Origin of the sequence: Aureimonas endophytica (assembly GCF_014642635.1) — a bacterium.
Classification (GTDB): domain Bacteria; phylum Pseudomonadota; class Alphaproteobacteria; order Rhizobiales; family Rhizobiaceae; genus Plantimonas; species Plantimonas endophytica.
Window position 1 is genome coordinate 107,475 of the sequence record NZ_BMIQ01000008.1, and the last position, 109,508, is coordinate 216,982.

Below are 109,508 nucleotides of genomic sequence, written 5' to 3' on the forward strand. Positions count from 1 at the left end.
AAGCAAGTGGAGAAGCGCCTGCAACTGGCGGTGCATCTGCGCTTCGGCCTGCCGCCCGAACTGCCGAAGGAGCTGGAGAAGACGATCAAGGCGGCCGATCGCCTTTCCGCCTTCCACGAGGCGGTGCTGCTCGCCGGCTTCTCCCGGGCCGAGGCGGGCACCTTCTTCGGCCAGCCGAAGCGCGCGCTCCTTTCCGAACAGGATTTCATGCCCCGGCCGGCGGCCAGCGTCGGCGCCGAATTCATCGCGCGGTTCCAGGCGCTCGACGCCACCACCCCTTCCAACAGGACGATTTCCCGATGACCTATCTCGTCGTTTCCTCGCTCGCCGATCTGCCGGCGACGGTGGACACGCATGGCGCGCGCGATGTCGTGACGCTCATCAATGTCGGCACGCCGGTGACGCGTCCCGACCCGATCGCCGAGGACCGGCATCTCTTCATCGGCGTCAGCGACATCGTGGAGCCGATGGACGGAATGATTCTGCCGGATACGAGCCATCTCGACCGGCTGCTCGACTTCGGGCGGCGCTGGGACCGGCAGGCGCCGCTGGCGATCCATTGCTTCGCCGGCATCAGCCGCTCGACGGCGGCCGCGTATATCCTGGCGCTCGCCATCAATCCCGATCTCGACGAGCAGGCCCTGGCCGAGGAGCTGCGCCGCCGCGCCCCGACCGCGACGCCCAATGCCCGCCTCGTCGCCCTCGCCGACGAGAAGCTCGGCCGCTCCGGCCGCATGATCGCCGCGATCCGCTCCATCGGGCGCGGCGCCGACGCCTTCGCCGGCACGCCCTTCATCCTGCCGCTGGTGCTGGAGGCCGAGGCGCTGGCGGACATGCCGGTGGTGCAACCCGTCGGCTGAAGCCGCCGGCGACCGGGCCCGTCTCAGTCCTTCGGCTGATAGACGTTGTCCGGTCCCGGAAAGCTGCGATCGCCGACCGCCGCGGCATAGGCGGCGATCGCGGCGTCCGCGTCCTCGCCGAGCGATCCGAAGCGCTTGACGAAGCGCGGCACGCGCGGCGACAGGCCGAGAATATCTTCCAGGACGATGATCTGACCGTCGCAGCGCGGCGACGCGCCGATGCCGATGGTCGGGATCGGAATGGCCGCGGTGATCTCGGCGGCGAGCGGTTCGACGATGCCTTCGAGCACCACGGCGAAGGCCCCCGCCTCCGCCACCGCGATCGCGTCGCGCCGGATGCGGTCCCAGTCGGCGCGGGCCCGCCCCTGCGTGCGGAAGCCGCCGAGCGCCATCACCGCCTGCGGCGTCAGGCCGATATGGGCGACGACCGGCACGCCGCGCGCCGCGAGAAAGGCGACCGTGCCGGCCATCGCCTCGCCGCCCTCGAGCTTCACCGCCGTGCAGCCGGTCTCGCCCAGCACCCGCGCCGCGCTGCGGAAGGCCTCGTCCGGCCCCGCCTCGTAGGAGCCGAAAGGCAGATCGACGGTGACGAGGGCGCGGGCGGCGCCGCGCATCACACTCCGCCCGTGGAGGATCATCATGTCCAGCGTCGCGCCGAGCGTCGAGGCCATGCCATGCTCGACCATGGCGACGCTGTCGCCGACGAGGATGAGATCGGCATGGCGATCGACGAGGCGCGCGGTGAGCGCGCTATAGGCGGTGATCGCCACGATCGGGCGGCCGCCCTTGCGCGCGGTGATATCGGGCACGGTCAGGCGCTTGCTGACGACTTCGGCGCTCATGGGCCTTCCTCCGTCACGAGTTCCATCTGGTCGATGAGGACGACGGCGCCGAGCCGGGCCGTGACGAGAAGCACCGCCGGCGCGGGACCGACCCTTTCCACCGGCCGCAGCGTCGCGCTGTCGCAGAGATCGGCTGACACGAGGGCGATCGAGGGCTCGGCGCCGATCGTCGCCGTCAGCGTGGCGAGAAGCCGTTCCACGTCGCGCTCGCCATCCGCGAAGCGCGCGGCGGCGGCCGCGAGGCCGCGATGGAGGACCGGGGCGGCCTGCCGCTCCTCGGCCGACAGGCGGACATTGCGCGAGGACATGGCGAGCCCGTCCGCCTCGCGCACCGTCGGCACGCCGACGATCGCGACGCGCATCGACAGGTCGCGCACCATGCGGCGGACGACGGCCAGCTGCTGGAAATCCTTCTCGCCGAAATAGGCGCGGGTCGGCTCGGCGATGTTGAAGAGCTTCGTCACCACCGTCGCGACGCCCCGGAAATGGCCGGGCCGCTGGCGTCCGATCAGAAGGTCCGACAGCGATTCCACCTCGACATGCGTCTCGATCGGCTGCGGATACATCTCGCGCACATCGGGGGCGAAGACGAGATCGACGCCATGCGCCCGGCAAAGCTCCAGATCGCGGTCTAGATCGCGCGGATAGGCGGCGAAGTCCTCGTTCGGGCCGAACTGCGTCGGATTGACGAAGATCGAGACCACGGTGACGGCGTTCTCGGCCCGGGCGCGATCGACGAGCGTCATATGCCCCCGATGGAGATAGCCCATCGTCGGCACGAGGCCGATGGCGGCTTCGGCCCGGCGCGCGGGCCGAAGCGCCTCGCGCAGATCGGAAAGGGTGGTGATGAGTTGCACGGCGCGAAACGGACCCGGCTGCGTTAACGGTCGGGCTTTGCCATCTTTCGGTCCTCCCGTCACGGCAAAAGCGTCCGGACGCGACCGGACACCGGCCCCGACGCGCCCCCTTTTCGCCCGCGACGCGACGGGCTACCAGTTCGGACGCATTTCGTTCGCCCGGGTACGAGGGAAAGTTTCATGCGCATGATCAGACGCCTGACGCTGGCGCTCCTGGTTTCGACGGCGCCCGCCATGGCGCAGGCGCCGAGCCCCGAACCGGCGCCCGCCGGCACCGACGAAGGCGCGCGCGGTCTCGTCCAGTCGCTTCTGCCCTATTTCGGCCAGGCGGCGTTCGACAAGGGCGTCGTGAAGGTCGCGCCGGATCCGGCCGGCTATCGCATCACTCTCGATCCGCAGGGCGTCGTCGCCGCGCTCGCCTCGAAGTCGCCGGGCAATATCCGCATCGCGCCCTATTCCCTCGTCGTCAGCCCGCGGGCCGACGGCAACTGGAACACGTTCTCCGATGCCGCCATCAGCTTTTCCGGCACGGTAGAGGCGCCCGAAGGCAGCCAGACGATCCGCTACGAATTGGGTCCGCAGGTCTTCAAGGGCGTCTTCTCGCCGCCGCTTGCCGCGCTCCTGTCCGGCACGGGCAGCGTCGAGCGCACCGAGATGAGTTCCGCCGATAAGAACGGCGGCAAGGTCGAGATGCGGCTCGGCCGCATCGATCTGTCGGCGACCGGCGCGCCGAACGCCAAGGGCGGCGCCGATATCGGCGTGAAGCAGACGGGACGCGATTTCGCCGAGACGGTGAGCGTACCCCAGGCCGGCGACGGGGCGGTAAGCGGCATCAGCTTCGACGTCAAGGCGGCGACGCTCGCCTCCGACCTTTCGGCCGTCGCGGCGCGCACGCGCCCGATCCTCGACCTCTATGCCTTCATGCTCGCCCATCCCGAATTCCTGGAGGGCAAGCCCGGCGACGCGCGGCTGTCCGCCGGCCAGGAGGAGTTCAAGACGAAGCTCCGGGCCCTCCTGCCGCTTTGGGACGATCTCCGCTCGACCTCGGAACTCGGCGGCATCGCGGTCACCTCGCCCTTCGGCACTGCCAAGGCGGCACGCTTCGCCGGCACCATGACGGCGAGCGGCATCGCCAGGAGCGGCAGCTTCACCTATGCCTTGGGGATCGACGGACTCGAACTCGCCTCGCCGGCCATTCCCGCCTGGACCGCCGCGCTCTTGCCGCGCGACATCGCCCTCCGGTTCAAGGTCGACAATCTCGATCTGGAGACGCCGGCCGGGATCGCTCTCGCCGATCTCGACCTGACGCGCGCCGAACCCTTGAGCACCGAGGCGAAGGCGCGGATCACAGAGGCCTTCGACACCAATCCGCCGCGCTTCCTTCTGGAGGAGAGCCGCATCAGGAGCCGCGATCTCGACCTCCTCCTGTCCGGCTCGGTGGCGATCGCCGCCGGCAAGCCCTCAGCCTCGCTGCGGATCGAGGCGGCGGGCCTGGAAAAGACGATCGAGTCCCTGAAGCAGACGGCGGGCGACGCGCCGGAGGTCAACCAGCTGATCGGCGGCCTCTCCATGGCAAAGGGCTTCGGCAAGACGCTGGCCGACGGGCGGGTGCAATGGATCGTCGACGCGGCCTCCGACGGATCGGTGAAGATCAACGGCTTCGAGATCAAGGGGCCGGATCCGGTGACCGCTCCCGGCGCGGCGGATGACGGGGACGAGGACGGCGAGGACGAAGGCATCGCGCCGGACGGCGAAGTGCCGATGGATCAGGCGCCGACCGACGACAATGCCCTGCCCTCGACCCCGCCGCAGCCGTGACGCTCAGGTCGCGGCACCGATCGCCGCGATCAGCGCCGCGCGCGACGGCGGCTCGGCGATGCCGCGCGGTTGCCAGACATGGCGGGCGAGGAAATAGCCGGTGAGGCGGAAGCCCGCCGCGATCTCGCCCGGCGCCGGCCGGAGCGCCGGGTCGCGCAGGAAGAGCGGCAAGGGCAGGAGCTTGTCGCGCCAGGGCTCGCCCGGCTCGCGGCCGACCGCCCGGCCGGATTTCGGCGAGACATAGACGAGATCCTCCGTCGCGCCGGTGGCGGCGCAGGCGGCGAGATCGAGGCCGAAGCCGAGTTCCTCCAGCAGCGCCACCTCGAAGCGCAGGACCAGCTCGCCGCTGCGCGCCGCGTTGTCGAAATGGTCGAGGATCAGCGAAAGGCCGTCGTAAAGGCGCGGATGCGGATCGCGCTCCGGCAAGAGCCGCAGATGGCCGGCGAGAAGCTGGATGCCGTGCAGCGCGACGGCGCTTTCCATCAGCCGCGCGGCGCGCAGCTCGGCCGGCTCCACGACATAGGTGCCGAGCTGCTCGTCGATCCGGGCCCGCCAGGTCGCCTCCACCTCGTTGCCGGGCTGGAGCACCGGCTGGAGCCGGCGCGAGCGGCCGCCGCGCACGATGCCGAGATGGCGCCCGCGCGAGCGCGTCATCAGTTCGGCGATGACGCTCGTCTCGCCATGGCGGCGCAGGCCGAGAACGATGGCGGATTCACGCCATTCCATCGGTCAGGTCGAGAAGTCGAGACCCATCTCGCGATAGCGATCGGGATCGTCGCCCCAGTTCTCGCGCACCTTCACGAAGAGGAAGAGATGCACGGTCTCCTCGGCCGCCTCGGCGATGTCGCGGCGCGCCGCCTGGCCGATCGCCTTGATCGTCTCGCCCTTGTGGCCGATCACGATCTTCTTCTGGCTGTCGCGCTCGACATAGATCGTCTGCTCGATGCGCACCGAGCCGTCCGGCTGCTTCTTCCAGAGCTCGGTCTCGACCGTGCTGGCATAGGGAAGTTCCTGATGCAGGCGCAGGAACAGCTTCTCGCGCGTGATCTCGGCGGCGAGCTGGCGGATCGGCAGGTCGGTGATCTGATCCTCGGGATAGTACCAGGGGCCCTCCGGCAGCGCCTCGGCGAGAAAGCCCATGAGGTCGCGGCAGCCCGAGCCGTTGAGGGCCGAGATCATGAAGACGCGCTCGAAGGCGATGCCGCGCTCGGTCAGGTCCTTGGTGAGGCCGAGAAGCTTTTCCCGCTCGATCCGGTCGATCTTGTTGAGCAGCAGCACGATGCGCCCACCGCTGTCCTTCAGCCGTTCGAGGACCGCCTCGACATCCTCCGAAACGCCGCGTTCGGCATCCATGATAAAGAGCACGATATCGGCATCCTTGGCGCCGCTCCAGGCGGTGCGCACCATGGCGCGGTCGAGCCGCCGCTTCGGCTTGAAGACGCCGGGCGCGTCGACGAAGACGATCTGCGTGCGGTTCTCGATGGCGATGCCGCGCACCAGCGCCCGCGTCGTCTGCACCTTGTGCGTGACGATCGAGACCTTGGTGCCGACGAGCTGGTTGACGAGCGTCGACTTGCCGGCATTCGGGGCGCCGAGCAGCGCCACGAAGCCAGAGCGCGTGTCGGTCGCGGCGGGGTTGGGGGTCTCGCTCAAGCCTCGTCTTCCTTCCACACCGCCTCGCGGATCAGAATCGCGGTGGCGGCCTCCTGTTCGGCGAGGCGGCGCGAGCGCCCCTGGCCTTCCGCCGGCGCCAGCCCGTCGATCACGGTGCGCACGGTGAATATCGGGTCGTGATCCGGGCCGGTCCGCGCCACGATCTCGTAGCGCGGCGGCACGGTGGTGCGGGTATGCACCCATTCCTGCAAGGCCGTCTTCGGGTCGCGCCGCGCCGTCGCGGCGGCGCCGAGCTTGTCCGCCCAGAAACGCAGGATGAAGCGGCGCGCGTCGTCCAGCCCATTGCCAAGATAGATGGCGGCGATGAGCGATTCCACCACGTCGGCGCGGATATTGCGGGTGCTGTCCGCCGGCATCTTCTTCAGGTCGCCGCCGCCGTGCCGGATGAAGTCGGGCAGACCGACCGCATCGGCGATCTCGGCGCAGGCATCGGCGCTGACGAGCTGGTTCAGCTTCAGCGATAGATCGCCCTCGCTCGATTTCGGGAACATCTCGAAGAGCTTCTCGGAGACGACGAGGCCGAGCACGCGGTCGCCGAGAAATTCCAGCCGCTCGTAATTGGTCGCGCCCTTGGCGGCGCGGTGGCTCGCATGGGTCAGGGCGCGTTCGAGCCGGGCGCGGTCGGCCACCCGAAAGCCGATCCGCCGCTCCAGCTCGTCCAGCGACTGGGAAAACTTCAGCTTAGCCATGTGAAGAAGCGGCCGAGCCGGAGATCGACGGGCCACTTCCAGAATTCGAGCGGTGAGTTGCCGCCGCCGACGGAGAAGAACAGGATCTGCGCCTTGCCGACGAGATTCTCCGCCGGGACGTAGCCGACGTCGAAGCGGCTATCGAGCGAGTTGTCGCGATTGTCGCCCATCATGAAATAATGGCCGTCCGGCACGACGAATTCGCGCGTGTTGTCGCCGGCCGAATTGGGGCTGAGGTCGAGCGTGATGTAGCTGACGCCGTTCGGCAGCGTTTCGCGGAATTGCTGCACCCGCGCGCCGTTCTCGTCGACGAACTCGCCCGCCGCCTCGCGCGGCACCGCCGTGCCGTTGAGATAGAGCACGCCGTCGCGCACCTGCACATGGTCGCCCGGCAGGCCGATGACGCGCTTGATGTAGTCGGTCTCCTCCTCGTGCGGCTTGCGGAAGACCACGATGTCGCCGCGCTCCGGCGCGCCGATCGCCGCGACCCGGCCCTCGAACGGCAGGTAGCCGACATAAGGGGGCAGCGAGGGGAAGGAATATCTGCTGAAGCCGTAGCTCCATTTCGAGACGAAGAGATAGTCGCCCTCGAGCAGCGTCGGCATCATCGAGCCGGACGGGATGGAGAAGGGCTGAAACAGGAGGGTGCGGATCACCAGCGCCAGCAGCAGCGCCTGCACCACCACCTTGATCGTCTCGCCGATCCCGCCGCTTGTCTTCGTTTCGGCCCGATCGACCATGCCTTGCCCTTCGCCCATTCCGCGCCGCGTGGCGCGGCCTTGCTTACTAACGATTCGTCAACCGGCCCGCAATGGCGCGGCCGCCTCGGCGCCCGCCGCCGCCCCAGCGGTGTCGGGCACCGCCTCGATCACCACGAAGGCCTGGGCGAGCGGGTGGTCGTCGGTGATGGTGAGATGGATGCGCGGCGCGTGGCCTTCCGGCACGATCGCCCGGAGCCGGGCGAGCGCGCCGCCGGTGAGGCGCATCGTCGGCGCGCCGCTCGGCAGGTTGACGACGCCCATGTCGCGCCAGAACACCCCTTGCGACAGCCCGGTGCCGAGCGCCTTGGCGCAGGCCTCCTTGGCGGCGAAGCGCTTGGCATAGGAGGCGGCGCGCGCCTTGCGTCGCTCGGACTTGGCCTGTTCCACCTCGGTGAAGACGCGGGCGAGAAAGCGCGCCCCGTGCCGCTCCAGCGCCTTCTCGACGCGGCGGATGTCGATGAGGTCCGAGCCGATGCCGACGATCATCGCGCCACCCCCGCCGCTTCCGGCGCAGCGCGGCGCTGGCGCTCGCGCAGATCCGCCATGCGCCGGGCGCGACGGTTCTGGAAGCTGCGCGCCGCGAGATAGACGAGCCCGTAGCCGAGAAGCGCGAAGGCGAGGCCGAGCGGCAGGCCGCCGATCAGCATCGGCTTCAGGACCGGCCCCCAGATGTCCTTGAGATCCATATGGGTGAGCGCGTGGGCGAGGCCCGGCGGCGCCTTGCCGTCCATCGGCTCGGCATTCAGGATCCAGCGCCCGAGCTCGTACATCGCGGCCCAGATCGGCGGATAGGTCAGCGGGTTGCCGACGCCGCAGCCGAGCGCCGCCGCCGCCATGTTGCCGGCGATCAGATAGGCGATGGCGAAGGCGATGAGGAAATGGAAGCCGACGAAGGGCGTGAAGGTCGCGAAGATGCCAGCCGCGATGCCCGCGCCGATCGCGTGGGGCGTCGCGTTGAGGCGCAGGACGCGCTTCTTCAGATAGGTCAGCGAACGGCGCCAGGACCGCCTCGGCCAGAGCCAGATGCGGAGCTTTTCCTTCCAGGTGGGTTTCACGCGCCGGCGGAACAGCATGCCTCAGTCTTCCGTCCCTGCATGTCCGGCCAAGAGATAGTCGCCGAGACGGTCGCGCAAGTAGGGCACGGCCTCCGGATCGCGCCGAAAGGTCGCGATCGGCATCAGCTGCCATTCCTCGCCCTCCTCGCCGAAGACGATGGCGCCGACATCCGTCGCCCGCAGCCGGCCGGCCAGGAACCAGGAGACGGCGCCGGGACGCACCGTGCTCGCATAGGCGCGGGCATAGAGGATGCGCTCGCGCGGCAGGGACAGGCCGAACTCCTCCCGCAGCTCGCGCAGGGCGCATTCGGCCGGCGTCTCGCCCCCTTCCCGGCCGCCGCCGGGCAGATCCCAGCAGCCCGGAAAGGGAATGCCCTCCTTCCGGTCGCGCCGGTAGACGAGGAGATCGTCGCCGAGAAGGAGCGCCAGCTTGGCGCCGAGAAAATCGTGCCCGCCGTCGAGGCTCGGGGCCGCGGCTGGATGCGGATCGGACGGCGGAAGGACCACGGTCGCGGCGCTCAGAGACCGCGGCTGCCGGGCTTGACGGGCGGCAGCGCCGCGAGCTCCGGCGGCAGCGCGTCGGCCGGATAGGCGGGCACCTCGTATTCGGCCAGCGCGATCAGCGGCACGCCGACCTCCGCCTTGCCGGCCGAGCGGTCGATGATGCAGCCGGCCGCGACCACCTCGGCCCCGAGGCCCTTCAGGCAGGCGACGGTCTCGCGGATGGAAAGGCCGGTCGTCACGATATCCTCGATCACGACGACGCGGGCGCCGGGCTCGATCTCGAAGCGGCGCAGGCGGAACTCGCCGTTCTCGCGCTCCACCCAGACCGCCGGAACCTTGAGATGGCGCGAGGTCTCGTAGGCCGGAATGAGCCCGCCGACCGCCGGACCGACGAGATAGTCGATCTTGCCCGGCACGGCGGCGCGCACCTTCTCGGCCAGGGCCCGGCACAGGCGCTCCGTCAGATCGGCATGCATGAAGACGCGCGCCTTCTGCAGGAAGACCGGGCTGCGCAGGCCGGAGGTCAGGATGAAATGCCCTTCCAGATAGGCGCCGGCCTGCCGGAAGATGTCGATCACCTCGTCGCGGGTCATGGAAGTCCTTGTCGATTCGAAAGGCGGGCCGGAGGCTGGCGCCGGCTCAACCGTTCATGCGCATCGCCTGCGAAACGCAAGGCTTGTTGCGCAACTGATTCAGCGTTCGCGTCAGATGCGCCAGATCCCACACTTCCAGATCGATGATCATGGTGGTGAAGTCCGGCGCGGTCTTCTGCATCGAAAGATTGTGGATATTGGCGTCGTTCGCCGCGATCGTCTCGGCGACCTCGGCGAGCGTGCCCGGCTCGTTCGATACCGAGACGCTGATGCGCGCCGGAAAGCGGATATTGGTCTCGGCATCGAGATCCCAGCGCACGTCCACCCAGCGTTCCGGCTTGTCGTCGAAGCTGCCGAGCGCCGGCGACTGGATCGGATAGATGGTGATGCCCTGCCCCGGCTCGAGAATGCCGACGATGCGGTCGCCCGGCACCGCGCCGTCGGGGCCGAAGCGCACCGGCGTGTCGACGCCGGCGCCCCGGATCGGCAGCGAGCGCCCGGCCTTCTCGGCCTCGGCGATCGTCGGTATGCGGAAGATCATGCCGGCGGCGGTGTGGAGGTGGAACCAGCCCTCCTCCTCGCTGCGCGGCACGAGCTTCGTCACGCGGCTGTCCTGGAAGTCGGGATGGACGGCGCGCAGGATGTCGGCCGTCGCGATCTCGCCGCGCCCGACCGCCGCCATCGCGTCGTCGATGTCCTTGTGGCCGAGCTTCGGCAGGAAGGGCTTCAGCGCCTCGCGCTGGAAGGTCTTGCCCGAGCGCTGGAAGGCGCGCGTCAGCATCTGCTGGCCGAGCCCGGCATATTGGCGGCGGATGGCGAGGCGCGTCGCCTTGCGGATCGCGGCCCGCGCCTTGCCCGTCACGGCCACCGTTTCCCAGGCGGCGGGCGGCGCGGCGCCCTTCGAGCGGATGATCTCCACCTCGTCGCCGTTCTGGAGTTCCGTCGCCACCGGCATGATGCGGCCGTCGATCTTCGCGCCGACGCAGGTGTCGCCGACATCGGTATGGACGGCATAGGCGAAGTCGATCGGCGTCGCGCCGCGCGGCAGGGCGATCAGCCGCCCCTTCGGCGTGAAGCAGAAGACCTGGTCCTGGAAGAGCTCCAGCTTGGTATGTTCGAGGAACTCCTCGGGATTGTCGCCTTCCGCCAGCTGCTCGATCGTGCGACGCAGCCAGGCATAGGCATTGCTCTCCTTGGAGATCCCCGACTTGCCGTCGACGCCGTTCTTCTGGGGCACGCCGTCCTTGTAGACGGAATGGGCGGCGACGCCGAGCTCCGCCACCTGATGCATCTCGCGCGTGCGGATCTGAAGCTCGACGCGCTGGCGCGACGGGCCGACGATCGTCGTGTGCAGCGAGCGGTAGTCGTTCTGCTTCGGGGTCGAGATATAGTCCTTGAAGCGGCCTGGGACCATCGGCCAGGTGCGGTGCACGATGCCGAGCGTGCGGTAGCAGTCGTCCTCGGAGGCGACGAGCACGCGGAAGCCGAAGATGTCGGAGAGCTGCTCCAGCGACAGCGCCTTGCGCTGCATCTTGGAGAAGACGGAATAGGGCTTCTTCTGCCGTCCCTTCACGCTCGCCTCGATGCCCTTCTCCTTCAGGCGCGCGGCGAGATCGGTCTCGATCTTGGCGATCGTGTCGGCATGTTTCTCGCGCAGTTCCGCGAGGCGCGTGGTGACGGTCGCGTAGGCATCCGCATTCACGTAGCGGAAGGCCAGATCCTCCAGCTCGTCGCGCATGTCCTGCATGCCCATGCGCCCGGCGAGCGGGGCATAGATGTCCATCGTCTCCTGGGCGATGGACAGGCGCTTTTCCGGCCGCATGTGATGCAGGGTGCGCATGTTGTGCAGGCGGTCGGCGAGCTTGACGAGAAGGACGCGGATGTCGTCGGCGATGGCGAGCAGGAGCTTGCGCAGATTCTCCGCCTGCTCGGCCTTCTTCGACACGAGGTCGAGCCGCTTCAGCTTGGTCAGCCCTTCGACGAGCTGGCCGATGCGGTCGCCGAAGAGCTGGTCGATCTCCTTGCGGGTGGCGTCGGTGTCCTCGATCGTGTCGTGCAGCAGCGCCGTCGCGATCGTCGCCTCGTCGAGGCGCATATTGGTGAGGATCGCCGCCACTTCGAGCGGATGCGAGAAATAGGGGTCGCCATTCACGCGCTTCTGCGAGCCGTGCTTCTGCATGGCGTAGACATAGGCTCGATTGAGCAGCGCCTCGTCGACCTCGGGCTTGTAGCTCGCGACCCGTTCGACGAGTTCGTATTGTCGCATCATCCGTGGAACGGCCGATCGAATATGGAAGGGGCGCCCGGCCGATGGCCGAACGCCCCCGCAATATAGGAACCAAAGGGTCCGCGCCGAAAGCCCGAAAGCTCGCGGGACATCGGAAAACTTCGCCCGCGGGCGAGGCTTCAGAAGTCCTCGTTCTTCTCGGGCGCGACGAGGCCCTCGATGCCGGCGAGAAGCTCTTCCTCACTCATGCGGTCGAAGGCGACGTTGTCGTCCTCTTCCTCGTCGGCCGCCGCCGACGCGACCGGAGTCGCAGCGCCCTCGGCGATCGCCGGGGCCGGCTGCGGCGGCGCTTCCGGCTCGTCCACCTCGACATGCTTCTGCAGCGAGTGGATCAGATCTTCCTTCAGGTCGTCCGGCGTCAGCTTCTCGTCCGCGATCTCGCGCAGCGCGACGACGGGATTCTTGTCGTTGTCGCGATCGACGGTGATCGGCTGGCCTTGCGCGATCTGACGCGCGCGATGGCTGGCGAGCAGAACCAGCTCGAAGCGGTTCTCGATCTTGTCGACGCAATCTTCGACGGTGACGCGGGCCATCCCTGTCTCCAGAATTCTTGTTCGTACGGGGTCAAGGGCTTGACATAGCCGCTCGACGCCTCGGACACAAGGGCACGGCGCGCCAAGGCTTGGGTCGCAAGGGCATTCAACCACAGCGATGTTGCAATGGCGAAGGGCCGATCTATGCTTCGGGCCGTCGATTCCGCCGCTCCGCCGCAGGCCCGGCGGATGCCGATTGCCGTTCCGCTGCCTCTCCCGACAGGGTCACGAAAAGGACATCAATGTTCGACTCCCGCGAAAAGATCGCCCTCTTCATCGACGGCGCGAATCTTTACGCCGCGTCCCGCAGCCTCGCCTTCGACATCGACTACAAGAAGCTGCTTCTGGCCTTTCAGCGTCGCGGCTACCTCCTTCGCGCCTATTACTACACCGCGCTGATCGAGGATCAGGAATATTCCTCCATCCGCCCCCTCATCGACTGGCTCGATTATAACGGGTATCGCGTCGTCACCAAGCCGGCCAAGGAATTCACCGACGCGACCGGTCGTCGCAAGGTGAAGGGCAATATGGACATCGAACTCACCGTCGACGCGATGGATCTGGTCGAGACGGTGGACCATTTCGTGATCTTCTCTGGCGATGGCGATTTCCGCCCGCTGGTGGAGGCGCTGCAACGGCGCGGCCGCAAGGTTTCGGTCGTCTCGACGCTCTCGACCCAGCCGCCGATGATCGCTGACGATTTGCGCCGGCAGGCCGATCACTTCATCGATCTCGTCAGCCTCAAGGCCGAGATCGGCCGCAGCGCCGCCGAGCGAGAGGCGCGGCTGGCGCGGCGCGCCGAGGCGATGCCCGAAAGCGAGGGCGACGAATACTGACGGCGCCGCCATGCAGGACCCGGAAGCCTCGGCCGAGCCCGATCGCGACTGTCCGCTCTGCCCGCGCCTCGTCGCCTTCCGCGAGGACTGGCGCGACAAGGAGCCGGACTGGCACAACGCGCCGGTCGCGCCCTTCCTGCCGGTCGGCGGCAGCGCCGCCGTTCGCCTGCTCGTCGTCGGGCTGGCGCCCGGCCTGCGCGGCGCCAACCGCACCGGCCGCCCCTTCACCGGCGACTATGCCGGCACGCTGCTCTACGAGACGCTGACCAAGTTCGGCTTCGCCAACGGGCGCTTCGCCGCGCGGACCGACGACGGCCTGGAACTCTTCGAGACGGCGATCGTCAACGCGGTGCGCTGCGTGCCGCCGGAGAACAAGCCGGTCCCGCCCGAGATCCATACCTGCCGCCAGTTCCTGACCGGGCCGATGGCGAGTTTCGGCAATCTCCGGGCGATCGTGACGCTCGGCCGCATCGCGCATGATTCGACGCTGCGGGTGCTGGGCGTGAAGCTGAAGGCGGCGCCCTTCGGCCATGGCGTCCTGCACGAGGTCGCCGGGCTGCGCATCGTCTCCAGCTACCATTGCTCGCGCTACAACACCAATACCGGCGTCCTCACCACAGAGATGTTCGAGGACGTCTTCGCCAAGGCCGCCGCGATCCTCAAGGGCTGAGCGGCCTCACGGTGCTGCGGCGAGAAAGGCCGGCAGCCCTTCCGCCCGCGCCGCGAAACCTGCAAGACGCGGATGGAGCGCCGGATCGGCGAGCTCCGGCCGCATGCCGGCCGCGAAACTCCAGACGACGGCGAGCGTCACGTCGGCCTGGCTCGGCTGCGGCCCGAACAGCCAGCCTTCCCGCGCTCCGATCTCGGCCTCGAGCGCCGCGAAGCCGGCGCGCGCCTGGCCGCCCACCCGGTCGAGCCAGGGCGCGTGCCGCTTCTCCTCCGGCCGCAGCCGAAACTCGTAGACGGTCTGCACCACCTTCTCGCAGGCCGCGAGGGCGAGGCCGATAAGGTGCTGAGAGCGGGCATGGTCGGCGAGCGACACCGGCGTCAGGCGCATCGCGGCCGGCGCCAGCCGTTCGGCGAAGTCGAGGATCAGCGTCGAATCCATCAGCACCACGCCGTCCTCGGTCACGAGGCTCGGCGCCTTCACCACCGGATTGATCGCGGCGAAGGCGTCGAAATCGCCGAAGACGGACAGCGGCTCATGCGCGAAGGGAAGCTCCATCAGATGGAGGGACACCGCGACGCGCCGCACATAGGGCGAGTCCAGCATGCCGATCAGCCGCATCGTCATTCTTCGTCTCCTCGATCTTCACCGCTGGAAGGAAAGACGAGATTGGCAGGTCGCGCGCCGGGATGGCATGGCAAGCCATCGGCATCCGACGCCTTTCGCCGATGATTCGAAGGTCCGCCCATGCGCCCAGCGCCCGATCTCGACGACAAGGATGTCGCCATCCTCGAAATCCTGCAGGAGGACGGGCGAATCGCCCTGTCGGAACTCGGCCGCCGCATCGGCCTGTCGCAGCCGGCGATGTCGGAGCGGGTGCGGCGCCTGGAGGATTGCGGCATCATCGCCGGCTATGGCGCGCGCATCGATCGCGAGGCGCTGGGCCTCGGCATGACGGCGATCATCCGGCTGAAGACGGCGCACGAGCATATCCGGGCCTGCCTGAAGCAGTTCGAGGACCTGCCCTTCATCCGCGAGGTGGACCGCGTCACCGGCGAGGACTGCTTCGTGCTGAAGGCGATCGTCCCGAAGCCCGCCGATCTGGCGAAGATCGTCGACGCGATCGGGCGCTTCGGACCGGTGACGACCTCGGTCGTCCTGAAGAGCGAGCCGGCCCGGATCATCGGCCGCGATCTCATCCGCGCCGCTCAGAAGCGGTCGTGAGGAGACACCGGCGGGCGGCGCATCGACTGCCGCGTCGGGCGGCCGTCGCGCAGACCGAGATCGCGATGCAGCCAATGCGGCGCCTCATCAAGGTCGATGACGGCGCGGCGCCAGCGGATATCGCCGAGTCTCGCCATCGCCAAGACAAGCCGCGTCGTCGCGGACAGCCAGCGCCATCCGCCGACGCGGCCGGGAAAGCCGCGCATCGTCTTGATCTCCGGTGAAGCGGGGCCTGTCGCGCCGCAGGCGAGAAGATGCGGTCCGCCCGCTTGCATCACCAACGAAAGCTTCGGCATCATGCATAAGGAGGCCTTATGCAGAAGCGTCACGACATTCCGCCGCTCGCCGCCGTCCGCGTCTTCGAAGCGGTCGCGCGGCATCTGAGCTTCACCCGCGCCGCAGAGGAACTCGGCATGACGCAGGCAGCCGCCTCCTATCAGGTGAAGCTGTTGGAGGAGCGGCTCGGTCAGTCGCTCTTCGTGCGACGCGCCCGACGGATCGACCTGACGGATGCCGGACGACAGTTGGCGCCGGCCATCACCGACGCCTTCCAGCGCATGTCGGCGGCCTTCGCGCAAATCCATGCCCAGACCGGCGCACTTCTGTCACTGAAGGTGCATCCGACCTTCGCCGCCCGCTGGCTCGCGCCGCGCATCGGCTTGTTCCAGTTGCGTCATCCGGAATTTGCCGTCCGCATCACAACGTCGGTCGAGGCGCCAAACTTCGCGACCGAGGAGATCGACGTCGCCTTCAGCTGGGGTTCCGGCAACTGGCCGGGGCATGTGGCGCATCCGGTGGTGGAGGATCGCTTCACGCCGATGCTGACCCCGGGATTGCTGGCGCGGATCGGATCACTGACGGAGCCCGCCGCCTTGCTCGAACATCCCCTGATCGATCCGGGCGATCCATGGTGGGACATCTGGTTCGCCGCCGCCGGCGTCGCGCGCCCGCCTTTCGACCAGTCGAAGCGCCTGCGCTACGGCCTGCAGTTCCTCGAAGGTCAGGCGGTGCTGGCGGGACGCGGTATCGGCCTGCTGACACCAGCCTTCTTCGCCGACGAGTTGCAGGCCGGCGTCCTTGTACAGCCCTTCGATCTGGTCTGTACCAATGGCGAGATCTGCTGCCTCGTCTACCCGGAAGCGCGCCGCAACTTGCCGAAGATCAAGATCTTTCGCGAATGGGTCCTCGGCGAGATCGCGGCCTGTGGTCAGGCGCCGGCGAGCCGCGTCTCGTAGGGCTCGATCCGCCATTCGTCCGGCTCGCGCGCGGCCTCCGCGAACCAGCGCCGGATCAGCGGATGGTCGTGCACATGATCGACATAGGCGGCGGCGCGGGGCGGCAGGTCGATCGCCCAGGTGCGGAACCGCGTCGCCACCGGCGCGAACATCGCGTCGGCGATGCCCATCACCGGCCCGTGCAGGAACGGCCCGCCGCTCATGTCCAGAAGCTCGTCCCAGAGCGCGACGACACGGGCGATGTCCTTCGCCGCGTCCTCGTTCATCTGGGCGTCGCGCGCCGCCTCCCCCGCCCGGCCGCCCATGATGGTCGGAAAGCCGCGGCGCAGCGCCTGGAAGCCGCTATGCATCTCGGCAGAGGCGCTGCGCAGCGCGGCGCGCTGCACCCGGTCCTCCGGCCAGAGGCTGGGCGAGATCTCGGCGCAATATTCGCAGATCGCGAGGGAGTCCCAGATCCGCGCGCCGTCATGTTCGAGATAGGGCACGAAACCGGCGGGCGTCGCCGCCTTGACCTCCGGCGTCGCGCCGCCGGCCAGGGCGATCACCACCTCCTCCACCGGAAGGCCCGCGAAATGCACCGCGAGCCAGCCGCGCAGCGACCAGGAGGAATAGCGCTTCGAGCCGATGAAAAGCCGTCCCTCCTTCATCGGATCAGGCCCGGAGCGAGGCGCAGAAGCGCTGGATGCGGGCGCAGGCCTCCTCAAGGAGAGCCTCGGACGTGGCATAGGAGATGCGGAAGTTCGGCCCGAGGCCGAAGGCCGAGCCATGCACCACGGCGACGCCTTCCGCCTCCAGAAGCTCGGAGACGAAGTCCTCGTCCGTCGCGATCACCTTGCCGCCTTCCGTCTTGCGGCCGATGAGGCCCTGGCAGGACGGATAGACATAGAAGGCGCCTTCCGGCGTCGGGCATTCGAGGCCGTTCGCCTGGTTCAGCATCGAGACGACGAGGTCGCGGCGGCGCTGGAAGATCTCGCGGTTCTTCGGGATGAAGTCCTGCGTGCCGTCGAGCGCCTCGACCGCCGCCCATTGGGCGATGGAGCAGGCGCCGGAGGTCTGCTGGCCCTGGATCATGTCCATCGCCTTGATGAGGTTCAGCGGGCCGCCGGCATAGCCGATGCGCCAGCCGGTCATGGCATAGGCCTTGGACACACCGTTGATGGTGAGGGTGCGCTCGTAGAGCGCCGGCTCCACCTCGGCGGGCGTCGTGAAGGTGAAGTCGCCATAGACGAGATGCTCGTACATGTCGTCGGTCATCACCCAGACATGCGGATGGCGCAGCAGCACGTCGGTCAGCGCCTTCACCTCGGCGCGCGTATAGGCGGCGCCCGTCGGGTTCGAGGGCGAATTGAAGATGAACCACTTGGTCTTCGGCGTGATCGCCTTGTCCAGCGCTTCCGGCGTCAGCTTGAAATTGCTTTCGATGCCGGCCTCGACGAAGACCGGCGTACCGCCGCAGATCGCCACCATCTCGGGATAGCTCACCCAGTAGGGCGCCGGGATCACCACCTCGTCGCCGGGATTGAGCGTCGCCATGAAGGCGTTGAACAGGACCTGCTTGCCGCCCGTTCCGACGATGGTCTGGGCAGCCGTGTAGTCGAGATTGTTCTCGCGCTTGAACTTGCGGGCGATCGCCTCCCGCAGCGGCTGGATGCCGGCGACCGGCGTATACTTCGTCTCGCCGCGCGCGATCGCCTCGACGGCGGCCTGCTTGATATTGTCGGGCGTGTCGAAATCCGGCTCGCCGGCGCCGAGGCCGATGACGTCCCGCCCCTTGGCCTTCAGCTCGCGCGCCTTCTGGCTGACCGCGATCGTGGCGGACGGCTTCACGCGGTCGAGGGCATCGGCGAGAAAGGCCATGGTGAGGCTCCGGCGTTCGGATCAGACGACAAACGGCTTGGCTCTAGTGCGCCTCCCGTATGGGCGCAAGGCGCGATCGGCCGCGATCCATCAATTCTCGTGATGGGCCGGATGCATGCCAGGAATTGGCGTCCGCCCCCGCCGGCTGGCACCATGCCGGCGACGAAGCAGAAGGAGCCGGCGCGATGCTGACGATCTACGGGCGACACGATTCCGGCAACTGCTACAAGCCGCGCCTGCTCCTGGCCCTGCTCGACCGGCCGTTCCGCCATGTCGAGGTGGATTCGGAGGCGGGCGAGACGCGCGCCCCCGGCTTCCTGGCGAAGAATCCGAACGGCAAGATCCCCCTCATCGAATTCGAGGACGGGCGCTTCCTCGCCGAATCGAACGCGATGCTCGTCCATCTCGGCGAAGCAACACCTTTCGTTCCGGCGAATGCCTTCGCCCGGGCCAAGATGTTCGAATGGCTGTTCTTCGAGCAATATAGCCACGAGCCCTTCGTCGCGGTGCGGCGCGCGCTCCTCGTCTATCCCGGCCGCGCGGCGCAGGCGACGCCGGAGCGATTGGAAGCGACGCTGAAGGGCGGCGAGACGGCCTTCGCCGTCATGGACCGGCAGCTGAAGGACACGCCCTTCCTCGCCGGGGAGACGCCGAGCCTCGCCGATCTCGCCCTCTTCGCCTATAGCCATGTCGCGGACGAAGGCGGCTTCGACCTCGCGAAGTTTCCGGACGTGTCGGCCTGGCTGCGCCGCGTCGCCGCCCTGCCCGGCTTCCGGCCGATGAGCTGGCTGCCGGCGGCGGCCTGAGAAGCGCAGAGCACCCGCGCCGGCAGGTCTTCCATCCGCCGGCACGGAAACAAGCCGTCCCCTCCATCCGGAGATCCGGATTTGTCTTGCCGGACAACGCGCGGTAGGCAGGGCCGCAATCCGGGAATCGCTCGATGAGCCGCGTTCAGGCCAATCTCCTCCTGCTCCTCACCGGCGCGATCTGGGGCATGGGCTTCGTCGCGCAGTCCAGCGCGATGGCGAGCCTCGGCCCCTGGAGCTTCACCTGCGCGCGCTTCGCGCTGGCCGCCCTGACGCTCCTGCCTTTCGCGCTGTGGGAATCCCGCCGGGCCCGGCATCGGCTCGCGCCGCGCGAGTTCGCCGGCTTCGCGCTCTGCGGCGCGATGCTCTTCGCCGGCTCGATCCTCCAGCAGCTCGGCCTGCTTTCGACGACGGTCACCAATTCCGGCTTCCTCACCGGCCTCTATGTCGTGCTGACCCCGGCGGCGGCGCTGCTGCTGGTTCGGCGCCGGCCGCATTGGGTGGTCTGGCCGGCGGCCGGGCTGGCTCTCGTCGGCCTGCTCCTGGCCAGCGGCGGTCGGCTCGACGCCATGGGCGGCGGCGACGCGCTGACGGTGGCCTGCGCGGCGGGCTTCGCCTTCCAGATCGTGCTCGTCGGCCTCTTCGCCGGGCGGAGCGGCCGGCCGCTGACCTTGAGCGCGGTGCAGTTCGCCGCCGCCGCCGCGCTCGGCCTGCCGGGCATGCTGGCGATCGACGGCCTCCAGACGGCGGGCCTTATCGCCGCCTGGCCGCAGGTCTTCTACGGCGGCTGCATCTCGGCGGGCCTCGCCTTCACTCTTCAGACGATCGGCCAGCGCTGGACGACGGCGCCGCAGGCGGCGATCTTCCTGTCCTCGGAAGCGGTCTTCGCGGCCTTGTTCGGCGCGATCTTTCTCGGCGAGCGCATCGCGCCGATCGGCTATTTCGGCTGCCTGCTCATCCTCTGCGCCATGCTGGCCGTGGAACTCGTGCCGCTGCGCTGGCCGCTTCGAGCGAAAACTGGCGAAACGACCATGGAGACGGCGGCGCGATGACGGACGAGATGGGGCCGAGCGAGCCGATCGGCGAACTCACCATGCGCCTCCAGGCGCTGCCGGCCGACGCCAATGCCGATGGCGACGTCTTCGGCGGCTGGGTCGTGGCGCAGATGGATCTCGCGGCGGCGGTGCGCGCCAACGAGCGCGCCGGCGGCCGCGTCGCGACGGTGGCGATCAACGCGCTGGCCTTCAAGAAGCCGGTGAAGATCGGCGACGTCCTTGCCGTCTACACGACGATCGAACGCGTCGGCCGCAGCTCGATCACGCTGATGGTCGAAGCCTGGGCCCAACGCCACCTGACGCGCAATCTCGTCAAGGTGACGGAAGGCAGTTTCGTGATGGTCGCCCTGGATGCGGACGGCAAGTCGCGGGAAGTGCCGGCGGGCTGAGACGATCGTCGCGTTCGCCGGAAGGCGCCAACATCGAAGCCGCTTTCTTCTTCCCTGCGGGGAGACGTACCCGGCAGGGCGATGAGGGGTCGGCGCAGCCAAGCGGCTTGTGGATCATCTCCACCGCCGCCTGCCCCTCACCTGGCCCTTCGGGCCACCCTCTCCCCGTTGGGGAAAGGAGAGGCGCCTTTCCTTCCCCCAAGGTGCTTTGCATCAACCGCTTCTCCGGCTCCGAATGAGGTGGAAGCCGCAAAGCTTCCTCCTTCTCCCGAGCCGGGAGAAGGTCGCGGCAGCGGGATGAGGGAATGACGGGCGCCGGCGTTTGCGCCCCATGGCAGGTGTCGACGCTTGCGCCCTACGTCTCCCTCACCCGCCTGCCGGCACCCTCTCCCGACTCGGGAGAGGGACGCGGTTGCCTCGCCGCCGCACGCCGGCATCGGCTGCTTCTTCGGTGCCTTGCGAGACGAAGCCGCGCCACCGCTTTCTTCTCCCCTGCGGGGAGAAGTGCCGGCAGGCGATGAGGGGTCGGCGCAGCCGAGCGGCCTCTGAAAAATCTCCACCGCCGCGTGCCCCTCACCCGGCCGCTTCGCGTCCACCCTCTCCCCGCTGGGGAGAGGAAAGGCGCCCTTCGGCCGATCGACCAGTATTTCGAGAAGGCCGGCCTACTTGCACACCCCGCGCCGCCGCTGCTTCAGGTCGAGATGCAGATGGTCGGCATGGTCGCGGTTGTAGCCGGGGCCGAGGACGGTGCCGAAATAGCGGCAGGCGCTGGTGCGCACGCGCTGCTGGAAGCTCTTCTCGCTGACGTCGAAGACGCCCTTCTTGCGCACGTCGAAATTCGTGCCGTCGGCGAGCTGGAAGCCGGCGACGTCGATGGCGTTGCCCGAGGCGTGCTCGCTGACCGTCCGCGTGCCGGCGATGCGCGAGCAGCGATAGGACGAGGCGTTGTAGAGCGCGATCGGCTTCTTCCACAGCGCCGACTGCGCCGCCGGCTTCACCTCGTTCGACACCCATTGCGACACGCGCAGAGCGGCCATGCAGTTGAGGACGCCGGCCGGCTTCATCGCGACGCCGGGCGAGATCTCCGTCACCTTCACCGGATATTCGATGCCGCAGCTCCGCCCCTGGCCGATCGAGCGCACGTCGACGAAGCGCACGCCGAGCTTGGAGAGCGCCTTGCGGCACATGGCCTCCATGCGCGGCATGGTCTGGTAGCCGGTCGGCGTCTCGTCCTCCAGCGCGCCGCGCCCCGGCAGGTCGCTGGCATCGGTGCGGCTGCGCGCCGAGGGCATCGGCTCCAGCGAGGCATAGCTCGGCAGCGACTTCGCGGCGTTGCGGCGCGGCTTCGGCAGGCCGGGCGTCACGCTCTTCAGCCCGTCCCAGGGATCGACGGTCGGCGGCGCATAGGCGACGGCCTCGTCCTCCTCCGGCGGCGGCGGGACGACCGGCGCGGCGGCGCGCGGCGGCGTGGCGGCCTGCGCCTTCGCGAGCTTCGAGGGCTTGGCGGCGCGGGCCGGCGGCTCATCCGCCTCGCCCTCCGATTCGCGGCCCTCGCCCTCCTCCACCTCCTCGCCGGGCGCGACGAGCACCGGCGCATGCGGCTTCGGCGGCCGGATGCCGTCGACATAGGGGGCCTGGATGATGTCCTGCACCTGCGGCACCGGCTTCTCGCCGTTGAGGCCGATGGACGGCACATAGACGAGATGCTCGCCGGGCTTGGCCGGCTCCGGCACCGGGCCGCCCCAGACGAGACGGGTGGAGCCGGTGATCAGCGAGGGATCGACATCCTCGGCGAAGGCGACCACGGCGCCCGTCGCCGCAACACACACGGCGACGGACGCGGCTGCGGGCCATCCGCCCAAACGAAACATCATGGGATGGCCTCCTCTTCCGCGGCACTCGAGCGGATGGGCAGGACTATGGGCAAAGATGGTAAGCGAATGGTGAACGCCGCCGGTTCGGTGCGTCGCCCCCCTTTCTCATTCGCGTTCCGTTCTCCATATTGGCGCCATGGCCAAGCCCACCCAGAAGCAGCCCCGCCGCTCGCCGATCCTCGACTATTCGGACGCCTCCGAACCGCTCCATCCCGGCTTCGGCGAGGCGCCGCAGGCGGGTTTCGAGGGCGCGCCGCTGGACGGGCCGATCTCCGGCTGGGCCGACCAGATCGCCCAGGATCTGGAAGTCCAGGCCGAGAAGGCCGCCGCGAAGAAAAGCGCCAGGGCCGAAACGAAGCCGGCTAGGCAAGCGGCGCCGAAGCCGGTGAAATCGGCGCGCGGCACCTCGATGGGCGCGACCACCGATCCGAAGCAGCGAGCGAAGGCCGGGCTCAATCCGGTCGCCGGCATGAATGTCAGCCTGGAAGACGCGAGCGCCCTGCCGCAATCCGGCGTCACCGCCACGGTGGAGGCGCTGTCGAAGCTGATCGAGAGCGGCAATCCGCTGTTCAAGAACGGCGAGATGTGGCTGCCGCACCGCCCGGCCCGGCCGGACAAGTCGGAAGGCGGCATCCGCTTCAAGATCGAATCGGAGTTCCAGCCGGCCGGCGACCAGCCGACGGCGATCGCCGAGCTCGTGTCCGGCATCCAGGAGGGCGAGCAGACGCAGGTGCTGCTCGGCGTCACCGGCTCGGGCAAGACCTTCACCGTCGCCCAGGTGATCGAGGCGACGCAGCGCCCCGCCCTCATCCTGGCGCCGAACAAGACGCTCGCCGCCCAGCTCTATGGCGAATACAAGAACTTCTTCCCGAACAACGCGGTGGAGTATTTCGTCTCCTATTACGACTACTACCAGCCGGAAGCCTATGTGCCGCGCTCGGACACCTATATCGAGAAGGAATCCTCGATCAACGAGCAGATCGACCGCATGCGCCACGCGGCGACGCGCGCGCTGCTCGAACGCGACGACGTGATCATCGTCGCCTCGGTCTCCTGCATCTACGGTATCGGCTCGGTCGAGACCTATACGGCGATGACCTTCCAGATGGCGATCGGCGACCGGCTGGACCAGCGCCAGCTCCTCGCCGATCTCGTCGCCCAGCAGTACAAGCGCCGCGACATGGACTTCACCCGCGGCTCGTTCCGCGTGCGCGGCGATACGATCGAGATCTTCCCCGCCCACCTGGAGGACCGCGCCTGGCGCATCTCGCTCTTCGGCGACGAGATCGAGGCGATCCACGAATTCGATCCGCTGACAGGCAAGAAGACCGACGACCTGAAGTCGGTGAAGATCTACGCCAATTCCCACTACGTGACGCCGCGCCCGACGCTGCAGCAGGCGGTGAAGGCGATCAAGGAGGAGCTGCGCCTGCGGCTGGTCGAGCTGGAGAAGGCCGGCCGGCTGCTCGAGGCGCAGCGGCTGGAACAGCGCGTCACCTTCGACATCGAGATGATCGAGGCGACGGGCTCGTGCAACGGCATCGAGAACTATTCGCGCTATCTCACCGGCCGCCAGCCCGGCCACCCGCCGCCGACGCTCTTCGAATATCTGCCGGACAACGCGCTGGTCTTCATCGACGAGAGCCATGTCACGATCCCGCAGATCGGCGCGATGTATCGCGGCGACTTCCGCCGCAAGGCGACGCTGGCCGAATACGGCTTCCGCCTGCCCTCCTGCATGGACAACCGGCCGCTGCGCTTCGAGGAATGGAACGCGATGCGCCCGCCGACGGTCGCTGTCTCGGCGACGCCCGGCAGCTGGGAGCTCGGCCAGTCCGGCGGCGTCTTCGCCGAGCAGGTGATCCGCCCGACCGGCCTCACCGATCCGCCGGTCGAGGTGCGCCCGGCCCGCTCCCAGGTGGACGATCTTCTCGGCGAGATCCGCGAGACGACCGCCAAGGGCTATCGCGTGCTCTGCACGGTGCTGACCAAGCGCATGGCCGAGGACCTGACGGAATATCTGCACGAGCAGGGCATCCGCGTCCGCTACATGCATTCCGACATCGACACGCTGGAGCGCATCGAGATCATCCGCGACCTGCGCCTCGGCGCCTTCGACGTGCTGGTCGGCATCAACCTGCTGCGGGAGGGTCTCGACATCCCCGAATGCGGCCTCGTCGCCATTCTCGATGCCGACAAGGAAGGCTTCCTGCGCTCGGAGACCTCGCTGATCCAGACGATCGGCCGCGCGGCGCGCAATGTCGACGGCAAGGTGATCCTCTATGCCGATCACGTCACCGGCTCGATGGAGCGGGCGATGGCCGAGACCAACCGGCGCCGCGACAAGCAGGAGGCCTACAATGCCGAGCACGGCATCACGCCGCAGAGCGTGAAGGCACGCATCGCCGATATTCTCGATTCCTATTACGAGAAGGATCACATGCGCGTGGAGGCCGGCCCGCTGGTGGCCGAGGGCGCTCTCGTCGGCAATAATCTCAAGGCGCATCTGGAGCATCTGGAAAAAGACATGCGCAACGCCGCCGCCGATCTCGACTTCGAGCGGGCGGCCCGGCTGCGCGACGAGATCAAGCGGCTTCAGGCGACGGAACTCGCCATCGGCGCCGATCCGATGGCGCGCGAGCGCGATGTCGCGATGTTCGTGGACGAGAGCGAGGGCGGCCCCTCCCGCGCCCGCAATTCCGGCGGCCGCGCGCCGCGCGCGAAATCCTCGGGCCCCAACCGGCAGAACCCGCGCTTCGGCCCGAACGGCGAGCCGCTGGCCGCCCGGCTCAAGCCCGACGAAGGCTCGACCTATTTCCAGAAGCCCTCGCTGGACGACATGGGCCCCGGCACCGACCTCCCCGCCCCGAACCGCCCCTCGCTCTTCCGCAAGAACACGCTGGACGAAATGACGGTGCGCCGCACGGAAACGCCCAGCGGCGCCGACGACGCCAAACCCGTGCGCCGCGAACGCGTGGGGATCGGCTCCTACGAGGATCCGGGCGACGAGAAGCGCCGGAAGCGCCGGCCGTCGAAGACGGGACGGCCGGGGCGGTGATTTTGAGGCGCCGCCACTATCTCGATTTTGCGGGCTGCGAGGATATTATCGACTATTCGTCTTGTGTATCGACATCAATGGAATTCGATATTTAGTTCCGGTTCCGCGTGTATGGGGCACCTTCTCAATTTCGCCTGCTGCGATCATGGAATGGAAAAGTTTTCGAATAACGCTGTCGGATTGCACATTACAAACTTCCCTGGCTTTTTTATTGTTGATGCTTCCAGATTTCTTAAGGTATTGAATTATCAACTCTCCTTTAGAGGCCAGGGGTTCATGCTTAAGCCGAACAATAACACTTCCATCGGTTTCTTCAATGTCTGGACGCCCCAAATTCAACTGCTGCATTGAACGGAAAGCGGTATTCAACCCTTCCCCGACATCCTTATTTGGCGGAGACGGGAATTTCGCAATAAGGCGAACGGTCTTTTTGTTTCTGGCAAATCTCTGCTTAAGTATATTATGAATGGTGACCGGACCAGCGAGTTTTCCCGGGCTTTCCACTTCTATTCTATTATCGAAAATCCTGACATGCACATAGTCGTTGATGCTGTAGTCGCGATGCAATACAGCGTTACATATCACCTCATGAATTGCCTCGGGAGGATATTTAATTTGAACTAGGCCTAAGTCGCTCAGCATTGGGATTGCTTCGACTTTTTCTTTAGTGTATCTGACTGTTTCGTATATAACCTCATACGCCGAGCCCTCAATGGTATGGGGTTGGTCCTCAAGATCCTCTCGGTCGCCCTCATTAGCCAGTGTGCGGTACCTATAGACTTTAACTGCAGCGTGAGGGAGAAGTGTCTGCGGATTATCATCAAATAATATGAGGGCGCAGACACGAAGCCGATCTTTTGCCATCAAACGCTCCTTCTGCATGAAATCCTTAAGACTTGCAGAAGGGACAACATTCTCTAGAAAACTCAGCACAGCGCGCGATCCTTCGATCTCATGAAGCTCTGCTTCAACCGCAGAGTCCTCAAACGAGCGGACACCCTTTTCAAGTTCAATTCGTTGAAGCTCTGATATCGTCTTCAATTCTATGTCGGAAGCGTTCTGACGCCTAAAGACTCGACCGTCCGATGAACGCACCACGAACGGAGCCTTCTGAACAGTAACATGCAAGCAAAATCCGGCGTTGCTTAATTTTAGAAATTCAATATTGATGTATTCAGGCCCATCCGAGAACTGCTTGAATATTTCGTTGATGCAACCATTCGCCTCCTCTTGATCACGAAACAGTCGAGAAAGCCTATCTTTTTCTTTTGCATCTCTGATGCCGATGAACAGTTCCCCTCCATCAGCGTTCGCAAAGGCGCTAATGGTCTTGGTACACTTAGCTACACTTTCCTTATCTTTGAAATCATTGAATTGATCTTCATTCAAACTGAGTAGTTTCTGGATATTTTCATCCGTCGCTTGATGCACCATCCACATTTCAATGATTTCCTAACCAACGCTGCCAAGCAGCAAAATACAATTATCGAGCAATCCGAAATCGGCACTTACAGTGGCGGATCGATCCTTTATCCAAAGGCGATCTAAATTTGAGTATCACGCTCGGCTAATTCACCACCATCGGCCGACTCAGCTGCTCCGACCGCTCCCGCCACGGATCACCCGCACGCTTCTCGGGTGGGACCTTCGAGAGGCAGCCGGACAGGGCGAGGCTGGCGAGGAGGGTGAGGAGAACCGGGAGCTTCATGCGGGAGGGGCCTTGGGTCGCGAATCGATGAGGTCCCTCATCATACATGGCTCCGGCGCTTTCGCGGCGGGGTGCGGATGTCGCGGAATTTCGTCATCGGCCCGTCATCGACAAGCTTTATTCAAGCTTCTCATGCGAGGTTCATCTCACGGATGGCTCGCTTCGGAGCGAGGGTCGACCACGGATGGACTGGCGACCCAAGTTTCAGGCCGGCGCGCGTCGAGCGCGAAACGGGCCACAAGAACCTCGCACCTGAAAGGGATGCGGGGTTTCTTGTTTGAGGCCTCCTTCCCTTCGAAACCACCGACATGCAAGCCCGGCCGCCCGGTGCTGAATGCCGCTGCAGCGGAAGAGCCTATGGCCGCGCGGACGCTGGCGGCGATGCGGTGACAAGGCTCGGTCTTCGCGGCGGGATCGAGATCGGGGCTCTCGGCTTTTGGATGGGTTGGAACCAAGTGTCGGTGGTCAGCCGGCGCCGTCCCCGCCGCCCTCCCCTCGTCGCCCCGCCGGACACGTCTCCCCGCTGGAGAGAAGACGGCGGCGGGACCCGCCTCCGTCCTTCGGCCGGCCTGGGGCCATCGCCCATCGATCGCACCGCCGCCGCGCGGCTGCGAGGACGCGCCCTCCCTCTCCCGAGTCGGGAGAGGGTGGCCCGAAGGGTCGGGTGAGGGAGCCGAGGGCGCCGGCAGCCGACCAAGCCGGCGGCCGATCGCCCATCTTCGTGCCCTTGCGCTCCCTCATCCGCCTGCCGGCACCTTCTCCCGGCTCGGGAGAAGGACGCGGCGGGATCGTCTCGCCATTCGGATGGGCGGCGGGGCCGGAGCGTCACGCCAAGCGCAGGATCGCCTCGGCCGTGTCGAGGAGGTCCTCGCCCGTCACGTCCGGGCGGTCGAAGGCCTTCGGCCAGTCCTGCCCGCGCCGGACGAAGCCGGCCGTCATCCCGGCCCGCTTCGCGCCGTGGCAATCCCAGGCGTGGGTGGCGACGAGCATGACCTCCTGCGGGGCCAGACCGATCGCCGCGATCGCCGCGCGGTAGATGGCGGGGTGCGGCTTGTAGGTCTTCGCGCCTTCCACCGAATGCACCGCGGTGAAGAGCTCGGCGAAGCCGGCCCGCGCCAGCAGGGCTTCCGTCGCCGAGCGCGCGCCGTTCGACAGGGCGTGGACGGCGATGCCGCCATCCTTCAGGCGCCGAAAGGCGGCGCCGGCATCGGCGAAGGGTTCGAGCTCCTTCATCGCCCCGGCGACGGCCTCGCGCGCTTCGGCGCTCGGACGAAGCCCGCGATGGACGCGGAGCTGGTCCAGCGCGCCGCCCAGGATCTCGGGCAGCGGCGCGAAGCCGCCGGCCGAGGCGAGCGCCATCGCATCGCGCAGCAGCGCCGCATAGAGCGTTTCGACATCCGGGACGGCGAGGCCATGCGCCGCCAGCGCCGGGCCGAGTGCGTCGAGGCGGAACACCGTGTCGATGATGTCGAAGGCGACGGCTTGCGGGCGGGTCGGCATGGCGGGTCTCCGGTTCTTTCCGCGAACGGCGCCTGCCTCGTCCTGTTCCGGCGAAAAAAATCTATCCCCGCGGCCGCTGGCCGGCGGAAGATGACCGCACCGCCGCCCCGTTCGGATGGGCGCGAATGATCACCGGGATCGTTCGGGTGGGGTGGCGGGCGGATCCGGGTTCGGCGCTTCGTCCGGAGAAGCGCGGGGCCCGGTCGATGCCAAACCCGAGCCGGTCCGGCGATGGAAAGCCGGTCCGGGAGCAAGCCGAGGAACCCGCAAGGCCAATGTGAGGCTGGGACAATGTTCGGATCACGCCCTTGAGGCGGAGGGAGCCCCTCCGCCGAAGGCTCGGGGGACTGCCGGAGGGGCATCCGGCGGGCACGCATCGAAACCATCCGCGCGGGCGCCGGAGGCGGACCGTTTTTGACGCATGCATACGTCGGAGGGTCGGCCTCCGGCGCCCCGCCGCCCTGCCCTTGCGGGCCAGCGGCAAAACCAAGCGCGCCGCGCCCGAGGATAGGGATCGCGGCGCGGCGATAAGGCAGGAAAGATGGTTTCGGCGAAGGGTCGCCGCAGCCGCCAGGGTCGGACCGCTCAGGACCGCCCCGTCCCGATGTCAGGAGCCCGCCCGGCCGGTCGCCGCGCGGGGCGCAAAAGCTTGTCCGCCGCTCGGCTCAGTCGACGTAGCGGCGCGGCGTGTTCAGCGGCAGGCCGATGCCGTTGCCCTGGTCGTTGAGGAGCTGGCCATTGGAGCTGGAGGAGTTCGGCATCAGCGTGCCGACGCCGCCGACGCCGTTCGACAGCCCGCCGGGACCGCTCGGACGATCGGTGGTCTGGCTGGCGGAGAGAGCGACGCCCGGCAGGCCGGGAGCGTAGATCTGATCCTGGATCGGGCCGCCGATCGTGGCGACGCGCTCGGCGCGGACAGGCTCGATCCCGCGCATCTTCGGGTTCTGCGCCGCGGCCGGCAGCACCACGGCGGCGGAAAGAAGGGCGGCGAGAAGAACGCGGGTCATCGTGGGAGTCCTTTGACGGCGAGTCGGCAAGCCGATCTCGGTCTCATTTCTGCCATGATAACGGGTGGCGAGGGTTAATGTTCCGCAAGCCTGACGCAAGAAAGCCGCGACAGTTGCGCAAAAGCCGCCCTGCCGGGGTCGGCAGGACGGCTTTCTTAAGACCGGTTATGAGACTAGAGCCTGCCTTTAGTTGGCCGGCTTGGCATCCGTCGGATGCTGCATCATGTCCTGCTTCACCGAACCGGTGGCGTTCATATCGGTCGCCGAAGGCGCGGTGTTGGCCGAGTTGAACTGGCCGGCGCCGGTGCCCTGGCCGCCCGTCGTCGTCGTGGCGCCCTCGTTCAGGCCGCCGGTCGCGGCGGAGGCGCAGCCGCCGAAATTGGTGGTGGAGGTGCCCTGGTCGCAGTTGTTGGTGGCGCTGCCCGTGCGGGTCGTCGCGTCACCGCCATTGTTCACTGGCTGGTCCTGCGTCAGCGGCTGGGCGGACTGGGCGAAGGCCGGGGCGGCGAAGAGCGAGAGCGTGGCGGCGGCAATGAGGATCTTCTTCATGACACGGTTCCCTGATATTGCTTGTGAACCAGCAGCTTGGCTGGCCTTACCGCGATGGCGGTTCGCCTTCAGAACACGTGGCCTCGGAGATCGTTCCGCATAAAATTTCGCGCCCATGGCGCGGATCGGCTTCGCTGTGCCCCGCCTCTTCCCCGAGGCAGGCGAGAACGATGCGCACGAGACGATCGAGATCCCGCGCCGGCACGAAAGCCTGGCCCTCGCCCGGCGTCGCGCCGGTCTCGGCCGCGATCTCGTCCGTCAGCGGCGTGTGGACGAAGCCGAAATGGCGCAGCCCGAGGCCGGGCCCCTCGCGGCACAAGTGGTAGAGCGTCTCGTTGCAGAGATAGCGTCCAGGATCGTCCGACAGCTCGAAGCCGATCCCGGCCGCCGAAAGCGCGCGGCCAATGGCCGCATCGGGCAGACGGGTCGCCAGCCGCGCCGGCCCCTCGCCGATCCGCGTCCCCGGCGGCCTCGCGCCCGCCGTATCGGCCAGCGCCGGAGCCCGTTCGTTATAAGCCGCTCGCTCGATCCGAAAGCGCTCGGATCTGGCGTTCAAGCCGACGAGAAGCACCGCGACCGGCCGGATCCGGCGGATTTCGGCCGCAAGAACGCCCCAGCTCCGCCCCCATTCCACCGGCAGGACGATTCGGGCGGGATCGCGACCGACCTCCCCTTCGGTAAGGCGGAACGAGGTGACGAGGCGCTCCGCCGGGTTCCGCGGCGCGCCGGGAAAGGCGCCGAATCCAGCGAGAAGCACTGTCGCGGACCGGGGTCCCGGTTCCAGGGCTTTCCGCGAAATCTCTATACTTTCGGGCAACTTATCTCCACCCGGCGCGAGCATCGTTGGACTGGCCACGAAAGTTCTACTTGCAAATGTCTTCCGACGATTGCATTAAAAGTAGGCTTGGGCAATTTTGTGAACACCATGGGACTGGGCGGATTGCGTATCGGAGACGCTTGCTCCGGGTGGTACCTACCTCCGGCAGGAACCGCGATGTGTCGCTTCCTTTTCTTGAAGTTCGAGACTTGCCTGCAGTTGCCGACAAGGCGAAGCGAACATCCCGAATTGGAAATGTAGAAATGGCGCAGACAGGTACCGTGAAGTTCTTCAATACCGAGAAGGGCTTCGGTTTCATCAAGCCGGACAATGGCGGCCCGGACATCTTTGTCCACATTTCGGCCGTCCAGGCTTCCGGCCTGCCGGGTCTCACCGAGAATCAGAAGGTTTCCTTCGACACCGAGCCGGATAAGCGCGGCAAGGGCCCGAAGGCCGTCAATCTCATGACCAGCGGCTGAACCGAACCTTCGGCTTCGATCCGTTCCAATCGCTAAGACGGCCGGGGGCATGTTCCCATTCCCCCGGTCGGCACGACGCCTGTTTCGTTTCGATACAGTCATCGCCTTTCGAAGACTGCCGGCTTGCGTGCTCGCGTGAACATGCCGGCTCCGCCCGCACGGCGCCCCCCTGCCTTGGAGCGCTCATCCGCTCGATGCGGCAGGTGAATCACGGCCTCTCGTTCGGAAAGACACCTTCGCCCTATCGCTGAGCGGGCAGCTCGCGACCGGCCACTCGCCCTGATTCTCCGACGGATCGAGAAAGCGACGGCGCGCCTTGGTTCTCGCTTCGATTCAGATGACTCCTATCGGGCACGTCCGAATCGTCCTCGTCGCCGATCGTGCGTCGAGGGCTGCGTCGATCAGTGCCCTTCCGAGACGGTCCCATCAGCCCGTTTCGAGCCGGCGCGGCTGGATGATGCCCCAACGCCAGCGAACGCTGTCCCGTTTCGGGGCAATTCCATCTGGCACGCCGCCTGCACTCCTTGCCGTTCGAAAGCTATTCGCCGTTCGACCGGAGCGATCTCATGCCCTTCCGCCCCTCCAAGATCCGCCTTGCTGCCGTGCTCGGTCTGGTCGGCGGCGCCCTCCTGGCGCAGACGGGACTTGCGGCGGCGATCGATCGCGCGCCCTTCCCCGGCCGCCCCGTCGGCGACGCCCGTCCGGGCTATGGCGCCGAGAGCCAATATTCGGGCGCGGAATTCCTGCGCCGTCCGGTGCCTGTCGGCCATGCCCGAGACGGTCGCCATCACGGCTCCTTCGTCGAGTTCGGCGAAGTCGGAGTTCCTTACGGCACCTACGCCCTGCCCGCCTATCGTAGCCGGGCCGGCGTCTATCCCGGCTTTGGCGGCGGCCAGGGCGGTGGCGGCGGCAGCTTCGTCTATTTCATGGACCCCGCCGATGCGGAGGCGTCCTCATCCGACACGCGTCCGACCACGACAGGCGCCAGGATCATCGATGTCGAGAGCGAGCGGCTCGACCGCCAGCCGGTCGCGGCGGGCAAGGTGTCGGTGACCTATGTCGGAACGGCCAAAATCATCCGGATCGCGGCGGCGGACGATGGCGCGGCGCTTCCGCGGGCTTCGGCGCGCGGCGGGGCGGGCCGCGCCGTGCTGGAGCCCTGGTCGGAAGGCTGGGCACGCTATTGCGCCCGCACCCATGCGGATTTCGATCGCGCGCGCGGCACGTTCCGCACGGCGGAGGGCCGGACGAGGTTCTGCACGGGCGAATGAAGGACGGACGAGACGGGCGGCCGGGGCGCGACGCTCCGGCTCCCCGCATCCCGTCGCGACCGATCAGAGCAGGAAGGGATTGGTGCGGCGTTCCTCGCCGAGCGTCCCGCCGGGTCCGTGGCCGCAGATGAAGGCGACGTCATCGCCGAGCGGCAGGATCTTGTCGCGGATCGAGGCGAGAAGCGTCGCGTGGTCGCCGCCCCAGAGATCGGTGCGCCCGATCGAGCCGTTGAACAACACGTCGCCGGCATGAAGGAAGCGCTGGCCGCGCTCGAAGAAGACGACATGGCCGGGCGCATGGCCGGGGCAATGCAGCACCTCGAAGCGCAATCCGCCGAAGCTCAGCACCTCGCCTTCCGTCAGGAAACGATCCGGCACGGCATTGCGGAACGCGCCGGCCACGCCGAACATCTGCGCCTGCCGCTCGATATTCTCGAGCAGCGGCCGGTCGGCCTCGTGCGGGCCGACGAGCGGCACCCGCAACCGCGCCTTCAGCGCCATCGCACCGCCGGCATGGTCGATATGGCCATGCGTCAGCCAGATCGCCTCGATCGCGACGCCAAGCTCGGCGACGGCCGCGACGATCTCGTCCACGTCGCCGCCGGGATCGACCACGACCCCGGCAAGCGTCGCGCGATCGACCAGGATCGCGCAGTTCTGCTGGAAAGGCGTGACCGGCACGATCTCGATCGAAAGCGTGCCGGCCGCCTCTTCCCTCGTCTCGCCGAGCGTCACTCGGCGGCGATCCGCTTCGGCGTCACCTCGGCCATGTAGTCGGACACGAGCTGACGGCTGATCTCGCCCGGCGCGAAGCGATAGGGCCCGATCTCGGCGACCGGCGTCACTTCCGCCGCCGTGCCGCAGAGGAAGCATTCGCTGAAGTCCGAAAGCTCCTCCGGCATGATCGCCCGCACATTCACCTCGATGCCGCGGCGACGCGCGAGCTCGATCACGGTGCGGCGCGTGATGCCGTCGAGGAAGCAGTCCGGCGTCGGGGTGTGGATCGCGCCGTCCTTGACGAAGAAGACATTGGCGCCCGTCGCTTCGGCCACCTGGCCACGCCAGTCGAGCATCAGCGCGTCGGCATAGCCCTTGGCCTCGGCGGCGTGCTTGGAGATCGTGCAGATCATGTAGAGGCCGCTCGCCTTGGCGCGAGAGGGCGCGGTGCGCGGGTCGGGCCGCCGATATTCGGCGAGATCGAGGCGGATGCCCTTCATGCGCTCCTCGGGATTGAAGTAGCTCGGCCACTGCCAGATCGCGATCGCGACGTTGATGCGGTTCTTCTGGGCCGAGACGCCCATCGATTCGCTGCCGCGCCAGGCGATCGGCCGGACATAGGCGTCGGAAAAGCCCTGGCGGCGCAGCAGCTCGCTGCAGGCCGTGTCGATCTCTTCCGCCGAATAGGGCAGCGTGAAGCCGAGGATGCGCCCGGACTCGATCAGCCGCTCGGTATGTTCGCGCAGCTTGAAGATCTCGCCGCCATAGGCGCGCTCGCCCTCGAACACCGCGCTGGCATAGTGCAGGCCGTGAGTCAGTACGTGGATCTTGGCATCGCGCCAGGGGATGAACTCGCCGTTGAACCAGATCTGGCCGTCCAACTGGTCGAATGGAATTGCGCTCATGACGGTCCCATGCCCCCGAGGGCATCTCCTCGTTGTCCGCGTGTTTCCTGCGGCCGGCATCCTTAATTCCGCCGGTCTCGATCTTCATCGTCTCCTGGAAGAAGACGCCCGCAGCTTGCGAACGAATCAGGCAAGAGGCTGTCCGGCAAGAGGTCGAAGCCGGAAAAGCGATGAAGCATCCCTGTTCCAAGGGACGCGACGAGGTGTAACAATGGGCGCCAGATACGTCAATAGTGCTGACCTATTTTGATGGATGCCGGCATTTTGCAGCCTGAACAGGACCGGAACAGCCCACCGGCGATGGTGCGAAACCCCTTGCCGACGACGGGCGAGGTCGATTTCCGCATCATCGAGCTCTTCTTCTTCGCCTATCGCGAGTTCACAGGCGATGCGGACATGGTGCTGGAGCGCTACGGCTTCGGCCGGGCCCATCACCGGGTGCTGCATTTCGTCAATCGCGCTCCGGGCATGACGGTGGCCGACATCCTGGATCTCCTCCAGATCACCAAGCAGTCGCTGTCGCGGGTGTTGCGCCAGCTCGTCGATGGCGGCTTCATCGAACAGGAACAGGGATGCGAGGATCGCCGCCAGCGCCATCTCTATCCGACGCAGCGTGGCCGCGACCTGACGCTGGAACTGTCGCGAGCCCAGGCGCGGCGCATCGAGGCGGCGCTGGAAACCGCCGATGCCGGCGATTCGGGACCGATCACGCGTTTCCTTCTGGAAATGGCGGGCGACCGGTCGGCGACCGTCGCCTGGTTCGACCGGCAGGGCATCGGCACGGCCAAGGAGAGTGAGCGATGAGCATCGCATCCGCACCGACCGAGGACAGCGGCCGCATGCCGCCGGAGGACGACGCGCCGCATATCATGGTGGTGGACGACGACCGGCGCATCCGCAGCCTCCTGTCGCGCTTCCTGTCGGATCGCGGCTTCCGCGTTTCCATGGCGGCGGACGCGGCCGAGGCGCGCGTCATCCTGTCCGGGCTCGACTTCGACCTTCTCGTCGTCGACGTGATGATGCCGGGAGAAAGCGGCCTCGATCTCGTGCGCAGCTTCGCCGCCGAGCGCGACACGCCGATCCTGATGCTGACCGCCCGCTCCGAGACCGAGCACCGGATCGAAGGCCTGGAGGCCGGCGCCGACGACTATCTCGCCAAGCCTTTCGATCCGCGCGAACTGGTGCTGCGCATCAACAACATCCTGAAGCGCGGCACGCCGACCCCCGTCCTGAAGGTCGACAATGTCCGCTTCGGCCCCTTCACCTTCTCGCTCGTCCGGCGCGAGCTGAAGCGCGGATCGGAAACGATCCGCCTCACCGAGCGCGAGCAGGAGATCATGGCGCAATTCGCCGGCAAGGCGGGCGAGACGATCCAGCGCCAGGACCTGCTCGGCGACGAGACGGAGGTCGGCGAGCGGACGGTGGACGTGCAGATCAACCGGCTGCGCCGCAAGATCGAGAGCGATCCGGCCAACCCGCTCTGGCTCCAGACGGTGCGCGGCATCGGCTACCGGCTCAACGTGGACTGATCGCCTCCGATGTCGCTGATCGAGCGCCTGCGCAACGAGGGACTGGAAGGCTGGCGACGGCTGTTCCCGCGCCCGAAACCCATCGACGTCATGCAGGGGCCGCTGCGCAACCTGCCGCGCTGGTTCGGCCGGCAATTGCCGAAGGGCCTCTATGGCCGGTCGCTGATCATCATCATCGCGCCGATGGTCCTCCTCCAGTCGGTGGTCGCCTTCGTCTTCATGGAACGGCACTGGCAGATGGTGACGCAGCGCCTGTCGGTCGCCACCGTGCGCGACATCGCCGCCGTGATCGACATGATCGAGACCTTTCCGCAGAATACCGACTTCGCCGAGGTGAAGCGGATCGCCGAGGACCGGCTCGATCTCGACATCGACGTCCTGCCGCCCAACCCGCTGCCGGCGCCGCGCCGCAGCGATATCTTCGACATCCTCGACGGCATTCTCAGCGACCAGATCCGAGATCAGATCAGCCGGCCCTTCTGGATCGACACGAGCAGCATCAACCGCATCGTCGAGATCCGCATCCAGCTGCCCAACCATGTCTTGCGCGTCTTCGCCCGGCGCAGCGCCGCCTATGCCTCCAACACCCATATCTTCATCGTCTGGATGGTCGGCACGTCGCTCGTCCTGCTGCTCATCGCCATCCTGTTCCTGCGCAACCAGATCCGGCCGATCCAGGCGCTGGCCAACGCGGCCGAGAGCTTCGGCCGGGGCCAGCCGACGCCGCCGGAATTCCGCCCGTCCGGCGCCTCGGAAGTGCGGCGCGCCTCGCTCGCCTTCCTCCAGATGCGCGACCGCATCGAACGCCAGATCGAACAGCGGACGCAGATGCTGAACGGCGTCAGCCACGACCTGCGCACCATTCTCACCCGTTTTCGCCTTCAGCTCGAATTCATGGAGGACAGCGAGGACAGGCGCGAGCTCCAGCGCGACGTGGCGGAGATGCAGCGCATGCTGGAAGGCTATCTCGCCTTCGCGCGCGACGAGCAGGGCGAGGATGTCGGCGAGCTCGATCTCGAACTGATGCTGCAGCGGCTGGAGGACGACGCCACCCGCAAGGGCAAGACCGTCACGGCGGAGGTTCTCGGCGATCCGCTCATCGCGGTGCGGCCGGACAGCTTCACCCGGCTCGTCACCAATCTCGTCTCCAACGCGACGCGCCATGCCGACCGGGTGAATGTCTCGGCCCGGCGCGAGGGGCGCTGGCTGACGGTGGCCGTGGAGGACGACGGCCCAGGCATCCCGGCCGAAAAGCGGGAGGAAGTGTTCAAGCCCTTCGTGCGCCTCGACACGGCGCGCAACATCGATGCCGGCGGCACCGGGCTCGGCCTGTCGATCGCCAGGGATATCGCCCGCAGCCATGGCGGGGACATTCTTCTGTCGGAAAGCGGGCTCGGCGGGCTGCGGGCGCTGGTGCGGATTCCGGCTTAGAACAGGCGTCCGCCGTTCGGCACCTTCAGGTCGGGGGCGAGCAGCACGACCGCGCCGTCCGCATCCGGCACGCCGAGCGTCAGCACTTCCGAACGCATCGGCCCGATCTGGCGCGGCGGAAAGTTCACCACCGCCATCACCTGCCGTCCGATCAGATCCTCGGGCCGGTAATGGACGGTGATCTGCGCCGAGGACTTCCTGAGGCCGATCGCCTCGCCGAAATCGATCACCAGGCGGAAGGCGGGCTTGCGCGCTTCCGGGAAGGGTTCGGCCGACACGATCGTGCCGACCCGTATGTCGACCTTCAGAAAATCGTCGAAGGCGATCTGCGGCGCCGGTGCCTCGGCGCTCATTTGGCCGGCTCCGACAGTTCGGCCGCGCGCCGGGCGGCGCTCGCGACAGCCCGGCGCAACAGGGGCGCCAGCCCGTCCTCGGCCATCAGCACGTCGAGCGCCGCCTGCGTCGTGCCGTTCGGCGAGGTGACGTTGCGGCGCAGCTGCGCCGGCGCCTCGTCGGAGCGCAGCATCAGTTCGCCGGCGCCGGCGACCGTGTGGCGGGCGAGCGTCATGGCGAGGTCCGGGTCGAGACCCGCCTCGGCGCCGGCCGCAGCCAGGGCTTCCGCCAGGAGGAACACATAGGCCGGCCCGCTGCCGGACACCGCCGTCACGAGATCGATCTCGGCCTCCGTCGCGACCCAGACGACCGGGCCCGAAGCCGACAGGAGCGCCTCGGCCGCCCGCCGCGCCTCCTCGCCGACGCCCGGCGCGGCGAAGCAGCCGGTGATGCCGCGCCCGATCAGCGCCGGCGTGTTGGGCATCGCCCGCACGATCGCCGCCGCGCCGAGCCCTTCGGCGATCGTCGCCGTCGTCGTGCCGGCCGCGACGGATATGACGAGGCTGCCGGGCTTCAGCACCGGACGCAGCCCGGGCAGGACCTCGGCCATCATCTGCGGCTTCACCGCGAGAAGCACGACATCGAAGGTGGCCGAGGGCACGCCTGTCGAATGGGTCAGGCGCCCTGCCTCGACGAGATCCCGCATCGCCGGGCCGGGACGCGGGTCGAGAAGATGCAGCGCGCCCTGCGGCAGGCCGGCATCGAGCCAGCCGCGCGCCATCGCGCCGCCCATATTGCCGCCGCCGACGAGCAGCAGCCGGCCGATCGCCGAAAGATCCGGGCTCATGCGTTGCCGACCGTCTCGAACAGGGAACAGGCGAGCGCCTCCGACGCGCTCTTGCCGGCATGCACCACGAAATGGAACGCCTGATAGAAGCGCTCGCAATTTTCCAGCGCGGCGCCGAGCAGGCGCTCGGCCTGCTGGCTCGTCGCCTCGGCGCCGCCGGAAAGCAGCAGCGAGTGGCGGAACATCACCGCCCCCTCGCTCGGCCAGAGATCGAAATGCCCGATGAGAAGCTGTTCGTTGATCCGCGCGAGCAGCCGCAGCACCTCGACCTCCCGGTGCTCCGGCACCGCCAGATCGAAAGCGCAGCCGAGATGCAGCGCTTCGTTCGATTCCATCCACGCGAAGGAGACGGAATAGTCCGTCCAGCGCCCGACGACCGCCATCGCGATCTCGTCGTCGCAATTGCGCTCGAACTCCCATGCGCGGGCCGAGGCGACGAGTTCGATCATGTCGACCGGATTGTCGCGTCTCGGCTGCAGTTCCGTATCCTCGATCACCCGCAAGGCGGCACGCCCTCTTCGTCGTCATGGCGGCTGATCGATGGCCGTTCCGGCGCGAACGAAGGCTCCGACCATCGCCGGACCCAGGCTCGCACCGGCGGAACCGGCGGCGAATCACCCTTATGAATCAGTCTACAGAAGCGGATTCTTCGACTTAAGGGGCGATCGGGATTATTAAGGACTTTCTGCTCTCCCCGGCTGAATCGGATTGCCAGCCGAAGGCGCTAACCGACTCTCGGGCCGACCTTTTCATCATCGTGACGGCGCGCCGGAGGGCGCCGTCAAATCTGTGGGCAAGCTGTGGATAACCCTCCTCGCGCCCCTCACGGGCCCGGCGAGACCGGCGGCTCGTCGCCTGCGAAGGGGGCGGAGCCGGCTCCTGACACCGATCCGGCGCCGGCGCCGAGACGGGCCTCCAGCTCGGCGACGCGCCGCTTCAGCGCCTCGGTCTCCATCCGGGCCTTGGCGGCCATGTCGCGCACCGCCTCGAACTCCTCGCGCTGGACGAGGTCCATCTGCCCGACGAGCCGCTCGCCCTGCGCCCGGAAGAAGGTCTCCATCTCGCGCCGCATGCCCTGGGCAGCGCCGGCCGCATCGGTCATCATGCGGGCAAAGTCGTCGAGCACGCGGTTCGGGCCTCGAGCGTTCATGGCACTGCCTCCGGTTCGTGGTATGCGCTGCTTGACTTAGGCATGCGCGCTGCCCCTGGCAATGCCGCCCACCACCAGCGCAGGACCCATGATTTCCATTCCGGCCGCCGGCCTGCTCACCTATCCCGATATCGATCCGATCATCCTCCGCATCGGCCCCGTCGCGCTGCACTGGTACGGCGTCGCCTATGTGGCCGGCATCCTCTGCGGCTGGCTCTACGGGCGCCATCTCGTCGCCAACAAGCGGCTCTGGCCGAACGGCGTCTCGCCGATCACGCCAGAGCAGATCGACGACTTCATTTTGTGGATAACCGGCGGCATCATTCTCGGCGGCCGGCTCGGCTCCGTCCTCTTCTACGATTTCGACCGCTATCTCGCGAATCCCCTCGACATCTTCGCCGTCTGGGAAGGCGGCATGTCCTTCCATGGCGGCCTTCTCGGCGTCGTCATCGCGATCGTCGTCTTCACCTGGAAGAACCGCATTCCGATCTTCAGCTTGATGGATGTCGTCGCCGCCTCGACGCCCTTCGGCCTGTTCTTCGGCCGCCTCGCCAATTTCGTGAATGGCGAGCTCTGGGGCGCGCCGACGACCGTGCCCTGGGCGATGGTCTTTCCGAAGGCCGGCGACCTGCCGCGCCATCCGAGCCAGCTCTACGAGGCGGCGCTGGAAGGCATCGTCCTCTGGCTGATCCTGCGCCTTCTGACGCATCACTTCCGCATGTTCCGCCGGCCGCGCTTCGTCGGCAGCGTCTTCATCGGCCTTTACGGCCTGATGCGCATCTTCGTGGAATTCTTCCGGATGCCCGATGCGCAGCTCGGCTATCTCCTCGGCACGAGCTGGCTCACCATGGGCATGGTCCTTTCGACGCCGATGCTCGCCGTCGCCGCCTGGGGGCTCCTCACGGCGAAGCCCCGGACCTACGAGCCGAGACCCGCGGATCTCGCCACGCCGGCGAAGCCGTGACAAGCCTCGGTCGCCGGATCGCGGCGCTCGTCCGCGCCGAGGGGCCGATCACGATCGAGCGTTTCTGGAATCTCGCCCTCTTCGATCCCGAGGACGGCTATTACATGCGGCGCGATCCCTTCGGCCGCGGCGGCGACTTCACCACGGCGCCGGAGATCAGCCAGATGTTCGGCGAGCTCGTCGGCGCTTGGCTGCTGGCCGCCTGGCGGGCGCTCGGCGCCCCCTCGCCCTTCGTCCTCGCCGAGATCGGCCCGGGACGCGGCACGCTGATGGCCGACATGCTGCGCGTCCTGCGCCGGCTCGATCCGTCGATCCTCAAGGCCGCGCGGGTGACCCTGGTCGAGACGTCCGACCGCCTGGCGCGCGTGCAGGCGGAGCGGCTGGCCGGTTTCGACCTGCCGCTCCGCCATCGCAAGCGCATCGAGGAGATCGAGGCGCTGCCGCTTCTTCTCGTCGGCAACGAACTCTTCGACGCCGTCGCGATCCGCCAGTTCGTCATGACGGAGGACGGCTGGCGGGAGCGTCTCGTCGGGCTGGAGGCGGATCGCCCGGCCTTCACGACGGGCGCGCCGGAACCCGCCGCGACGCGTCTCCTCCAGCGCCTCGGCCCGGCGCCCGCCGGCACCGTCTTCGAGGTTTCGCCCGCCCGCCTCGCCATCGCCGAGGCGATCGGCGCCAGGCTCGCGCGCGATGGCGGCGCGGCGCTCCTGATCGATTACGGCCATGCGGCGCCCGGTTTCGGCGACACGCTCCAGGCGGTGCGCCGGCACGCCTTCGCCGACCCGCTGGCCGAGCCCGGCGAGGCCGACATCACCAGCCATGTCGATTTCGCGGCGCTCGCGGCGCGCCTGGCGCGCCCCGGCCTTCATGTCGCGCCGATCATGCCGCAAGGCGCCTTCCTCCTGTCGCTCGGCCTGCGCGAGCGGGCCATCGCCCTGGCGCGCGCCGCCGCGACCGAGGACGAGCGTGATGCGGTGCTCGCCGCCGCCCATCGCCTCGCCGGCACGGGACCGAACGCGATGGGCGAACTCTTCAAGGTTCTCGTCGCCGCCTCGCGGCCCCTGCCGCTGCCGCCCTTCCCCGCCGAGCACGCGGGCTCTGGCGATTGACTTCGCCCGACGGCTGAACCACGGTCGCGCCCATGTCCGAAGCACTTCGCCATGAGACGTCCCGCATCCAGGATGCGGATGTCGTGCGGGACGCCGGCCTGTCGGGAATGACGGGTCTCGTCCACGCCTTCTTCACCCGGCGCGGCGGCGTGTCCGGCGGCCTTTACGCCAGCCTCAATGCCGGGATCGGCTCGAAGGACGATGCCGATGCGGTCGCCGAGAATCGCGCCCGGATGACGGCGACGCTCGGCCTCGGCGCGGCGGCGCTCGTCACGCCCTGGCAGGCCCATTCGGCCGAAGCCGTCGCGGTCGACGCGCCCTTCGCCGGCGAGCGCCCGCGCGTCGACGGCATCGTCACGGCGCGGCCGGGCCTCGCGGTCGCTGTCGTCACCGCCGATTGCGGCCCGGTGCTCTTCGCCGATCCGAAGGCGGGCGTCGTCGGCGCCGCCCATGCCGGCTGGCGCGGCGCCACCGGCGGCGTCCTGGAGGCGACGATCGAGGCGATGGAAGCCAAGGGTGCGCGGCGCGGCGATATCACCGCCGTGCTCGGCCCGACGATCACGCAGCCGGCCTACGAGGTCGGCGCCGACATGGCGGCCGGCATCGTCCGAGACGATCCGACGGCGGCGGTGTTCTTCGCCGCAGGCCGTGATGCCGACAAGCGCCAGTTCGACCTGCCCGGCCTCATCGTCGCGCGGCTCGAACGGGCCGGCATCGCCGAGGCGCGCTTCGTCGGCCGATGCACCTATGGCGAGGAGGACATGTTCTTCTCCTATCGCCGCACCACCCATCGCGGGGAGCCGGATTACGGCCGGCAGCTCGCGGCCATCGCGCTCGTCTAGGCGTCGATCCGACGCCGCATCGCCGACGGCCGGCGGGGATCGGCGTCGAGGCGGCGGCGACGGAGATCGAACCGCCGAACGGGCTCCAACCTTCCGCTCTCCGAGCCATGCCTTCGAGAGGACCCATGCTGCACTTCACGCGCGACGAACTCGACTCCCGCAAGACCCGGCTCCTCGCCGAGATGGCCGAGCGCAAGCTCGACGCCATGCTGCTCTTCGCGCAGGAATCGATGTACTGGCTCACCGGCTACGACACGTTCGGCTTCTGCTTCTTCCAGTGTCTCGTCGTGAAGGCCGATGGCGAGATGCGCCTCCTGACGCGCTCGGCAGATCTGCGGCAGGCGCGCCAGACCTCGATCCTCGAGACGATCACCATCTGGCGCGATCGCGGCCAGGCCGACCCGACCATCGACCTGCGCGACATGCTGGACGAGATGGGGCTTCTCGGCGCGCGCATCGGCGTCGAATGGGCGACGCATGGGCTCACCGCCGCCAATGGCCGCCTGCTCGAAGCCCGGCTCGGCTCCTTCGCCGCGCTGAAGGAGGCTTCGGACCTCGTGCCGGCGCTGCGCCTCGTGAAGAGCGAGGCCGAGATCGCCTATGTCCGCGAGGCGGCGCGGCTCGGCGACGAGGCGTTCGAGGCGATGCTGCCTCTGGTGCGGCCGGGCGCCGACGAGGCCGAGCTCCTCGCCGTGCTGCAAGGCTCGATCCTGCGGGCGGGCGGGGATTATCCGGGCAATTCCTTCATTCTCGGTTCGGGCGAGGATGCGCTGCTCTGCCGCTACAAGTCCGGCCGCCGGCGGCTGGCGGCGCGGGACCAGCTCACCGTCGAATGGGCGGGGGTGAAGGCGCAGTATCACGCGGCGCTGATGCGCACCGTCGCCGTCGGCGAGCCGACGCCACGCCATGTCGAGCTGCATGCCGCCGCGCGCGAGGCGCTCGCCGCCGTCGAGGAGGCGATGCGGCCGGGCCATACGTTCGGCGAGGTCTTCGACGCCCATGCGAGTGTCATGGAAGCGCATGATCTGGCGCGTCACCGCCTCAGCGCCTGCGGCTATTCGCTGGGCGCACGCTACGCGCCGTCCTGGATGGACCCGCAGATGTTCTATTCGGGCAATGCCGAGCCGATCCTTCCGAACATGACGCTCTTCGCGCATATGATCATCATGGATTCCGACACGGGCACGGCGATGACGCTCGGTCGCACCTATCTGACGACGGACGGCGCGCCGGAATCCCTGTCGCGCCTGTCGCTCGACCTGCCGGTGGCGGCCTGATGCGCCAACGGACCGTCCTTCGGGCGGCGCCGCTCGTCCTTCTCGCCCTCGCCGCCTGCCGCAGCGTCGATCCCGGCCTCGGCATCGGCACCCCGGAGCCGGCCCCGGCGGCGCCGGCCGCCGCCGCGCCCAGCGCCGCCGGCGCCGAGCCGATCCAGTTCCTGCCCGTCGTCGGCATGCCGGCGGACAAGGCCGCGCTTCTCTCCGAAGCCCTGGCGAAGAGCGCCGCCGCGGCCAGGATCCCGATCCTCGGCAGCGAGGCCGGCCCGGCCGCGCATCGCCTGAAGGGCTATCTCTCGGCCGTGCGGGACGAACAGGGCACGCTCGTCATCTATGTCTGGGACGTGGTCGATCCCGCCGGGGAGCGGCTGAACCGCATCCAGGGCCAGGTGCGCGCCACGGGTGCCGCCGGCGCCGACCCCTGGACCGCCGTCGATGCCGTGACGCTGCGCGACATCGCCGACCGCACGCTCGCCGCCCTCCGCGCACCCGCCATGGTGGCGGATGGGGTGGCGAATTGAGCCCTTCAATACCGCGTTGCGAAAGATTCGAGACTCAACGGCGCGCGAGCACCGTCCTCCGGTTTTCTTCGCCGCGCAATGTTGCTAATCAGCCGGCCTCAGGACCGCATGCCGCGACGCTGTCGCCCGGCGGTCGAACGGATTCGGCGGATTCCCATCGATGAAACTTTTCGTCGGCAATTCCAACCGGCAGCTCGCCGAAGCGATCGGCAAGTATCTCGAGAAGCCGCTCGGCCTTGCGACGGTCCGGCGCTTCGCCGATCAGGAAATCTTCGTCGAGATCCAGGAGAACGTGCGCGGCGAGGACTGCTTCATCATCCAGTCGACCTCCTATCCGGCGAACGACCATCTGATGGAGCTGCTCATCATGACGGATGCGCTGCGCCGCGCCTCCGCCAAGCGCATCACCGCCGTTCTGCCCTATTTCGGCTATGCCCGGCAGGATCGCAAGGCCGGCGGCCGCACCCCGATCTCGGCCAAGCTCGTTGCCAATCTGATCACCGAGGCCGGCGCCGATCGCGTGATGACCCTCGATCTCCATGCCGGGCAGATCCAGGGCTTCTTCGACATCCCGACCGACAATCTCTTTTCCGTGCCGCTGATGTCGCGCGACATCAAGGAGCACCAGAACCTCACCAACACGATGGTCGTCTCGCCGGATGTCGGCGGCGTGGTGCGCGCCCGCGCGCTCGCCAAGCGCATCGACGCGCCCCTCGCCATCGTCGACAAGCGGCGCGAGCGACCGGGCGAATCGGAGGTGATGAACGTCATCGGCGACGTGTCGGGCCGCGACTGCCTGCTGGTCGACGACATCATCGATTCCGGCGGCACGCTCTGCAACGCGGCGGACGCGCTGCTTGCCATCGGCGCGAAGAGCGTGAAGGCCTATATCACTCACGGCGTCCTCTCCGGCGGCGCCGTGGCGCGCATCACCGCCTCCAAGCTGACCGAGCTCGTGATCACCGATTCGATCCAGCCGACCAGCGCCATCCTCAACGCCCCGAACATCCGCGTCGTCACCACCGCCAACCTACTCGGCGAGGCGATCGCGCGCACCACCAGCGAACAGTCGGTTTCCAGCCTCTTCGACTGAGGACGTGACGCCATGGCAGTCGTTGCCGCCTACGCCTATGCCGGCGGCAAGCGCAGCCGCGAGCTCTCGATCGCGACGCCCGAGGACGTGCGCATCGGCGAGAAGGAATTCGTCTGGATCGGCATCGTCGATCCGACCGCGGACGAGCTGGCGCAGCTCGAAGCCGCCTTCGATCTCCACCCCCTCGCTCTGGAGGACGCCGCGCAGGACCACCTGCGGCCGAAGCTCGACGTCTATGGCGACGAGCTCTTCATCGTCGCCCGCACGGCGCGGCTGGAGGACGGCGTCATCGCCTATGGCAAGACGGCGATCTTCGTCGGCAACAAGCACATCATCACCATCCGCACCGGCTCGCTGCGCGACCATACGCGGCTGCGCACCCATCTGGAGGAATCGCCGCACCTCCTGAAATACGGCGTCGACTACGTGCTCTGGGGCGTGCTCGACTTCGTGGTCGACTGCTATCTGCCGATCATCGAGGCCTTCGAGGAGGAGATTTTCGAGATCGAGCGGCGGGCGCTGGACGCCTTTCTCGACCGCAACGAGATCCACCGCATCTTCACCATCCGCCGCGAGCTGATCCGCTTCCGCCGCATCCTGGGGCCGATGGAGGACGTGATGAGCAAGCTCGGCCATCTCGATCTCGAATTCCTCGATGCCGAGGCGCGGCCCTATTATCGCGACGTATACGACCAGGTGCAGCGCGTCGCCTCGCGCGTCGAGGGCGCGAAGGAGGTCATTTCCTCGATGCTGGAAGCCTCGAGCCTCCTCGAACAGCAGCGCCAGGGCATCATCACCCGCCAGCTCGCGGCCTGGGCGGCGATCCTGGCGGTGCCGACCGCCATTGCCGGCGTCTACGGCATGAATTTCGAGTATATTCCGGAGCTTCACTGGCGCTACGGCTATTTCGCCGCGCTGGCGCTCATCGCCGGCATCGCCGCCCTGCTCTTCTGGCGCTTCCGCCGCGCCGGCTGGCTGTGAGCCGCGGCGCGCTTTCCCTCCCGCCGCCGTTCTGAAAGAAGGGCGGCATGACCGAAAGCCTCTCACTCCGCCATTTCCTTCTCGCCGTCGCGGTGGTGGCGGTCTGGGGCACGAATTTCGTCGTCATCCGCGTCGCCCTCGACCATCTTCCGCCCTTTCTCTTCGGCGCGCTGCGCTTCACCCTCGCCTGCCTGCCCGGGGTCTTCTTCGTCAAACGGCCGGCCGTGCCGTGGAAGAGCCTCGCCGCCTATGGCGTCCTCATCGGCTCCGGCCAGTTCGGCCTGCTCTATTACGCGATGCGCAGCGAGATCTCGCCCGGCCTCGCCTCCCTGGTGCTGCAGATGCAGGTGTTCTTCACCATCGGCCTCGCGCTCGTCGTCGCGAAGGAACGGGTGAAGCCCTACCAGCTCGCGGCGCTGGCGCTCGGCGCCGCCGGCATCGCGGTGATCGCCGCCCATACCGACGGCTCGACCACTCATCTCGGCCTCGCCCTCGGTCTTCTTGCCGCCTTCAGCTGGTCCGCCGGCAATATCGTCGCCAAGCAGAGCGGCGTTTCCTCCATGCTGTCCTTCGTCATCTGGGCGAGCCTGTTCTCCGCGCCGCCGCTGCTCGTCCTCTCCCTTCTGTTCGAAGGCTGGCCGGCGATCCGCGAGGGCGTCGCAGAGGCCGGGCTCGCCACCTGGGGCGCCGTCCTCTGGCAGACGATCGGCAACACGCTCTTCGGCTATGCCGCCTGGGGCTTTCTCCTGTCGCGCTATCCGGCGGCCTCCGTCACGCCCATGGCGCTTCTCGTGCCGGTCTTCGGCATGCTCGCCTCCTTCCTCTGGCTCGGCGAGCCGCTGCCGCTCTGGAAGCTCGCGGCGGCGGCGCTCGTCCTGTCCGGCCTCGCGATCGGCCTTCTCGCCTCGCGCCGCGCCGCCCGCCGCCTCGTGGCGCAAAGCGCGGTGCCGCCCGGCCCCAGCGCCTGAGGCGCCGTCCTTGCGCCGGAAGCCGGTCTCGGCTATAGGCGCCGTGCCCGTGCGGACACCCTTGGAGGCAGCGCGGGCGTGAAGCGGCCCGATCGGCCGCTTTTCGTCGTTTCGGTCCGGCACGCCGGATACCGCCGCGGCATCTCCGATAGAACAAGGACTTCAGCCATGAGCGAGACCTACACGGTCAAGGCCGAAGCGCGCGAGAAGGTCGGCAAGGGGGCCGCCAGACATCTTCGCCGCAACGGAATGATTCCCGCCGTCATCTACGGCGACAAGCAGGAACCCCTGTCGATCGCGATCCCCTACAAGGAGACCTTCCTGAAGCTCCATGCGGGCGGCTTCAAGACCACGGTCGCGACGATCGAACTGGGCGGCCAGCAGATCAAGGTCCTCCCCAAGGACTACCAGCTCGACCCGGTGAAGGATTCCCTGATCCATGTCGACTTCCTGCGCGTATCGGAACGCACGATCGTCACCGTCGCGGTGCCGGTGCATTTCGAGAACGAGGATGCCGCGCCCGGCCTCAAGGCCGATGGCGGCACGCTGAACATCGCGCATCACACCGTCGAGGTGCACAGCCCGGCCAACGCGATCCCGGAGGCCTTCACCGTCGACCTGACGGGCAAGGCGATCGGCGACGCGATCCATGCCGGCGACCTGAAGCTTCCGGCCGGCGTCTCGCTGATCGAAGGTGCCGACATGGTGATCGCGACGCTCGTTCCGCCGATGGCGGAGGAAGTGGACGAGCTCGACGCCGAGGCGCCGGTGACGGAAGTCGCGGGCGAGGCCTCCGAGGGCGACGAGAAGTAAGTCTCTCAGCAAGGGGTGGTCGGCATGCTGCTCATCGTTGGGCTGGGCAATCCCGGTCCGCAATATGCCGGCCACCGCCACAATATCGGCTTCATGGCGCTGGACGAGATCCAGCGCCATCCCGGCTTCTCCCCCTGGACGCGCAAGTTCAAGGGCGAGATCTCCGAAGGGCAGATCGACGGCGAGAAGGTCCTGCTGCTCAAGCCGCTGACCTTCATGAACCTGTCCGGCGAATCGGTCGGCGAGGCGGCACGCTTCTACAAGCTCGAACCGGATCGGATCGTGGTGATCCACGACGAACTGGATCTCGCGCCCGGCAAGGTGCGCGTGAAGGCGGGCGGCGGCAATGGCGGCCATAACGGCCTGAAGTCGATCGACGCCCATCTCGGCAAGGATTACCGGCGCGTCCGGCTCGGCATCGGCCATCCCGGCTCGAAGGAGCGGGTGAACGGCCATGTCCTGTCCGATTTCCACAAGGCGGACGCGGTCTGGCTGGAGCCGCTGCTCGAAGCCTTCGGCCGCCATGTCGGCCTCGTGGTCGCCGGCGAGGACGCCCAGTTCATGAACCGCCTGCACATGGCGACCTCCGGCGACGAGCCGGTCTCGGCCAAAGGGTCGGCGGCGCCGGCCAAGGCCAAGGGCCAGAGCCATATCCGCCAGGCGCGGACGGCGGCGAAGCCGGCGCTGCCGGCGACCGGACCGATGGCCGACATGCTGAAGCAGATGTTCGGCCGCAAGGACTGACGCGCACCGCCCCGTTGACGGCCCGCGCCGCGACGGTTCAAACGACGCCCGAGCCCGTTCGGGCGGGACATCATCGAAGGACGGCCCCATGGGTTTCAGATGCGGCATCGTCGGCCTGCCGAATGTGGGCAAGTCGACGCTCTTCAACGCTCTCACCAAGACGGCGGCGGCGCAGGCGGCGAACTATCCCTTCTGCACGATCGAGCCCAATACCGGCGATGTCGCGGTGCCCGACGAGCGCCTCGGCAGGCTCGCCGGCGTCGCGAAATCCGCCCAGATCATTCCGACCCGCATCACCTTCGTCGACATCGCCGGTCTCGTGCGCGGCGCCTCGAAGGGCGAAGGGCTTGGCAACCAGTTCCTCGCCAATATCCGCGAGGTGGACGCGGTGGCGCATGTGCTGCGCTGCTTCGAGGATGACGACATCACCCATGTCGAGGGCCGCATCGATCCGGTCTCGGATGCCGAGACGGTCGAGACCGAGCTGATGCTTTCCGATCTCGAATCGATCGAGCGGCGCATCGTGCAGATCCGCAAGCGCGCCCAGGGCAAGGACAAGGAAGCGCTCGGCGTCTTGCCGGTGATGGAAGCCGTCCTGGAAAAGCTCCAGAACGGCGAGCCGGCCCGCGTGCTCCTGAAGACCCTGGCGGCGGACGAGATCATGACGCTGAAGGGCCTCAATCTCCTGACCTCCAAGCCGGTCCTCTACGTCTGCAACGTCGCCGAGCCGGACGCGGCGACCGGCAACGCCTATTCCAGGGCCGTCGAGGCCATGGCCGAGAAGCAGGGCGCCGCGAGCGTCGTCATCTCCGCCGCGATCGAGGCGGAGATCGCCCAGCTGCCCGAAGAGGAGGTGCACGACTATCTCGAAGCGCTCGGCCTGTCGGAGCCTGGCCTCGACCGCCTGATCCGGGCCGGCTACGGCCTTCTCGGTCTCATCACCTATTTCACCGTCGGGCCGAAGGAAACGCGCGCCTGGACCGTGCGCAGGGGCTCCAAGGCGCCACAGGCGGCGGGCGTCATCCATACCGATTTCGAGAAGGGCTTCATCCGCGCCCAGACCATCGCCTATGCCGATTATGTCGGCCTCGGCGGCGAAGTCGCGGCGAAGGAAGCCGGCAAGGCCCGCGACGAAGGCAAGGAATATGTCGTCGCCGACGGCGACGTGATGATGTTCAAGTTCAACACCTGATCGAGCATCGCGGGCGGGGACCATGCGCAGCTTCGAGGACTTTCCCGTCGGGCTCGAAGTGCCGCTCGGCCCCTATCCGGTCACCCGCGAAGAGGTGCTCGCCTATGCGGCGGCCTTCGATCCCCTGCCCTTCCATCTCGACGAGGCGGCGGCGCGGGACAGCCTTCTCGGCGGGCTCGCCGCATCCGGCTGGCACACCTGCGCGATGATGATGCGGATGATGGTCGACGGCTTCCTGCGCGATTCGACCTCGCAGGGCTCGCCGGGCGTCGACTTCATCCGCTGGCTGCGACCGGTGCGCCCCGGCGACACGCTGACCGGCAGGATGACGGTACTGGAGGCCCGCCGCTCGCGCAGCCGTCCGCAGATTGGCATCGCCAAGCTGCGCAACGAGCTGGTGAACCAGGAGGGCGATCCCGTCCTCGAAGGCGAATATACGCTGCTCCTCCGCACGCGGGAGGCGGCGGCATGAGTCTGTTCTCCGACATCGTCCTCGGCGCGCGTGTCGAGCTCGGCGCGCATCGCTTCACCGCCGCGGAGATCGTCGCCTTCGCGACGCGCTACGACCCTCAGCTCTTTCACCTCGATGCGGACGTCGCGAAGGCCTCGCTGCTCGGCGGTCTCTGCGCCTCCGGCTGGCACACGGCCTCGATCTTCATGCGGCTGAATGCCGAGGCGTTGAACCGCGCGGTCGAACGCGAGCGGCTGGCCGGCCGCCCAGTCCCCGATCTCGGGCCTTCGCCGGGCTTTCGCGACATGCGCTGGCCGCGCCCGGTCTATGCCGGTGACGACATCCGCTATTTCCAGACGGTGACGGCCAAGCGGCCATCCGCCAGCCGGCCCGGCTGGGGCCTGATCGAGACCGACAATCTGGGGCTCAACCAGAAGGGCGAGACGGTCTTCGCCTTCATCGGCACGGCCTTCCTCGGCCTCGCATGAAAAAGGGGCCTCGCGGCCCCTCGTTCGCTATTGAGTCGCGGCGCGCCCTCAGTGCGCGACGCCCGCCCAGACGCGGCGCTTCACCAGCCAGAGCATCACGGCGAAGGCGATCAGGAAGATCATCACCACGAGGCCCGTCGCCTTGCGCTCGGCGAGATGCGGCTCGGCCGTCCACATCAGGAAGGCCGCGACGTCGCGCGAATATTGCTCGACGGTCTGCGGCGCCCCGTCGTCATAGGTCACCTGCCCATCCTGGATCGGCTGCGGCATGGCGAGCGCCGGCCCGTTCATGAAATACGGGTTGTAATGCGTGCCGGGCTGGATGGTGACGCCCGCCGGCGGCTCCTGGCCGTAGCCCGTCAGCAGCGCGTGGATATAGTCCGGGCCGCCCTGCGCATATTGGGTGACGATGTCGAAGAGGAAATAGGGAAAGCCCCGCTCCACGGCCCGCGCCTTCGCCATCAACGAGAGGTCGGGCGGCGCCGCGCCGTTATTCGAAGCCGCCGCGGCCTCCGCATTGGCGAAGGGCGAGGGGAAATAGTCGGACGGGATGCCCGGCCGCTGCACCATCTCGCCGGTCGCGCTCGGATTGGGGTCTTGGATCTGGTAGCCGGCGGCGAAGCCCTTCACCTGGGCCTCGTTATAGCCGAGCGCCCGCAGGTCGCGGAAGGAAACGAGTTCCAGCGAATGGCAGTTGGAGCAGACTTCCTTGTAAACCTTCAGGCCGCGCTGGAGCTGGCCGACATCCCAATGGCCGAGCGGGCCGGAAAAGCTCCAGGAGAGCGTCGCCGGATGCTTCAGAGGGTAGTGCGGGGTGGCGCTATGCGCCTCGGCTTCCGGCGTCGAATGCGAGGCGCCGGGCGACATGCCGGTCTCGCCCGACGTGGCGGCGCCCGGCGAATGGGCCGGCTCGGCGCCGGTCTGCTGCGCCGGCTGCGCTTCCTGCGCGAAGCCGGCCGTGGTCATCAGGAGGCCCGCCGCGAGCGCGGCGGAAAGAAGCGTCTTCATGGTCATGGTCCCCTCGGACGCTCCTAGCCCTTGGTCTCGGGCGATGCCGCCACCGCGCTCGGCATGGCGGGCGCGGCGTGACGGCCCAGCACCGCCTCGGTGATCGACGCCGGCAGCTTGCGCGGCGTCTCGACGAGGCCGAGCACCGGCAGCACGATCAGAAAATGCGAGAAGTAGTAGATCGTGCCGATCAGCGCGAGGATCGGATAGATGCCTTCCGCCGGGCGCGAGCCGAGCCAGCCGAGAATGATCGCATCCGCCACGAGCAGCCAGAAGAAGATCCGGTAGAGCGGGCGATAGGCGGTCGAGCGCACGCGGCTCGTGTCGAGCCAGGGCACGAAGAACAGGACGATGATCGAGCCGAACATCACCAACACGCCGCCGAGCTTGGAATCGATCGGCCCGATATTGAAGGTGATGGCGCGCAGCATCGCGTAGAAGGGCAGGAAGTACCATTCCGGCACGATATGCGCCGGCGTCTTCAGCGAATTCGCGGCGATGTAATTGTCGGGATGGCCGAGATAGTTCGGGATGTAGAAGACGAAATAGGCGAAGCAGGCGAGGAAGACGATCATGGCGAAGCCGTCCTTGATCGTCGCGTGCGGCGTGAAGGGCACCGTGTCCTTGGAGCTCTTCACCTCGACGCCGGTCGGGTTGGTCTGGCCGACGACATGCAGCGCCCAGACATGCAGGATCACCACGCCGGCGATCATGAAGGGCAGGAGATAGTGCAGCGCGAAGAAGCGGTTCAGCGTGGCATTGTCCACCGCGAAGCCGCCGAGGAGCAGCTGCTGGATCGGATCGCCGATCAGCGGAAAGGCGGTGAAGAAGCCGGTGATGACCGTGGCGCCCCAGAAGGACATCTGGCCCCAGGGCAGGACGTAGCCCATGAAGGCGGTCGCCATCATCAGAAGGAAGATGACGACGCCGAGGATCCAAAGCACTTCGCGCGGCTGCTTGTAGGAGCCGTAATAGAGGCCGCGGAAGATGTGGATATAGACGGCGATGAAGAAGAAGGACGCGCCGTTGGCATGCAGGTAGCGCAGCAGCCAGCCCCAGTTCACGTCCCGTACGATCTTCTCGACCGAGTGGAAGGCGAGCGCCGAGGACGAGGCATAGTGCATGGCGAGCACCACGCCGGTGAGGATCTGGAGCCCCAGGAACAGCGCCAGGATGCCGCCGAACGTATAGGCGTAGTTCAGATTGCGCGGCACCGGGTAGGCGACGAACGAATCGTACAGGAGGCGGGGCAGCGGCAGGCGGGCATCCAGCCAGCGCATCACCCCGTTCTCGGGCACGTAGGAGGAATGGCCACTCATCTCTGCGGTCTCTCCCAAACCTCAGCCGACGCGGACGGTCGTATCGGAAATGAATTCGAAGGGCGGAATCGCCATGTTCTGCGGCGCGGGTCCCTGGCGGATGCGCCCGGCCGTATCGTAGGCCGAACCGTGGCAGGGGCAGAACCAGCCGTTGTAAGGCCCGGACTGGCCGAGCGGAATGCAGCCGAGATGGGTGCAGACGCCGACCATCACCAGCCATTGCTCCTTGCCCTTGGCCGAGCGGTTGGCATCGGTGGCGGGCGCGTCGCCCGGCAGGTTCTCGTTGCGCGCGACGGGGTCCTTGAGATCGGCGAGAGCCACCGTCTGCGCCGCCGTCACCTCCTCCGGGGTGCGCTGGCGGATGAAGACGGGCTTGCCGCGCCATTTCGCCGTGATCGACTGGCCGGGCGCCACCGAGGAGACATTCACCTCGATCGCGGCGAGCGCCAGCGTGCCGGCATCGGGATTCATCTGGTCGATGAAGGGCCAGACCGCGGCCGCCGCCCCCACGGCACCGGCAGCCCCCGTGGCGATATACAGGAAGTCCCGCCGGGTCGGCTCGCTCGTCTCGTTGACGCTCACTCTCGGGCGCTCCTCTCCATACCCGGCTCCTCCGCCAAGCGGCATTTCAGCCCGACCCGGATGTCGTCCGCAAGTACCGGCGACTCCCTCGGGCATCATTCGCAGCGGCAGATTGGACGGGTTCTAGAAGGCGACCTTTCGCTTGTCCAGCGTTCCAGCATCTGGAAGGACCGCATGTCGCGCGCCACGACAGATTCGTGCAAGACCAGTGGCTTCCCTGCCGCTATTGCGCGGCCTCGTCCTGCAGGAAGCCGCCGGACTGCCGGGCCCAGAGATCGGCATAGAGGCCGCCCCTTGCAATGAGCTCGGCATGGGTCCCCTCCTCCACGATCCGCCCGGCATCGAGCACGACCAGCCGGTCGAGCGCCGCGATGGTGGACAGGCGGTGCGCGATGGCGATCACCGTCTTGCCGGCCATCATCGCCGCGAGATTCTCCTGGATCGCCGCCTCCACCTCGGAATCCAGCGCCGAGGTCGCCTCGTCGAGGATGAGGATCGGCGCGTTCTTCAGCAGAACGCGGGCGATGGCGATGCGCTGGCGCTGGCCGCCGGAAAGCTTGATGCCGCGCTCGCCGACATGCGCCTCGAAGCCTTCGCGCCCGCGCGGATCGCGCAGCGAGCCGATGAAGTCCTCGGCATTGGCGCGGCGGGCGGCGGCCAGCACTTCGTCCTCCTCCGCGTCGGGGCGGCCATAGGCGATATTGTCGCGAATCGAGCGGTGGAGCAGCGAGGTGTCCTGCGTCACGACGCCGATCGCAGCGCGCAGCGAGCCCTGCGTCACGGAGGCGACGTCCTGCCCGTCGATCAGGATGCGCCCGCCCTCGACGTCGTAGAGCCGCAAGAGCAGGTTGACGAGCGTCGTCTTGCCGGCGCCGGACCGCCCGACGAGCCCGACCTTCTCGCCCGGCCGGATCGTCAGCGACAGGTTTTCGATGACGCCGGAGCCCTTGCCGTAATGGAAGGTCACCGCGTCGAAGCGGATCTCGCCCTCCCGCACGGCGAGCTCGCGCGCATCCGGCCGGTCGAGCAGCGTCGGCGCGACGGTGACGGTCGCGACCGCGTCCTGCACCGTGCCGTAATTGCGCACGAGCCCGTTGATGTTGAACATCATCCAGCCGGACATCTGGTTGAGGCGCAGGACGAGGCCGAGCGCCGTGGCGACGGCACCGGACGAGATCCGCCCTTCCTGCCACGAGAGGATCGCCAGGAGGCCGACGGCCGAAATCATCAACCCGTTGAGGACGTTGACGGCGGTTCTGACAGCAGTGAGCGAGCGCGTCAGCCGGCGCACCACCGCGACATTCTCGCGAAAGCCCTCGCGGACATAGTCGTCCTCGTTGCGCGAGGCGTCGAAGAGCTTCACGGACAGGATGTTGGTGAAGGAATCGACCACGCGCCCGGACACGACCGAGCGCGCATCCGCCGCCGCCCGGCCCCAGCGGCGGATGCGCGGCAGGAGATAGTAGACGATTGCGCCATAGCCGAGCGCCCAGACGAAGAGGACGAGCGCCATGGCCGGATCGATGGCGCCGAGGATCGAGACGCTGAGGATGACGAAGGTGACGAAGCTCCAGAAGGTCTGGAGCAGCGTCACGACGAAGTCGCCCACGGCCTCGCCCACCTGCATCACCTTCTGGGCGATGCGGCCGGCGAAATCGTTCTGGAAGAACGTATAGGGCTGCTCCATCAGCCGCCGATAGGCCTGCCAGCGGATGCGGTTGTAGAAGCTCGGCACCACGACCTGCTCTTCCAGGAGCGCGCCGAAGAGCAGGACGGCGGAGCGCAGGATAAGCGTCAGGGCGAGAAGGCCGGCGAGCAGCCAGAAATGCTCGCGGAACAGCGTCGCCGGGCTCGACGTCTCCAGCGCGTCCACCACCCAGCCGACGCCCGAATAGAGCAGCGCCTCGACGCCGCCCGTCAGGCCGCCGGTCAGGAGCAGGCCGAAGAGCGGCGCCTTCGCCTCCAGCGCGAAGCGCCAGATGAAGCGGTTGGCCGTATCCGGCAGCGGCGCCAGCGCGCCGACGCGCCGGCGCCCGTGACCTCCCGGCGCCTCGTCGCCGAAGGGATCGATGATCTCCTCGATCCGCCGCAGCCAGCGCCCGATCATTCCGCCGCCTTCGCCGCGTCCTCAGCGAAGCCCGGCCCGCCGGCATCGATGAAGCCGCCGACCTGCCGGTGCCAGAGCTGCGCGTAGAGCCCGCCTCTGGCGAGCAAGGCCTCGTGCGGCCCCTCCTCCACGATCCGGCCGCGATCCATCACGACGAGCCGGTCGAGCCGGGCGATGGTCGACAGGCGGTGGGCGATGGCGATCACCGTCTTACCCTCCATCAACTGGTAGAGATTCTCCTGGATCGCCGCTTCGACCTCGGAATCGAGCGCCGAGGTCGCCTCGTCGAGAAGGAGGATCGGCGCGTCCTTCAGGATGATGCGGGCGATGGCGATGCGCTGGCGTTGGCCGCCGGAGAGCTTCACGCCGCGCTCGCCGACCTCGGCATCGAGGCCGCTCCGCCCCTTCTGATCCACCAGCGCCTCGACGAAACCGGAGGCTTCCGCCCGCTCCACGGCGCGGCGTAGCGCCGCCTCGTCGGCGTCCGGCCGGCCATAGAGGATGTTCTCGCGGATCGTGCGATGCAGCAGCGCGGTGTCCTGCGTCACCATGCCGATCTCAGCGCGCAGCGAGGCCTGCGTCACGCCGGCGATGTCCTGGCCGTCGATGAGGATGCGGCCGCTCTGCACGTCGTAGAAGCGCAGCAGCAGGTTGAGGAGCGTCGTCTTGCCGGCGCCGGAGCGTCCGACGAGACCGACCTTCTCGCCCGGCCGGATCGCCAGCGAGAACCCCTCTACCACCGGCCCGGCGCCGCGATGCGGCTTGGCGCCGGCATAGCCGAAGCCGATGGACTCGAAGCGCACCTCGCCCTTCGCGACGACGAGGTCCCTCGCCTCCGGCCGATCGACGAGAGCGACCGGCTGACTGAAGGTCGCGGCCCCGTCGCGGATCGTGCCGATATTCTCGAACAGCGCCGAGACCTCCCACATCACCCAATGCGACATGCCGTTGAGCCGCAGGACGAGACCGATCGCGATGGCGATAGCGCCGATCGACAGAAGCTCGTTCAGCCAGAGCGCGATGCCGAGAGCACCGACGGTGGACAGGAGGAGCGCGTTCAGCAGAGTCAGGCTGACCATGAAGCCGTTGATAAGGCGCGCCTGGCCATAGACCGGATCGAGGAAGCTGCGCATCGCCTCGCGCGAATAGGCCGCTTCGCGGCGAGTATGGGCGAAGAGCTTCACCGTGCCGATATTGGCATAGGCATCGACGATGCGGCCCGTCATCAGCGCCCGGGCATCGGCCTGCCGCTCGGCGACGCGCATCAGGCGCGGCACGAAGAAGCGCAGCAGCAGGACATAGAGGCCGAGCCAGCCGAGAAAGGGCAGCGCCATCCGCCAGTCGGCGCTGGACACCAGGACGAGGACGCCGCCGAAATAGACGGATACGTAGAGCATCACGTCGATCACCTTGGTGATTGTCTCGCGCAGCGCCAGCGCGGTCTGCATCATCTTCGTCGCGACGCGCCCGGCGAACTCGTCTTGAAAGAAGGCCAGCGACTGGTCGAGCAGCCAGTTGTGGACGATCCAGCGGAAGCGCATCGGAAAATTGCCGAAAAGCGCCTGGAACTGGAACAGGCCGTTCAGGAAGGTGGCGCCGGGCAGGAGGAAGAGCACGATCGCCGCCATGCCGACGAGCGTCCAGCCCTGCGTTTCCAGAAAGGTCGCGCGGTCGAGGCCGTTCAGCCAGTCGACGATCTGCCCGAGAAAGCCGAAGAGCGAGACCTCGACCACGGCGATGAGGCCGGACAGGAAGCCGATCACGGCGAGGAACGGCCAGACCGGCCTCGCATAGAACCAGATGAAGGGCCAAAGCGCCGCGGGCGGGCTCTTCGGCCGCTCGTCGGGGAACGGCTCGACGAGCCTTTCGAAAATGGCGAACATGAACGACCCGTCGTCCGTTGCGGAGCGGAGGCGCCGTACCGCACAACGCGGACGGGCCCCGCCCGATATAAGCTCCGAGCCGCAAATGTCAGCCGACAATTCGTCCCTTCCGCCCGCGCCGGACCGGCCGCTGGTGGCGCTCTATCAGCCGGACATCGCCGGCAATACGGGCACGATCCTGCGCAGCGGCGCCTGTCTCGGCTTCGCCGTCGCGGTGATCGGCCCTGCCGGCTTCGACCTTTCGGACCGGGCGCTGCGCCGCGCCGGCATGGACTATCTCGAGATCGCGACCCTCCGCCGGCACGACGGCTGGGATGCCTTCGAGGCGTGGCGCCGCGAGGCCGGGCGCCGTCTCGTGTTGCTGACGACCCGGGCGTCAGAGCCCTATACGGCGGCCCGCTTCCGGCCGACCGACATCCTGCTCTTCGGCCGGGAAAGCGCCGGCGTGCCGGAGGCCGTGCACGACGCGGCCGATCTGCGGCTGACGATCCCGATGCGGCCCGGCGCGCGCTCCCTGAACCTCGCCGTCTCGGTCGGGATCGTGGTCAGCGAGGCGATACGGCAGCTGGGATCGATCGAGGCTCTTACATTGCCGGAATCGTGATAACAATGTACGAACTCAGCACAACAGCCTTGCGAGGGAACTCGCCATGATCGGCGCCGTCAAGAAGTTCGGGAATTCCGCCGGCATCCTGATCCCGAAGCCGATCCTCGCCCAGATCGGCGCGCGGGCCGGCGACAAGGTGGACATGCGGATCGAAGGCAATCGCATCGTCATCGAGCGTGTCGTCGCAGCGCCCCGTGCCGGTTGGGCGGAGGATGCTGAGAGTCTCGCGGCGGAAGAACTCGATTCGGATTGGCTCGACCTGCCGGGCGAAGAGGACGACTCGCAGCCATGGTGAAACGTGGCGAGGTCTGGCTCGCGACGCTCGATCCGACGGTCGGCAGCGAGATCCAGAAGACCCGTCCCTGCCTCGTGGTCTCGCCTTCGGAAATCAACGAGCATCTGCGAACGGTGATCGCCGCGCCGATGACGGCGGGCAGCCGCCCGGCCGCCTTTCGGATCGCCGTCTCCTTCGCCGGCACGGATGGGCTGATCCTGCTGGATCAATGCCGGGCGCTCGACAAGCGACGTCTCGTGAAGCGGCTCGGCACCGTCCCCGCCGAGACCTTGAGCGAGGTGCTGCGGACGCTTCGCGAATTCTACGAGGAGTGATCGCCCGCAGCCGTCAATCCGCCGTCGGCAGGCGGCGCATGGTGAACTCGACCTCGTCGCCCGGCAGGACGCGCCAGCTTTCCACCGAAGTCCAGTAGGCGGCCTTCGGATAGCGGTCGAACCATTCGCGCGCCTTCACCCGCGCGGCGTCGCGCGGCAGGACGAAGGTCTCGCGCACGAAACTGTCCGTTTCCGCCGCGAGCCGCGCGCGATTGCGGCGGAGCTGGCGGGCGAGACCGTCGAGCGGAGGAGAGACGAAAGGCTGGGCCACGGACTCGGCGACGCGATTGACTGACTCTTGGGAAGATAGCGTCGAATCTGTGGATTTGCGAATCGAATCCGTCGCTTGGCGCTCTTCCCCGCCGCCCGCCTCTTTCCGCGACTTCACCATCCTGTTACGCGAGGAAGGGTTCTCCGCAACTCGGCGGCGCCGAGCGGCGAGACGACGCGGGCGGCCCGCCCGCCGCTGGGAAACGAGATCGCGACCGATGGAACTCCCGCCCGTCCCGGAAGGCCTGCCCGCCGATATCGACGCGAAGAAGGAATCGGCCCGCCTCTGGTTCGAGGCGCTGCGCGACCAGCTTTGCCGGGCCTTCGAGGCGATCGAGGACGAGATCGAGGGAGACGACCGGCCGGCCGGCCGGTTCGAGCGCACCGAATGGGCGCGCGGCGAGGCCGGGGGCGGCGGCGTCATGTCGATGATGCATGGCCGCGTCTTCGAGAAGGTCGGCGTCCATACGTCGACGGTCTTCGGTGAGTTCTCCCAGGAATTCCGCGGCCAGATCCTCGGCGCCGAGGACGATCCGCGCTTCTGGGCCTCCGGCATCTCGCTGATCGCGCATATGCGCAATCCGAACGTCCCGGCCGTCCACATGAACACGCGCATGGTGGTGACGAGCCGCCAATGGTTCGGCGGCGGCGCCGACCTCACGCCGGTTCTCGACCGGCGGCGCAGCCAGGAGGATCCCGACACGCTCGCCTTCCATAAGGCGCTGCGCTTCGTCTGCGACCGGCACCGCGCCGTCGCCGACTACGATCGCTTCAAGTCCTGGTGCGACGAATATTTCTTCCTGCCGCACCGCAACGAGGCGCGCGGCGTCGGCGGCATCTTCTACGACTGGCTGCATTCCTCCGAAGAAGCCGGCGGCTGGGACGCGGATTTCGCCTTCACCCGCGATGTCGGCAAGGCCTTTCTCGTCGTCTACCCGCATATCGTCCGGCACAATGCCCGCCTGCCCTATACCGAGGCCGATCGCGACGAGCAGCTCGTCCGTCGCGGCCGCTATGTCGAATACAACCTCCTCTACGATCGCGGCACGCTGTTCGGCCTGAAGACCGGCGGCAATGTCGATTCGATCCTGTCTTCGCTGCCGCCGCTCGTCCGCTGGCCTTGAAGTTCCACCGCGTTCAAGAAGCGAAGCCGATCGCGATCACGGAAAATATCGCGGACTGCGCGATTTTTATCTTTCCTTAGGCGTCTCCCCACCTCTGCCGCCCGCTTTCACGAGACCTTATTCTTTCCTTGGCCCGCCGATTCTCTGGAGGTAGCGGCGGTGCCGGCAAGGAAGGGAGGAACGGGATGTTCGAATTGAACTGTCACGGCGTCATTCCAGGCTGTGATCGCGTGATCCGCGCGGAAAGCCAGGCGGAAGTCTTTCGCCGGGCGGTGCAGCAGGCGCATCAGTCCGGTGTCGAGAAGCTGACGCCGAACCTGATCGACCAGCTCCGCGACAAGACCACGGAACTGCCGAACTGAGGTTCGAATCCTGAAGCATCGCATCGGGCAGCCACCGCCGCCGGTGTCCGGCCAAGCGATGGCGAGAACAGCGCGAACGGGCCTTTTCGGGCCCGTTTTTTATTGCCCCTGCGACGCGATCCGGGCATGCCGTCACGAAATCGCCGGGCGACCGGCCTATCGCACCGCACAAATCCGCGCCTTCGGACGGCGCGGATCTCGGAGAGCGGACGGCAGAGGGGACCGTATGATCAGAAGCGCGTCGATCGGGGCGATCCTTGTCTGGATGGCCGTTCTCCTCGCGTCGATCCCGGGGCATGCGCAAGTGCCGGGCCTGCCCAATCTGACCGGCGGCGACGCCGGTGCCAAGACCGAGGCCGCCGCCGCGCCCGCCCCCGATCGTCAGGCCGATCTCGCGGCCGTCGACCGTATCCTGAGCCTTCTGAAGGACGACAAGCAGCGCACCGACTTCGTCCAGGCGCTGGAACAGGTGCGCACTGGCCTCGTGACGCAGGGGCCGCCGGCCCCCGCGCAGGACGCCTCCGCCCTGCCGAAGGACGGATTGATCGGGGCGCTCGCCGACAATGTGACGAAGGCGGTGGGCGAGTTTCCCGAAACGGCGTTGGGTGATAGCCCGAGCGTCAAGCTCGAAAACGCCCAGGCCGAGATCGCCGAGCGCGTCGCGACGAATTTCGGCGGCGAGGAGACGCTCGCCTTCTTCAGCTGGGCGCTGCCGGGCGTCGCCGCCGTCGCGGCGGTGATGACCTTCCTCTTCCGCAATGCCTGGCTGCGCCGCCGCCGCCGGCTGCGCCGCCGCGCCCAGACGCGCATCCAGCTACTGCGGCGGGTGTCGATCAAGCTCCTCTTCGATCTCCTGCCCTGGTTCGGCGCGGTGCTGACCATCGCGATCTGGACGACGATCTTCTCGCCCTCCTGGCGCGAGACGCAGCTCTTTCTCGCCCTGACGACGCCCTTCGTCGGCGCGGTCCTGGTGCGCCAGCTCAGCGCCTTCGTGCTTCTTCTTCTCGGGCGCACGCGCGGCTGGCGGCTCGTCGACTACGCCCATGCCAAGCTCCTGCCCTGGATCGTGGCGCTCACCGCCGTCGGCATCGCCGCCGGCCTGATGCGCGAATTCGCGGTGCGGCTGACGATCGGGCGCAATGTCGCCGATATCGGCGCGATGGTGCTCGATCTCGTCGTCGGCGGCCTCGCGATGCTCTTCGCCCTCCGCCATCGCCGCACCGTGCGCAGCCTCATCGTCAAGGGGCGGCGGCAGGACGGCGACCGCGCCACCGGCGTGCTGCGCACCGTGGTCGCCGCCTTCGCCAGCTATTGGCACATCTTCGCGATCCTCTTCATCGTCGCCAATCTCGGCGCCCGCCTCTTCGGCATCGGCGGCGACAATTTCTTCGAGGATGCGCTCTTCGCCGTCGTCTACATCCTGGCCGGTCTCGCCTTCCTGGCGCTCTGCAACGAATATTTCGCCAAGTGGCGGGAGGGGCTGGGGCGCGGGCGACAGACCGCGCAGCGGGCGCTCTGGCGGCGCTATCTCAGCGTCATCCATGTCGTCCTGCAGATCGCGACGACCGTCGTCGCCGCCATCGCCTGCATCGATCTCTGGGGCTTCGGCGTCGCCGGCTGGCTGACGACGGATGCCGGCAACCGCGTGCTTCAGCCGGTGATCTCGATTCTCGTCGTGCCGCTCGCCGTCTGGCTCATCTGGATCACGGTGGACACGCTGATCGAGAACGCGCTCGCCCCGGTCGACAATTTCGGTCGGCAGCGCCGCCAGTCGGCGCGGGTGAAGACGCTGCTGCCGCTCCTGCGCAACTTCATCTTCGCCGCCCTGACGGTGGTGACGGTGATCGCGGTGCTCGCCAATATCGGCGTCAACGTCGCGCCGCTCCTCGCCGGCGCCGGTATCATCGGTATCGCCATCTCCTTCGGCTCGCAGCAGCTGGTGCAGGACGTGATCACCGGCTTCTTCTTCCTGTTCGAGGACGCGCTGGCGATCGGCGACGTGATCTCCACCGGCGCGCAGTCCGGCGTCGTGGAGGGGATCAGCATCCGCACCGTGAAGATCCGGGCCGGCAATGGCGCGCTTTATTCAGTGCCCTTCAGCCAGATCAAGGCGTTGCAGAACGATTCGCGCGACTACGGCATCTTCCAGATCACCGTGACGATCGGCTACGGCGCCGATGCCGACCGGGCGATGGCGATCATGCACGAGGTCGGGGCGGATCTGCGCGCCGATCCGAAATACAAATACGACATGCTGATGCCGGTCGAGGTCTGGGGCGTCGACGCCTTCACGGCCGACGGCGTCGTCATCAAGGGCGCGATCCGCTGCCGGCCGCTCCAGCAATGGGGGGTCGGCCGCGAGTTCAATCGCCGCCTGAAGCAGCGCTACGACAAGGAAGGCATCGAGTTCTACCGTCCGAAGCAGGTGATCGAGATCGCCTCCGAGGCCCGGACGCTGACCTCGGACGACGGCGAGCTGCCGGTGCCGGCCGCCCGAAGGGCCGGCGCCCAGCCGGCCTGACCGTCAGAGCTTCGACAGGAGCACGTCGCGCGACAGGACGAAGCCGCTTTCGGCCCAGAGACGCTTGAGGCGGTCGAGCGCCGCGCCGAGAACGGGTCCGGGCTGGACGCCGACCGCCTTCAGATCCTCGCCCGATACGGGAAAGGCCGGCGGATCGAACATGTCGGCGATGCGCAATTGCTCGTTGAGGCGCGCGGTCTCGCCGATCGCGGCGGCCTCGCTGCGGCCGTGGCGCGTGGCGATCGCGAGGCGCAGGCGGTCGCGGATGCCGCCGCGATCGCCGAAATACAGGCGGGCGCGCAGGCTCTGGTCGGTTTCGCTGGGATCGGCGGGAGCCGCCAGCGCGAAGGCGAGCAGGCGGTCGCGCTCGGCATTCGCCAGCTTCAGCCGTCGGGCGAGTTCCGCCAGCCGCTCGCCGTCCGGCGGCACGATCGCCTCGAGACGCAGGAGCGCGTCCGGCGCCCAGCCATGCACCTGTTCGGCCCCGACGAGGCCGTGAATGGTGTCGATGCCCCAGCGTTCCGATTCCGGCAGGACCATGGAGAGGACGCCGGCCTGGCGCGCCCAGAGCAGCGCGCGGGAGGGATCGGCGGCCCCGAGCAGCTTGCGCAGTTCCGCCCAGACCCGCTCGGCGGACAGCTGCGCCAGACCGGATTTCAGCCGGGCGCAGGCGCGCAGGCCCTCCGCATCCGGCCGCCCCGCCCCGTACCAGGCGAAAAAGCGGAAGAAGCGCAGGATGCGCAGATAGTCCTCCTCGATGCGGCTCGCCGCATCGCCGATGAAGCGGAGCGTGCGCGTTTCGAGATCGGCGATCCCGCCGACGAGGTCGACCACCCTTCCGTCCGCCTCGCAATAGAGAGCGTTGATCGTGAAGTCGCGGCGCGTCGCGTCGGCCTCCCAGTCGCGGCCGAAGGCGACGCGGGCATGACGGCCGTCGGTCTCGACATCGCGGCGCAGCGTCGTCACCTCGAAGGGCCGGCCGGCCGCGACGACGGTGATCGTGCCATGCGCTAGCCCGGTCGGCACGGGTTTGAAGCCCGCCGCCTCCGCCCGCCGGGAGGTTTCCTCCGGCAGGACCGTCGTCGCGATGTCGATATCGGTGACCGGCAGCCCGAGCAGCGTGTTGCGCACCGCGCCACCGACGACGCGCGCGCCCTCCCCGCGCTCGGCCAGCGCGGCCAGCAGCCGTTGCAGCGTCTCGTCCCGCAGCCATTCGGCGTCGATGCGGGTCTCGGTCATGCGTAGAACCTCTCGTAGAGCGCGCGGATGATCCCGGCCGTCACGCCCCAGATATAGCGTTCGCCGAAGGGCATCACGTAGAAGAAGCGCTCGCTGCCCAGCCAGACACGGCTTTCCTTCTGGTGATTGGCGCCGTTCATCAGAAAGGACAAGGGCACCTCGAAGACATCGGCGACCTCGCCCGGATTGGGCTTGAGCGTGAAGCCCGGCCGCACGATCGCGACGACGGGCGTGATGCGAAAACCGGTGCGCGTCGAGTAGCGCGGCAGGCGGCCGACCGTCTCGATGAAATCGGGCGAGAGGCCGATCTCCTCGAAGCTCTCGCGGATCGCCGCCGCCTCCGGCGAGGCATCCTCGGGATCGACCGAACCGCCGGGAAAGGCGATCTGGCCGGAATGCTTGCGCAGGCCCGCCGCGCGGGTGGTGAGGATGACGCTCGCCTCCTCCGCGTGATCGACGACGGGCACCAGCACGGCGGCCTCGCGCACGTCCGGCCGGTCGAGGAGCTGGCCGAGCTCGGGATTGAGGACGTGGTCGCCGAGTTCCGGCAGCGGCAGATGCGGATCGGCCTCCGCCAGCCGCCGGCGCAGGTCGCGGGCGGTGAACCCCATTCAGCCCTCGCCGCCGAGGGAGAAGCGCGCGCCGGAAGAGCGGACGAAGGCGCCCGTGCCGTCCTCCTCGACGCAATCGGCGAGATCGAAGGCGAGCGCCCGCGTCAGCTTCGCCTCCAGCCGGCCGCGCACCAGGAGATAGGGCTCGAAGCTGCCCGCCGCCCCTTGCGAGACGAAGCGCAGCGGATGGGCGGCATCGGCCGCAACGACATCGCCGACATTGGTGCGGAAGGTGAGGACCGGCCCCTCCGGTCCCGCGTCGCGGCTCATCTCGACGGCGAGAAAAGGCGCGTCCTCGACGCGGATGCCGAGCTTCTCGACCGGTGTCACGAGATAGGTCCGGCCGTCCTCGTCCTTGCGCAGGACGGAGGCGAAGAGCCGCACCAGCGCTTCGCGCCCGATGGGCGAGCCGAGATAGGTCCAGCTGCCGTCGGCGCGGATCGCCATGTCGATGTCGCCGCAGAAGGGCGGGTTCCAGCGCTCCACCGGCGGCGCGCCGCGTCCGGCCCGCTCGGCCCGGCCGATCAGGGCTTCGAGCGAGGGCGAGGCGGGAACGGAAGGAGCGGTTCGATCGGTGGTCATGGCGCGAAGATGTGGCGTGGCGGATGAGTCCGGGCGGGCCGGGGGAGGTTCGAGTCTTATTTTGGCCCGGCTTCCCGGTCACGAAATAGTTCGAAACCGCCGCTTGCCACCGCTCCATCGGGCGTTTTTCATGGGGCGAGGTCCCGATTCCACCGGCATCGGGCGCCGCCCTTGCAGGCGGTTCGACGAATGGAGACGCTTCATGACGATGCTCGCGCCGCACGAGCCCGCCCTGGCGGGCGAAGACGCCGTCGCAAAGGCCGAGGCGGCGCTCGGCGATCTGGCGCGGGTGAAGGCATCGGTCGGGCGCGTCATCTTCGGCCAGGAAAGCGTCGTCGCGCAGACGGTGATCGCCATTCTCGCCGGCGGCCACGCGCTGCTCGTCGGCGTGCCGGGCCTCGCCAAGACCAAGCTGGTCGAGACGCTCGGCACCGCGCTCGGGCTCGACGCCCGCCGCATCCAGTTCACGCCGGACCTCATGCCTTCCGACATCGTCGGCTCGGAGGTCATGGAGCAGGACGAGACCGGCCGGCGCTCCTTCCGCTTCATTCCCGGCCCGGTCTTCGCCCAGCTCCTGATGGCGGACGAGATCAACCGTGCCTCGCCGCGCACCCAGTCGGCGCTGCTCCAGTCCATGCAGGAATATCACGTGACGGTCGCCGGCGCCCGCCACGACCTGCCGGCGCCCTTCCATGTGCTGGCGACGCAGAATCCGCTGGAGCAGGAAGGCACCTATCCCCTGCCCGAGGCGCAGCTCGACCGCTTCCTGATGCAGGTCGACGTGCCCTATCCCGACATCGAGGCCGAGCGGCGCATCCTTCTCGAGACCACCGGCGCGACGGAGGCGAAGGCCGAGGCCGTCCTCACCGCCGAGCGCCTGCGCGAGATCCAGGCGCTCGTGCGCCGCATGCCGGTGCCGGAAAGCGTGGTCGAGGCGATCCTCGCCCTGGTGCGCTCCGCCCGCCCCGGCCATGGCGCGAAGGAGGCGGACGCCCATATCGCCTGGGGTCCCGGCCCGCGCGCCTCGCAGGCGCTGATGACCTGCGTGCGCGCCCGCGCCCTCTACGAAGGCCGCCTCGCCCCGTCCGTCGACGACGTGGCGGCGCTCGCCGAACCGATCCTCCAGCATCGCATGGCGCTGAACTTCTCGGCCCGAGCCGAGGGCATGAGCGTGCGCGACGTGATCGCCGCGCTGAAGCGCGACATGACGCTCTAAGGCTTTCGAATGGCAAGCTTCGGCCAGGCGGTCGACCTCACTCCCAGTTCCGATGCCCTGGTCCGCGCCCGCCGTCGCGCCGCGCTGATGCCCGACCTCCTGGTCGAGGCGCGGCGCGTCGTCTCGACGGTGATCGCCGGCTGGCACGGCCGCCGCCGGCGCGGCACGGGCGAGAATTTCTGGCAGTTCCGCCCCTTCGTCGAGGGCGAGCAGGTCGCGCGCATCGACTGGCGCCGCTCCGCCCGCGACGACAATCTCTATATCCGCGACCGCGAATGGGAGGCGGCGCAGACCGTCTGGCTCTGGGCTGATCCCTCGCCCTCGATGCTCTTCCGCTCCTCGGCGGCGGAAGTGTCGAAGGAATCGCGCGCCCTCGTCCTGGTGCTGGCCCTCGCCGAGCTTCTGTCGCGCTCCGGCGAGCGGATCGGCTATCCGGGCGTTCTCGATCCGATTTCCGCCCGCAACGCGGCCGAGCGCATCGCGGCGGCGCTCGCCACCCGGCGGCCGGACGGCTTTCCGCCGGACGACCGGCTGAAGCGCTTCAGCGAGGTCGTGCTGGTCAGCGACTTCCTCGACCCGGTGGAGGAAACGATCGAGCGGATCGACCGCATCGGGCGCCGCGGCATTCGCGGCCATGTGATCGCCGTCGCCGATCCGGTGGAGGAGAGCTTTCCCTATAGCGGCCGCACCGAGTTCCGCGATCCCGAGACCGGCGCGAAGCTGACGGCGGGCCGCGCCGAAACGCTCGGCGAGGACTATCGCCGGCTCTATGCCGCGACGCGCGAGACGATCGCCGAACATTGCCGGCATCTCGGCTGGAGCTTCATCGCCCATCGCACCGACCGGCTGGCCTCGGAGGCGCTGGTCGCGGTCCATGGCCGCCTGTCCGGCCTGCCGCAGGCAGCCGGCGGGAGGCGCGGGTCATGATCGGCGGCCTGTCCTTCGGCGCGCCGCTCGTCCTGTTCGGGCTCCTGGCGCTGCCCGCCATCTGGTGGCTGCTGCGCCTCACGCCGCCGCGTCCGCAGACGGAAACCTTTCCGCCGCTCGCCATCCTGGCGCGCGTCCTGAAGCGCGAGGAAACGCCGTCGAAGAGCCCGTGGTGGCTGACGCTGCTGCGCCTTCTTCTCGCCAGCGCCGTGATCCTGGCGCTCGCCGCGCCCGTGCTCAATCCACGCGAGGCGCTACTCTCCGGCAGCGGGCCGCTGGCGCTTCTCGTCGACAATGGCTGGGCGAGCGGACCGGACTGGCCGGCGCGCCGCGACGCGGCGGAAGGCCTCATCCGTGAGGCGGGCGAGGCCGGGCGGCCGGTGGCGCTGGCCTTCACCGCCGAGGCGGCGGGCGACGACGCGACGCCGGGCGAGGCCGCGACGGCCTTGCAGCGCCTCGCCGCGACCGAGGTGCGGCCGATCCCGACCGAGCGCGCGGCGGCCGTGGCGCGGCTCGCCACCGCGCTTCGAAACGATCCGCCGGGCACGCTGGCCCTCGTGACCGATGGCCTCGGCGGCCCCGGCACGCGCGAGGCGCTGGCGGGCCTCGCCGCCCTGTCGCCCGGCCGCACGCTCGTCTTCCGCCCCGAGCTCGGCCGGCTCGTCGGGCTGACCGGCGCCGACAATTCGACCGACGCCCTCGTCGTGAACGCCGTCCGGCCGGCCGGCACGGCATCCGCCGCCAGCTTCCGGCTGCGGGCGCTGGACAGCCAGGACCGCGAGATCGGCACGGCCGATCTCGCCTTCGAACCGGGCGCCGACAAGGGCGCGGCCCGCTTCGCCATTCCCGTCGAGCTGCGCAACGACGTCGCCCGGATCGAGCTGGCGGACGGCCTCAGCGCCGGCGCGGTGCGGCTGGTGGACGACAGTTTCCGCCGTCGCCGCGTCGGTCTCGTTTCCGGCGAGACGGCGGATGCGGCCCAGCCGCTTCTGTCGCCGCTCTACTATATCAGCCGGGCACTGGAGCCCTTCGCCGATCTCGCCCGCACCGACAGCGCCGATCTCGCGAAGGCGATTCCGGCCCTGGTCGAGCGTCACCCGTCGGTGATCGTCCTCGCCGATATCGGCGTGATGCCGAAGCCGGCCGAGGAGGCCCTGCGCGGCTTCGTCGAGAAGGGCGGCTTTCTGGTCCGCTTCGCCGGCCCGCGCCTTGCCGCGACGACCGGCGAGGACCCGCTGGTGCCGGTGCGCCTGCGCGCCGGCGAGCGCCAGCTCGGCGGCTCCCTCACCTGGAGCCAGCCGCAGCATCTGGCGCCGATCCCCGAGACGAGCCCGCTCGCCGGCATCGCCATTCCGCCGGACGTGACGGTGACGCGGCAGATCCTCGCCGAGCCGGCGGTCGATCTCAACGAACGCACCTGGATGAGCCTTCAGGACGGCACGCCGCTCGTCACCGCCTCGAAGGCGGGCGACGGAACGATCGTGCTGTTCCACGTGACGGCGGAGGCGACCTGGTCGAACCTGCCGATCTCCGGCTCTTTCGTCGACATGCTCCGCCGCATCGTCACCCTGTCGCGCGCCAGCGGCCCGGCGGCGAGCGGCGCCACCGGCACCGCCGCCGCGCCGGGCACCCAGCCGGCGGGAGCCGTCGCCGCCCTGCCGCCCTATCGCGTCCTCGACGGCGCCGGGCGCCTCGGCGCGCCGGGGCCGGACATCCAGCCGCTGGTGCCGCCCGCGAGCGGCGCCCCCGGCGTGAAGCGCGAGAACCCGCCCGGCCTCTACGGCACGTCCGAAGGATATACCGCGTTGAATCTCCTGAAGGCCGACGCGACACTTCAGCCGCTCGCCGATGCCGATCTCGGCCTGCCGGTCGTCTCCCGCGCCTATGGCGGCAACGATCAGACGGATCTCTCGCCCTGGCTCTTCGCGGCGGCGCTCATTCTCTTCGCCCTCGACGCGCTCGCGCTTCTCTGGCTGAACGGCGCGTTCCGGCGTCTCCGGCCGAGGCGCGGCGCGGCGGTGGCGACGATTCTCGTCGGCGCGATGCTTCTCGCCGGCGGCGTGCCCGGCCCGCCGGCGGGCGCGCAGGAAAGCGGCGCGCCCTCGGCGATCGAGGCGACGGAGAAGACGCATCTCGCCTTCGTCGAGACCGGCAATGCCGAGACCGACAACGTCTCGCGCCGGGGTCTCGCCGGCCTGTCGCAGTTCATCGCCATGAAGACGGCGCTGGAGCCGGGCGATCCGGTCGGCGTCGACATCGCGCGCGACGAGCTCGCCTTCTATCCGATCCTCTATTGGCCGGTGGATGCGGGCGACGCGATGCCGACGCCCGCCGCGATCAGCCGCGTCGACGCCTATATGAAGCAAGGCGGCACGGTGCTCTTCGACGTGCATGACGACGAGCTGTCGTCGCTGTCCGGGACGGCGGTGACGCCCGGCCAGCGCCGGCTGCGCGACATTCTCGCCGATCTCGACATTCCCCCGCTCGAACCGGTGCCGAGCGACCATGTGCTGACCAAGTCCTTCTACATCATGACGGACTTTCCCGGCCGGCATCGCGGCTCCGAGCTCTGGGTCGAGGCGACGCAGCGCGATCCGAACGCCCGCGCCCGCCCCGCCAATGCCGGCGACGGCGTGTCCTCGATCATGATCACCTCGAACGACCTCGCCGGGGCCTGGGCGGTGGACGAAGGCGGGCTGTTCCTGTTCCCGACCGACGAGAGCGATTCCGAGCAGCGCGAATATGCCTATCGCGCCGGGGTCAACATCGTGATGTACGTGCTGACCGGCAACTACAAGGCCGACCAGGTGCATGTGCCGGCATTGCTGGAGCGGTTGGGGCAATGAAGGGCATGCGGTGCCGGATCGAACTCGGCGGGTCGGCCGCTTTCTTCTCCCCAGCGGGGAGAAGGTGGCGCGCAGCGCCGGATGAGGGGCATGCGGCGACGGCGATAGATCGCGAACGCTTTTCGCTTCGCGACCCCTCATCGCCCTGCCGGGCACTTCTCCCCGCCGGGGAGAAGAAAGCGGCGGCGCGGTCGGCGCCCCGAGGAGCATCGAACGCCGCATGACCTGGTCGATCGACATCGCGCCTTTCTTTTCCTGGACGGTGATCGCCCTCCTTGCCGTGCCGGCGGCGGCGCTGGCGCTGGCGCTCGCCTTCGCGGGTCTGCGGGGGGCGCTGGTGCGGGTTCTCGCCATCGCCGCCCTGTTTCTCGCCCTTCTCAACCCCGTTGTCCTCAGCGAGGAACGCGATCCGCTGAAGAGCGTCGTCGCCCTCGTCGTCGATCGCTCGCAAAGCCAGACGATCGGCGAGCGCCGGGCGGAGACGGACGCGACGGTCGAGGCGCTGAAGCGCAGCATCGAGCGCTATCCGGACTTCGAGCTGCGCACCATCGAGGCGAAGAACGGCGGCGCCGCGAATGCCGATGCGACAACGGCGCTCTTCGCCGCGCTCGGCCAGGGCCTCCACGACGTCGCCCCGGCCCGCGTCGCCGGCGCCATCATGGTGACGGACGGACAGGTTCACGACATTCCGGCGAATGCCGCGGCGCTCGGCTTCGACGCGCCGCTCCATGCGCTCGTCACCGGCCGGGCGGACGAGTTCGACCGGCGGATCGAAGTGCTGACCAGCCCGCGCTTCGGGCTGGTCGACGAGGACCAGACGCTCGACTACCGCGTGATCGAGGACGGTCCCCGCGCCTCGAAGACCCCGGTCGAGGTGCGGATCTTCATGAACGGCGATCTCGTCGCGCGCGAGCAGGCCGTGCCGGGAGAGAACGCCCGCTGGACCTTCCGCCTGCCGCGCGCCGGCAAGAACATCGTCGAGCTTTCGGCCGCGCGCGATCCCGGCGAGATCACCCCCGTCAACAACCGCGCCATCGCGGTGATCGACGGCATCCGCGAGAATCTGCGCGTCCTTCTGGTCTCGGGCGAGCCGCATGCCGGCGAGCGGACCTGGCGCAATCTCCTGAAGTCGGACGCCGCCGTCGACCTCGTCCATTTCACCATCCTGCGGCCGCCGGAGAAGCAGGACGGCACGCCGATCGACGAATTGTCGCTGATCGCCTTTCCGACGCGGGAGCTCTTCGTCGAGAAGATCGACGATTTCGACCTCATCATCTTCGACCGCTACCAGCGGCGCGGCGTGCTGCCGGCGCTGTATTTCGACTATATCGCGCAATATGTCGAAAAGGGCGGCGCGCTCCTGATCGCCTCCGGGCCGGAATATGCCGGCAACGATTCGGTGGCGCAGACCTCACTGTCCTCCATCCTGCCGGCCCTGCCGACCGGCACGATCGACGAGGAGGCCTTCCGGCCGGCGCTGTCCGATCTCGGGCGGAAACATCCGGTGACGCGCGACCTGCCCGGCTCGCAGGCGACCCCGCCCGACTGGAGCGAGTGGTTCCGCTCGATCGATGTCGAGAATCCGCGTGGCGAGACGGTGATGACGGGGCCGAACGGCAAGCCGCTGCTCGTGCTCGACCGCGCCGGCGAAGGCCGCATCGCCCTCCTCCTGTCCGATCACGGCTGGCTGTGGTCGCGCGGCTTCGAGGGCGGCGGCCCGCATGTCGCCCTCTTCCGCCGCCTCGCCCATTGGCTGATGAAGGAGCCGGAACTGGAGGAGGAGGCGCTCGACGCCGAGGCGCGCGGCGAGGATCTCGTCGTCACCCGCCAGACGATCGGCGGCAATCCGGGCCCGGCGACCGTCGTCACGCCCTCCGGTCAAGCGTTGCAGGTCGAGATGCGCGAGGCCGGCGCCGGCCGCTGGGAGGGCACGCTGAAAGCGCCTGAACTCGGCCTCTATCAGGCGGCGAATGGCGAGCTTCGGGCGCTCGCCAATGTCGGGCCGGTCAATCCGCGCGAGTTCCAGGAGGCGGTCTCGACCACCGCGAAGCTGCAGCCGATCGCCGAAGCGACGCGCGGCGACGCGCGGCGGATCGCCGAGACCGGCACGGTCGAGGTGCCGCGCGTCGTACCGGTGCGCGGCCGCGCCGAGGCGTCCGGGCGGGACTGGATCGGCCTCAAGACCACCGACGAGACCGTGCTGAAGGGCGTGACGCGCACGCCGCTCTTCGCCGGCTTCCTCGGCCTCGCCATCCTGCTTCTCGCGCTTTCGGCCACTTGGTATCGCGAGGGGCGCTAGTGCCCCTTGCCTCCGGCCGGGATCGCCGACTTGGGTCCGGGCTGCCTTCCGGCTCAGCGGGCGGGCGATACCGGTCCGCGCCGTCCCCGCACCCTGCCGGACAGGCCGTCCAGCGCCCCCGGGGCAAGCGGCAACGCGAGCACCCTTTGTGGATCGACCGGCCCCGGAAGCGTGACGGCGCCGGACGGCACCGGGTGGTAGCCGAGCGGCATGTAATAGGCGCGGTCGCCGACGAGGAGGATCACGGTCTCGCCCGCGGCTTCCGCCGCCTCGGCCGCCATCCGCATCAGCGTCCGGCCGATGCCGAGGCCCTTGAAGGCCGGCTTCACAACGAGGGGACCAAGGAGCAGCGCCGGCCGCTCGCCGATAAGGATCGGGGTCTGGCGCACGGACCCCGCCACCGTCCGCCCGACCGTCGCCACGAAGGACAGGCTCCGGTCGTGCGGCACCTCCTCGCGCACCCGCTCGGCGGCGCGCACGAAGCGGCCGGGGCCGAAGGCCTCGTCCGACAAGGCGGTGACGGCGAGATCGTGCTCGGGCGTGTCCTGCGCATAGCAGGCATGGGCGGATTGAAGCATCGGGGGCGGATCCGAGAGAAGCGCGTCCACCCGATGGGCCGGTCAGGCGATGGGCGGGACGGTGCGGGACAGGGCGACGGAACGGAACGTCGATCGTCGTCGCAGCATCGCCTCCCTCCCCCTTTTCCCACTTAAAGATCGAGCCGCCTCGGCTCGGCCGTCCCTATACAGTTTTTCGTCGGCGCGGCAAGCACCGCTTTCCATGGCCGGCGACTCGCGTATCTAGGAGCCGAGGCACGGGAGTGGCACGATGGGTCTCTTGGTCGACGGCGTCTGGCGCGACGAATGGTACGACACGAAGTCGACGGGCGGCAGCTTCGAGCGCAAGGCCTCCAGCTTCCGCCATTGGGTGACGGCGGATGGCGGGCCGGGACCGGATGGGCAGAAGGGCTTTCCGGCGGCGACGGGCCGCTATCATCTCTATGTCTCCCTCGCCTGCCCCTGGGCGCATCGCACGCTGATCTATCGCAAGCTGAAGAGGCTGGAGGACGTGATCTCGATCTCCGTGGTCGACTGGCTGATGGCGGAGGAAGGCTGGGTCTTCTCCGAGCGAGAGGGCACGATCCCGGACACGGTCAACGGCTGCCGCCGGCTCCACGAGGTCTATGTCAAGGCCGACCCGCACTATACCGGCCGCGTCACGGTGCCGGTGCTCTGGGACAAGGAGACCGGCACGATCGTCAGCAACGAGTCGGCCGAGATCATCCGCATGCTGAACCGGGGCTTCGACGCCTTCGGCGACGCCTCGCTCGATCTTGCCCCGGACGATCTCCTGCCGGAGATCGACGCGCTCAACGCGCAGATCTACGAGACGGTGAACAACGGCGTCTATCGCTGCGGCTTCGCCACGACGCAGGCCGCCTACGAAAAGCCGTTCCATGCCTTGTTCGAGACGCTGGACGGGCTGGAGGAGCGGCTCGCCCGCAGCCGCTATCTTCTCGGCGAGCGGTTCACCGAGGCCGACTGGCGCCTCTTCACGACGCTCATCCGCTTCGACGCCGTCTATCACGGCCATTTCAAGTGCAATGCCCGGCGGATCGCCGACTATCCGAACCTCTTCGGCTACATGCTCGATCTCTACCAGACGCCGGGCATCGCCGAGACGGTGAACTTCCACCACATCAAGGGCCACTATTATCAGAGCCACAAGACGATCAACCCGACAGGCATCGTCCCGCTCGGCCCCGATCAGGATCTCGGCCGCCCGCACGGGCGGGCTTAGATGCGGCCGTTGCAGGATAAGCTCATAGAGCGCTCAAAAACAACGACAACGGGCACTGCCGAGTTTAAGCGGAATTTAAGCCGGCCCCACCTATCTGGCCACTGACCTCTTCGGTTGGAGGACCAGATGCATGACGCTCTCGACCATATTCTGGCGCTTTCCGAGGACAGCGCGGCACTGATTGGTCTTTACGACCCCGCCGATCGTCTCCGATACGCCAATGCCGCCTTCCGGGCAGCGTTCTTCGTCGGGCCGGCGGAGACGCCGACCTTCGCCGAGATCCTCCGGCGCAATCACGCGGCCGGCCGCAGCACCCGGATCGTCCAACCCGATTTCGAGGCCTGGCTCGCTTCGGCCGTGTCGCGGCGCGCGAAGCTGCGCCACCGCCGCGTCCTGTCCGATCTCCTCGACGGCCGCTGGCTGTCGATCAACGAGAATGTCCTGCCGAACGGCTGGTCGCTTTTCGTCGGCCTGGATGTCACGGACCTGCGCAGCTGCGATCTGCAGCTGCAGAGCGACCGCGACGCGGCGCTGAAAGCGGCGCAGACGGACGAACTGACGGGCATTTCGAACCGCCGCCACATCATGGCGGTGCTCGCATCGATGATCACCGGCGAACTCTCGGGTCCGATGGCGGGCGGCTGCGCCTGCCTCCTCGACATCGACCATTTCAAGCGCATCAACGATTCCTTCGGCCATCCGGCCGGCGATGCCGTGATCACCGACATCGCACGCGCCCTCCAGGCCGCCATCCGCCCGCGCGATGCGCTCGGCCGCGTCGGCGGCGAGGAATTCCTGCTGGTCCTGCCGGAAACGAGCTTCGAGGACGGTGAGGCGCTGGTCGAGAAACTGTTGCGGGGCGTCGCCACGCGACGGCCGCTCGTCGCCCAACCCTCGATACGGATCACCTGTTCGGCGGGTCTCGTCGCCTATCGGCGCGGCGAGAGCGTGGAAGCGGTCTATGCCCGCGCCGACAAGGCCCTCTATGCCGCGAAGGCGGGCGGCCGGAACCGGCTCTGCAAGGCGGCGTGAGGCGCGCCGCCTCCTACCAGTCGGGGTCTGCCGACTGGTCGCCGCGAAGTTCGGCGAGGCGCCGGAGCGTCGCGGGCGTCACCGCCTCCGGCAGGGCGTCGAGGGGGAAGAAGCCGCTTTCGGCGATCTCGCGATCGGCGGGCTTCGGCGCCGTCTGATGCACCAGCGGACACTGAAAGAAAAGGACATGATCGCGCCCGAGCCCCGAGCGGTTGAAATGCACGCTGACGAGGCGGGGCGGCGCGGCGAGACGCAGGTTGCCCTCCTCGCCGAGCTCGCGCGCGACGGCGCTCGCCGCCGTCTCGCCGGGATCGAGGCCGCCGCCCGGCAGATACCAGCCGCTCATATAGGTGTGCCGCACCAGGAACACCGCGCCGGACGCGTCGAAGGCGGCGGCGCGGATGCCGAGCGTCATCGGCCGGGCGGCGAGCATCGCCAGATGGCGCAGGCGCCGCGCCGTCTTCGTGCCGTCGAGAAGACGCAGGAGCAGGGACTTCTCCTCGGCCCCGCTTCGGCTAGATGAGGAGACCATGTTCCGGCTCGCCCATATTTCCGACATCCATCTCGGCCCCCTCCCGGAGCTTTCGTTCCGCCAGCTCGTATCGAAGCGGGTGACGGGCTATTACAACTGGCAGCGCAACCGCAAGAAGATGATGTTCGGCGAGACGCTGCTCTCGCTGACCACCGACATGCATGCGCAGAAGCCCGATCACGTCTGCGTCACGGGCGATCTGGTCAATCTCGCGACGACGCAGGAGATCGTCGCGGCAGGGGCCTGGCTGAAGGATCTCGGCCCCCCGCGCGACGTTTCCGTGGTGCCGGGCAATCACGACGCCTATGTGCCGGGCGCCCTGCGCAAGGCCTGCCATGAGTGGCACAACTACATGGTGGGCGACAATCCGTCGGCCGCCATCGGCCAGCTCTTTCCCTATGTGCGGATGCGCGGCCCCGTGGCGATCTTCGGCGTCTCGACGGCGGAGGCGACGGCACCCTTCTTCGCCACCGGCACCTTCAAGCGCGGACAGGCCCTGCAACTGGCGCGCATGCTGACCGCCTGCCGGGCGACGGGCCATTTCTGCGTCGTCCTCATTCATCACCCGCCGGTCGCCGGCTCGACGGCTTGGCACAAGCGGCTGATCGGCAAACAATATTTCTGGAAGGTCATTCGCGAGGCCGGCGCCGATCTGGTGCTGCACGGCCATACCCATCTCGACACGCTCTACTGGATCGCCGGGCTCGACGGGCTGGTGCCGGTGGTGGGCGTTCCCTCGGCCAGCCAGAATCCCGGCGGCGACAAGCCGGCGGCGCGCTACAACCTTTTCGACATCGAGGGCGAGCCGGGCGCCTGGACGGTGACGCAGCGCGAACGCGGCCTCCGACCGGAGGGTGCGGGGCTGGGCTGGATCCGCGAGCGCCGGCTGACCAGCCGGGGGGAGGCGGTGGATGTCCAGCGCGTCGAGGACACGACGGCGGTCGAGCCGGCCTGAGGCATAAGGCCGCCTTTTTCGTGGAGCCCGGGGCCACCCTCATGTAGAGGGGATGGCGATGCGCGCCCTGCCCCTACCCGCCATCAGCGCGGGCCTTCTCGCCGCCTTCGTCGGCTTCACCAGCTCCTTCTCGGTCGTGCTCGGCGGCCTGATCGGCGTCGGCGCGACGCAAGTCGAAGCCGCGTCCGGCCTGATGGCGCTGTCGATCGCCATGGGCCTCTGCGCCATCCTGCTCAGCCTGCGCCACCGCATGCCGATCTCCGTCGCCTGGTCGACGCCGGGCGCCGCGCTGCTGGCGGGCGCCGCCGCGCCGCAGGGCGGCTTCCCGACGGCGGTCGGCGCCTTTCTCCTCGCCGCGCTTCTCGTGATCCTCGCCGGCACGCTGCGCCCGCTCGGCCGGCTGATCGCGGCGATTCCGGGCTCGATCGCCAATGCGATGCTCGCCGGCATCATCTTCTCGCTCTGCCTCGCCCCGGTGAAGGCGATCGCGTCCGAGCCGCTGCCGGGCCTCGCCATCGCCGCCACCTGGATGCTCGTCGGCCGTGTCCGGCGCCTTCTTGCCGTACCGGCCGCCGCCCTCGTCGCCATCGCCGCCATTCTGGCCACGAAAGGCGGCGGCATCGATCCGGCCTCCCTCCTGCCGCGTCCGGTCCTGATCGCGCCGAGCTTCGACTGGCAGAGCGCGATCGGCATCGCCCTGCCCCTCTTCCTGGTCACCATGGCCTCGCAGAACATTCCGGGCCTGACCGTGCTCAAGGTGAACGGCTACCAGCCGCCGGCCGGTCCGCTCTTCACCGCGACCGGGCTCTTCTCGCTGCTCGCCGTGCCCTTCGGCGGCCATGCGGTGAATCTCGCCGCGATCACCGCCGCGATCTGCGCCGGCGAGGAAGCCGGCCCCGATCCCGATCGCCGCTGGTGGGCCGGCGTCGTCTCAGGGGTCGCCTATGTGATCTTCGGGCTCGGCGCGGGCGCCGTCACCGCCTTCGCCAGCCTGTCGCCGCTGCTCATCGAGGCGGCGGCCGGTCTGGCGCTGATCGGCGCGCTGACCGCCTCGCTCCAGGCCGCGATGGCGAGCGCGGACGAGCGCAACGCCGCCGCCGTGACCTTTCTCACGACCGCCTCCGGCATCGCCTTTCTCGGCATCAGCGCGCCGTTCTGGGGTCTCCTCGCCGGTGCCGCGATGCTGGCGCTCGTCCGCTTCGGCGCGCCCGCCATCGGTTCGGCGCAACCGGCCGCGACGCCCGTCGTCAGGGCGCCCGAGACCGGTCCGATCGAGAGACGGCCGCTGCCCGGCTCGCTCTGACGCGCCGCGTCAGCGCAGCGTCAGGCCGCGCATCGTGGCGAGGCCATAGAGAATCGCAGCGCCGACCACCATGCCGATCAACAGCCAGGACAGCGCGAAGGCGGCGCCCGGACCGCGCGGCTTCGCCACCGGCGCCCGGATCGGCTCGTCCGAGGCGCCATTGGCCGGCGCGGGCGGCGCATGGCCGACCGAGCCGTAACGATCGAGCTCGGCAAAGGCCTTTTCCCGCTCGACGATCCGTTCGGCAATATAGGTGGTGATGCGGTCGGCGATCGCATGCATGTCCGGCGATTCGGCCAGCGTCACCCGGCCGATGCGCGTTTCGCGCACGAAACGGTAGGTGCGCCGGTCACGGGCCATGGTCACATGCGCCGTGCCGTCGATCCAGAAGCGCGGCTGCGGCCCGCCGGAAATCGTGAAATCGAAGAAGTCGTCGCCGGCCGGAATGTCGTCGATGACGCTTTGCAGCGCCTCGGCCAGGATCTCCAGCCGCGCCCGGTCGGCCTCGCGGATGTCGACCACGACGTCGCTGCGATGCGCGGCGGCGATCTTGGCGGCGCGCACCGCATCGGCGAGCCGCCGAGTGCCCGTCAGCGACGTCACCTTGTCATTGCCGTCAGCCATCGCTCTCGTCGTTCCCGCCGCGGTTCCCGTATTCGTTCAATTGCCCATCTTTGCCGCCACGGCAATCTCCGGCAAGGGCTCAGATGCGCTTCGTGGTCGAGATCCGGCGCGGATCGGTGCGAAGATGCAGAAGCGCGGGGCCGCCGAAGGCCAGGGCCTCGGCCAGCGCCGGGGCGAAATCGGCCGTGCGCGTCACCGTGGCGCCGAAGCCGCCATGGCTGCGGGCGAGCGCCGCGAAATCGGGATTGCGGATCTGCGTGCCGGAGATCCGGCCCGGATAGCGCATTTCCTGATGCATGCGGATCGTGCCGTACTGGCTGTTGTCGACGAGGAGCACGACGAGCGCCGCCTCCTCTTCCGCCGCCGTCGCGAATTCCTGGCTCGTCATCTGGAAACAGCCGTCGCCGGCGAAGCAGACGACGGTGCGCTCGGGATGGCGCAGCTTTGCCGCCACGGCCGCCGGCAGACCGTAGCCCATCGAGCCGGAGGTCGGCGCGAGCTGCGACAGCCGGTCGGCGAAGCGGCCGTGGCGATGCAGCCAGCCGCCGTAATTGCCGGCGCCGTTCGTATAGGTGGTCGTCGCCGGCAGGGTCGCGGCGAGATGGGCCATGACCGCGTCGAGATCGACCGGCTCCGCCTCGGCTGAGGGGACGGGCGTCGACCATTCCAGATAGTCGCGATGCGCCGCTTCCGCCGCGCCGGACCAGAGAACCGTCGCGGGCGGGGCGAGTTGCACCGCGCGGCGCGCGAAGGATACGGGGTCGGCATGGATGGCGAGGGCCGGGTGATAGAGCCGGCCGAGTTCGCGCGCTTCGGGCAGAACATGAACGAGCTGCTGTTTCGGTTTTGGAATCGCCAGCAACTCGTAGCACTGGCTGGGCATTTCGCCGAAGCGGGCCCCGACGGCGAGGATCAGGTCGGCCGCTTCCAGCCGCGCCCGCAGCTTCGGCGCGATGCCGATTCCGACATCGCCGGCATGGTTGGGATGCAGGCTCGGAAACAGCATCTGGCGCCGGAAGGAACAGGCGACCGGCAGATGCCAGCTTTCGGCGAAGTGGCGGATATCGGCGAGCGCCCCGTCCGTCCAGCGCGAGCCGCCGAGCACCATCATCGGCGCGCGCGCCTGCGAAAGGCGGGACCAGAGGTCTTCCATCTTCTCCTGCGAAGGCGGCAGGACCTCTGCCTCGTGCCGGGGCAGGATCTCGGCCGATCCGATGCCGGAAAGCGTGTCCTCCGGCAGGGCGATCACGACCGGTCCCGGCGCGCCTTCCATGGCGATGCGGAAGGCGTCCTCGACCAGAGCCGGCAGTTCGTCCGGCGTCTCCGCCTCGAACACCGCCTTCGCCATGCCGCCGAAGAGCCGGTCGTAGTCGAGTTCCTGAAAGGCGCCGCGCCCCCGGAAGGCGTGCGGGACCTGCCCGACGAAGAGGATCATCGGCGTCAGGTCGTGCGCCGCGACATGGATGCCGGAGGCGGCATTCGTCGCCCCCGGGCCGCGCGTGACGAATGAGATGCCGGGGCGGCCGGTCAGCTTGCCGTCCGCCTCGGCCATCATCGCCGCCCCGCCCTCCTGGCGGCAGACGACGAGATCGATCGCGCTGTCATGCAGCGCGTCGAGCACCGGGAGATAGCTCTCCCCCGGCACGCAGAAGATGCGGGAGACGCCCTGCGCTTCCAGCGCGCGGACGAGAAGGACGCCGCCCGCCGCCCGCATCAGGCCGCTCCGTTCGCCAGAACGCGGTTCGCCGCCGCGACGATGGCGCGGAGCGAGGCGGTCGTCGCGTTCTGGTCGATGCCGGCCCCGAAGGTTTTGCCGCCGGCATGCTCGATCTCCATATAGGCGATCGCCTTGGCGTTGGAGCCGCGCTGGAGCGAATGTTCCGAATAGTCGGCGACCGAGAGCTCGACGCCGAGATGGCGCGACAGGGCGTCGATGAAGCCGTCGATCGCGCCGGTTCCCCGGCCCTCGACCACGATCTCCTTCTCGCCGTCCCGGATCGTCGCCTCGACGATGCGCGAATTCTTGTCGGCGCCCGCCTTGGTGATGTGCTCGACATAGGCGATCCGCGCGTCGGGCTGCTCGACGTAGGCGCGCATGAACTCGTCATGGATGCGCTTCGCCGGCATCTCGACGCCTTCCTCGTCGGTGATCTTCTGGATCGCCTCGCGGAACTCGATCTGCAGGTTGCGCGGCAGGTTCAGGCCGTAATCGGCCTGGAGCACATAGGCGATACCACCCTTGCCCGACTGCGAGTTGATGCGGATGATCGCCTCGTAGGAGCGGCCGACATCCTTCGGGTCGATCGGCAGATAGGGCACTTCCCAGAGCGGCGAATTGGCGGTCGCCCGCGCCTTCATGCCCTTGTTGATCGCGTCCTGATGCGAGCCGGAAAAGGCGGTATAGACCAGTTCGCCGACATAGGGGTGGCGCTCCGGGATCGCCAGCTTGTTGCAGTACTCGTAGACTTCCTTGATCGCGTTGATGTCGGAAATGTCGAGGCCGGGATCGATGCCCTGCGTGAACATGTTCAGCGCGAGGGTCACGATGTCGACATTGCCGGTGCGCTCGCCATTGCCGAACAGCGTGCCCTCGACGCGGTCGGCGCCGGCCAGGAGGCCGAGCTCGGTCGCGGCCACCGCCGTGCCCCGGTCGTTATGCGGATGCAGCGAGACGATGAGATTCTCGCGATTGTCGAGCTGGCGGCACATCCATTCGATCTGGTCGGCATGGACGTTCGGCGTCGACATCTCGACCGTCGCCGGCAGGTTGATGATCAGCTTGTTGTCCGGCGTCGGACGCACGATCTCGGCGACGGCGTTGCAGATCTCGGCCGCGAAATCGAGCTCGGTGCCGGTGAAGCTTTCCGGCGAATACTGGAAGCGATAGCCGCCGCCGGCCTTCGCCGCCATGTCGGTGATCATCTTCGCCGCGTCGGTGGCGATCTCGCGGATGCCGGCGCGGTCCTTGGCGAAGACGACGCGCCGTTGCAGCTCCGACGTCGAATTGTAGAAATGCACGATCGGGCGATGCGCGCCTTCCAGGCTCTCGAAGGTCCGGCGGATCAGTTCCGGCCGGCACTGGACGAGCACCTGCAACGAGACGTCCTCGGCCACCTCGCCCTTCTCGACGCACCAGCGGGCGAAGTCGAAATCGGTCTGCGAGGCGGAGGGGAACCCGATCTCGATCTCCTTGAAGTTCATCGCCTTCAAGAGACGGAAGAACCGCTCCTTCTTGTCCTGGCCCATCGGATCGACCAGGGCCTGGTTGCCGTCGCGCAGGTCGACGGAGCACCAGACGGGCGGCGCCTCGATGGTCTTCGCCGGCCAGGTGCGGTCGGAAAGAGCGATGGTCGGATAGGGTCGGTACTTGTCGGCGGCCGTCGGCATGGACTTGGCGGCCTCGGACGCGCTCGGGGCGCGCATGGATACGGCGGACATGGCGTTTCGCACCTTCGGATCTTCGGGCGGATGCCGGACGACAGCGCAATATCAGCGCGACGCGACGCGGTCACCCGGGAATGGTCGGGAAATGTGAGGCCGAAGAGGCAGGGCGTCGCGGCGGGGCCGCACGGCGCCGGCTCGACCGCCGGACGCCCCTTCGATCAACGGGTCCGACGGCCGCGGCTAAGCGCGCGAAGCAGGAGCGGAAGCGGGCGTTCGGCGCGCGCCTTCGCCAGCAGGGTTGCAAGAACCGTGCTCATGGCGAGAAGGAGGGCCGACGCAGTGATCATGACGGATAAGGTAATCGAAACGGCGCCGAACGCAAGGACCGTTACGGGAAAACACGCATACACGCCTTGATGGCATCCCTGTCTCCGATAGGCTATCCGACGGGCATTGCGACAAGCGCCCATCTATCGACCCGAAGCCTGAAAAGCGCGATCCGCGATGCCATGCTCGCGACACCATCCTCCCTCGCCCACCCGCGATGACCCGCCATCGTCTCGCAATACGAAGTCGACGGGTGCGAAGCTGCTTCTCGCGGTCGCGGCCCTCCTCGCCCCGACGAAAGCCTTCGCCCTGGCGATCCTCGCCATCTATGTGCCGGCGGATGGCGCGCCGGAAGCGATCAACCGGAATTGCCCGCGATCCGGCTGCCTCGTCCATCTGACGCATCTGAGCCTGTCCGTCTCCTATACCGACAGGCTGCGGATCAGGGTGGTGCCCGGCGAAGGGCGGTGCGCCTTCGCCGATGGCCTGCTCTGGCGCCTCTACTTCCGCGATGAGACCGCGATCGAGGAGAGCCTGTCGCCGATCCCCGTCGATGGCGAGGCGCCGGCCGCGCAAGCACCCTGCGGCACGCTCTATCTGAAGCCCCTCAACGGCTACGTCCCATGACGATGCCGTCGAGGACCGAGCCGGACCGGAAGACGCGCTCCGCGCGGCCGTTCTTCACACCACCGGCACGCCCGTCTGCTTGATCTCCTTTTCCGGCTCGACATGGATCTGGACGGTGGCGTCCTCGAACTCCGTCTCGAGCGCCGCCTCGATGCGGTCGCAGATGTCGTGGGCGTCGCCGACGGACATCAGTTCCGGCACCACCATGTGGAACTCGATGAAGGTGGCGCGGCCGGCGAGCCGGGTCTTCAGGTCGTGGACCTCGATCGCCCCTTCGGCATGCGAGGAGATGATCGCCTTCGCCTTCTCCTCGTCGGCGGGGTCCATCGCCTGGTCCATCAGGCCCGAGAGGGAGGAGACGACGACCTTCCAGCCCTCGCGCAGGATGTTCAGCGCGACGAGCGCGGCGAGCAGCGGATCGAGCCAGAGCCAGCCGACCGCCGTCGCGACGCCGAGGCCGGCGACGACGCCGACCGAGGTGACGACATCCGCCATGAGATGGCGCCCGTCCGCGTCGAAGGCGGGCGAGCGCCTCTCGCGGCCGAGGCGGATGAGATAGAGCGCCCAGACGAGATTGATCAGCGTCGCGACGCTGTTGACCGCGATGCCGGCGAGCGGCGCCTCGAGCGAGCGCGGCGCCTGGAAGGCCCCCCAGGCCTCCCGCAGGATGAGGAGCGCGGCGACGACGATGAGGACGCCCTCGACGACGGCCGAGAAATATTCCGCCTTGTGATGGCCGAAGGGATGGTCCTTGTCGGCCGGGCGGTGGCTGACCTCCAGGGCCCAGAAGGCGACGGCCGCCGCGACGACGTTCACCACCGATTCCAGCGCGTCGGAATAGAGCGCGGCCGAGCCCGTCAGCGCATAGGCGACGTATTTGATGCCGAGCACGAGGATCGCGATGGCGATCGACAGGCCGGCGACACGCCTCGTCGTGCGGATGGCTTCCTGCGGCATGAAAGGCCCCTCAAACGGCAAGCGGCGCATCCCCGTGCGCCGCTTGCTTCCCGAAACAGGTTTTTCCGGCGAAGTCGAGCCCCGCCGTACAACCGGCGGCTATGCCGCCTTCACCGCCGCCCGGCGCGGCAGATGCGCGACGATGTTCTCGATCATCCGCATGCCCGCCTCGCCGCCGAGGCTCATGATGCTCTCGGGATGGAACTGCACGGCCGCCACCGGCTCCGAGCGATGCTCGAAGGCCATCACCACGCCGTCCTCGGTTTCGGCCGTCACCTCGAACTCCTTCGGCAGGCGCACCGGGTCGGCGAAGATCGAGTGATAGCGCCCGACCGTCACCTCCTGCGGCAGGCCGGAGAAGATGATTCCCGGCTTCTCGACGCGGATGCGCGAGGGCTTACCATGCACCGGCATGTGCAGCGTGCGCAGCGTGCCGCCATAGGCCTCGGCGAGCGCCTGGAGGCCGAGGCAGACGCCGAAGATCGGTAGGCCCCGCTGGCGCGAGGCCTGGATCGTGCCCTTGCAGTCGAAATCGGCCGGATTGCCCGGCCCCGGCGAGAGCACGACGAGATCGGGCGCGACGCGGTCGAAGATCTCGGCCGGCACCGGGGTGCGCACCGTCGTCACCTCGGCGCCGGTCTGGCGGAAGTAGTTGGCGAGCGTGTGGACGAAGGAATCCTCGTGGTCGACGAGAAGGATCTTCAGCCCGGTGCCGACCTTGGCCGTCTCGCGCTCGGCGGCGGCCGAGTTCGAGGCACCCGCCTCGCGGATGGCGGCGAGCATGGCGGAGGCCTTGAGCTCGGTCTCGGCCTCCTCCTCCTCCGGATTGGAATCGTAGAGGAGCGTCGCGCCGGCCCGCACTTCCGCGATGCCGTCCTTCAGGCGGATGGTGCGCAGCGTCAGGCCGGTGTTCAGGTCGCCGTTGAAATGGATCATGCCGACGGCGCCGCCATACCAGGCGCGCGGGCTCTTCTCGTTCTTCTCGATGAAGCGCATGGCCCAGAGCTTCGGCGCGCCGGTCACCGTCACCGCCCAGGCATGCGAGAGGAAGGCGTCGAAGGCGTCCATGCCCTCGCGCAGCCTGCCCTCGATATGGTCGACCGTGTGGATGAGGCGCGAATACATCTCGATCTGCCGCCGGCCGATGACACGCACCGAGCCCGGCTCGCAGACGCGGCTCTTGTCGTTGCGGTCGACATCCGAGCACATGGTCAACTCGGACTCGTCCTTCTTCGAGTTGAGCAGCTTCAGGATCTGCTCGGAATCGGCGATGGCGTCGCTGCCGCGCTTGATCGTGCCAGAGATCGGGCAGGTCTCGACCCGCCGCCCGTTGACGCGCACGAACATTTCCGGCGAGGCGCCGATGAGGAACTCGTTCTCCCCCAGATTGATGAAGAAGGAATAGGGCGAGGGATTAATGCCCTTCAGCCGGCGCGAGATCGCCGAGGGCGGATTCTCGGTCCGCTCGAAGAAGGTCTGGCCGGGAACGACCTCGAAGAGGTCGCCGCGCATGAACTTCTCCTTGGCACGCTTGACGAGCTCGGCATATTCGCCCGGCTTGTGATCGCCGCGCGGCGGGATGCGGTCCGTCGGGCGGAAGGGCGCGTCCGCGCCGCCGCCGGGAAGGCCCTCGGTGGAGCGGCCGTCCTTCGCGAAGGTATAGCGCTCCTTGTAGGCCCGCACCGAATGGTGGTCGACCATCAGGATCTCGTCGGGCAGGTAGAGCACCAGATCGCGCCGGTCGGCGGGCCGCGCCAGGCTCTCCTCCACCCGGTCGAACTGGAAGGCGAGATCGTAGCCGAAGGCGCCGTAGAGGCCGAGCGCGGCATCCTCGCCGGAGCGGAACAGCGCGACGATGCGGCGGAGCACCGAGAAGACGGTCGGCATGCGCGAGCGCTCCTCCTCCGTGAAGGCGCGCGAGGGCTCGGCGACCGTCAGATCGATGCGCTCTTCGCTGGCGGTCTGCGACGCGATGTCGGGATCGTCCTTCAACACTTCGGCGACGAAGCCGACGAGCACGCGCCCGCGCGGGTTCAGCGCCTCGATCCGCATCGCGCGGCCGGAGGAAGTGACCATCAGCGGCGGATCGACGATCGCCGTATCCCAGCGCGTATAGCGGCCCGGATATTCGTAGTTCGAGGAGAAGACCGCGCCGCGCCGCGTGTCCAGCGCCGCCACATAGGGCTCGATCGCCCCGGCATAGTCGACATAGTCGCGATGCCGGGTGACGGCGACGCCGCCTTCGGTGACATAGGTCTCGGCCCGATCCGCCATGCTGCCTTCGAGGCTCATGTCCGTCATCTCCTCATTGCGCCCGGACCGAACGGAGACCAAGAAAAAAGGCCGCCGGATGGATGCCGGGCGACCTTATCGTTTCGTCAAAGCGCGAACGAACGTGGCCGCCTTACGGGGCCCACCACCAACGGTTCGAAAGCGAGGCGTTCGTCATGCCGGGAACGCTAGCGCATATGGCGGGCGAGAGCAATGGACCGGCAAGCGCGCGGCTGCGGCCGAGGCGGGCCAAAGATCGTCGGCAGAGTTCATGCCACCTTAACCAGGACAACGCAGGCTTGTTCTCGGGCTGGACGCGCCCATCGACGGAGGCGCGCGAAGCCGCTGCTGCCGGCCTCGCTTCCGGCTCCACGACCTCGCTCACGATCAGGCGTTTCGCGGCGCCCGGGACCTCGCCATGCGCATTCGAACCAGCTTCTGCGTCTTTTCCGGCATCACGGGTCTCGCCGTCGCGCTCGCCTTCGGCGTGACGCTCGTCACCCTGGAGAAGCTGCGGATCGGCAGCCGGCTCTACGAAGAGGTCATCGAAAGCAAGGACATCGTCGCCGACGTGCTGCCGCCGCCGCTCTATCTCGTCGAGTCCTATCTGACCGTCGCGCTCGCCGCGACCGAGGAAATGCCGGCCGCCGCCGCCAAGGCGCGGCTCGCCCGCCTGCACCGGGAATTCAACGAGCGCCTGACGCATTGGCTGGCGACGCCGCTGCCGGCCGACCTGAAGCAGCTGATCACCGTCGATTCGCGCGACCAGGCCGACCAGTTCTGGACGGTGATCGAGGAACGCTTCTTGCCGGCTTTGGCGAAGAACGACCATCTCGCCATGACCCTCGCCTATCACGAGGCCGGCCGCAGCTACCTGCTGCACCGCGCCGCCGTGGATAAGATCGTGACGACGGCCAAGCAGCGCAGCCGGGACATCGAGGCGGCGGCGGCGCGCGGCAAGGTGATCGGCCTCACCGTGCAGGCCTTGGCGATCGGCGCCGTCCTCGCGGTGCTCGGCATCGGCATCCTCCTGGTCCTGCGCCGCGTCGTCGCGCCGCTCGCGGAAATGACGGCGGCGATGCGCCGGCTGTCGAGCGGCGACATGAACGTCACCGTCACGCATCTCGGCCGCGACGACGAGATCGGCGAGCTCGCCACGGCGCTCGACATCTTCAAGACGGCCGAGGGCGAACGGCGCGGCTTGCAGCAGGGCGCCATCGAGGCCGAGCGGCAGTCTCGGCAGGAAACCGTCGCGGCGGCGGAGCGCGGCGCGATCGAGGTCCGCCGCGTGCTGATCGCGCAGTTGCAGCCCGCCTTCCAGCGCCTCGCCGCCGGCGATCTCGAAGTGCGCCTCGACGATTCGATCGGGATCGAGTTTCGCGAGGTCGGCACGCTCTTCAACGACAGCGTCGCGGCGCTGGAGACGGCGATGCGGACGCTGGTCGAGACCGTCGTCCTCATCCGCGAGGACCTGCGGGAGATCGAGTGCGCGACGGGCGAACTCTCGCAGCGGACCGAGCAGCAGGCCGCCTCGCTGGAAGAGACAGCGGCGGCGCTGAAGGAAGTGGCCGATTCCGTCAACGACACGGCCCGCAATGCCGGCCATGCGCGCGAGGTGGTGACCGGCGCGCAGGCGAGCGCCGAGCATAGCGGCGCCATCGCCGCCCGCGCGGTGGCGGCGATGGACGAGATCGAGCGTTCCTCGGCCGAGATCGGCAAGATCATCGGCCTCATCGACGAGATCGCCTTCCAGACGAACCTTTTGGCCCTGAACGCGGGCGTCGAAGCCGCCAGAGCCGGCGAGGCGGGGCGCGGCTTCGCGGTGGTGGCGCAGGAAGTGCGCGGTCTCGCCCAGCGCTCGGCGGAAGCGGCCAAGGACATCAAGGACCTCATCGCGCGCTCGGGCGAGCAGGTCGGGCGCGGCGTCGAGCTCGTCACCGCCTCCGGCGAGTCCCTTCAGGAGATCGTGCGGCGCTTCTCCGAGACCGGCGAACTGGTGATGCGCATCGCGGCGAGCGCCCGCCAGCAGGCGATCTCCGTCAACGAGGTCTCAACCGCCGCCGACCAGATGGACGTGACCACCCAGCAGAACGCCGCGATGGTCGGCCAGACTACGGCCGCCGCGCAGAAGCTGATGCGTGAGGTGCAGACGCTCGCCGATCTCGCCCAGCGCTTCCGGGTCGGCGGTGTCGCCGCCCCCCGGACGGCGCGCCCGGCGCCCGTCGCGCGCCTCGTCGCGACGGGCCGGGGCGGTGCCGCGCCGAAGCGTCAGGCCGAGGCCGCCGCCGACTGGCGCGAGTTCTGACCGGTCAGAACAGGCCTTCGATGCGCCCTTCCCCGTCGAGGCGGATGCGCTCGGCGGCCGGGCGGCGCGGCAGTCCGGGCATGGTGAGGACCTCGCCGCAAAGCGCGACGACGAAGCCGGCGCCGGCCGAGAGCCGCACCTCCCGCACATGGACGCCGAAGCCCTCCGGCGCGCCGAGCAGCGCCGGGTCGGCCGAGAAGGAATAGGGCGTCTTCGCCATGCAGACCGGCAGACGGCGATAGCCGCGCGCCTCGAAATCGGCGAGCTGGCCGATGACGCCGCGCTCCACCGTCACCGCCGCGCCGCGATAGATGCGCTTCACCACGGTTTCGATCTTCTCGATCAGCGGCAGTTCGTCGGCATAGAGCGGCTGGAAGCGGGCCGTGCCGCCATCGGCCAGCGCCGCCACCTTCGTCGCGAGCTCCGTCGCCCCCGCCGAGCCTTCCGCCCAATGGCGGCAGAGAACGGCCTCCGCCCCCTGCACGGCGGCGAAATCCTGGAGCGCCGCGATCTCGGCCGGCGTATCGGTGCCGAAATGGTTGATCGCGACGATCACCGGCACGCCGAAGGCGCGGACGTTCTCGATATGACGGCCGAGATTGACGGCCCCTCGCCGCACCGCCGCGACGTCCTCGGCGGCGAGATCCTCCTTGGCCACGCCGCCATTCATCTTGGCCGAGCGCACCGTCGCGACGATGACGCAGGCGGCCGGTTTCAGCCCGGCCTGCCGGCACTTGATGTCGAAGAACTTCTCGGCGCCGAGATCGGCGCCGAAACCGGCCTCCGTCACCACATAGTCGGCGAGCTTCAGCGCGGCGCGCGTCGCGATCACCGAATTGCAGCCATGGGCGATATTGGCGAAGGGCCCGCCATGGACGAGCGCCGGATTGTTCTCGATCGTCTGGACGAGATTGGGCAGCATCGCGTCCTTCAGCAGGACGGCCATGGCGCCGGTCGCCCCGATGTCGCGGGCGAAGACCGGCGTGCGGTCGGTGCGATAGGCAACGACGATCTCGCCGAGCCGCGTTTCGAGATCGTCGAGATCGCGGGCGAGGCAGAGGATGGCCATCACTTCGGAGGCGACGGTGATGTCGAAGCCCGCCTCGCGCGGATAGCCGTTGGCCGGCCCGCCGAGCGCGGTGACGATGTCGCGCAGCGCCCGGTCGTTCATGTCGAGGACGCGCCGCCAGACGATGCGGCGCGTGTCGATCCGGGCGGCGTTGCCCCAATAGACGTGGTTGTCGATCATCGCCGCGAGGAGATTGTGCGCGGCGGTGATGGCGTGGAAATCGCCGGTGAAATGGAGGTTGATGTCCTCCATCGGCACGACCTGCGCCCGGCCGCCGCCCGTCGCGCCGCCCTTCTGGCCGAAGCAGGGGCCGAGCGAGGGTTCGCGCAGGCAGATGGCGGCGCGCTTGCCGATCCGCACCAGCGCGTCGCCGAGACCGACGGTCGTCGTCGACTTGCCCTCCCCCGCCGGCGTCGGATTGACGGCGGTGACGAGGATCAGCCGGCCGTCGGGCCGATCCTTCAGCCCGGCGAGAAAGGCGCCGTCGATCTTCGCCTTGTCGCGGCCATAGGGAATGACGGCCTCCGCCGGAATGCCGAGCCGCTCCGCGACCTCGGCGATCGGCCGCTTCGTCGCGGCGCGCGCGATCTCGATATCCGACTTCGGTTCCGCCATGGCCTGCCCTTCTTCAGCGTCGATCGAAGAGTTGGAGATCGATCGAATCGGCCATGGCCTTATAGCCCGCATCGTTCGGATGGAGATGGTCGCCTTCGTCGAAATCCGCCTTCATTCGCGCCGGGTTCGCCGGGTCGCGCAAGGTGGCGTCGAAGTCCAGCACCGCGTCGTAGGCGCCGCCTTTACGGATCCACTCGTTCACCGCCTGCCGCTTCGCCTCGCCTTCCGGCGTGAAATAGCCGGGAAAGACGGTGCCCTCGAACGGCGTCAGCGTCGCGCCATAGACCTTCAGGCCATGCGCCTTCGCCCGGGCGATGAGCTGCTTGTGGCCGGCGATGATCTCGTCGGCCGTCACCGTCTGCTCGGCGAGGCCGGCCTGCGTCGAATGGCCGATATCGTTGATGCCCTCCATCACGATCAGCCAGCGCGCGCCCGGCTGGGCGAGGACGTCGCGGTCGAAGCGGGCGAGCGCGCTCGGGCCGAACATGTCCTCCGGCCGGTCGTGCAGCACGCGGTTGCCGCTGATGCCGGCATTGACGACGCCGAGCGCCCCGCCGCTGGCGGCGAGCCGTTCCGCCAGCCGGTCGGGCCAGCGGCGCGCGGCATCGACCGTCGAATGATAGCCGTCGGTGATCGAGTCGCCGAAGGCGACGATCGCCGGCGGCGCATTGTCGTTCGCGACCTCGACGCCGGAAAGGTAGAAGCGCTGGAGCGAGGTCTTGGCGTCGGGCAGCGTGGTCTCGCCGACCTTGTCGCCCTGGACGAGATAGGCGGTGTCGACGCCGTCCGGATGGACGACGGACGGCCCGGTGGCGCGCGGCACGAAGATCGAGACGGCCAGCCGCGACAGCGGTTCGGCGGCAAGATCCACGGGGTCGGACAGCATCGGCGCGCCCGGCGGCACGGTGGCGCTCGTCGCGCCGCCGAAGGTCAACGGCCGGACCGAGCCGGCGTCGATCGACGCCGGCGCGTTGCCGGGCCGGCCGATGCCGGCGGCGCCGATGACGAGCGGCGTCGTGCCGGTCTCGTTGGTGAAGCGGATGCGGATGCGGCTGCCGCCGGCCGACAGGCGCAGATATTGGCGGATGGTCGAGCCGCCGATCTCCTGGCCGACGGGGAAGACGGGGCTCGCGCCCCAGCTCGCCGTCCATCGCGGCGCCTCCTGCGCCCCGCCCGGCACCGCCAGGGCGAGAACCATCCATGCGGCCAGAGCCGCCTTGCCGAACGCCGCCATCTTTCCCTCCCAAGGTGTAGCGCTTCGTTCGGGCTCAGCTAGGCCAAGGAACGGCGACGGCAATTTGCTCGGGAACGGGGCGGCCCGGAAGGAGAGAGCGCCCAGCCAAAGCGACCTGTCACCCGGCCGAGCGGATCGTCACCGGAATGCCGCGCGCCAGGGAGTTGGAGACCATGCATGTTTGCCGGGCGTGGGCGACGAGGATCTCGGGATCGGAGCCGTCCGAGGTCTCGCAGGCGACCGTCATCGTGGCCGCCGTCGCGAGCAGCGGCTCGCCGCCGAGTTCGACGGTCACGGAGACGGCGATCCGGCCGAGGCCGACGCCCGCCGCATGGGCGGTGTAGCGCAGGTCGTTGCAGAAGCAGCCGCCGATGGCGAGGGCGAGAAGCTGGGCGCCGTTGAAGCCCAACCCCTGGCCGCCGGCCCTGCCCTCCGGCCGATCCACCACGATCGTATGCCCGCCCGCCCAGCCGAGCGCGGCTTCGGTGCCCGCGACGTTGCGCAATTCGACTGTCGTCGCGACCATGACTGAACTCCCTCGGTTCGGCGGCATGGCGGACGCCGGAGCGATCCCGCATCCATGCGGCTCGGCATCGGAAATAGGCGAAAGCCCGGAGGGGAGGACTCCGGGCTTTCGTCTTCATGCCACGCTCGATCGGCCTCGGCGGTTGGGAGAAGACCGCCACGCCTTGATCGCTCGCACAACCGCCCCAACCCTCTAAGGTTCCGCCGATGGGAGGAGGCTCGGCGGAACATGGCTTGGGCGGCCACGCAAGATGACGATAATTCCTTCATCTTTTCCGAAGCTTGCCAGATCGAATCAGCGGCTGTCCATCGCGATCAGGCTGGCATTGCCGCCGGCTGCCGCCGTGTTGGTCGAGACGACCTGCTCGCGCGCGAAGCGGGCGAGGTAGTTCGGGCCGCCGGCCTTCGGCCCGGTGCCGGAAAGTGCCGAGCCGCCGAAGGGTTGCGAGCCGACCACCGCGCCGATCATGTTGCGGTTGACGTAGATGTTGCCGACCGTCAGCCGCTCGGTGACGAAGCGGATGGTCTCGTCGATGCGGCTATGGACGCCGAGCGTCAGCCCGTAGCCCGTCGCCTCGACGGCGGCGCAGACCTTGTCGAGTTCGCCCGCCTTCCATCGCACGACATGCAGCACCGGGCCGAAGACCTCGCGCTCGAGCGAGGCGGCGCGGTCGAGCTCCACGATGGTCGGCGCGACCCAATGGCCGGCCTGCGGCAGCCCGTCCGGCAGGCGCCCCTCGAAGCGCACGCGCTGCGTCGCGCGCATCTTGGCGACGTGACGCTCCAGCATCGCCTTCTGCTCGGCGTCGATGACGGGGCCGACATCGCTGGCGAGGTCGCGCGGGTCGCCGATCAGGAGTTCGGCGGCGGCGCCCGCGACCATCGCCAGCATGCGGTCGGCGACATCCTCCTGCACGAAGAGAAGGCGCAGCGCCGAGCAGCGCTGGCCGGCGGAGCGGAAGGCGGAGGTGACGACATCGTCCGCCACCTGTTCCGGCAGCGCCGTCGCATCGACGATCAGCGCGTTGATGCCGCCGGTCTCGGCGATCAGCGGCGCGATCGGCGCGTTGCGCGCGGCGAGCGCGCGGTTGATGGCGAAGGCGGTCTCGGTGGAACCGGTGAAGGCGACGAGCGCAGTCGCCGGATGGGCGACGAGCGCGGCGCCGGTCGCGCCGTCGCCGGGCGCGAGGAACAGGCTGTCGGCCGGAAATCCCGCCTCCTTCAGGAGATCGACGGCCAGGGCCGCGATCAGCGGCGTCTGCTCGGCGGGCTTAGCGATCACGACATTGCCGGCGGCGAGCGCCGCCGCGACCTGGCCGACGAAGATCGCCAGCGGAAAGTTCCAGGGCGAGATGGCGAGGGCGACGCCGCGCGAGCGATAGCGCAGCCGGTTCTCCTCCCCGGTCGGCCCCGGCAGGCGCGCCGGGTCGGCGAAGAGCCGCTCGGCCTCGTCGGCATAGAAGCGGCAGAAATCCACCGCCTCGCGGATCTCGGCGAGACCGTCCTCCACGGTCTTGCCGCCTTCCAGCGCCAGCAGGGCCATCAGCGGTCCGCGCCGCTCCTCCATCAGCGCCGCCGCCCGCCGCAACGCCGCCGCGCGGGCGCGCGCCGGCATCGCCTCGGCGGCCGGAACGTGGCGGCGCGCCGCCTCCACCAGCGCCGCCGCGCCCTCGGCGGTGAGGTGATGGCTCTCGCCGATCACCGCGCCGTCGATCGGCGAGCGGATCGGCGCGATCTCGGCGGGAAGATCCGGCAGCGCGCATCTCGCCTGGAGGCCGGCCAGCTTGGCGCGGCCGCGCTCGGCGAGGAAGGCGGAAAGCGACTGGCGCTCGCCGAACTCGACGCCTTGCGAATTCGGCCGCTCGCCGAAGATCGCGTCGGGCATCGCGATGCGGGGATGCCCGGCGGGCCCGGCGCGCATCACGTCGCGCGGCCGTTCCAGCAGTTCTTCGATCGGCACGTCGCTGTCGCCGACCTTGGCGACGAAGGAGGAATTCGCGCCGTTCTCCAGGAGGCGGCGCACCAGATAGGCGAGAAGGTCGCGATAGCCGCCGACCGGCGCATAGATGCGGCAGGCCACCTTGTCGCCGACGCGCGCCCTCACCGCCTCGTAGAGCGCCTCGCCCATGCCGTGGAGGCGCTGGAACTCGAAGCCGGCGATATCGCCTTCGGCCATTTCGAGAATGGTCGCGACGGTCAGGGCGTTATGGGTGGCGAATTGCGGATAGAGCCGGACGCGCCGGTCGAGCAGCGCCTTGGCGCAGACGAGATAGGAGAGATCCGTCGCGGGCTTGCGCGTATAGACCGGATAGCCGGCAAGGCCGCGCTCCTGCGCGTGCTTGATCTCGGAATCCCAATAGGCGCCTTTCACGAGACGCACCATCATGCGGATGCCGGCATCCGCCGCCAGGCCCTCGATATGCTCGATCACGGCGATCGCCCGCTTCTGATAGGCCTGGATGGCGAGGCCGAAGCCGTCCCAGCCCTTGAAGTCGCAGGCGCGCACCACGGCGTCGATGACGTCGAGCGACAGTTCCAGGCGCTCGGCCTCCTCGGCATCGATGGTGAAGTTCAGTTGATAGCTCTGGGCGCGCCGCGCGAGATCGGCGACGAGCGGCACCAGTTCCGCCAGCACGCGCTCGCGATGGGCGGGGCTGTAGCGGGGATAGAGCGCCGAAAGCTTCACCGAGATGCCCGGCCGGTCGGGCAGCGCCTTATTGCCGGCCTTGCGGCCGATCGCCTCGATGGCGCTCGCATAGGATTCGAAATAGCGTCGCGCGTCCTCCGCCGTCCGGGCGCCCTCGCCCAGCATGTCGTAGGAATGGCGATAGCCCTTCTTCTCGAAGGCGCGGGCCCGGTCGAGCGCGTCGCCGATCGTCTCGCCGAGCACGAAATGCCGGCCGAGAAAGCGCATGGCCTGGCGCGTCGCGGTGCGCACCGCCGGGGCGCCGAGCCGCTTCACCAGCGAGGAGACGACGCCGCCCGGCGTCTCGCCCGGGCGGATGATGCGGGCCGAGATACCGAGCGCCCAGGCCGAGGCGGCGGTCAGCATGCGGTCCTCGTCGCCCTCGCGCGTGTCCCAGTCGCCGGCGCCGATCTTGTCCTCGATCAGCCGGTCCTGCGTTTCGGGATCGGGCACGCGCAGCAGCGCCTCGGCCAGCACCATCAGCGCCAGACCCTCGCGGGTGGAGAGGCCGAATTCGCGCAGGAAATCCTCGACGCCGCCGATGCCGCCCGTCTTGCCGCGAATCTCCTGGATGAGGGCGCGGGCCGCGCGATCGACCGCCGCCTCGTCGTGCCGCCAGCGATTGGACTCGGCGAGAAGCGCCGAGACGGCGGCGTCGTCTCGGGGCGCGAAAGGAGCGGCGAAGGCGGCGACGGGCATGGAACGATCCGCGATGGAAGGGTCGGCCCAAGCTATAGCAGGCCTGCCCGGCGGCATTCTCGCCATTCTCGCGCCAGAAGGCCGTGACTTTCGCGGTCGAAGAGGCGATCTTCGGCGGTGATGACGGAGCTCGACGCCAAAGACCGCAGGATCCTCACCCTTCTCCAGGGCGACGGGCGCCTGACGAATCTCGAACTCGCCGAGAAGGTGCATCTCTCGCCCACGGCCACCGCCGAGCGGGTGAAGCGGCTGACGCGCGACGGCTTCATCCTCGGCTACATGGCGCGGCTCTCGCCGGAAAGGCTCGATCGCGGCATGATCGTCTTCGTCGAGGTGCGGCTCGACCGCACCGCCGACGACGTCTTCGCCGCCTTCGCCGCCGCGGCGCGCGCCAGCCCCGACATCACCGAATGCCATATGGTGGCCGGCGGCTTCGACTATCTCATCAAGGCGCGGGTGCGCGACATGGCGGCCTATCGCGCCTTCCTCTCCGACACGCTGCTGGCCCTACCCGGCGTGCGCGAGACCCATACCTACGCGGTGATGGAGGAGATCAAGAACACCTCCGCCATCGCCCTGTCCTGATAACGGAAATGCGTCGCCGGAGGTCGCAGGCGCGCCCTTGCCAGCGGCCTGGGGCTTGGCGATAGTCGAGCCTCGATCAGCGGCATCGGTCCGCGTTTCATGACGTTCGAGGAGACCGGCCCCATGCGCATCCTTCTGAAGCTCGCGCTAGCCGCGCTCGTCCTCGCCGGCTCCTCGCTCGCGGCGCGGGCGGCCGAGCCCGATTCCTGCAAGACGGTGCGCCTCTCGGATGTCGGCTGGACGGACATCACGGCGACGACCGCCATCGCCTCCACCCTCCTGAAGGGCCTCGGCTACGAGCCGGACGTGAAGGTCCTGTCGGTGCCCGTCACCTTCGCCTCCTTGAAGAACAAGGATATCGACGTCTTTCTCGGCACCTGGCTGCCCTCGATGGAAGCCGATGTGAAGCCCTATCTCGCCGACGGCACGGTGGAGGACATCAAGACCAATCTGACCGGCGCGAAATATACGCTCGCCGTGCCGAAATATCTCTATGACGAGGGCCTGAAGTCCTTCGCCGACATCGCCAAGTTCTCCGACAAGCTCAGCGGCAAGATCTACGGCATCGAGCCCGGCAACGACGGCAACCGCCTCGTGCTCGGCATGATCGAGAAGAACAGCTTCGGCCTCGGCAAGTTCGAGCTGGTGGAAAGCTCCGAACAGGGCATGCTGTCGCAGGTCTCGCGGGCGACGAAGTCGCAGAAGCCGATCGTCTTCCTCGGCTGGGCGCCGCATCCGATGAACAAGAATTTCGAGCTCGCCTATCTCGCCGGCGGCGACGATGTCTTCGGCCCGAACTATGGCGGCGCCGAGGTGCACACCGCCGTGCGCAAGGGCTATGCGCAGGAATGCCCGAATGTCGGCAAGCTCATCGGCAATCTCGCCTTCGATGTCGATATCGAGAGCGAGGTGATGGGCAAGATCCTCGACGACGGCAAGGACGGCCCGGCGGCGGCGGCCGAATGGCTGAAGGCCCATCCCGATCGGGTGAAAACCTGGCTTTCGGGCGTCACCACCTTCGACGGAAAGGACGGCGCCGCCGCCGTCGCCAGCGCGCTCGGTGCGTCCTGATCGGCGCAAGCGGCTGACATCGAAGGCGAATTAAGCCCGTGGAGTGGATCGAAGCGCATCGCCTGCCGGTCGGCCCTTATGCGCAAGGGCTCGTCGACTGGCTGACCGGCAATCTGTCCGGGCTGTTCGACGCCGTGCAGCGCGGCCTCGAAGCCTTCATCGGAGCGATCCTCTTCGTTCTCCAGGCGCCGCATGCCTTCGTGGTGATCGGCGCCTTCGCCCTCGTCTCCTTTCTCAGCCGCCGCTCGCCGGGCCTCGTGCTTCTGACGGTCGGCGGGCTGCTGCTCATCGTCAATCTCGGCTTCTGGAAGGACACGACCGAGACCCTGGCGCTGGTGATCGCCTCCACCGCCGTCTCGATGCTGATCGGCGTGCCGGTCGGCATCGCGGCGGCGCGCCGGCCTTGGCTCTACAAGGCGCTGCGGCCGGTCCTCGACCTGATGCAGACCATCCCGACCTTCGTCTATCTCATCCCGGCGCTGATCCTGTTCGGCCTCGGCATGGTGCCGGGTCTCGTCGCGACGGTGATCTTCGCCCTGCCCGCCCCGATCCGCCTGACGCGGCTCGGCATCGCCTCGACGCCGGGCCAGCTCGTGGAGGCGGGCGACGCCTTCGGCGCGACGCCGTTGCAGCGCCTCTTCAAGGTGGAGATCCCCTATGCCCTGCCGCAGATTCTCGCCGGCCTGACGCAGACCATCATGCTGTCGCTGTCCATGGTGGTGATCGCGGCGCTGGTCGGCGCGCCGGGCCTCGGCGTGCCGGTGCTGCGCGCGCTCAATTCGATCAATGTCGGCAAGGGCTTCGAGGCGGGCCTCGCGATCGTCCTCCTCGCGATCATTCTCGACCGCCTGTTTCCCGGCGAAGAGGCGGGGCGCGCATGAGTTCCGCCGCCCCGCCCGTCGTCTCCTTCCAGAACGTCTCGATCGTCTTCGGCAAGAAGGCGAAGGAGGCCCTGCCGCTGATCGACCGGGGCGCGACGCGGGCCGCGATCCGCGAGGCGACCGGCACCATGCTCGGCGTCGCCGATGCCTCGCTCGACATCTTTCCGGGCGAGATCGCGGTGCTGATGGGCCTGTCCGGCTCCGGCAAGTCGACGCTGATCCGCGCCGTCAACGGGCTGGCGCCGATCACGCGCGGCCGGGTCGTCGTCGATACCGGACGGGGAGCCGCCGATCCGCGCGCCTGCGGCACGGCGCGGCTGCGCGAATTGCGCCGCCACGAGGTGGCGATGGTGTTCCAGCAATTCGCCCTCCTGCCCTGGCGCACGGTCGCCGACAATGTCGGCTTCGGGCTGGAACTCGCGGGCATGAAGCGCGAGGCGCGGCGCGCGGCGGTGATGCGCCAGCTTGACCTCGTCGGCCTCGCCGACTGGGCGGAGGCGCGGGTCGGCGAACTGTCCGGCGGCATGCAGCAGCGCGTCGGCCTCGCCCGCGCCTTCGCCACCGATGCACCGATCCTCCTGATGGACGAGCCCTTCTCCGCCCTCGACCCGCTGATCCGGGCCCGGCTGCAGGACGAGCTGCTCGAACTCCAGGCGCGGCTGAAGAAGACGATCCTCTTCGTCAGCCACGATCTCGACGAGGCCTTCAAGCTCGGCAACCGGATCGCCATCATGGAGGGCGGCCGCATCGTCCAGGCCGGCACCGCCCAGGACATCGTGCTGCGCCCGGCCAACGACTATGTGGCGGATTTCGTCGCCCACATGAACCCGCTCGGCGTGCTGACCGCCGGGGACGCGATGACGCCGCTGGAGGCCGTCCGCCACGACGCGGCGCGGATCGCCGGCACGGCGACGCTCGACACGCCGCTGCGCCGGGTGCTGGCCGCCGTCGCCGGCGAGCGCGGCGAGGTCATCGTCTCCGAACAGGGCCGCATTCTCGGGCGCATCGGCCCGCAGGAGATCGTCGACGCCCTGGCCCGCCAGCAGAAGAGCGCCCGCGAATAGGCGGGCCGGCTCGAAGCGTCACGCCGATCTTGCCGAAACTCGCTTGTGGCGTCTCTCCCGTCCCCGGAGATGAGGGCGTTCCGTCCGCGATCGAGGCACCGCAAGCGCGATCAAGAGGGGCGCACCCGAATCGGCGAGGATCGGGCATGGACAAGACGCCGACACGCACCGTCGCCCTGATGATCGCCTGGATCGAGACGCATCTCGACGAAGGCCTGACGCTGGAGGTGATCGCCGCCAGGGCCGGCTATTCGCCGTTCCACTTCTCGCGCCTGTTCCTGGCCGAGACGCGGCGCAGCGTGATGGCGCATGTTCGGGCGCGGCGGCTCCTGAAGGGCGCGCGGCGTCTCTTGTCCGAGCCCGGGCTAACGCTGCTCGACCTCGCCTTCGATTGCGGGTTCGAGTCGCAGGAAGCCTTCACCCGCGCCTTCCGGCGCCTGTTCGGCACCACGCCCGCCCGGTTTCGCGCCGGCTTCGCCGTGGACCCCATCGAAGGACAATATCCGATGTCGACCCCTACCGCCGTCGAAACCGCCGTCCGCCGTCTTCCCGATCTCGTCCCCCTCCCGAGCTTCACCCTCGCCGGCCCGGCCCGGCGCTTCGACGAGGGCAACAAGGCGGAAATCCCGCAGCTCTGGTCGCGGCTCGTCGGCGCCCTGCCCTTCGAGGGTCAGGCGGAAAGCTGGGCGAGCTATGGCACCGTCTCGGCCGTCGACCGCGCCGAGGGCAGCTTCCGCTATCTTGCCGGCGTCGAGATCCGGCCGGGCGCCGAGCCGCCGGCGGGCTTCGAGACGCTGACCCTGCCCGCCGCCGCCTATGTCGTGTTCCGCATCACGCTCGACGGCGGCCCGGTCCATCTCCAGATCAAGGCGGCGATGCGCGAGATCTGGGGCGAGCTGATCCCGGACTCCGGCCTGGACCTTGCCGGAAGCCCGGATTTCGAACGCTATGACGGCCGCATCCCGCTCAGCGAGCCGGGCGCGACCCTCGACTTCTACGTGCCCGTGCGCGCCTGAGCCGTCTTGGCCGCCATCCGGCGGCGGATGCTGTCGGCATCGGCGCGCGGCGTCGCGGCGAAGAGCGTCCGCGTATAGGGATGCTGCGGATCGGCGAAGATCCGCTCCTTCGACGCCTGCTCGACCGCTTCGCCGTAATACATCACCATCACCTCGTCGGCGATGAAGCGCACGACCGAAAGGTCGTGGCTGATGAAGACATAGGTGAGGTCGAACTCGTCCTGGAGATCGGCGAGAAGGTTGAGGATCTGCGCCTGGACCGACAGGTCGAGCGCCGAGACCGGCTCGTCCAGCACCAGGATCGAGGGGTTCAGCATCAGCGCCCGCGCGATGGCGATGCGCTGGCGCTGGCCGCCCGAGAACATATGCGGATAGCGGTTGTAATGTTCGGGCTGGAGGCCGACCTTGGTCAGCATCGCCATGGCGAGGTCGCGCCGCTCGGCGGCCGGCTTGTCGGTGTTGAGCGCCAGCGGCTCGGTGAGGACGCTGCCGATCTTCTGGCGCGGATTGAGCGAGCCATAGGGATTCTGGAAGACGATCTGCACCTTGCGCCGGAGGTCGCGCGACGGGCGGCCGGCGGCGATGTCGACCGGGCTGCCCTCGATCCGAAGCTCGCCCGAGGTCTGCGGATCGATCAGCGTCAGGATGCGGGCAAGGGTCGACTTGCCGCAGCCGCTTTCGCCGACGATCGCCAGCGTCTTGCCCTTCTCCACCGCGAAGCTCACCCCCTTCACGGCCTGGACGGTGCGCGTCTTGCCGAGAAGGCCGCGCTTGACGAGATAGTCGCGCCGGATGTCCCGCGCCTCGATCACCGGCGCGCTCATCGGGCGATCCCCGCCAGTTCGTCCGCCGAGACGAGTTCGGCGACGGTCGGCAGCCGGTCGCCGGTGGCGTTTTCCGGCAGAGCGGCGAGCAGCGCGCGGGTATAGGCCTGTTTCGGCGCGGTGAAGAGCGTGAGCACGTCGGCCTCCTCCACCTTGCGGCCCTTGTATTGCACGACGACGCGATCGGCCGTTTCGGCGACGACGCCCATGTCATGGGTGATCATGATGAGGGCCATGCCCTGGTCGGCCTGGAGCTTCATGAGAAGGTCGAGGATCTGCTTCTGGATGGTGACGTCGAGCGCGGTGGTCGGCTCGTCGGCGATGAGGAGCTTCGGGTGGCAGGCGATGGCCATCGCGATCATCACGCGCTGGCACTGGCCGCCGGACATCTGATGCGGATAGCTGTTCAGGCGTTCGGCCGGATCGGGAATGCCGACGGCCGTCAGCAGCTCCACCACCCGGTCGCGCCGCTGGCGGCGGCCGAGATCGAGATGCTCGCGCAGCACCTCCTCCAGCTGGTAGCCGACGGTGAAGCAGGGATTGAGGCTGGCATTCGGCTCCTGGAAGATCATGGCGATGTCGCGGCCGATGATCTCGCGCCGCTTCTGCGGCGACAGGCGCAGAAGGTCCTGGCCGCCGAAGCGCATCTCGTCGGCCGTGACCGTGGCATTGGCGGCGAGCAGCCCCATGACTGCCAGCATGCCGACCGACTTGCCGGAGCCGGACTCGCCGACGATCGCCAGCACCTCGCCGGCATCGACGGAGAGATCGATGCCGTCCACCGCCTTGAACGGACCGGTCGAGGTGGCGAAGCTGACGGTGAGATTGCGGACGGAGAGAAGAGGCATCGGCTCAGCTCCGCTTCAGCTTGGGATCGAGCGCGTCGCGCAACCCGTCGCCGACGAGATTGATCGCGAGGACGGTAACGAGGATCGCGAGGCCCGGAAAGGTGACGACCCACCAGGCGCGCAGCACGAATTCGCGCGCCTCGGCCAGCATCGTGCCCCATTCGGCCGTCGGCGGCTGGGCGCCCATGCCGAGAAAGCCGAGGGCGGCCGCTTCGAGGATGGCGTTCGAGAAGGACAGCGTGCCCTGGACGATGAGAGGGCCGAGGCAGTTCGGCAGGATGGTGACCAGCATCAGCCGCACCGGCCCCGCCCCCACGACGCGCGCGGCGGTGACATATTCGCGGTTCTTCTCGGCCAGGACGGCGGCGCGCGTCAGGCGCACGAAATGCGGCTGAAGCACGAGCGCGATGGCGATCATCGCATTGCCGAGTCCAGGGCCGAGGATCGCGACGAGGACGAGCGCGAGCAGGAGGGACGGAAAGGCGAGGATCACGTCCATGATGCGCATGATCATCGTATCCACCCAGCCGCCGACATAGCCGGCGAGAAGGCCGAGCACGATGCCGGTGGAGACGGCGAGCGACACCACGACGACGCCGACGAAGAGCGAGTAGCGCGAGCCGTAGATGAGACGCGACAGGAGATCGCGGCCCACCGCGTCCGTGCCGAGAAGATAGGCGGCGCGGCCGCCCTCTTGCCAGAAGGGCGGCAGAAGCAGCGCGCCGCGATCCTGGATCGCCGGATCGTGCGGCGCGATCACGGGGGCGAGCAGCGCGACGAGAATGATCGCCGCGAAGACGACGAGGCCGATCACCGCCCCCTTGTTGACCGAGAAATAGTACCAGAACTCGGCGAGCTGCTGGCGGCGCATGGAGCGTTGCGGCAGGCGGCTCGGAATGTCGGTGCCGATGCCCTCGGCGGCCTTGCCGGCGTCGATCTGGCTCATCGTGTGCGCACTCGCGGATTGATCGTGCCGTAGAGAAGGTCGACGGCGAGATTCACGGCCATGACGATGACCGCCACCATCAGGAGGCCGCCCTGGACGACGGGGTAGTCGCGCTTGAACACCGAATCGACCATCCACTTGCCGATGCCCGGCCAGGAGAAGATCGTCTCGGTGAGGATGGCGCCGGCCATCAGCACGCCGATCTGGAGACCGATCGTGGTGATCACTGGAATCAGCGCGTTGCGCAGCGCATGGATGGCGACGACGCGGAAGCGCGACAGGCCCTTCGCCCGGGCCGTGCGCACATAGTCCTCGCCGAGCACTTCCAGCATGGCCGAGCGCGTCTGGCGGGCGATGACGGCGAGCGGGATCGTGCCGAGCACCACAGCCGGCAGGATGAGATGGCTGAAGGCCGAGGCGAAGGCCCCCTTCTGTCCCGACAGGAGACTGTCGATCAGCATGAAGCCGGTGATCGGCTTGAAGAAGAAGAGCAGCGAGATGCGGCCCGAGACCGGCGTCCATTGCAGGATGCCGGAAAAGAGGATGATGAGGAGAAGCCCCCACCAGAAGATCGGCATGGAATAGCCGACCAGCGCCGTGCCCATGATCGACTGGTCGAGCCAGGAGCCGCGCTTCACGGCGGCGAAGACGCCGGCCGGAATGCCGATCACGACGGCGAAGAGGATGGCGACGAGCGAGAGTTCCAGGGTCGCCGGGAAGAGATTGCCGAATTCCTTGATCACCGGCTGCTTGGTGACGATGGACTGGCCGAGATCGCCCTGAAGCACATGCCAGAGATAGAGAAAATACTGCTCGATCAGCGGCTTGTCGAAGCCGAGCGAGACGCGCAGCGCCTCGTAGCGCTCCGGGGTCAGGCCGCGTTCGCCGGCCAGCGCGATGATCGGATCGCCCGGCAGCAGGCGGATGAAGAAGAAGGAGATGAGCGTGACGCCGAAGAAGGTCGGTATCAGCAGCCCGATCCGCTTGAGAACGAATGAAAGCATGGCAAAAACTTCTGGGCCAAAAAGCCACGGGCGCCGCAGGACGAGATCCGTCCGGCGGCGCCCGCGAAGGTCAAGGGATCACTCGGAGATGTCGACGCCGTCGAAGCGGTGCGAGCCGAGCGGGTCCATGGCATAGCCGGTGACCGACTTCGTCATCGGCAGGACGACGGTCGAATGGGCGATGGTCGCCCAGGGCGCGTCTTTCTTGAAGATGACCTGCGCCTGCTCATAGAGCTTGGCGCGCTCGGCCTGATCCGGGATGGCCGAAGCCTTCTGGATCAGCGCGTCGAAGTCCTTGTTGCACCAGGCGGCCTTGTTGCCGGAGCCGACGCCGTTGCAGCCGAGCAGCGGGCTGAAGAAGTTGTCCGGGTCGCCATTGTCGCCGGTCCAGCCGGCCATGACGATGCCGTCATGCTTCGGGTCGCCCGCGAGCTTCAGATATTGCGTCCAGTCGTAGGAGACGATCTCGGCCTTGACGCCGACCTTGGCGAAGTCGGCCTGCACGAGCTCGGCCATGCGGCGGCCGTTCGGGTTGTACGGACGCGCGACGGGCATCGCCCAGAGCTTCACCGAGATGTCCTTGACGCCGGCCTTCTCCAGCGCCGCCTTCGCGGCTTCCGGGTCGTACTTGTCGTCCTCAACGGAGTTGTTGAAGCCCCAGAGCGTCGGCGGGATCGGGTTCTTGGCGATCTGGCCGATGCCCGGATAGACGGCTTCGAGGATCGCCTGCTTGTTGACCGCCATGTTCATGGCGCGGCGCACCTCCGGCTTGTCGAAGGGCGGCTGCGTCGTGTTGTAGGCGAGATAGCCGATATTGAGGCCCGACTGCTCCATCACGTTCAGCGAGGAATCGCTTTTCAGCGCCGGAATGTCGGAGGGGTTCGGATAAGCGGCGATCTGGCACTCGCCGGCCTTCAGGCGCTGGAGGCGCACCGAGGCGTCGGGCGTGATGGCGAAGACGAGATCGTCGATCGCCTGCTTGCCGCCCCAGTAGCCCTCATGCGCCTTGTAGCGGATCACGGCATCCTGCTGATAGGCGACGAAGGCGAAGGGGCCGGTGCCGAGCGGCTGCTGGTTCAGCTTCTCGGGCGTGCCGTCGGCGATCAGCTTGTCGGCATATTCCTTCGACATGATCGAGGCGAAGTCCATCGCCAGCGTCGCCAGCATCGGCGCGTTCGGCTGGGTCAGGGTCAGCTTGACGGTGCTGTCGTCCACCTTCTCCCAGGACTTCACCAGGCGCGGCATGTCCATGTCGCTGTAATAGCCGTAGGTGTTGTCGCCAGCATAGGCCGCGAAGGGGTTCGACTTGTTGTACTGGCGGTCGAAGGAGAAAATTACGTCATCCGCGTTGAAGTCGCGGGTCGGCGTGAAGAAGTCGGTCGTCTGGAACTTCACGCCCTTGCGCAGGTGAAAGGTATAGGACAGGCCGTCGGAGGAGACCTCCCAGCTCTCGGCGAGGCCGGGGACGACTTCGGTCGTGCCCTTCTTGAACTCGGTCAGGCGGTTATAGGCGGTCTTGGAAGAGGCGTCGAACGTCGTGCCCGCCGTATAGAGGCCGGGGTCGAAGCCTTCCGGCGAACCTTCGGAGCAGTAGACCAAGGTCTTGGCGGAAGCCGCCGAGGCCAGCATCATCGCCAGCGCGGACGCCGCGAGCAGCACCGAGGTTCGTTTCATACGCTTTATCTCCAACGGGTTAGCCGGGCCTTTCCTCGGCCCGCCCGCGGCGCACTCCATCCTGTTAGCAAGTTTCGCGCAAGCTTATTTTTTGACCGTTCACTCAAAAACGATGCGTGGCGCCGCATTTCGGACGGCTTTGTCGCGGTCGAGTTCCTCCATCACGGCGGCGGCGAGCGCGCGGTAAACGCGGGCATGCGGCCCTTCGGGATCGCTCGCCACGACCGGCCGGCCGGCGTCGGACGTCTCGCGGATCGCCATTTCCAGTGGAACCTCGCCGAGGAAGCGCACGCCCAGCCGCTCCGCCTCCGCCTTCGCGCCGCCATGACCGAAGATGTCATAGCGCCGGCCCGTGTCGGGAGCGACGAAATAGCTCATGTTCTCGACGATGCCGAGCACCGGCACCTCCACCTTGCGGAACATCGCGAGACCGCGCCGCGCGTCGATCAGCGACAGGTCCTGCGGCGTCGAGACGATGACGGCGCCGGCGAGCGGCACCTGCTGGGCCATGGTGAGCTGCGCGTCGCCCGTGCCGGGCGGCATGTCGACCACGAGGATGTCGAGCCGTCCCCATTCGACCTCGCGCAGCATCTGCGTCAGGGCGGACATCACCATCGGGCCGCGCCAGATCATCGGCGTCTCCTCCTCCACGAGGAGACCCATCGACATGACTTTCAGACCAAAGGTCTCGATCGGCAGGATGGTGCGCCCGCCGGCGCTCTGCGGTTTCTCCTTGATGGCGAGAAGACGCGGCACCGATGGGCCGTAGATATCGGCATCGAGAAGACCGACGGACAGGCCGAGCGCCGCGAGACCGAGGGCGAGATTGACCGCCGTCGTCGACTTGCCGACGCCGCCCTTGCCGCTGGCGACCGCGATGATGCGATCGATGCCGGGAATGCCGGGCTTGGCCGATTGCGCGGCGCGCGGCGGCACGGCGGCGGGCCGCGGCGGTACGGGCCGCGGCGCGGCGCTTCCCTCCCCCGGCCGGCGCTCGGCCGTCAGCACCACGCTCGCGCCGGCGACGCCCTCGACCGCCTTCGCCGCCGCCTCCGCCCTCTGGCGGACCGGCTCGTAGGCCTCGGCGGCATCCGCCGGCACGGTGAGCGAGAAGAAGGCCTTGCCGTCGGCGACGACGATCTGCGACACCATCTTGCGGCTGACGATATCGCCCTCGCCGTCCGGCGTCCGAATGGCGCTAAGGGCGGTCTCGATGCGGTCGCGAAGGGTCGAACTCATGAAATCGTCTCCAGACGCCATGCCGATCGGCATGTCGGCAGGGATCAGATAGTCCCCTCGCGGCCAAGACGAAAGCGGACGATCCGAGGAGGGCCGGAATGACGCGGACAGGCGACGTGCTGCGGGTGGTCGACGAAGAGGCGCGGCACCTGGCTAAGGCGCTCGTCCGCGCCGCCCGCCATGCGGCGCTGGCCAGCCTCCTGCCGGAAAGCGGCGCGCCGCTTGCCAGCCGCGTCCTCGTCGCGACGGACGAGGCCGGGCGGCCGCTGCTTCTCGTGTCGCGGCTGGCGGCCCATACCGGCGCGCTCTTCGGCGAGCCGCGCTGTTCGCTCCTCTTCGGCGAGCCCGGAACCGGCGATCCGCTGCGCTGGCCGCGCCTCAGCCTCTTCGGCCATGCGCATGAGATCGGCGAGGCCGAACGGGATGGGATGCGCCGCCGCTTTCTCGCGCGGCATCCGGGCGCCGCGCTCTATTGCGACTTTGCCGATTTCCATTGGCTGCGCGTCGAGCCGAGCGCCGCGAGCCTCAATGCCGGCTTCGCGCGGGCCTACGAACTCTCGCCCGAGGACCTGCTCGACCCCGTGGACGAGGCGCTTGCGGCGCGGCTCGACCGTGCCGTCGCCCATATGAACGAGGATCACGCCGACACGGTCGATGCCATCGCGGCCGCCCATGGCGGGCTCGACGGCACGGGCTGGCGGATCGTGACGGCGGATGCGTCCGGCTTCGAGATCGCCCGCGAGGACCGGCTGGCCCGTATCGCCTTCGCCCAGCCGATTCGACAGGCGGAGGAGATCCGCCCGGCCTTCGTCGGGCTGGCCCGCGCCTCAGCCTGACGCGCCGATCGCATAGCCTTCCGGGCAATTGGCGCGGAACCGGCGGCCGGTCGGCGTGACGAAGATGCATTGGCCGGGACTGTTCGCCGCATCGCCCAGCACGCGATCCACCGGCCGCACCACCGGTTCCGGGATCTTGCCGGTCCGGTACGGAATGCGAGTCGCGCCTTCGAGGCCGAACACCGCCCCGAAGACCGGCGGCAGTTCGCCCTCCCGAGAGGCGCAGCCGGAGGCGGCGAGCACCGCCGCCCAAAGCCCAAGACGGGCGGCATGCCGGATCGCGCTTCTGTTCCGCCCCATGTCACCCGATCCCTCGCCTTCGCGGTCCATCCAAACGAAAAAGGCACCGTCCCGAGGGACGATGCCTTGTCTCGAAGCCTTGCGGCTCGTCCGCTTACGGGCAGGCCGCCACGTAACGGCGGCCGTCGCGGTCGCGATAGACGCAATCGCCGGTGCGGCTGTTGCGGCTGATCACGTTGCCGGCGATGGCGCCGGTGCCGGCGCCCAACGCGCCGCCGATGAGGGCGCCGCGTCCGCCGCCAGCGAGACCGCCGATGCCGGCGCCGATCAGGCCGCCCGCGCCGGCGCCGAGCGCCGTGTCCTTATCCGTCTGCGAGCACCCCGCCGTGGCCACCATCACGCCGGCCGCCGCGCACAGAATCAACTTCCTCATGTAACCGCCTCTACCAATGCGAAACACGTCCCAGCCTGCAATCTGTCGCATATTTCGGCGCGATCCAGAGCAGCCTTGCGAAAAATTTAGTCGCTTGACAGCGAGTTTCTCACCGCGCCGCCACGACCTGCGGCGCGAGGTCGAAGCGGATGTCGAGTCGCCCGTCGCGGCTGATCGACCAGCCGATCGACTTCGCGTCGCGGAAGGTCGCGGCGTCGACCGACCGGCAAGCCCCATAGAGGCGGTCGGCGCTGAAGGCGTTGAGGCGGAGCTCGGCCCTAAGATCCCGCTCGCAGGTCGCGACATCCTGATAGGTCGGCACCCAGACCGGAATCCGGTGGCAGGCTTGCGCATCGGCGCTGCAACCGACGAGCATCATGAAAGCGGCGACCTGTTCCATCGAGATAGGCTCCTTCGGGCTTCCAATGCGATGCGCGAAGCCAGGTTCCGCGACGGAACGCACTCGCCCGGCCTTAAGGCTCGAATTCCTCGAATTGTGACTCCGGCACCATCAGCCGGTAATGCACGCCGTCCCGGCGATAGGTCAGGCGGGCCTCCCCGCCGACCGAATTCGGCACGATCCGCTCCAGCGTCGAGGTGCCGAAGCGCGGATCGTGATCGCTGCGCACC

At 68.3% G+C, this 109,508-nt stretch carries 109 protein-coding genes and 2 pseudogenes (2 of these 111 cut by a window edge); 52 read left to right on the forward strand and 59 right to left on the reverse strand.

Annotated elements, in window-relative coordinates; translation table 11 throughout:
* On the forward strand, positions 1–303 hold the 3' portion of the coding sequence (locus tag IEY14_RS21130) for a YfbR-like 5'-deoxynucleotidase (RefSeq protein ID WP_188912328.1). It extends 279 nt beyond the left edge of the window; 303 of the gene's 582 nt are visible here — the last part of the coding sequence; the start codon falls outside the window, past its left edge; it ends in the stop codon at positions 301–303.
* A complete protein-coding gene (locus IEY14_RS21135; protein ID WP_188912060.1) occupies positions 300–860 on the forward strand; it encodes a tyrosine phosphatase family protein in 561 nt (186 codons plus the stop codon). The genes IEY14_RS21130 and IEY14_RS21135 overlap by 4 nt, the downstream gene beginning before the upstream one ends.
* 23 nt (positions 861–883) lie before the next feature.
* On the opposite strand, the gene panB is transcribed toward IEY14_RS21135, so the two are convergent.
* Positions 884–1,702, reverse strand: coding sequence for a 3-methyl-2-oxobutanoate hydroxymethyltransferase (gene panB / locus IEY14_RS21140; RefSeq protein WP_188912062.1), 819 nt, complete (start codon positions 1,700–1,702; stop codon positions 884–886).
* Complete coding sequence (gene panC, locus IEY14_RS21145) at positions 1,699–2,559, reverse strand: pantoate--beta-alanine ligase (protein ID WP_188912064.1); 861 nt, start codon at positions 2,557–2,559, stop codon at positions 1,699–1,701. Before panC ends, panB begins: the two co-directional genes overlap by 4 nt.
* A 180-nt stretch (positions 2,560–2,739) precedes the next feature.
* Here panC and IEY14_RS21150 point away from each other — a divergent pair, with 180 nt between their 5' ends.
* Positions 2,740–4,377, forward strand: coding sequence for a hypothetical protein (locus IEY14_RS21150; RefSeq protein WP_188912066.1), 1,638 nt, complete (start codon positions 2,740–2,742; stop codon positions 4,375–4,377).
* Between the two features lie 3 nt (positions 4,378–4,380).
* On the opposite strand, the gene recO is transcribed toward IEY14_RS21150, so the two are convergent.
* From recO to rpoZ, 10 genes are all read right to left on the reverse strand, one after another.
* Complete coding sequence (gene recO / locus IEY14_RS21155) at positions 4,381–5,103, reverse strand: DNA repair protein RecO (RefSeq protein WP_188912068.1); 723 nt, start codon at positions 5,101–5,103, stop codon at positions 4,381–4,383.
* Between the two features lie 3 nt (positions 5,104–5,106).
* Positions 5,107–6,030 carry a GTPase Era gene (era, locus tag IEY14_RS21160; RefSeq protein ID WP_188912070.1) on the reverse strand — a complete coding sequence of 308 codons (924 nt, stop codon included), beginning with the start codon at positions 6,028–6,030 and terminating at the stop codon, positions 5,107–5,109.
* The gene (gene rnc / locus IEY14_RS21165; RefSeq protein ID WP_188912072.1) at positions 6,027–6,740 is read right to left on the reverse strand and encodes a ribonuclease III; all 714 of its coding nucleotides are present in this window, start codon (positions 6,738–6,740) and stop codon (positions 6,027–6,029) included. The genes era and rnc overlap by 4 nt, the downstream gene beginning before the upstream one ends.
* Positions 6,728–7,480: a signal peptidase I gene (gene lepB / locus IEY14_RS21170; protein ID WP_188912074.1), complete on the reverse strand. Its 753-nt coding sequence runs from the start codon at positions 7,478–7,480 to the stop codon at positions 6,728–6,730. Before lepB ends, rnc begins: the two co-directional genes overlap by 13 nt.
* A gap of 57 nt (positions 7,481–7,537) precedes the next feature.
* Entirely contained in the window at positions 7,538–7,987 is a 450-nt protein-coding gene (gene acpS, locus IEY14_RS21175) for a holo-ACP synthase (protein ID WP_188912078.1), read from the reverse strand.
* Complete coding sequence (locus IEY14_RS21180) at positions 7,984–8,574, reverse strand: DUF2062 domain-containing protein (RefSeq protein ID WP_188912080.1); 591 nt, start codon at positions 8,572–8,574, stop codon at positions 7,984–7,986. The genes acpS and IEY14_RS21180 overlap by 4 nt, the downstream gene beginning before the upstream one ends.
* 3 nt (positions 8,575–8,577) lie before the next feature.
* Entirely contained in the window at positions 8,578–9,063 is a 486-nt protein-coding gene (locus IEY14_RS21185) for an NUDIX domain-containing protein (RefSeq protein WP_188912082.1), read from the reverse strand.
* A gap of 11 nt (positions 9,064–9,074) precedes the next feature.
* The gene (gene pyrE / locus IEY14_RS21190) at positions 9,075–9,653 is read right to left on the reverse strand and encodes an orotate phosphoribosyltransferase (protein ID WP_188912084.1); all 579 of its coding nucleotides are present in this window, start codon (positions 9,651–9,653) and stop codon (positions 9,075–9,077) included.
* 46 nt (positions 9,654–9,699) lie between these two features.
* Positions 9,700–11,922, reverse strand: a complete 2,223-nt coding sequence (locus tag IEY14_RS21195; RefSeq protein ID WP_188912086.1) for a RelA/SpoT family protein — start codon at positions 11,920–11,922, stop codon at positions 9,700–9,702.
* Between the two features lie 137 nt (positions 11,923–12,059).
* Positions 12,060–12,473, reverse strand: a complete 414-nt coding sequence (gene rpoZ / locus IEY14_RS21200) for a DNA-directed RNA polymerase subunit omega (RefSeq protein WP_188912088.1) — start codon at positions 12,471–12,473, stop codon at positions 12,060–12,062.
* A 242-nt stretch (positions 12,474–12,715) separates the two neighbouring features.
* On the opposite strand from rpoZ, the gene IEY14_RS21205 reads away from it, so the two are divergent.
* Both IEY14_RS21205 and IEY14_RS21210 read left to right on the forward strand, forming a co-directional pair.
* Positions 12,716–13,309: a LabA-like NYN domain-containing protein gene (locus IEY14_RS21205; RefSeq protein WP_188912090.1), complete on the forward strand. Its 594-nt coding sequence runs from the start codon at positions 12,716–12,718 to the stop codon at positions 13,307–13,309.
* A gap of 10 nt (positions 13,310–13,319) precedes the next feature.
* Complete coding sequence (locus tag IEY14_RS21210; protein ID WP_188912092.1) at positions 13,320–13,979, forward strand: uracil-DNA glycosylase; 660 nt, start codon at positions 13,320–13,322, stop codon at positions 13,977–13,979.
* A 6-nt stretch (positions 13,980–13,985) separates the two neighbouring features.
* On the opposite strand, the gene IEY14_RS21215 is transcribed toward IEY14_RS21210, so the two are convergent.
* Positions 13,986–14,603, reverse strand: coding sequence for a glutathione S-transferase family protein (locus IEY14_RS21215; protein WP_244639615.1), 618 nt, complete (start codon positions 14,601–14,603; stop codon positions 13,986–13,988).
* A gap of 120 nt (positions 14,604–14,723) precedes the next feature.
* Between IEY14_RS21215 and IEY14_RS21220 the strand changes: the two genes are divergently transcribed.
* The gene (locus IEY14_RS21220) at positions 14,724–15,200 is read left to right on the forward strand and encodes an Lrp/AsnC family transcriptional regulator (RefSeq protein WP_188912094.1); all 477 of its coding nucleotides are present in this window, start codon (positions 14,724–14,726) and stop codon (positions 15,198–15,200) included.
* On the opposite strand, the gene IEY14_RS21225 is transcribed toward IEY14_RS21220, so the two are convergent.
* A complete protein-coding gene (locus IEY14_RS21225) occupies positions 15,185–15,481 on the reverse strand; it encodes a hypothetical protein (RefSeq protein ID WP_188912096.1) in 297 nt (98 codons plus the stop codon). The two genes, IEY14_RS21220 and IEY14_RS21225, sit on opposite strands and share 16 nt — an antisense overlap.
* A gap of 33 nt (positions 15,482–15,514) precedes the next feature.
* Between IEY14_RS21225 and IEY14_RS21230 the strand changes: the two genes are divergently transcribed.
* Positions 15,515–16,435, forward strand: coding sequence for a LysR substrate-binding domain-containing protein (locus tag IEY14_RS21230; RefSeq protein WP_188912098.1), 921 nt, complete (start codon positions 15,515–15,517; stop codon positions 16,433–16,435).
* Here IEY14_RS21230 and IEY14_RS21235 read toward each other — a convergent pair.
* Positions 16,408–17,082, reverse strand: coding sequence for a glutathione S-transferase family protein (locus IEY14_RS21235; protein WP_188912100.1), 675 nt, complete (start codon positions 17,080–17,082; stop codon positions 16,408–16,410). The genes IEY14_RS21230 and IEY14_RS21235 overlap by 28 nt on opposite strands.
* Positions 17,083–17,086: 4 nt before the next feature.
* Positions 17,087–18,292 (reverse strand): pyridoxal phosphate-dependent aminotransferase, encoded by a 1,206-nt coding sequence (locus tag IEY14_RS21240; RefSeq protein ID WP_188912102.1) that lies wholly within the window; start codon positions 18,290–18,292, stop codon positions 17,087–17,089.
* A 185-nt stretch (positions 18,293–18,477) separates the two neighbouring features.
* Between IEY14_RS21240 and IEY14_RS21245 the strand changes: the two genes are divergently transcribed.
* The 3 genes from IEY14_RS21245 to IEY14_RS21255 all read left to right on the forward strand — a co-directional run bounded on the left by IEY14_RS21245 (position 18,478) and on the right by IEY14_RS21255 (position 20,542).
* Entirely contained in the window at positions 18,478–19,098 is a 621-nt protein-coding gene (locus IEY14_RS21245) for a glutathione S-transferase family protein (protein ID WP_188912104.1), read from the forward strand.
* A gap of 134 nt (positions 19,099–19,232) precedes the next feature.
* Entirely contained in the window at positions 19,233–20,150 is a 918-nt protein-coding gene (locus IEY14_RS21250) for a DMT family transporter (RefSeq protein ID WP_188912107.1), read from the forward strand.
* Positions 20,147–20,542, forward strand: a complete 396-nt coding sequence (locus IEY14_RS21255; RefSeq protein WP_244639616.1) for an acyl-CoA thioesterase — start codon at positions 20,147–20,149, stop codon at positions 20,540–20,542. The genes IEY14_RS21250 and IEY14_RS21255 overlap by 4 nt, the downstream gene beginning before the upstream one ends.
* 662 nt (positions 20,543–21,204) lie before the next feature.
* On the opposite strand, the gene IEY14_RS26025 is transcribed toward IEY14_RS21255, so the two are convergent.
* Positions 21,205–22,416: an extensin-like domain-containing protein gene (locus IEY14_RS26025; protein WP_244639617.1), complete on the reverse strand. Its 1,212-nt coding sequence runs from the start codon at positions 22,414–22,416 to the stop codon at positions 21,205–21,207.
* Positions 22,417–22,552: 136 nt separating this feature from the next.
* Between IEY14_RS26025 and uvrB the strand changes: the two are divergent.
* Positions 22,553–25,061: pseudogene (gene uvrB, locus IEY14_RS21265) on the forward strand (excinuclease ABC subunit UvrB); the annotation flags it as partial.
* 164 nt (positions 25,062–25,225) lie between these two features.
* Positions 25,226–25,474 (forward strand): annotated as a pseudogene (locus IEY14_RS26330) (hypothetical protein); the annotation flags it as partial.
* 45 nt (positions 25,475–25,519) lie between these two features.
* Here the strand turns inward: IEY14_RS26330 and IEY14_RS21270 are convergent.
* The 6 genes from IEY14_RS21270 to IEY14_RS21295 all read right to left on the reverse strand — a co-directional run bounded on the left by IEY14_RS21270 (position 25,520) and on the right by IEY14_RS21295 (position 30,995).
* On the reverse strand, positions 25,520–26,914 hold the full coding sequence (locus tag IEY14_RS21270) for an RNA/DNA-binding domain-containing protein (RefSeq protein ID WP_188912111.1): 1,395 nt from the start codon (positions 26,912–26,914) through the stop codon (positions 25,520–25,522).
* Positions 26,915–27,041: 127 nt separating this feature from the next.
* Positions 27,042–27,182 (reverse strand): hypothetical protein, encoded by a 141-nt coding sequence (locus tag IEY14_RS21275; protein ID WP_188912113.1) that lies wholly within the window; start codon positions 27,180–27,182, stop codon positions 27,042–27,044.
* An 825-nt stretch (positions 27,183–28,007) separates the two neighbouring features.
* Positions 28,008–28,682: a haloacid dehalogenase type II gene (locus IEY14_RS21280; RefSeq protein ID WP_188912114.1), complete on the reverse strand. Its 675-nt coding sequence runs from the start codon at positions 28,680–28,682 to the stop codon at positions 28,008–28,010.
* 665 nt (positions 28,683–29,347) lie between these two features.
* Positions 29,348–29,689, reverse strand: coding sequence for a hypothetical protein (locus tag IEY14_RS21285; protein ID WP_188912116.1), 342 nt, complete (start codon positions 29,687–29,689; stop codon positions 29,348–29,350).
* A 186-nt stretch (positions 29,690–29,875) separates the two neighbouring features.
* The gene (locus IEY14_RS21290) at positions 29,876–30,238 is read right to left on the reverse strand and encodes a hypothetical protein (protein ID WP_188912118.1); all 363 of its coding nucleotides are present in this window, start codon (positions 30,236–30,238) and stop codon (positions 29,876–29,878) included.
* 46 nt (positions 30,239–30,284) lie between these two features.
* Positions 30,285–30,995 (reverse strand): pyroglutamyl-peptidase I, encoded by a 711-nt coding sequence (locus tag IEY14_RS21295; RefSeq protein WP_188912120.1) that lies wholly within the window; start codon positions 30,993–30,995, stop codon positions 30,285–30,287.
* A 323-nt stretch (positions 30,996–31,318) separates the two neighbouring features.
* Here IEY14_RS21295 and IEY14_RS21300 point away from each other — a divergent pair, with 323 nt between their 5' ends.
* Together IEY14_RS21300 and IEY14_RS21305 are read left to right on the forward strand one after the other, a co-directional pair.
* Positions 31,319–31,534 carry a cold-shock protein gene (locus tag IEY14_RS21300; protein ID WP_188912336.1) on the forward strand — a complete coding sequence of 72 codons (216 nt, stop codon included), beginning with the start codon at positions 31,319–31,321 and terminating at the stop codon, positions 31,532–31,534.
* Positions 31,535–32,100: 566 nt separating this feature from the next.
* Positions 32,101–32,805 carry a BA14K family protein gene (locus tag IEY14_RS21305; protein WP_188912121.1) on the forward strand — a complete coding sequence of 235 codons (705 nt, stop codon included), beginning with the start codon at positions 32,101–32,103 and terminating at the stop codon, positions 32,803–32,805.
* A 63-nt stretch (positions 32,806–32,868) separates the two neighbouring features.
* On the opposite strand, the gene IEY14_RS21310 is transcribed toward IEY14_RS21305, so the two are convergent.
* Positions 32,869–33,540, reverse strand: coding sequence for an MBL fold metallo-hydrolase (locus tag IEY14_RS21310; RefSeq protein ID WP_188912123.1), 672 nt, complete (start codon positions 33,538–33,540; stop codon positions 32,869–32,871).
* Positions 33,537–34,427, reverse strand: coding sequence for a branched-chain amino acid aminotransferase (locus IEY14_RS21315; protein ID WP_188912125.1), 891 nt, complete (start codon positions 34,425–34,427; stop codon positions 33,537–33,539). The genes IEY14_RS21310 and IEY14_RS21315 overlap by 4 nt, the downstream gene beginning before the upstream one ends.
* A 300-nt stretch (positions 34,428–34,727) precedes the next feature.
* On the opposite strand from IEY14_RS21315, the gene IEY14_RS21320 reads away from it, so the two are divergent.
* The 3 genes from IEY14_RS21320 to IEY14_RS21330 all read left to right on the forward strand — a co-directional run bounded on the left by IEY14_RS21320 (position 34,728) and on the right by IEY14_RS21330 (position 37,387).
* Positions 34,728–35,231 (forward strand): MarR family winged helix-turn-helix transcriptional regulator, encoded by a 504-nt coding sequence (locus IEY14_RS21320; protein ID WP_244639618.1) that lies wholly within the window; start codon positions 34,728–34,730, stop codon positions 35,229–35,231.
* Entirely contained in the window at positions 35,228–35,956 is a 729-nt protein-coding gene (locus tag IEY14_RS21325) for a response regulator (protein ID WP_188912129.1), read from the forward strand. Before IEY14_RS21320 ends, IEY14_RS21325 begins: the two co-directional genes overlap by 4 nt.
* Before the next feature lie 90 nt (positions 35,957–36,046).
* Positions 36,047–37,387, forward strand: a complete 1,341-nt coding sequence (locus IEY14_RS21330; protein WP_188912338.1) for an ATP-binding protein — start codon at positions 36,047–36,049, stop codon at positions 37,385–37,387.
* Here IEY14_RS21330 and IEY14_RS21335 read toward each other — a convergent pair.
* The 4 genes from IEY14_RS21335 to IEY14_RS21350 all read right to left on the reverse strand — a co-directional run bounded on the left by IEY14_RS21335 (position 37,384) and on the right by IEY14_RS21350 (position 39,717).
* Positions 37,384–37,740 carry a tRNA-binding protein gene (locus tag IEY14_RS21335; protein ID WP_188912131.1) on the reverse strand — a complete coding sequence of 119 codons (357 nt, stop codon included), beginning with the start codon at positions 37,738–37,740 and terminating at the stop codon, positions 37,384–37,386. The genes IEY14_RS21330 and IEY14_RS21335 overlap by 4 nt on opposite strands.
* Positions 37,737–38,567: a pyrroline-5-carboxylate reductase gene (proC, locus tag IEY14_RS21340; protein ID WP_188912133.1), complete on the reverse strand. Its 831-nt coding sequence runs from the start codon at positions 38,565–38,567 to the stop codon at positions 37,737–37,739. The genes IEY14_RS21335 and proC overlap by 4 nt, the downstream gene beginning before the upstream one ends.
* A complete protein-coding gene (locus IEY14_RS21345) occupies positions 38,564–39,061 on the reverse strand; it encodes a type III secretion system chaperone family protein (protein WP_188912340.1) in 498 nt (165 codons plus the stop codon). Before IEY14_RS21345 ends, proC begins: the two co-directional genes overlap by 4 nt.
* 329 nt (positions 39,062–39,390) lie before the next feature.
* Positions 39,391–39,717: an accessory factor UbiK family protein gene (locus IEY14_RS21350; RefSeq protein WP_188912135.1), complete on the reverse strand. Its 327-nt coding sequence runs from the start codon at positions 39,715–39,717 to the stop codon at positions 39,391–39,393.
* Between the two features lie 97 nt (positions 39,718–39,814).
* On the opposite strand from IEY14_RS21350, the gene lgt reads away from it, so the two are divergent.
* The 13 genes from lgt to IEY14_RS21415 all read left to right on the forward strand — a co-directional run bounded on the left by lgt (position 39,815) and on the right by IEY14_RS21415 (position 51,160).
* Positions 39,815–40,681 carry a prolipoprotein diacylglyceryl transferase gene (gene lgt / locus IEY14_RS21355; protein ID WP_505625266.1) on the forward strand — a complete coding sequence of 289 codons (867 nt, stop codon included), beginning with the start codon at positions 39,815–39,817 and terminating at the stop codon, positions 40,679–40,681.
* Positions 40,678–41,790: a class I SAM-dependent methyltransferase gene (locus IEY14_RS21360; RefSeq protein WP_188912139.1), complete on the forward strand. Its 1,113-nt coding sequence runs from the start codon at positions 40,678–40,680 to the stop codon at positions 41,788–41,790. Before lgt ends, IEY14_RS21360 begins: the two co-directional genes overlap by 4 nt.
* Positions 41,791–41,897: 107 nt before the next feature.
* Complete coding sequence (gene pgeF / locus IEY14_RS21365) at positions 41,898–42,632, forward strand: peptidoglycan editing factor PgeF (RefSeq protein WP_244639625.1); 735 nt, start codon at positions 41,898–41,900, stop codon at positions 42,630–42,632.
* Positions 42,633–42,757: 125 nt separating this feature from the next.
* Positions 42,758–43,909, forward strand: a complete 1,152-nt coding sequence (locus IEY14_RS21370; RefSeq protein ID WP_188912142.1) for a M24 family metallopeptidase — start codon at positions 42,758–42,760, stop codon at positions 43,907–43,909.
* Entirely contained in the window at positions 43,909–44,430 is a 522-nt protein-coding gene (locus IEY14_RS21375; protein WP_188912144.1) for a hypothetical protein, read from the forward strand. Before IEY14_RS21370 ends, IEY14_RS21375 begins: the two co-directional genes overlap by 1 nt.
* Positions 44,431–44,590: 160 nt before the next feature.
* The gene (locus IEY14_RS21380; RefSeq protein WP_188912146.1) at positions 44,591–45,523 is read left to right on the forward strand and encodes a ribose-phosphate pyrophosphokinase; all 933 of its coding nucleotides are present in this window, start codon (positions 44,591–44,593) and stop codon (positions 45,521–45,523) included.
* A gap of 12 nt (positions 45,524–45,535) precedes the next feature.
* A complete protein-coding gene (gene corA / locus IEY14_RS21385; protein WP_188912148.1) occupies positions 45,536–46,504 on the forward strand; it encodes a magnesium/cobalt transporter CorA in 969 nt (322 codons plus the stop codon).
* 47 nt (positions 46,505–46,551) lie between these two features.
* Positions 46,552–47,472: an EamA family transporter gene (locus tag IEY14_RS21390; RefSeq protein WP_188912150.1), complete on the forward strand. Its 921-nt coding sequence runs from the start codon at positions 46,552–46,554 to the stop codon at positions 47,470–47,472.
* 168 nt (positions 47,473–47,640) lie between these two features.
* Entirely contained in the window at positions 47,641–48,285 is a 645-nt protein-coding gene (locus IEY14_RS21395) for a 50S ribosomal protein L25/general stress protein Ctc (RefSeq protein ID WP_188912152.1), read from the forward strand.
* A 24-nt stretch (positions 48,286–48,309) separates the two neighbouring features.
* Positions 48,310–49,029, forward strand: a complete 720-nt coding sequence (gene pth, locus IEY14_RS21400) for an aminoacyl-tRNA hydrolase (RefSeq protein WP_188912154.1) — start codon at positions 48,310–48,312, stop codon at positions 49,027–49,029.
* A gap of 88 nt (positions 49,030–49,117) precedes the next feature.
* Positions 49,118–50,221, forward strand: coding sequence for a redox-regulated ATPase YchF (gene ychF, locus IEY14_RS21405; RefSeq protein WP_188912157.1), 1,104 nt, complete (start codon positions 49,118–49,120; stop codon positions 50,219–50,221).
* Between the two features lie 22 nt (positions 50,222–50,243).
* Complete coding sequence (locus tag IEY14_RS21410) at positions 50,244–50,693, forward strand: MaoC family dehydratase (RefSeq protein ID WP_188912159.1); 450 nt, start codon at positions 50,244–50,246, stop codon at positions 50,691–50,693.
* A complete protein-coding gene (locus IEY14_RS21415; RefSeq protein WP_188912161.1) occupies positions 50,690–51,160 on the forward strand; it encodes a MaoC family dehydratase in 471 nt (156 codons plus the stop codon). The genes IEY14_RS21410 and IEY14_RS21415 overlap by 4 nt, the downstream gene beginning before the upstream one ends.
* Before the next feature lie 48 nt (positions 51,161–51,208).
* On the opposite strand, the gene IEY14_RS21420 is transcribed toward IEY14_RS21415, so the two are convergent.
* The 5 genes from IEY14_RS21420 to IEY14_RS21440 form a co-directional block, all read right to left on the reverse strand.
* Entirely contained in the window at positions 51,209–52,168 is a 960-nt protein-coding gene (locus tag IEY14_RS21420) for a cytochrome c1 (RefSeq protein ID WP_188912343.1), read from the reverse strand.
* Positions 52,169–52,191: 23 nt separating this feature from the next.
* Positions 52,192–53,487, reverse strand: a complete 1,296-nt coding sequence (locus IEY14_RS21425) for a cytochrome b (RefSeq protein WP_188912163.1) — start codon at positions 53,485–53,487, stop codon at positions 52,192–52,194.
* A 21-nt stretch (positions 53,488–53,508) separates the two neighbouring features.
* Entirely contained in the window at positions 53,509–54,069 is a 561-nt protein-coding gene (petA, locus tag IEY14_RS21430) for a ubiquinol-cytochrome c reductase iron-sulfur subunit (RefSeq protein WP_188912165.1), read from the reverse strand.
* A gap of 223 nt (positions 54,070–54,292) precedes the next feature.
* Complete coding sequence (locus IEY14_RS21435; RefSeq protein WP_188912167.1) at positions 54,293–56,176, reverse strand: ABC transporter ATP-binding protein; 1,884 nt, start codon at positions 56,174–56,176, stop codon at positions 54,293–54,295.
* Positions 56,173–58,059 (reverse strand): ABC transporter ATP-binding protein, encoded by a 1,887-nt coding sequence (locus IEY14_RS21440; RefSeq protein WP_188912169.1) that lies wholly within the window; start codon positions 58,057–58,059, stop codon positions 56,173–56,175. Before IEY14_RS21440 ends, IEY14_RS21435 begins: the two co-directional genes overlap by 4 nt.
* Positions 58,060–58,144: 85 nt before the next feature.
* On the opposite strand from IEY14_RS21440, the gene IEY14_RS21445 reads away from it, so the two are divergent.
* The 3 genes from IEY14_RS21445 to IEY14_RS21455 are packed head-to-tail and all read left to right on the forward strand — an operon-like array spanning position 58,145 to position 59,275.
* Positions 58,145–58,663, forward strand: coding sequence for a tRNA (cytidine(34)-2'-O)-methyltransferase (locus IEY14_RS21445; protein ID WP_188912171.1), 519 nt, complete (start codon positions 58,145–58,147; stop codon positions 58,661–58,663).
* A 46-nt stretch (positions 58,664–58,709) separates the two neighbouring features.
* Positions 58,710–58,961: an AbrB/MazE/SpoVT family DNA-binding domain-containing protein gene (locus IEY14_RS21450; RefSeq protein ID WP_188912173.1), complete on the forward strand. Its 252-nt coding sequence runs from the start codon at positions 58,710–58,712 to the stop codon at positions 58,959–58,961.
* Positions 58,955–59,275: a type II toxin-antitoxin system PemK/MazF family toxin gene (locus IEY14_RS21455; RefSeq protein ID WP_188912175.1), complete on the forward strand. Its 321-nt coding sequence runs from the start codon at positions 58,955–58,957 to the stop codon at positions 59,273–59,275. The genes IEY14_RS21450 and IEY14_RS21455 overlap by 7 nt, the downstream gene beginning before the upstream one ends.
* A 13-nt stretch (positions 59,276–59,288) precedes the next feature.
* On the opposite strand, the gene IEY14_RS21460 is transcribed toward IEY14_RS21455, so the two are convergent.
* A complete protein-coding gene (locus tag IEY14_RS21460) occupies positions 59,289–59,546 on the reverse strand; it encodes a hypothetical protein (protein ID WP_188912177.1) in 258 nt (85 codons plus the stop codon).
* Positions 59,547–59,763: 217 nt separating this feature from the next.
* On the opposite strand from IEY14_RS21460, the gene hemF reads away from it, so the two are divergent.
* The 3 genes from hemF to IEY14_RS21475 all read left to right on the forward strand — a co-directional run bounded on the left by hemF (position 59,764) and on the right by IEY14_RS21475 (position 63,552).
* Positions 59,764–60,669, forward strand: a complete 906-nt coding sequence (gene hemF, locus IEY14_RS21465; RefSeq protein ID WP_188912179.1) for an oxygen-dependent coproporphyrinogen oxidase — start codon at positions 59,764–59,766, stop codon at positions 60,667–60,669.
* Between the two features lie 185 nt (positions 60,670–60,854).
* Positions 60,855–61,031: a DUF1059 domain-containing protein gene (locus IEY14_RS21470; RefSeq protein WP_188912181.1), complete on the forward strand. Its 177-nt coding sequence runs from the start codon at positions 60,855–60,857 to the stop codon at positions 61,029–61,031.
* 226 nt (positions 61,032–61,257) lie between these two features.
* Positions 61,258–63,552: a mechanosensitive ion channel family protein gene (locus tag IEY14_RS21475; protein ID WP_188912183.1), complete on the forward strand. Its 2,295-nt coding sequence runs from the start codon at positions 61,258–61,260 to the stop codon at positions 63,550–63,552.
* 3 nt (positions 63,553–63,555) lie between these two features.
* Here the strand turns inward: IEY14_RS21475 and IEY14_RS21480 are convergent, their stop codons facing one another.
* From IEY14_RS21480 to IEY14_RS21490, 3 genes are read right to left on the reverse strand one after another with little or no spacing between them, the layout of a single operon-like run.
* Positions 63,556–64,791: a CCA tRNA nucleotidyltransferase gene (locus IEY14_RS21480; RefSeq protein ID WP_188912185.1), complete on the reverse strand. Its 1,236-nt coding sequence runs from the start codon at positions 64,789–64,791 to the stop codon at positions 63,556–63,558.
* Positions 64,788–65,402, reverse strand: a complete 615-nt coding sequence (locus tag IEY14_RS21485; protein ID WP_188912187.1) for a CoA pyrophosphatase — start codon at positions 65,400–65,402, stop codon at positions 64,788–64,790. Before IEY14_RS21485 ends, IEY14_RS21480 begins: the two co-directional genes overlap by 4 nt.
* Entirely contained in the window at positions 65,403–65,984 is a 582-nt protein-coding gene (locus IEY14_RS21490; RefSeq protein WP_188912189.1) for a DUF1285 domain-containing protein, read from the reverse strand.
* A gap of 208 nt (positions 65,985–66,192) precedes the next feature.
* On the opposite strand from IEY14_RS21490, the gene IEY14_RS21495 reads away from it, so the two are divergent.
* The 4 genes from IEY14_RS21495 (at position 66,193) to IEY14_RS21510 (ending at position 73,272) form a co-directional block, all read left to right on the forward strand.
* Complete coding sequence (locus IEY14_RS21495; RefSeq protein ID WP_373289030.1) at positions 66,193–67,200, forward strand: AAA family ATPase; 1,008 nt, start codon at positions 66,193–66,195, stop codon at positions 67,198–67,200.
* 9 nt (positions 67,201–67,209) lie between these two features.
* Positions 67,210–68,127 carry a DUF58 domain-containing protein gene (locus tag IEY14_RS21500; protein WP_188912192.1) on the forward strand — a complete coding sequence of 306 codons (918 nt, stop codon included), beginning with the start codon at positions 67,210–67,212 and terminating at the stop codon, positions 68,125–68,127.
* Positions 68,124–70,973 (forward strand): DUF4159 domain-containing protein, encoded by a 2,850-nt coding sequence (locus IEY14_RS21505; RefSeq protein ID WP_188912194.1) that lies wholly within the window; start codon positions 68,124–68,126, stop codon positions 70,971–70,973. The genes IEY14_RS21500 and IEY14_RS21505 overlap by 4 nt, the downstream gene beginning before the upstream one ends.
* A gap of 220 nt (positions 70,974–71,193) precedes the next feature.
* Entirely contained in the window at positions 71,194–73,272 is a 2,079-nt protein-coding gene (locus IEY14_RS21510) for a hypothetical protein (RefSeq protein ID WP_188912196.1), read from the forward strand.
* A gap of 53 nt (positions 73,273–73,325) precedes the next feature.
* Here IEY14_RS21510 and IEY14_RS21515 read toward each other — a convergent pair whose 3' ends face one another.
* A complete protein-coding gene (locus tag IEY14_RS21515) occupies positions 73,326–73,850 on the reverse strand; it encodes a GNAT family N-acetyltransferase (protein WP_188912198.1) in 525 nt (174 codons plus the stop codon).
* Between the two features lie 250 nt (positions 73,851–74,100).
* Here IEY14_RS21515 and IEY14_RS21520 point away from each other — a divergent pair, with 250 nt between their 5' ends.
* The gene (locus tag IEY14_RS21520; RefSeq protein WP_188912200.1) at positions 74,101–75,072 is read left to right on the forward strand and encodes a glutathione S-transferase family protein; all 972 of its coding nucleotides are present in this window, start codon (positions 74,101–74,103) and stop codon (positions 75,070–75,072) included.
* A 126-nt stretch (positions 75,073–75,198) separates the two neighbouring features.
* Positions 75,199–76,104, forward strand: coding sequence for a sensor domain-containing diguanylate cyclase (locus IEY14_RS21525; RefSeq protein ID WP_188912202.1), 906 nt, complete (start codon positions 75,199–75,201; stop codon positions 76,102–76,104).
* A gap of 13 nt (positions 76,105–76,117) precedes the next feature.
* Here IEY14_RS21525 and IEY14_RS21530 read toward each other — a convergent pair whose 3' ends face one another.
* Positions 76,118–76,537 carry an NUDIX domain-containing protein gene (locus IEY14_RS21530; protein WP_244639626.1) on the reverse strand — a complete coding sequence of 140 codons (420 nt, stop codon included), beginning with the start codon at positions 76,535–76,537 and terminating at the stop codon, positions 76,118–76,120.
* Between the two features lie 97 nt (positions 76,538–76,634).
* Here IEY14_RS21530 and IEY14_RS21535 point away from each other — a divergent pair, with 97 nt between their 5' ends.
* Positions 76,635–77,591 carry a metallophosphoesterase family protein gene (locus tag IEY14_RS21535; RefSeq protein ID WP_188912206.1) on the forward strand — a complete coding sequence of 319 codons (957 nt, stop codon included), beginning with the start codon at positions 76,635–76,637 and terminating at the stop codon, positions 77,589–77,591.
* Positions 77,592–77,649: 58 nt separating this feature from the next.
* Complete coding sequence (locus tag IEY14_RS21540; RefSeq protein WP_188912208.1) at positions 77,650–78,894, forward strand: benzoate/H(+) symporter BenE family transporter; 1,245 nt, start codon at positions 77,650–77,652, stop codon at positions 78,892–78,894.
* Positions 78,895–78,903: 9 nt separating this feature from the next.
* On the opposite strand, the gene IEY14_RS21545 is transcribed toward IEY14_RS21540, so the two are convergent.
* The 3 genes from IEY14_RS21545 to leuA all read right to left on the reverse strand — a co-directional run bounded on the left by IEY14_RS21545 (position 78,904) and on the right by leuA (position 82,956).
* Complete coding sequence (locus IEY14_RS21545; RefSeq protein WP_188912211.1) at positions 78,904–79,518, reverse strand: hypothetical protein; 615 nt, start codon at positions 79,516–79,518, stop codon at positions 78,904–78,906.
* Between the two features lie 79 nt (positions 79,519–79,597).
* Positions 79,598–81,232 carry a thiamine pyrophosphate-binding protein gene (locus IEY14_RS21550; RefSeq protein ID WP_188912213.1) on the reverse strand — a complete coding sequence of 545 codons (1,635 nt, stop codon included), beginning with the start codon at positions 81,230–81,232 and terminating at the stop codon, positions 79,598–79,600.
* Positions 81,232–82,956 carry a 2-isopropylmalate synthase gene (gene leuA / locus IEY14_RS21555; protein ID WP_244639619.1) on the reverse strand — a complete coding sequence of 575 codons (1,725 nt, stop codon included), beginning with the start codon at positions 82,954–82,956 and terminating at the stop codon, positions 81,232–81,234. The genes IEY14_RS21550 and leuA overlap by 1 nt, the downstream gene beginning before the upstream one ends.
* 450 nt (positions 82,957–83,406) lie before the next feature.
* Here leuA and IEY14_RS21560 point away from each other — a divergent pair, with 450 nt between their 5' ends.
* Positions 83,407–83,856 (forward strand): hypothetical protein, encoded by a 450-nt coding sequence (locus IEY14_RS21560; RefSeq protein ID WP_188912215.1) that lies wholly within the window; start codon positions 83,407–83,409, stop codon positions 83,854–83,856.
* Positions 83,857–83,910: 54 nt separating this feature from the next.
* Here the strand turns inward: IEY14_RS21560 and IEY14_RS21565 are convergent, their stop codons facing one another.
* Together IEY14_RS21565 and IEY14_RS21570 are read right to left on the reverse strand one after the other, a co-directional pair.
* Positions 83,911–84,813, reverse strand: coding sequence for a cation diffusion facilitator family transporter (locus IEY14_RS21565; protein ID WP_188912216.1), 903 nt, complete (start codon positions 84,811–84,813; stop codon positions 83,911–83,913).
* A 99-nt stretch (positions 84,814–84,912) separates the two neighbouring features.
* The gene (locus tag IEY14_RS21570) at positions 84,913–87,114 is read right to left on the reverse strand and encodes an anthranilate synthase (RefSeq protein ID WP_373289025.1); all 2,202 of its coding nucleotides are present in this window, start codon (positions 87,112–87,114) and stop codon (positions 84,913–84,915) included.
* A gap of 388 nt (positions 87,115–87,502) precedes the next feature.
* Here IEY14_RS21570 and IEY14_RS21575 point away from each other — a divergent pair, with 388 nt between their 5' ends.
* The gene (locus IEY14_RS21575) at positions 87,503–89,389 is read left to right on the forward strand and encodes a methyl-accepting chemotaxis protein (protein ID WP_188912220.1); all 1,887 of its coding nucleotides are present in this window, start codon (positions 87,503–87,505) and stop codon (positions 89,387–89,389) included.
* Positions 89,390–89,393: 4 nt separating this feature from the next.
* Here the strand turns inward: IEY14_RS21575 and IEY14_RS21580 are convergent, their stop codons facing one another.
* From IEY14_RS21580 to putA, 4 genes are all read right to left on the reverse strand, one after another.
* Complete coding sequence (locus tag IEY14_RS21580) at positions 89,394–91,073, reverse strand: formate--tetrahydrofolate ligase (protein ID WP_188912223.1); 1,680 nt, start codon at positions 91,071–91,073, stop codon at positions 89,394–89,396.
* Positions 91,074–91,086: 13 nt separating this feature from the next.
* The gene (locus IEY14_RS21585; RefSeq protein ID WP_188912224.1) at positions 91,087–92,307 is read right to left on the reverse strand and encodes an SGNH/GDSL hydrolase family protein; all 1,221 of its coding nucleotides are present in this window, start codon (positions 92,305–92,307) and stop codon (positions 91,087–91,089) included.
* Between the two features lie 118 nt (positions 92,308–92,425).
* Entirely contained in the window at positions 92,426–92,833 is a 408-nt protein-coding gene (locus IEY14_RS21590; protein ID WP_188912226.1) for an OsmC family protein, read from the reverse strand.
* A gap of 294 nt (positions 92,834–93,127) precedes the next feature.
* Complete coding sequence (gene putA / locus IEY14_RS21595; RefSeq protein WP_188912228.1) at positions 93,128–96,217, reverse strand: bifunctional proline dehydrogenase/L-glutamate gamma-semialdehyde dehydrogenase PutA; 3,090 nt, start codon at positions 96,215–96,217, stop codon at positions 93,128–93,130.
* Positions 96,218–96,337: 120 nt separating this feature from the next.
* Here putA and IEY14_RS21600 point away from each other — a divergent pair, with 120 nt between their 5' ends.
* From IEY14_RS21600 to IEY14_RS21620, 5 genes are all read left to right on the forward strand, one after another.
* Positions 96,338–96,802 (forward strand): Lrp/AsnC ligand binding domain-containing protein, encoded by a 465-nt coding sequence (locus tag IEY14_RS21600; RefSeq protein WP_188912229.1) that lies wholly within the window; start codon positions 96,338–96,340, stop codon positions 96,800–96,802.
* Between the two features lie 123 nt (positions 96,803–96,925).
* Complete coding sequence (locus IEY14_RS21605) at positions 96,926–97,873, forward strand: choline ABC transporter substrate-binding protein (RefSeq protein ID WP_188912230.1); 948 nt, start codon at positions 96,926–96,928, stop codon at positions 97,871–97,873.
* A 29-nt stretch (positions 97,874–97,902) separates the two neighbouring features.
* The gene (choW, locus tag IEY14_RS21610) at positions 97,903–98,754 is read left to right on the forward strand and encodes a choline ABC transporter permease subunit (protein WP_308422069.1); all 852 of its coding nucleotides are present in this window, start codon (positions 97,903–97,905) and stop codon (positions 98,752–98,754) included.
* Positions 98,751–99,818 (forward strand): choline ABC transporter ATP-binding protein, encoded by a 1,068-nt coding sequence (gene choV / locus IEY14_RS21615; RefSeq protein ID WP_188912232.1) that lies wholly within the window; start codon positions 98,751–98,753, stop codon positions 99,816–99,818. Before choW ends, choV begins: the two co-directional genes overlap by 4 nt.
* A 146-nt stretch (positions 99,819–99,964) precedes the next feature.
* Positions 99,965–100,834: an AraC family transcriptional regulator gene (locus tag IEY14_RS21620; protein WP_188912233.1), complete on the forward strand. Its 870-nt coding sequence runs from the start codon at positions 99,965–99,967 to the stop codon at positions 100,832–100,834.
* Here the strand turns inward: IEY14_RS21620 and IEY14_RS21625 are convergent.
* The 6 genes from IEY14_RS21625 to IEY14_RS21650 form a co-directional block, all read right to left on the reverse strand.
* Complete coding sequence (locus IEY14_RS21625; protein WP_188912234.1) at positions 100,813–101,658, reverse strand: dipeptide ABC transporter ATP-binding protein; 846 nt, start codon at positions 101,656–101,658, stop codon at positions 100,813–100,815. The genes IEY14_RS21620 and IEY14_RS21625 overlap by 22 nt on opposite strands.
* On the reverse strand, positions 101,655–102,506 hold the full coding sequence (locus IEY14_RS21630) for an ABC transporter ATP-binding protein (protein ID WP_188912235.1): 852 nt from the start codon (positions 102,504–102,506) through the stop codon (positions 101,655–101,657). The genes IEY14_RS21625 and IEY14_RS21630 overlap by 4 nt, the downstream gene beginning before the upstream one ends.
* Positions 102,507–102,510: 4 nt before the next feature.
* Positions 102,511–103,377: an ABC transporter permease subunit gene (locus IEY14_RS21635; RefSeq protein WP_244639628.1), complete on the reverse strand. Its 867-nt coding sequence runs from the start codon at positions 103,375–103,377 to the stop codon at positions 102,511–102,513.
* Positions 103,378–103,448: 71 nt separating this feature from the next.
* Positions 103,449–104,456, reverse strand: a complete 1,008-nt coding sequence (locus IEY14_RS21640; RefSeq protein ID WP_188912239.1) for an ABC transporter permease subunit — start codon at positions 104,454–104,456, stop codon at positions 103,449–103,451.
* Between the two features lie 78 nt (positions 104,457–104,534).
* The gene (locus IEY14_RS21645) at positions 104,535–106,130 is read right to left on the reverse strand and encodes an ABC transporter substrate-binding protein (RefSeq protein ID WP_188912240.1); all 1,596 of its coding nucleotides are present in this window, start codon (positions 106,128–106,130) and stop codon (positions 104,535–104,537) included.
* A 99-nt stretch (positions 106,131–106,229) separates the two neighbouring features.
* Positions 106,230–107,369, reverse strand: coding sequence for an Mrp/NBP35 family ATP-binding protein (locus tag IEY14_RS21650; RefSeq protein ID WP_188912242.1), 1,140 nt, complete (start codon positions 107,367–107,369; stop codon positions 106,230–106,232).
* Between the two features lie 98 nt (positions 107,370–107,467).
* Here IEY14_RS21650 and IEY14_RS21655 point away from each other — a divergent pair, with 98 nt between their 5' ends.
* On the forward strand, positions 107,468–108,205 hold the full coding sequence (locus IEY14_RS21655; RefSeq protein ID WP_188912244.1) for a HugZ family pyridoxamine 5'-phosphate oxidase: 738 nt from the start codon (positions 107,468–107,470) through the stop codon (positions 108,203–108,205).
* On the opposite strand, the gene IEY14_RS21660 is transcribed toward IEY14_RS21655, so the two are convergent.
* From IEY14_RS21660 to IEY14_RS21675, 4 genes are all read right to left on the reverse strand, one after another.
* The gene (locus IEY14_RS21660) at positions 108,197–108,505 is read right to left on the reverse strand and encodes a hypothetical protein (protein WP_188912246.1); all 309 of its coding nucleotides are present in this window, start codon (positions 108,503–108,505) and stop codon (positions 108,197–108,199) included. The genes IEY14_RS21655 and IEY14_RS21660 overlap by 9 nt on opposite strands.
* A gap of 94 nt (positions 108,506–108,599) precedes the next feature.
* Entirely contained in the window at positions 108,600–108,878 is a 279-nt protein-coding gene (locus tag IEY14_RS21665) for a YMGG-like glycine zipper-containing protein (protein WP_188912248.1), read from the reverse strand.
* A gap of 109 nt (positions 108,879–108,987) precedes the next feature.
* A complete protein-coding gene (locus IEY14_RS21670; protein WP_188912250.1) occupies positions 108,988–109,278 on the reverse strand; it encodes a hypothetical protein in 291 nt (96 codons plus the stop codon).
* Between the two features lie 73 nt (positions 109,279–109,351).
* On the reverse strand, positions 109,352–109,508 hold the 3' end of the coding sequence (locus IEY14_RS21675) for a sensor histidine kinase (protein ID WP_188912251.1). The gene runs 809 nt beyond the window's last position; 157 of the gene's 966 nt are visible here — the last part of the coding sequence; its start codon lies beyond the right edge, outside the window; it ends in the stop codon at positions 109,352–109,354.

Excerpts from the sequence above, each read along its gene's own strand:
- IEY14_RS21135 (WP_188912060.1), top strand. The coding sequence starts at position 300 with ATGACCTATCTCGTCGTTTCCTCGCTCGCCGATCTGCCGGCGACGGTG.
- panB (WP_188912062.1), bottom strand. The coding sequence starts at position 1,702 with ATGAGCGCCGAAGTCGTCAGCAAGCGCCTGACCGTGCCCGATATCACC.
- IEY14_RS21150 (WP_188912066.1), top strand. The coding sequence starts at position 2,740 with ATGCGCATGATCAGACGCCTGACGCTGGCGCTCCTGGTTTCGACGGCG.
- recO (WP_188912068.1), bottom strand. The coding sequence starts at position 5,103 with ATGGAATGGCGTGAATCCGCCATCGTTCTCGGCCTGCGCCGCCATGGC.
- rnc (WP_188912072.1), bottom strand. The coding sequence starts at position 6,740 with ATGGCTAAGCTGAAGTTTTCCCAGTCGCTGGACGAGCTGGAGCGGCGG.
- lepB (WP_188912074.1), bottom strand. The coding sequence starts at position 7,480 with ATGGTCGATCGGGCCGAAACGAAGACAAGCGGCGGGATCGGCGAGACG.
- acpS (WP_188912078.1), bottom strand. The coding sequence starts at position 7,987 with ATGATCGTCGGCATCGGCTCGGACCTCATCGACATCCGCCGCGTCGAG.
- IEY14_RS21180 (WP_188912080.1), bottom strand. The coding sequence starts at position 8,574 with ATGCTGTTCCGCCGGCGCGTGAAACCCACCTGGAAGGAAAAGCTCCGC.
- pyrE (WP_188912084.1), bottom strand. The coding sequence starts at position 9,653 with ATGACCCGCGACGAGGTGATCGACATCTTCCGGCAGGCCGGCGCCTAT.
- IEY14_RS21195 (WP_188912086.1), bottom strand. The coding sequence starts at position 11,922 with ATGATGCGACAATACGAACTCGTCGAACGGGTCGCGAGCTACAAGCCC.
- rpoZ (WP_188912088.1), bottom strand. The coding sequence starts at position 12,473 with ATGGCCCGCGTCACCGTCGAAGATTGCGTCGACAAGATCGAGAACCGC.
- IEY14_RS21205 (WP_188912090.1), top strand. The coding sequence starts at position 12,716 with ATGTTCGACTCCCGCGAAAAGATCGCCCTCTTCATCGACGGCGCGAAT.
- IEY14_RS21210 (WP_188912092.1), top strand. The coding sequence starts at position 13,320 with ATGCAGGACCCGGAAGCCTCGGCCGAGCCCGATCGCGACTGTCCGCTC.
- IEY14_RS21215 (WP_244639615.1), bottom strand. The coding sequence starts at position 14,603 with ATGACGATGCGGCTGATCGGCATGCTGGACTCGCCCTATGTGCGGCGC.
- IEY14_RS21220 (WP_188912094.1), top strand. The coding sequence starts at position 14,724 with ATGCGCCCAGCGCCCGATCTCGACGACAAGGATGTCGCCATCCTCGAA.
- IEY14_RS21230 (WP_188912098.1), top strand. The coding sequence starts at position 15,515 with ATGCAGAAGCGTCACGACATTCCGCCGCTCGCCGCCGTCCGCGTCTTC.
- IEY14_RS21235 (WP_188912100.1), bottom strand. The coding sequence starts at position 17,082 with ATGAAGGAGGGACGGCTTTTCATCGGCTCGAAGCGCTATTCCTCCTGG.
- IEY14_RS21240 (WP_188912102.1), bottom strand. The coding sequence starts at position 18,292 with ATGGCCTTTCTCGCCGATGCCCTCGACCGCGTGAAGCCGTCCGCCACG.
- IEY14_RS21245 (WP_188912104.1), top strand. The coding sequence starts at position 18,478 with ATGCTGACGATCTACGGGCGACACGATTCCGGCAACTGCTACAAGCCG.
- IEY14_RS21250 (WP_188912107.1), top strand. The coding sequence starts at position 19,233 with ATGAGCCGCGTTCAGGCCAATCTCCTCCTGCTCCTCACCGGCGCGATC.
- IEY14_RS21255 (WP_244639616.1), top strand. The coding sequence starts at position 20,147 with ATGACGGACGAGATGGGGCCGAGCGAGCCGATCGGCGAACTCACCATG.
- IEY14_RS26025 (WP_244639617.1), bottom strand. The coding sequence starts at position 22,416 with ATGATGTTTCGTTTGGGCGGATGGCCCGCAGCCGCGTCCGTCGCCGTG.
- IEY14_RS21270 (WP_188912111.1), bottom strand. The coding sequence starts at position 26,914 with ATGTGGATGGTGCATCAAGCGACGGATGAAAATATCCAGAAACTACTC.
- IEY14_RS21275 (WP_188912113.1), bottom strand. The coding sequence starts at position 27,182 with ATGAAGCTCCCGGTTCTCCTCACCCTCCTCGCCAGCCTCGCCCTGTCC.
- IEY14_RS21280 (WP_188912114.1), bottom strand. The coding sequence starts at position 28,682 with ATGCCGACCCGCCCGCAAGCCGTCGCCTTCGACATCATCGACACGGTG.
- IEY14_RS21285 (WP_188912116.1), bottom strand. The coding sequence starts at position 29,689 with ATGACCCGCGTTCTTCTCGCCGCCCTTCTTTCCGCCGCCGTGGTGCTG.
- IEY14_RS21290 (WP_188912118.1), bottom strand. The coding sequence starts at position 30,238 with ATGAAGAAGATCCTCATTGCCGCCGCCACGCTCTCGCTCTTCGCCGCC.
- IEY14_RS21300 (WP_188912336.1), top strand. The coding sequence starts at position 31,319 with ATGGCGCAGACAGGTACCGTGAAGTTCTTCAATACCGAGAAGGGCTTC.
- IEY14_RS21305 (WP_188912121.1), top strand. The coding sequence starts at position 32,101 with ATGCCCTTCCGCCCCTCCAAGATCCGCCTTGCTGCCGTGCTCGGTCTG.
- IEY14_RS21315 (WP_188912125.1), bottom strand. The coding sequence starts at position 34,427 with ATGAGCGCAATTCCATTCGACCAGTTGGACGGCCAGATCTGGTTCAAC.
- IEY14_RS21320 (WP_244639618.1), top strand. The coding sequence starts at position 34,728 with ATGGTGCGAAACCCCTTGCCGACGACGGGCGAGGTCGATTTCCGCATC.
- IEY14_RS21325 (WP_188912129.1), top strand. The coding sequence starts at position 35,228 with ATGAGCATCGCATCCGCACCGACCGAGGACAGCGGCCGCATGCCGCCG.
- IEY14_RS21330 (WP_188912338.1), top strand. The coding sequence starts at position 36,047 with ATGCAGGGGCCGCTGCGCAACCTGCCGCGCTGGTTCGGCCGGCAATTG.
- IEY14_RS21335 (WP_188912131.1), bottom strand. The coding sequence starts at position 37,740 with ATGAGCGCCGAGGCACCGGCGCCGCAGATCGCCTTCGACGATTTTCTG.
- proC (WP_188912133.1), bottom strand. The coding sequence starts at position 38,567 with ATGAGCCCGGATCTTTCGGCGATCGGCCGGCTGCTGCTCGTCGGCGGC.
- IEY14_RS21350 (WP_188912135.1), bottom strand. The coding sequence starts at position 39,717 with ATGAACGCTCGAGGCCCGAACCGCGTGCTCGACGACTTTGCCCGCATG.
- pgeF (WP_244639625.1), top strand. The coding sequence starts at position 41,898 with ATGACGGGTCTCGTCCACGCCTTCTTCACCCGGCGCGGCGGCGTGTCC.
- IEY14_RS21370 (WP_188912142.1), top strand. The coding sequence starts at position 42,758 with ATGCTGCACTTCACGCGCGACGAACTCGACTCCCGCAAGACCCGGCTC.
- IEY14_RS21375 (WP_188912144.1), top strand. The coding sequence starts at position 43,909 with ATGCGCCAACGGACCGTCCTTCGGGCGGCGCCGCTCGTCCTTCTCGCC.
- IEY14_RS21380 (WP_188912146.1), top strand. The coding sequence starts at position 44,591 with ATGAAACTTTTCGTCGGCAATTCCAACCGGCAGCTCGCCGAAGCGATC.
- corA (WP_188912148.1), top strand. The coding sequence starts at position 45,536 with ATGGCAGTCGTTGCCGCCTACGCCTATGCCGGCGGCAAGCGCAGCCGC.
- IEY14_RS21390 (WP_188912150.1), top strand. The coding sequence starts at position 46,552 with ATGACCGAAAGCCTCTCACTCCGCCATTTCCTTCTCGCCGTCGCGGTG.
- IEY14_RS21395 (WP_188912152.1), top strand. The coding sequence starts at position 47,641 with ATGAGCGAGACCTACACGGTCAAGGCCGAAGCGCGCGAGAAGGTCGGC.
- pth (WP_188912154.1), top strand. The coding sequence starts at position 48,310 with ATGCTGCTCATCGTTGGGCTGGGCAATCCCGGTCCGCAATATGCCGGC.
- ychF (WP_188912157.1), top strand. The coding sequence starts at position 49,118 with ATGGGTTTCAGATGCGGCATCGTCGGCCTGCCGAATGTGGGCAAGTCG.
- IEY14_RS21410 (WP_188912159.1), top strand. The coding sequence starts at position 50,244 with ATGCGCAGCTTCGAGGACTTTCCCGTCGGGCTCGAAGTGCCGCTCGGC.
- IEY14_RS21415 (WP_188912161.1), top strand. The coding sequence starts at position 50,690 with ATGAGTCTGTTCTCCGACATCGTCCTCGGCGCGCGTGTCGAGCTCGGC.
- IEY14_RS21420 (WP_188912343.1), bottom strand. The coding sequence starts at position 52,168 with ATGAAGACGCTTCTTTCCGCCGCGCTCGCGGCGGGCCTCCTGATGACC.
- IEY14_RS21425 (WP_188912163.1), bottom strand. The coding sequence starts at position 53,487 with ATGAGTGGCCATTCCTCCTACGTGCCCGAGAACGGGGTGATGCGCTGG.
- IEY14_RS21435 (WP_188912167.1), bottom strand. The coding sequence starts at position 56,176 with ATGATCGGGCGCTGGCTGCGGCGGATCGAGGAGATCATCGATCCCTTC.
- IEY14_RS21440 (WP_188912169.1), bottom strand. The coding sequence starts at position 58,059 with ATGTTCGCCATTTTCGAAAGGCTCGTCGAGCCGTTCCCCGACGAGCGG.
- IEY14_RS21445 (WP_188912171.1), top strand. The coding sequence starts at position 58,145 with ATGTCAGCCGACAATTCGTCCCTTCCGCCCGCGCCGGACCGGCCGCTG.
- IEY14_RS21450 (WP_188912173.1), top strand. The coding sequence starts at position 58,710 with ATGATCGGCGCCGTCAAGAAGTTCGGGAATTCCGCCGGCATCCTGATC.
- IEY14_RS21455 (WP_188912175.1), top strand. The coding sequence starts at position 58,955 with ATGGTGAAACGTGGCGAGGTCTGGCTCGCGACGCTCGATCCGACGGTC.
- hemF (WP_188912179.1), top strand. The coding sequence starts at position 59,764 with ATGGAACTCCCGCCCGTCCCGGAAGGCCTGCCCGCCGATATCGACGCG.
- IEY14_RS21470 (WP_188912181.1), top strand. The coding sequence starts at position 60,855 with ATGTTCGAATTGAACTGTCACGGCGTCATTCCAGGCTGTGATCGCGTG.
- IEY14_RS21475 (WP_188912183.1), top strand. The coding sequence starts at position 61,258 with ATGATCAGAAGCGCGTCGATCGGGGCGATCCTTGTCTGGATGGCCGTT.
- IEY14_RS21480 (WP_188912185.1), bottom strand. The coding sequence starts at position 64,791 with ATGACCGAGACCCGCATCGACGCCGAATGGCTGCGGGACGAGACGCTG.
- IEY14_RS21485 (WP_188912187.1), bottom strand. The coding sequence starts at position 65,402 with ATGGGGTTCACCGCCCGCGACCTGCGCCGGCGGCTGGCGGAGGCCGAT.
- IEY14_RS21490 (WP_188912189.1), bottom strand. The coding sequence starts at position 65,984 with ATGACCACCGATCGAACCGCTCCTTCCGTTCCCGCCTCGCCCTCGCTC.
- IEY14_RS21495 (WP_373289030.1), top strand. The coding sequence starts at position 66,193 with ATGCTCGCGCCGCACGAGCCCGCCCTGGCGGGCGAAGACGCCGTCGCA.
- IEY14_RS21500 (WP_188912192.1), top strand. The coding sequence starts at position 67,210 with ATGGCAAGCTTCGGCCAGGCGGTCGACCTCACTCCCAGTTCCGATGCC.
- IEY14_RS21505 (WP_188912194.1), top strand. The coding sequence starts at position 68,124 with ATGATCGGCGGCCTGTCCTTCGGCGCGCCGCTCGTCCTGTTCGGGCTC.
- IEY14_RS21510 (WP_188912196.1), top strand. The coding sequence starts at position 71,194 with ATGACCTGGTCGATCGACATCGCGCCTTTCTTTTCCTGGACGGTGATC.
- IEY14_RS21515 (WP_188912198.1), bottom strand. The coding sequence starts at position 73,850 with ATGCTTCAATCCGCCCATGCCTGCTATGCGCAGGACACGCCCGAGCAC.
- IEY14_RS21520 (WP_188912200.1), top strand. The coding sequence starts at position 74,101 with ATGGGTCTCTTGGTCGACGGCGTCTGGCGCGACGAATGGTACGACACG.
- IEY14_RS21525 (WP_188912202.1), top strand. The coding sequence starts at position 75,199 with ATGCATGACGCTCTCGACCATATTCTGGCGCTTTCCGAGGACAGCGCG.
- IEY14_RS21530 (WP_244639626.1), bottom strand. The coding sequence starts at position 76,537 with ATGCTCGCCGCCCGGCCGATGACGCTCGGCATCCGCGCCGCCGCCTTC.
- IEY14_RS21535 (WP_188912206.1), top strand. The coding sequence starts at position 76,635 with ATGTTCCGGCTCGCCCATATTTCCGACATCCATCTCGGCCCCCTCCCG.
- IEY14_RS21540 (WP_188912208.1), top strand. The coding sequence starts at position 77,650 with ATGCGCGCCCTGCCCCTACCCGCCATCAGCGCGGGCCTTCTCGCCGCC.
- IEY14_RS21545 (WP_188912211.1), bottom strand. The coding sequence starts at position 79,518 with ATGGCTGACGGCAATGACAAGGTGACGTCGCTGACGGGCACTCGGCGG.
- IEY14_RS21550 (WP_188912213.1), bottom strand. The coding sequence starts at position 81,232 with ATGCGGGCGGCGGGCGGCGTCCTTCTCGTCCGCGCGCTGGAAGCGCAG.
- leuA (WP_244639619.1), bottom strand. The coding sequence starts at position 82,956 with ATGTCCGCCGTATCCATGCGCGCCCCGAGCGCGTCCGAGGCCGCCAAG.
- IEY14_RS21560 (WP_188912215.1), top strand. The coding sequence starts at position 83,407 with ATGCCATGCTCGCGACACCATCCTCCCTCGCCCACCCGCGATGACCCG.
- IEY14_RS21565 (WP_188912216.1), bottom strand. The coding sequence starts at position 84,813 with ATGCCGCAGGAAGCCATCCGCACGACGAGGCGTGTCGCCGGCCTGTCG.
- IEY14_RS21570 (WP_373289025.1), bottom strand. The coding sequence starts at position 87,114 with ATGACGGACATGAGCCTCGAAGGCAGCATGGCGGATCGGGCCGAGACC.
- IEY14_RS21575 (WP_188912220.1), top strand. The coding sequence starts at position 87,503 with ATGCGCATTCGAACCAGCTTCTGCGTCTTTTCCGGCATCACGGGTCTC.
- IEY14_RS21580 (WP_188912223.1), bottom strand. The coding sequence starts at position 91,073 with ATGGCGGAACCGAAGTCGGATATCGAGATCGCGCGCGCCGCGACGAAG.
- IEY14_RS21585 (WP_188912224.1), bottom strand. The coding sequence starts at position 92,307 with ATGGCGGCGTTCGGCAAGGCGGCTCTGGCCGCATGGATGGTTCTCGCC.
- IEY14_RS21590 (WP_188912226.1), bottom strand. The coding sequence starts at position 92,833 with ATGGTCGCGACGACAGTCGAATTGCGCAACGTCGCGGGCACCGAAGCC.
- putA (WP_188912228.1), bottom strand. The coding sequence starts at position 96,217 with ATGCCCGTCGCCGCCTTCGCCGCTCCTTTCGCGCCCCGAGACGACGCC.
- IEY14_RS21600 (WP_188912229.1), top strand. The coding sequence starts at position 96,338 with ATGACGGAGCTCGACGCCAAAGACCGCAGGATCCTCACCCTTCTCCAG.
- IEY14_RS21605 (WP_188912230.1), top strand. The coding sequence starts at position 96,926 with ATGCGCATCCTTCTGAAGCTCGCGCTAGCCGCGCTCGTCCTCGCCGGC.
- choV (WP_188912232.1), top strand. The coding sequence starts at position 98,751 with ATGAGTTCCGCCGCCCCGCCCGTCGTCTCCTTCCAGAACGTCTCGATC.
- IEY14_RS21620 (WP_188912233.1), top strand. The coding sequence starts at position 99,965 with ATGGACAAGACGCCGACACGCACCGTCGCCCTGATGATCGCCTGGATC.
- IEY14_RS21625 (WP_188912234.1), bottom strand. The coding sequence starts at position 101,658 with ATGAGCGCGCCGGTGATCGAGGCGCGGGACATCCGGCGCGACTATCTC.
- IEY14_RS21630 (WP_188912235.1), bottom strand. The coding sequence starts at position 102,506 with ATGCCTCTTCTCTCCGTCCGCAATCTCACCGTCAGCTTCGCCACCTCG.
- IEY14_RS21635 (WP_244639628.1), bottom strand. The coding sequence starts at position 103,377 with ATGCGCCGCCAGCAGCTCGCCGAGTTCTGGTACTATTTCTCGGTCAAC.
- IEY14_RS21640 (WP_188912239.1), bottom strand. The coding sequence starts at position 104,456 with ATGCTTTCATTCGTTCTCAAGCGGATCGGGCTGCTGATACCGACCTTC.
- IEY14_RS21645 (WP_188912240.1), bottom strand. The coding sequence starts at position 106,130 with ATGAAACGAACCTCGGTGCTGCTCGCGGCGTCCGCGCTGGCGATGATG.
- IEY14_RS21650 (WP_188912242.1), bottom strand. The coding sequence starts at position 107,369 with ATGAGTTCGACCCTTCGCGACCGCATCGAGACCGCCCTTAGCGCCATT.
- IEY14_RS21655 (WP_188912244.1), top strand. The coding sequence starts at position 107,468 with ATGACGCGGACAGGCGACGTGCTGCGGGTGGTCGACGAAGAGGCGCGG.
- IEY14_RS21660 (WP_188912246.1), bottom strand. The coding sequence starts at position 108,505 with ATGGGGCGGAACAGAAGCGCGATCCGGCATGCCGCCCGTCTTGGGCTT.
- IEY14_RS21665 (WP_188912248.1), bottom strand. The coding sequence starts at position 108,878 with ATGAGGAAGTTGATTCTGTGCGCGGCGGCCGGCGTGATGGTGGCCACG.
- IEY14_RS21670 (WP_188912250.1), bottom strand. The coding sequence starts at position 109,278 with ATGGAACAGGTCGCCGCTTTCATGATGCTCGTCGGTTGCAGCGCCGAT.